This window comes from Streptomyces sp. H39-S7, from assembly GCF_027158205.1.
GTDB lineage: Bacteria > Actinomycetota > Actinomycetes > Streptomycetales > Streptomycetaceae > Actinacidiphila.
In genome coordinates, this window is sequence record NZ_JAPVLU010000027.1 from 1 (window position 1) to 114,559 (window position 114,559).

At 69.2% G+C, this 114,559-nt stretch carries 102 protein-coding genes, 1 other RNA gene and 4 pseudogenes (1 of these 107 cut by a window edge); 50 read left to right on the forward strand and 57 right to left on the reverse strand.

Translation table 11 applies throughout. From position 1 onward, the window contains the following. The first annotated feature begins 128 nt into the window (after positions 1-128). The 16 genes and pseudogenes from O3X23_RS24945 to O3X23_RS43975 all read left to right on the forward strand — a co-directional run. Positions 129-452 (forward strand): RRQRL motif-containing zinc-binding protein, encoded by a 324-nt coding sequence (locus O3X23_RS24945; protein ID WP_269273877.1) that lies wholly within the window; start codon positions 129-131, stop codon positions 450-452. Continuing rightward, positions 449-1,003 (forward strand): hypothetical protein, encoded by a 555-nt coding sequence (locus tag O3X23_RS24950; RefSeq protein WP_269273767.1) that lies wholly within the window; start codon positions 449-451, stop codon positions 1,001-1,003. The genes O3X23_RS24945 and O3X23_RS24950 overlap by 4 nt, the downstream gene beginning before the upstream one ends. A gap of 101 nt (positions 1,004-1,104) precedes the next feature. Continuing rightward, positions 1,105-3,222 carry an FtsK/SpoIIIE domain-containing protein gene (locus tag O3X23_RS24955; protein ID WP_269273768.1) on the forward strand — a complete coding sequence of 706 codons (2,118 nt, stop codon included), beginning with the start codon at positions 1,105-1,107 and terminating at the stop codon, positions 3,220-3,222. Between the two features lie 202 nt (positions 3,223-3,424). After that, the gene (locus tag O3X23_RS24960) at positions 3,425-3,883 is read left to right on the forward strand and encodes a hypothetical protein (protein ID WP_269273878.1); all 459 of its coding nucleotides are present in this window, start codon (positions 3,425-3,427) and stop codon (positions 3,881-3,883) included. 16 nt (positions 3,884-3,899) lie between these two features. Beyond that, the gene (locus O3X23_RS24965; protein ID WP_269273770.1) at positions 3,900-4,160 is read left to right on the forward strand and encodes a hypothetical protein; all 261 of its coding nucleotides are present in this window, start codon (positions 3,900-3,902) and stop codon (positions 4,158-4,160) included. 87 nt (positions 4,161-4,247) lie between these two features. After that, entirely contained in the window at positions 4,248-4,940 is a 693-nt protein-coding gene (locus tag O3X23_RS24970) for a class I SAM-dependent methyltransferase (RefSeq protein WP_269273771.1), read from the forward strand. Further along, the gene (locus tag O3X23_RS24975) at positions 4,937-5,770 is read left to right on the forward strand and encodes a bifunctional DNA primase/polymerase (RefSeq protein ID WP_269273772.1); all 834 of its coding nucleotides are present in this window, start codon (positions 4,937-4,939) and stop codon (positions 5,768-5,770) included. Before O3X23_RS24970 ends, O3X23_RS24975 begins: the two co-directional genes overlap by 4 nt. A 2-nt stretch (positions 5,771-5,772) precedes the next feature. Beyond that, positions 5,773-7,251 (forward strand): ATP-binding protein, encoded by a 1,479-nt coding sequence (locus O3X23_RS24980; protein WP_269273774.1) that lies wholly within the window; start codon positions 5,773-5,775, stop codon positions 7,249-7,251. Positions 7,252-7,701: 450 nt separating this feature from the next. Beyond that, entirely contained in the window at positions 7,702-7,938 is a 237-nt protein-coding gene (locus O3X23_RS24985; protein WP_269273775.1) for a helix-turn-helix transcriptional regulator, read from the forward strand. Positions 7,939-8,037: 99 nt separating this feature from the next. After that, positions 8,038-9,303 carry a tyrosine-type recombinase/integrase gene (locus tag O3X23_RS24990; protein WP_269273777.1) on the forward strand — a complete coding sequence of 422 codons (1,266 nt, stop codon included), beginning with the start codon at positions 8,038-8,040 and terminating at the stop codon, positions 9,301-9,303. Positions 9,304-9,433: 130 nt separating this feature from the next. Further along, a complete protein-coding gene (locus tag O3X23_RS24995; protein ID WP_269273779.1) occupies positions 9,434-10,930 on the forward strand; it encodes an aldehyde dehydrogenase in 1,497 nt (498 codons plus the stop codon). After that, positions 10,930-11,163, forward strand: coding sequence for a ferredoxin (locus O3X23_RS25000; RefSeq protein ID WP_269273780.1), 234 nt, complete (start codon positions 10,930-10,932; stop codon positions 11,161-11,163). Before O3X23_RS24995 ends, O3X23_RS25000 begins: the two co-directional genes overlap by 1 nt. A gap of 156 nt (positions 11,164-11,319) precedes the next feature. Continuing rightward, positions 11,320-13,947 (forward strand): class III lanthionine synthetase LanKC, encoded by a 2,628-nt coding sequence (gene lanKC, locus O3X23_RS25005; RefSeq protein ID WP_269273782.1) that lies wholly within the window; start codon positions 11,320-11,322, stop codon positions 13,945-13,947. Positions 13,948-13,963: 16 nt separating this feature from the next. Further along, positions 13,964-14,083 carry a SapB/AmfS family lanthipeptide gene (locus tag O3X23_RS25010; RefSeq protein ID WP_269273784.1) on the forward strand — a complete coding sequence of 40 codons (120 nt, stop codon included), beginning with the start codon at positions 13,964-13,966 and terminating at the stop codon, positions 14,081-14,083. A 104-nt stretch (positions 14,084-14,187) separates the two neighbouring features. Continuing rightward, complete coding sequence (locus tag O3X23_RS25015) at positions 14,188-16,020, forward strand: ABC transporter ATP-binding protein (RefSeq protein WP_269273785.1); 1,833 nt, start codon at positions 14,188-14,190, stop codon at positions 16,018-16,020. A 668-nt stretch (positions 16,021-16,688) separates the two neighbouring features. Next, positions 16,689-17,516, forward strand: a pseudogene (locus O3X23_RS43975) (ATP-binding cassette domain-containing protein); the annotation flags it as partial. Positions 17,517-17,786: 270 nt separating this feature from the next. On the opposite strand, the gene O3X23_RS43980 reads toward O3X23_RS43975, so the two are convergent. Next, on the reverse strand, positions 17,787-18,362 hold the full coding sequence (locus O3X23_RS43980) for a response regulator transcription factor (protein ID WP_331283945.1): 576 nt from the start codon (positions 18,360-18,362) through the stop codon (positions 17,787-17,789). Between the two features lie 276 nt (positions 18,363-18,638). Beyond that, a complete protein-coding gene (locus O3X23_RS25030) occupies positions 18,639-19,262 on the reverse strand; it encodes a TetR family transcriptional regulator (RefSeq protein WP_269273788.1) in 624 nt (207 codons plus the stop codon). Between the two features lie 234 nt (positions 19,263-19,496). On the opposite strand from O3X23_RS25030, the gene O3X23_RS25035 reads away from it, so the two are divergent. From O3X23_RS25035 to O3X23_RS25045, 3 genes are read left to right on the forward strand one after another with little or no spacing between them, the layout of a single operon-like run. Continuing rightward, complete coding sequence (locus O3X23_RS25035) at positions 19,497-20,786, forward strand: glycosyltransferase family 4 protein (RefSeq protein WP_269273790.1); 1,290 nt, start codon at positions 19,497-19,499, stop codon at positions 20,784-20,786. Next, positions 20,780-21,523 carry a class I SAM-dependent methyltransferase gene (locus tag O3X23_RS25040; RefSeq protein WP_269273791.1) on the forward strand — a complete coding sequence of 248 codons (744 nt, stop codon included), beginning with the start codon at positions 20,780-20,782 and terminating at the stop codon, positions 21,521-21,523. Before O3X23_RS25035 ends, O3X23_RS25040 begins: the two co-directional genes overlap by 7 nt. Then, positions 21,520-22,629 carry a prenyltransferase gene (locus tag O3X23_RS25045; RefSeq protein ID WP_269273792.1) on the forward strand — a complete coding sequence of 370 codons (1,110 nt, stop codon included), beginning with the start codon at positions 21,520-21,522 and terminating at the stop codon, positions 22,627-22,629. Before O3X23_RS25040 ends, O3X23_RS25045 begins: the two co-directional genes overlap by 4 nt. A gap of 117 nt (positions 22,630-22,746) precedes the next feature. Here O3X23_RS25045 and O3X23_RS25050 read toward each other — a convergent pair whose 3' ends face one another. Next, positions 22,747-23,034 (reverse strand): hypothetical protein, encoded by a 288-nt coding sequence (locus tag O3X23_RS25050; protein ID WP_269273794.1) that lies wholly within the window; start codon positions 23,032-23,034, stop codon positions 22,747-22,749. 83 nt (positions 23,035-23,117) lie between these two features. On the opposite strand from O3X23_RS25050, the gene O3X23_RS25055 reads away from it, so the two are divergent. Next, the gene (locus O3X23_RS25055; RefSeq protein WP_269273796.1) at positions 23,118-23,897 is read left to right on the forward strand and encodes a maleylpyruvate isomerase family mycothiol-dependent enzyme; all 780 of its coding nucleotides are present in this window, start codon (positions 23,118-23,120) and stop codon (positions 23,895-23,897) included. A gap of 94 nt (positions 23,898-23,991) precedes the next feature. Continuing rightward, the gene (locus tag O3X23_RS25060; protein ID WP_269273797.1) at positions 23,992-24,540 is read left to right on the forward strand and encodes a hypothetical protein; all 549 of its coding nucleotides are present in this window, start codon (positions 23,992-23,994) and stop codon (positions 24,538-24,540) included. A 16-nt stretch (positions 24,541-24,556) separates the two neighbouring features. On the opposite strand, the gene O3X23_RS25065 is transcribed toward O3X23_RS25060, so the two are convergent. The 4 genes from O3X23_RS25065 to O3X23_RS25080 all read right to left on the reverse strand — a co-directional run bounded on the left by O3X23_RS25065 (position 24,557) and on the right by O3X23_RS25080 (position 28,479). Then, entirely contained in the window at positions 24,557-25,567 is a 1,011-nt protein-coding gene (locus O3X23_RS25065) for an LLM class F420-dependent oxidoreductase (protein ID WP_269273798.1), read from the reverse strand. A gap of 140 nt (positions 25,568-25,707) precedes the next feature. Next, complete coding sequence (locus O3X23_RS25070) at positions 25,708-26,607, reverse strand: DUF5336 domain-containing protein (RefSeq protein WP_269273800.1); 900 nt, start codon at positions 26,605-26,607, stop codon at positions 25,708-25,710. Positions 26,608-26,782: 175 nt separating this feature from the next. Next, a complete protein-coding gene (locus tag O3X23_RS25075) occupies positions 26,783-27,775 on the reverse strand; it encodes an N-acetylmuramoyl-L-alanine amidase (protein ID WP_269273879.1) in 993 nt (330 codons plus the stop codon). A gap of 56 nt (positions 27,776-27,831) precedes the next feature. Next, the gene (locus O3X23_RS25080; RefSeq protein WP_269273801.1) at positions 27,832-28,479 is read right to left on the reverse strand and encodes a class I SAM-dependent methyltransferase; all 648 of its coding nucleotides are present in this window, start codon (positions 28,477-28,479) and stop codon (positions 27,832-27,834) included. A 164-nt stretch (positions 28,480-28,643) separates the two neighbouring features. Here O3X23_RS25080 and O3X23_RS25085 point away from each other — a divergent pair, with 164 nt between their 5' ends. Continuing rightward, complete coding sequence (locus O3X23_RS25085) at positions 28,644-30,770, forward strand: acyl-CoA dehydrogenase (RefSeq protein WP_269273802.1); 2,127 nt, start codon at positions 28,644-28,646, stop codon at positions 30,768-30,770. Positions 30,771-30,804: 34 nt separating this feature from the next. After that, positions 30,805-32,007 (forward strand): lipid-transfer protein, encoded by a 1,203-nt coding sequence (locus O3X23_RS25090; protein WP_269273803.1) that lies wholly within the window; start codon positions 30,805-30,807, stop codon positions 32,005-32,007. 6 nt (positions 32,008-32,013) lie between these two features. Here O3X23_RS25090 and O3X23_RS25095 read toward each other — a convergent pair whose 3' ends face one another. The 4 genes from O3X23_RS25095 to O3X23_RS25110 are packed head-to-tail and all read right to left on the reverse strand — an operon-like array spanning position 32,014 to position 35,541. Further along, entirely contained in the window at positions 32,014-32,628 is a 615-nt protein-coding gene (locus tag O3X23_RS25095; protein ID WP_269273804.1) for a response regulator transcription factor, read from the reverse strand. Continuing rightward, positions 32,625-33,836: a sensor histidine kinase gene (locus O3X23_RS25100; RefSeq protein WP_443047963.1), complete on the reverse strand. Its 1,212-nt coding sequence runs from the start codon at positions 33,834-33,836 to the stop codon at positions 32,625-32,627. Before O3X23_RS25100 ends, O3X23_RS25095 begins: the two co-directional genes overlap by 4 nt. A gap of 44 nt (positions 33,837-33,880) precedes the next feature. Next, positions 33,881-34,606, reverse strand: coding sequence for an ABC transporter permease (locus O3X23_RS25105; protein WP_269273881.1), 726 nt, complete (start codon positions 34,604-34,606; stop codon positions 33,881-33,883). Positions 34,607-34,614: 8 nt separating this feature from the next. Further along, complete coding sequence (locus O3X23_RS25110) at positions 34,615-35,541, reverse strand: ABC transporter ATP-binding protein (protein ID WP_269273805.1); 927 nt, start codon at positions 35,539-35,541, stop codon at positions 34,615-34,617. Positions 35,542-35,843: 302 nt separating this feature from the next. Here O3X23_RS25110 and O3X23_RS25115 point away from each other — a divergent pair, with 302 nt between their 5' ends. The 3 genes from O3X23_RS25115 (at position 35,844) to O3X23_RS25125 (ending at position 38,832) form a co-directional block, all read left to right on the forward strand. After that, a complete protein-coding gene (locus O3X23_RS25115) occupies positions 35,844-36,698 on the forward strand; it encodes a MaoC/PaaZ C-terminal domain-containing protein (RefSeq protein WP_269273806.1) in 855 nt (284 codons plus the stop codon). Positions 36,699-36,759: 61 nt separating this feature from the next. After that, a complete protein-coding gene (locus O3X23_RS25120) occupies positions 36,760-37,836 on the forward strand; it encodes a Zn-dependent alcohol dehydrogenase (protein ID WP_269273807.1) in 1,077 nt (358 codons plus the stop codon). A 48-nt stretch (positions 37,837-37,884) separates the two neighbouring features. Next, complete coding sequence (locus O3X23_RS25125; RefSeq protein ID WP_269273808.1) at positions 37,885-38,832, forward strand: 3-oxoacyl-ACP reductase; 948 nt, start codon at positions 37,885-37,887, stop codon at positions 38,830-38,832. A gap of 373 nt (positions 38,833-39,205) precedes the next feature. Here O3X23_RS25125 and O3X23_RS25130 read toward each other — a convergent pair whose 3' ends face one another. Beyond that, positions 39,206-40,363 (reverse strand): hypothetical protein, encoded by a 1,158-nt coding sequence (locus O3X23_RS25130; protein ID WP_269273809.1) that lies wholly within the window; start codon positions 40,361-40,363, stop codon positions 39,206-39,208. 257 nt (positions 40,364-40,620) lie between these two features. Here O3X23_RS25130 and O3X23_RS25135 point away from each other — a divergent pair, with 257 nt between their 5' ends. The 3 genes from O3X23_RS25135 to O3X23_RS25145 are packed head-to-tail and all read left to right on the forward strand — an operon-like array spanning position 40,621 to position 43,534. Further along, positions 40,621-41,568: a Nif3-like dinuclear metal center hexameric protein gene (locus tag O3X23_RS25135; RefSeq protein ID WP_269273810.1), complete on the forward strand. Its 948-nt coding sequence runs from the start codon at positions 40,621-40,623 to the stop codon at positions 41,566-41,568. Further along, entirely contained in the window at positions 41,565-42,308 is a 744-nt protein-coding gene (locus O3X23_RS25140; protein WP_269273882.1) for a zinc ribbon domain-containing protein, read from the forward strand. The genes O3X23_RS25135 and O3X23_RS25140 overlap by 4 nt, the downstream gene beginning before the upstream one ends. Further along, entirely contained in the window at positions 42,308-43,534 is a 1,227-nt protein-coding gene (locus O3X23_RS25145; protein WP_269273811.1) for a bifunctional RNase H/acid phosphatase, read from the forward strand. The genes O3X23_RS25140 and O3X23_RS25145 overlap by 1 nt, the downstream gene beginning before the upstream one ends. A gap of 19 nt (positions 43,535-43,553) precedes the next feature. Here the strand turns inward: O3X23_RS25145 and eda are convergent, their stop codons facing one another. Beyond that, positions 43,554-44,171 (reverse strand): bifunctional 4-hydroxy-2-oxoglutarate aldolase/2-dehydro-3-deoxy-phosphogluconate aldolase, encoded by a 618-nt coding sequence (gene eda / locus O3X23_RS25150; RefSeq protein WP_443047964.1) that lies wholly within the window; start codon positions 44,169-44,171, stop codon positions 43,554-43,556. A gap of 79 nt (positions 44,172-44,250) precedes the next feature. Next, positions 44,251-45,039, reverse strand: a complete 789-nt coding sequence (yaaA, locus tag O3X23_RS25155) for a peroxide stress protein YaaA (RefSeq protein WP_269273813.1) — start codon at positions 45,037-45,039, stop codon at positions 44,251-44,253. Positions 45,040-45,106: 67 nt separating this feature from the next. Between yaaA and O3X23_RS25160 the strand changes: the two genes are divergently transcribed. Then, on the forward strand, positions 45,107-46,582 hold the full coding sequence (locus O3X23_RS25160; protein WP_269273814.1) for an RNB domain-containing ribonuclease: 1,476 nt from the start codon (positions 45,107-45,109) through the stop codon (positions 46,580-46,582). An 18-nt stretch (positions 46,583-46,600) separates the two neighbouring features. Further along, an RNA gene (gene rnpB, locus O3X23_RS25165) (RNase P RNA component class A) lies at positions 46,601-47,006 on the forward strand. A gap of 429 nt (positions 47,007-47,435) precedes the next feature. On the opposite strand, the gene O3X23_RS25170 is transcribed toward rnpB, so the two are convergent. Beyond that, a complete protein-coding gene (locus O3X23_RS25170; RefSeq protein ID WP_269273815.1) occupies positions 47,436-51,266 on the reverse strand; it encodes a LamG-like jellyroll fold domain-containing protein in 3,831 nt (1,276 codons plus the stop codon). A 664-nt stretch (positions 51,267-51,930) separates the two neighbouring features. Between O3X23_RS25170 and O3X23_RS25175 the strand changes: the two genes are divergently transcribed. After that, positions 51,931-58,419 carry a restriction endonuclease fold toxin gene (locus O3X23_RS25175; RefSeq protein WP_269273816.1) on the forward strand — a complete coding sequence of 2,163 codons (6,489 nt, stop codon included), beginning with the start codon at positions 51,931-51,933 and terminating at the stop codon, positions 58,417-58,419. Positions 58,420-58,423: 4 nt separating this feature from the next. Further along, complete coding sequence (locus tag O3X23_RS25180; RefSeq protein WP_269273817.1) at positions 58,424-58,819, forward strand: Imm7 family immunity protein; 396 nt, start codon at positions 58,424-58,426, stop codon at positions 58,817-58,819. A gap of 47 nt (positions 58,820-58,866) precedes the next feature. On the opposite strand, the gene O3X23_RS44265 is transcribed toward O3X23_RS25180, so the two are convergent. Further along, entirely contained in the window at positions 58,867-59,064 is a 198-nt protein-coding gene (locus tag O3X23_RS44265) for a hypothetical protein (RefSeq protein ID WP_443047965.1), read from the reverse strand. After that, complete coding sequence (locus tag O3X23_RS44270; RefSeq protein ID WP_443047966.1) at positions 59,061-59,168, reverse strand: transposase; 108 nt, start codon at positions 59,166-59,168, stop codon at positions 59,061-59,063. The genes O3X23_RS44265 and O3X23_RS44270 overlap by 4 nt, the downstream gene beginning before the upstream one ends. A gap of 502 nt (positions 59,169-59,670) precedes the next feature. Between O3X23_RS44270 and aspS the strand changes: the two genes are divergently transcribed. Continuing rightward, complete coding sequence (aspS, locus tag O3X23_RS25190) at positions 59,671-60,993, forward strand: aspartate--tRNA(Asn) ligase (protein ID WP_269273818.1); 1,323 nt, start codon at positions 59,671-59,673, stop codon at positions 60,991-60,993. A 221-nt stretch (positions 60,994-61,214) separates the two neighbouring features. On the opposite strand, the gene O3X23_RS25195 is transcribed toward aspS, so the two are convergent. The 7 genes from O3X23_RS25195 to O3X23_RS25225 all read right to left on the reverse strand — a co-directional run bounded on the left by O3X23_RS25195 (position 61,215) and on the right by O3X23_RS25225 (position 66,547). Next, entirely contained in the window at positions 61,215-62,009 is a 795-nt protein-coding gene (locus O3X23_RS25195) for an aldo/keto reductase (protein ID WP_269273819.1), read from the reverse strand. Then, positions 62,006-62,602, reverse strand: coding sequence for an AAA family ATPase (locus tag O3X23_RS25200; protein ID WP_269273820.1), 597 nt, complete (start codon positions 62,600-62,602; stop codon positions 62,006-62,008). Before O3X23_RS25200 ends, O3X23_RS25195 begins: the two co-directional genes overlap by 4 nt. Then, positions 62,596-63,198, reverse strand: a complete 603-nt coding sequence (locus tag O3X23_RS25205; protein WP_269273821.1) for a 3'-5' exonuclease — start codon at positions 63,196-63,198, stop codon at positions 62,596-62,598. Before O3X23_RS25205 ends, O3X23_RS25200 begins: the two co-directional genes overlap by 7 nt. Further along, positions 63,195-64,379, reverse strand: coding sequence for a radical SAM protein (locus O3X23_RS25210; protein ID WP_269273822.1), 1,185 nt, complete (start codon positions 64,377-64,379; stop codon positions 63,195-63,197). Before O3X23_RS25210 ends, O3X23_RS25205 begins: the two co-directional genes overlap by 4 nt. 267 nt (positions 64,380-64,646) lie before the next feature. Beyond that, on the reverse strand, positions 64,647-65,180 hold the full coding sequence (locus O3X23_RS25215; protein WP_269273823.1) for a DUF6624 domain-containing protein: 534 nt from the start codon (positions 65,178-65,180) through the stop codon (positions 64,647-64,649). A 117-nt stretch (positions 65,181-65,297) separates the two neighbouring features. Beyond that, on the reverse strand, positions 65,298-65,744 hold the full coding sequence (locus tag O3X23_RS25220) for an ATP-binding protein (protein ID WP_269273824.1): 447 nt from the start codon (positions 65,742-65,744) through the stop codon (positions 65,298-65,300). Continuing rightward, positions 65,741-66,547: a TauD/TfdA family dioxygenase gene (locus O3X23_RS25225; RefSeq protein WP_269273825.1), complete on the reverse strand. Its 807-nt coding sequence runs from the start codon at positions 66,545-66,547 to the stop codon at positions 65,741-65,743. The genes O3X23_RS25220 and O3X23_RS25225 overlap by 4 nt, the downstream gene beginning before the upstream one ends. Before the next feature lie 186 nt (positions 66,548-66,733). Between O3X23_RS25225 and O3X23_RS25230 the strand changes: the two genes are divergently transcribed. From O3X23_RS25230 to O3X23_RS25245, 4 genes are all read left to right on the forward strand, one after another. Then, complete coding sequence (locus O3X23_RS25230) at positions 66,734-67,174, forward strand: NUDIX hydrolase (protein ID WP_269273826.1); 441 nt, start codon at positions 66,734-66,736, stop codon at positions 67,172-67,174. Between the two features lie 66 nt (positions 67,175-67,240). Continuing rightward, positions 67,241-68,371 (forward strand): helix-turn-helix domain-containing protein, encoded by a 1,131-nt coding sequence (locus tag O3X23_RS25235; protein WP_269273827.1) that lies wholly within the window; start codon positions 67,241-67,243, stop codon positions 68,369-68,371. 284 nt (positions 68,372-68,655) lie between these two features. Beyond that, positions 68,656-70,095: a hypothetical protein gene (locus O3X23_RS25240; RefSeq protein WP_269273828.1), complete on the forward strand. Its 1,440-nt coding sequence runs from the start codon at positions 68,656-68,658 to the stop codon at positions 70,093-70,095. Between the two features lie 32 nt (positions 70,096-70,127). After that, positions 70,128-71,030 carry a phosphotransferase family protein gene (locus tag O3X23_RS25245; RefSeq protein WP_269273829.1) on the forward strand — a complete coding sequence of 301 codons (903 nt, stop codon included), beginning with the start codon at positions 70,128-70,130 and terminating at the stop codon, positions 71,028-71,030. A gap of 26 nt (positions 71,031-71,056) precedes the next feature. Here O3X23_RS25245 and O3X23_RS25250 read toward each other — a convergent pair whose 3' ends face one another. The 4 genes from O3X23_RS25250 to O3X23_RS25265 form a co-directional block, all read right to left on the reverse strand. Then, positions 71,057-71,695: a hypothetical protein gene (locus tag O3X23_RS25250; protein ID WP_269273830.1), complete on the reverse strand. Its 639-nt coding sequence runs from the start codon at positions 71,693-71,695 to the stop codon at positions 71,057-71,059. Continuing rightward, complete coding sequence (locus tag O3X23_RS25255) at positions 71,692-72,936, reverse strand: MAB_1171c family putative transporter (RefSeq protein ID WP_269273831.1); 1,245 nt, start codon at positions 72,934-72,936, stop codon at positions 71,692-71,694. Before O3X23_RS25255 ends, O3X23_RS25250 begins: the two co-directional genes overlap by 4 nt. An 8-nt stretch (positions 72,937-72,944) precedes the next feature. Beyond that, the gene (locus tag O3X23_RS25260; protein ID WP_269273832.1) at positions 72,945-73,469 is read right to left on the reverse strand and encodes a ParH-like protein; all 525 of its coding nucleotides are present in this window, start codon (positions 73,467-73,469) and stop codon (positions 72,945-72,947) included. A gap of 545 nt (positions 73,470-74,014) precedes the next feature. Next, positions 74,015-74,455, reverse strand: a complete 441-nt coding sequence (locus O3X23_RS25265) for a helix-turn-helix domain-containing protein (protein ID WP_269273833.1) — start codon at positions 74,453-74,455, stop codon at positions 74,015-74,017. A gap of 428 nt (positions 74,456-74,883) precedes the next feature. On the opposite strand from O3X23_RS25265, the gene O3X23_RS25270 reads away from it, so the two are divergent. From O3X23_RS25270 to O3X23_RS25310, 9 genes are all read left to right on the forward strand, one after another. Beyond that, complete coding sequence (locus tag O3X23_RS25270; protein ID WP_269273834.1) at positions 74,884-75,198, forward strand: transcriptional regulator; 315 nt, start codon at positions 74,884-74,886, stop codon at positions 75,196-75,198. A gap of 1 nt (position 75,199) precedes the next feature. Further along, positions 75,200-76,225 (forward strand): hypothetical protein, encoded by a 1,026-nt coding sequence (locus O3X23_RS25275; RefSeq protein WP_269273835.1) that lies wholly within the window; start codon positions 75,200-75,202, stop codon positions 76,223-76,225. Next, entirely contained in the window at positions 76,225-76,917 is a 693-nt protein-coding gene (locus O3X23_RS25280) for an ATP-binding protein (protein WP_269273836.1), read from the forward strand. Before O3X23_RS25275 ends, O3X23_RS25280 begins: the two co-directional genes overlap by 1 nt. A gap of 118 nt (positions 76,918-77,035) precedes the next feature. Continuing rightward, on the forward strand, positions 77,036-77,602 hold the full coding sequence (locus O3X23_RS25285; RefSeq protein ID WP_269273837.1) for a WhiB family transcriptional regulator: 567 nt from the start codon (positions 77,036-77,038) through the stop codon (positions 77,600-77,602). Then, positions 77,599-78,648 carry a DUF2637 domain-containing protein gene (locus O3X23_RS25290; RefSeq protein WP_269273838.1) on the forward strand — a complete coding sequence of 350 codons (1,050 nt, stop codon included), beginning with the start codon at positions 77,599-77,601 and terminating at the stop codon, positions 78,646-78,648. The genes O3X23_RS25285 and O3X23_RS25290 overlap by 4 nt, the downstream gene beginning before the upstream one ends. Positions 78,649-78,751: 103 nt before the next feature. Continuing rightward, positions 78,752-78,976 carry a hypothetical protein gene (locus O3X23_RS25295; RefSeq protein ID WP_269273839.1) on the forward strand — a complete coding sequence of 75 codons (225 nt, stop codon included), beginning with the start codon at positions 78,752-78,754 and terminating at the stop codon, positions 78,974-78,976. A 260-nt stretch (positions 78,977-79,236) separates the two neighbouring features. Beyond that, a complete protein-coding gene (locus O3X23_RS25300; protein ID WP_269273840.1) occupies positions 79,237-79,587 on the forward strand; it encodes a MobC family plasmid mobilization relaxosome protein in 351 nt (116 codons plus the stop codon). Further along, the gene (locus O3X23_RS25305; RefSeq protein WP_269273841.1) at positions 79,584-81,338 is read left to right on the forward strand and encodes a relaxase/mobilization nuclease domain-containing protein; all 1,755 of its coding nucleotides are present in this window, start codon (positions 79,584-79,586) and stop codon (positions 81,336-81,338) included. Before O3X23_RS25300 ends, O3X23_RS25305 begins: the two co-directional genes overlap by 4 nt. 117 nt (positions 81,339-81,455) lie before the next feature. Then, entirely contained in the window at positions 81,456-81,854 is a 399-nt protein-coding gene (locus O3X23_RS25310) for a hypothetical protein (RefSeq protein WP_269273842.1), read from the forward strand. 23 nt (positions 81,855-81,877) lie between these two features. Here O3X23_RS25310 and O3X23_RS25315 read toward each other — a convergent pair whose 3' ends face one another. The 7 genes from O3X23_RS25315 to O3X23_RS25345 form a co-directional block, all read right to left on the reverse strand. After that, entirely contained in the window at positions 81,878-83,737 is a 1,860-nt protein-coding gene (locus tag O3X23_RS25315) for an ATP-dependent helicase (protein WP_269273843.1), read from the reverse strand. Further along, positions 83,721-85,712, reverse strand: a complete 1,992-nt coding sequence (locus O3X23_RS25320) for an ATP-dependent nuclease (RefSeq protein WP_269273844.1) — start codon at positions 85,710-85,712, stop codon at positions 83,721-83,723. The genes O3X23_RS25315 and O3X23_RS25320 overlap by 17 nt, the downstream gene beginning before the upstream one ends. 704 nt (positions 85,713-86,416) lie before the next feature. Beyond that, complete coding sequence (locus O3X23_RS25325; protein ID WP_269273845.1) at positions 86,417-86,746, reverse strand: esterase; 330 nt, start codon at positions 86,744-86,746, stop codon at positions 86,417-86,419. 87 nt (positions 86,747-86,833) lie between these two features. Further along, positions 86,834-87,046, reverse strand: coding sequence for a hypothetical protein (locus tag O3X23_RS25330; RefSeq protein ID WP_269273846.1), 213 nt, complete (start codon positions 87,044-87,046; stop codon positions 86,834-86,836). A gap of 44 nt (positions 87,047-87,090) precedes the next feature. Continuing rightward, positions 87,091-87,360, reverse strand: a complete 270-nt coding sequence (locus O3X23_RS25335; protein ID WP_269273847.1) for a hypothetical protein — start codon at positions 87,358-87,360, stop codon at positions 87,091-87,093. Positions 87,361-87,438: 78 nt separating this feature from the next. Next, positions 87,439-87,810 carry a winged helix-turn-helix domain-containing protein gene (locus O3X23_RS25340; protein WP_269273848.1) on the reverse strand — a complete coding sequence of 124 codons (372 nt, stop codon included), beginning with the start codon at positions 87,808-87,810 and terminating at the stop codon, positions 87,439-87,441. A gap of 118 nt (positions 87,811-87,928) precedes the next feature. Then, entirely contained in the window at positions 87,929-88,276 is a 348-nt protein-coding gene (locus O3X23_RS25345; protein ID WP_269273849.1) for a DUF317 domain-containing protein, read from the reverse strand. A gap of 207 nt (positions 88,277-88,483) precedes the next feature. Between O3X23_RS25345 and O3X23_RS25350 the strand changes: the two genes are divergently transcribed. Next, the gene (locus O3X23_RS25350; protein ID WP_269273850.1) at positions 88,484-88,756 is read left to right on the forward strand and encodes a hypothetical protein; all 273 of its coding nucleotides are present in this window, start codon (positions 88,484-88,486) and stop codon (positions 88,754-88,756) included. A gap of 7 nt (positions 88,757-88,763) precedes the next feature. On the opposite strand, the gene O3X23_RS25355 is transcribed toward O3X23_RS25350, so the two are convergent. The 21 genes and pseudogenes from O3X23_RS25355 to O3X23_RS25445 all read right to left on the reverse strand — a co-directional run bounded on the left by O3X23_RS25355 (position 88,764) and on the right by O3X23_RS25445 (position 105,765). After that, the gene (locus O3X23_RS25355) at positions 88,764-89,249 is read right to left on the reverse strand and encodes a hypothetical protein (protein WP_269273851.1); all 486 of its coding nucleotides are present in this window, start codon (positions 89,247-89,249) and stop codon (positions 88,764-88,766) included. A gap of 122 nt (positions 89,250-89,371) precedes the next feature. After that, positions 89,372-90,490, reverse strand: a complete 1,119-nt coding sequence (locus tag O3X23_RS25360; protein ID WP_269273852.1) for an IS630 family transposase — start codon at positions 90,488-90,490, stop codon at positions 89,372-89,374. 85 nt (positions 90,491-90,575) lie between these two features. Then, on the reverse strand, positions 90,576-91,412 hold the full coding sequence (locus O3X23_RS25365) for a DUF317 domain-containing protein (protein ID WP_269273853.1): 837 nt from the start codon (positions 91,410-91,412) through the stop codon (positions 90,576-90,578). A 22-nt stretch (positions 91,413-91,434) separates the two neighbouring features. Continuing rightward, complete coding sequence (locus O3X23_RS25370) at positions 91,435-92,283, reverse strand: DUF317 domain-containing protein (RefSeq protein WP_269273883.1); 849 nt, start codon at positions 92,281-92,283, stop codon at positions 91,435-91,437. A 132-nt stretch (positions 92,284-92,415) separates the two neighbouring features. Continuing rightward, a complete protein-coding gene (locus O3X23_RS25375; protein WP_269273854.1) occupies positions 92,416-93,231 on the reverse strand; it encodes a hypothetical protein in 816 nt (271 codons plus the stop codon). Then, complete coding sequence (locus tag O3X23_RS25380) at positions 93,228-93,896, reverse strand: hypothetical protein (RefSeq protein ID WP_269273855.1); 669 nt, start codon at positions 93,894-93,896, stop codon at positions 93,228-93,230. The genes O3X23_RS25375 and O3X23_RS25380 overlap by 4 nt, the downstream gene beginning before the upstream one ends. Next, on the reverse strand, positions 93,893-94,381 hold the full coding sequence (locus tag O3X23_RS25385; RefSeq protein WP_269273856.1) for a hypothetical protein: 489 nt from the start codon (positions 94,379-94,381) through the stop codon (positions 93,893-93,895). Before O3X23_RS25385 ends, O3X23_RS25380 begins: the two co-directional genes overlap by 4 nt. After that, positions 94,378-95,133 carry a glycosyl hydrolase gene (locus O3X23_RS25390; protein WP_269273857.1) on the reverse strand — a complete coding sequence of 252 codons (756 nt, stop codon included), beginning with the start codon at positions 95,131-95,133 and terminating at the stop codon, positions 94,378-94,380. The genes O3X23_RS25385 and O3X23_RS25390 overlap by 4 nt, the downstream gene beginning before the upstream one ends. Further along, complete coding sequence (locus tag O3X23_RS25395; RefSeq protein WP_269273858.1) at positions 95,130-95,741, reverse strand: DUF4913 domain-containing protein; 612 nt, start codon at positions 95,739-95,741, stop codon at positions 95,130-95,132. Before O3X23_RS25395 ends, O3X23_RS25390 begins: the two co-directional genes overlap by 4 nt. Positions 95,742-95,892: 151 nt before the next feature. Further along, on the reverse strand, positions 95,893-96,795 hold the full coding sequence (locus tag O3X23_RS44275; RefSeq protein WP_443047970.1) for a DNA cytosine methyltransferase: 903 nt from the start codon (positions 96,793-96,795) through the stop codon (positions 95,893-95,895). 115 nt (positions 96,796-96,910) lie between these two features. Then, positions 96,911-97,177: pseudogene (locus tag O3X23_RS44280) on the reverse strand (hypothetical protein); the annotation flags it as partial. 21 nt (positions 97,178-97,198) lie between these two features. Continuing rightward, positions 97,199-97,681, reverse strand: coding sequence for a hypothetical protein (locus O3X23_RS25405; RefSeq protein ID WP_269273859.1), 483 nt, complete (start codon positions 97,679-97,681; stop codon positions 97,199-97,201). Continuing rightward, complete coding sequence (locus O3X23_RS25410) at positions 97,678-98,736, reverse strand: DnaB-like helicase N-terminal domain-containing protein (protein WP_331283947.1); 1,059 nt, start codon at positions 98,734-98,736, stop codon at positions 97,678-97,680. The genes O3X23_RS25405 and O3X23_RS25410 overlap by 4 nt, the downstream gene beginning before the upstream one ends. A 27-nt stretch (positions 98,737-98,763) precedes the next feature. Further along, positions 98,764-98,913: pseudogene (locus tag O3X23_RS43985) on the reverse strand (hypothetical protein); the annotation flags it as partial. Between the two features lie 65 nt (positions 98,914-98,978). Beyond that, positions 98,979-99,377 carry a hypothetical protein gene (locus O3X23_RS25415; RefSeq protein ID WP_269273885.1) on the reverse strand — a complete coding sequence of 133 codons (399 nt, stop codon included), beginning with the start codon at positions 99,375-99,377 and terminating at the stop codon, positions 98,979-98,981. Continuing rightward, on the reverse strand, positions 99,374-101,161 hold the full coding sequence (locus O3X23_RS25420; RefSeq protein ID WP_269273860.1) for a type IV secretory system conjugative DNA transfer family protein: 1,788 nt from the start codon (positions 101,159-101,161) through the stop codon (positions 99,374-99,376). The genes O3X23_RS25415 and O3X23_RS25420 overlap by 4 nt, the downstream gene beginning before the upstream one ends. 109 nt (positions 101,162-101,270) lie before the next feature. Continuing rightward, on the reverse strand, positions 101,271-101,585 hold the full coding sequence (locus O3X23_RS25425; protein ID WP_269273861.1) for a hypothetical protein: 315 nt from the start codon (positions 101,583-101,585) through the stop codon (positions 101,271-101,273). A 78-nt stretch (positions 101,586-101,663) separates the two neighbouring features. Continuing rightward, complete coding sequence (locus O3X23_RS25430; protein ID WP_269273862.1) at positions 101,664-102,893, reverse strand: ATP-grasp domain-containing protein; 1,230 nt, start codon at positions 102,891-102,893, stop codon at positions 101,664-101,666. Positions 102,894-102,971: 78 nt separating this feature from the next. Then, on the reverse strand, positions 102,972-104,249 hold the full coding sequence (locus O3X23_RS25435; RefSeq protein ID WP_443047968.1) for an MFS transporter: 1,278 nt from the start codon (positions 104,247-104,249) through the stop codon (positions 102,972-102,974). Positions 104,250-104,255: 6 nt separating this feature from the next. Next, positions 104,256-105,005, reverse strand: coding sequence for a hypothetical protein (locus O3X23_RS25440; protein ID WP_269273864.1), 750 nt, complete (start codon positions 105,003-105,005; stop codon positions 104,256-104,258). A gap of 130 nt (positions 105,006-105,135) precedes the next feature. Next, a pseudogene (locus O3X23_RS25445) lies at positions 105,136-105,765 on the reverse strand (transposase). A 153-nt stretch (positions 105,766-105,918) separates the two neighbouring features. Between O3X23_RS25445 and O3X23_RS25450 the strand changes: the two are divergent. Next, positions 105,919-109,902, forward strand: a complete 3,984-nt coding sequence (locus O3X23_RS25450; protein WP_269273865.1) for a CHAT domain-containing protein — start codon at positions 105,919-105,921, stop codon at positions 109,900-109,902. A 1,960-nt stretch (positions 109,903-111,862) separates the two neighbouring features. On the opposite strand, the gene O3X23_RS25455 is transcribed toward O3X23_RS25450, so the two are convergent. Beyond that, entirely contained in the window at positions 111,863-112,024 is a 162-nt protein-coding gene (locus O3X23_RS25455) for a hypothetical protein (protein WP_269273866.1), read from the reverse strand. Between the two features lie 298 nt (positions 112,025-112,322). Here O3X23_RS25455 and O3X23_RS25460 point away from each other — a divergent pair, with 298 nt between their 5' ends. Further along, a protein-coding gene (locus tag O3X23_RS25460) for a CHAT domain-containing protein (protein ID WP_269273867.1) crosses the window boundary here: on the forward strand, positions 112,323-114,559 show its 5' portion. The gene runs 211 nt beyond the window's last position; only the first 2,237 of its 2,448 coding nucleotides appear in the window; its start codon is at positions 112,323-112,325; its stop codon lies beyond the right edge, outside the window.

A 114,559-nucleotide genomic window follows, 5' to 3' on the forward strand; every position in this document is an offset into this window, starting at 1 on the left:
GAACGCTTCACGATCGACCCCACCCAGGCATAACAGCGGCAACCCGCCGCTTCACCCACCCCAACACCCCAACCAGCAGCGGGTTCGTGCTCAGACAGCTCTCAGAATCTGCGAACCCGCTGCTTTCGGTGTTCCGGTGGCACCTGGCCCCGGACGGTTTCGCCACCCGTCGTCAACTGCGGGCGCGTGAGCTGCGGCCCGGTGGTCAGGGCGTGGCCGCTCAGCTTGAGCGGCCACGCCGCCGCCGGGCCCCACTGGTCGCCTACCTCTACCGCGTGGACCTGGCCAAGCCGGTCCGGCCGATGACGCCGGCGAAGTACGCGGCGCTGGCTAAGGCCATGCAGGCGCGCCGGACCTGTCCGGTCTGCCGGACCGATGCCGGGTACTGCATCCCGGCCTCGCTCGGCATGTGCGTGCCCTGCGCCTATCCCACCGAATCGGAGACTCCGTGAACCTCACTGTGAGCACGCACAAGGCGTTTGGGCACCGCGAGAGCCTGCGCATCGCCAAGCAACTCGCCAAGCGGGCCGTGCCGCTCGTGAACCGGAACGTTCCCGGCTCGATGCCCGACGTGCAGATCGTCTTGACTACCGCCCGCAGTCTCGCGGAACTGGCCGTCGCGGTGGAAGCCGAGCTGGTCGGCGGCGCCGACAGGCGGGCGTTGGCCAAGGCGGTGCGCGAGGCAGAACGGCACGCCCGCGAAGCGGCGGGGCGTGCCGTGCCGCTGGCCGAAGGTGGGGCGCTGATCCTGGTCAATCTCGACCAGCACCGCACCGTGGCGGATCTCGCGATCACCCTCGTGCACGAGCTGGTGCACGCCATGCAGTTCAGCCGCCGGGGCGTGCGCGAACGCGTCATCGCCGACGTGCGCGACGAACTCGGCATCAAGCGCCTCTCCCACCGCCAAAGGCGCGAGAGCGCCCGCGCCCTGGAGCGCGAAGAGGAAGAGGCATACGAGCGCGAGTACCTCGCCGACCGGCTCGTTCCCGGCGCCACCGCCTGACCCGCACCACAGCGCACGTACTGGGGCGGCCGACCCCGGCCAAGGAAACCGGCCGCCCCGCACCCCTATCCGACCCAAGGGCACGACAGGAGAACTCCAGCATGAGTGAGAACGTCGTCCGTCTGTTCAAGGATCAGCCCACCACCACATCCAACGACGCGGCATCGGCCCCGGCCGCGCTCGCTGCCGTTCCCGCGGCTTCCGTCATCCCGCTGTGGGTGCGCTCCGCACGAGCCATCCAGACCGCAGCCACCCACGAACACACCCGCGCTGCCGGCCGGGTGGCCGTGCGGCACACGATGTACGCGGTTGGTGGTACCCGGATCGTGGCCCGCCGCACCTGGGAGGGACGAACCGCGTCCCGGTACGAGCGGATGCAGCGGGCCGCCGAGGCGGCGGGGAACTTGGAGCTGGCGGGAGAGTGGGAGGAGCGCGGGCAGCGTTTCCGCACCGAGCGCCACCGCCGCCGCATGGACCTGCTCACCGCCCCCGTCGACGCAGCCCGGGGCGTGCTGGTCGGCACCGGCATGGGCATCGGCTCACTGGTCGCACTCGGAGTCGTCCTGGCCATCGCCACCAAGGATGTCGGCGATGTGGTCACGCCGCTGATGGCAGTGGTGAACTTCATCAGCCTGCTCATCATCATCGTGCAGGCGGTATGGGGACCGCTGATCACCATCGGCCCCTTCCTCGCGCTGCTCGGTCTTTGGGCGGTCGGACGAAATCAGCAAGCCGCACCCCAGTGGGCGCTGCCCGCCACCGTCCGCAACGGCGAGGGCGAACCCATTACCCCGTCCATCGTGGTCAAGGCTCTGCGGGATCTGGGCGTTGCTCCGCTGCGCAACGCCATCAAGGAGATGGGTGACGCCGGCGCGGCCATGCTCGGCCCCATCCGTATCGCGGGGTGCGGGGTCGAGGTGGACGTGACGCTGCCGTCGGGGGTGTCGACGATCGAGGTGCAGAACCGGCGTCGCAAGCTCGCCGAGAACCTGGCCCGGCACGAGCACGAAGTGTTCATCACCATCCCCGTCGCGGCTCGCACGGTTCGCCTGTGGATCGCGGACAGTGGCGCCCTGGACGAGCCGATCGGGCCGTCCCCGCTGACCACCGACGACACGATGACCGCCGACTACACCAAGGGCCGCGCCCCCTGGGGCCAGGACCTGCGCGGCGACGCGGCAGTCATCAGCCTCTACCAGCGCCACCTCCTCATCACGGGGCTGTCGAACCAAGGCAAGACCGTCGCCCTGCGCTCCCTGGCCCTGTGGCTCGCGCTGGACCGGTCGGTGCAGTTCCTGATGGGCGACCTCAAGGGCGTGGGCGACTGGGCCATGTTCGATGGCCTGGCCACGACCCTGATCCAGGGGCCGACGGATGAGCACGTGATCCAGGTGACCGAGATGGTCGAAGGCGCGGTGCAGGAGATGAACCGCCGCATCCAGGCACCCCCCGGCACCGTGTTCCCCGCCCTGGTCGTGCTGGTCGATGAGGCGCAGGTCGCGTTCATGTGCCCGCTCAAGGACGCCGACAAGCGCCCCTATGGCGGCTCGAAGGCCAACTCCCGGTACTTCATGGCCGTCCGGAAGATCCACAACCAGGGGCGTGCCGTCAACGTCCTGATGTGGCAGGGCACGCAGGACCCCACGGACCAGAACCTGCCCAAGCTAGTCCGGGAAGGCGCCCACACCCGAGCTTCGCTCGCGCTGGGCACCGAGTCCCAAGCCCGCATGGCGCTCGGAGACAAGGCCGTCGACGGCGGCGCCGCACCGAACCTGCTCCGGCCGGGACTGGACCAAGGAACCCTGGTCGTCGCCTCCTCCGGCATCGACATTCCGGCTGGACAAGCGTCCATCACGGTCCGCACGCACTACATCAACGACGACGACGCAGAAGCCATCACCGACCGCGCCAAGGCGCTACGCGATGGCGTCACCACCCTGCACGTCATCGAGTCCGGCGAGGACCGCGATCCGCTCGCCGACATCGCGGCCGTCGTCGGCGACGCGGCGCGCGTGCTCACCCAAGACATCCTCAAGCGGCTCGCCGCGCTGAACGAGGACGCCTACGGCGGCTGGTCGTTCATCGACCTCAAGCGGGTGCTCGATGGCACCGGAGCCGAGCCGTACAAGTCCGACGGGCGCATGGTCATCGGCCGTGACCGCCTCCTGCGGGCACTGGCCAACCGCCCGGATGACGGTTCCGCTTCCGCGTCTGAGTGAAGGGAGGCGGGCGGTGGCGGGTCAGGGAGGCAGGGAGAACTCCCTGACCGCCTCCCTGACCCGCCACCCTTGGCCTGAACAGCGCAGATGATCCGCTAGGGAGGCAGGGAGGCGCGCAGGTCAGCGCCCTGAAAACCCCCTCCACACGCCACCCGACAGGGGTGCTCCCGCCTCCCTGCCATCCCCTTTGAAGGGATTCCGCATCGTGTCCGAGTACACCCACCACCAGCCTGCCGAGCAGGCCGTGACCATCTACCAGCCCACCCTCCTGACCCCGCTACCGGCCGCACCCACAGTGCCCGCCGTGATCCCCGGCCACGCCCCGGCGGTGCAGAGCGTCCAGCTCCCGGACGGGCGGATCGTCACCGGCTACGCACTCGCCCCGCACACCCCGGCGCCGGTCGCGTCCCCGGCGGTCAGCCGGACGGCCGTGAACCTCGCGCTTGGCGGAGTCGGGTTCGCCGCTGTGTGCGGCGGGCTGCTGATCCTCACGAGCTTCATCGCGGCGCTGGCCGCGTTCGTCCACCAGCTCATCATCCTGGCCGCCGTCATCTTCGGCGGCTCCGTCGCCATCCGCATCCTCGGACCCAGCCACGGCACGGGCGGGACGGTCATCAACATCGGCCGCGCCATCTTCAAGCGCAACAAGTTCTACGGCTGACAAGGAGACCGGCACCGTGATCCGACTCCGCATCATGGTCACCTACTGCCCCCGCCGGGCCGTGGCCCTGGCCGACACCCCCCGCCCCGACTGCCTCAACTGCCAGGGAACGGGCGGCATCGCACACGACTACGGCGACCACGAGACCGGCGAGTACGCCGGTGCCCACTGGGAGCCCTGCCCGTGCTGGACGCAGTGGGCCGTGATTCTGCTCCCCCTGCCGCGCCGGCCCCGCCGCACCCCGTCCGGCACCTACAGCGCAGAACCGCCCTTCTAGCTACGCCGAGGGCGGCCCCCGTCTCGCCAAAGTCACGGGCCGCCCTCGCATCCAGCGCATCCATTCAGAGAACTGGAGAACTCCAGCATGACCCAACCCACCGACATCCGGCGAGTGTCCGGACGACAGCCCCGCTTACTGGATCTGTTCTGCTGCCAGGGCGGCGCGAGCAAGGGCTACGACGGCACCGGCTTCGAGGTGACCGGCGTCGACAAGGACCCCCAGCCCCGCTACCCGTACCGGTTCGTGCAGGCGGACGCCATCGCGTTCGTGCTCGAACACGGCGCCGCGTTCGACTTCATCCACGCCTCCCCGCCGTGCCAGCACGACACCGAATGCCAGCGCCTGCGGGGCAACACCCATCCCGACCTGATCGCCCCCACCCGCGCCGCCCTCGAAACGACTGGGCGTCCGTGGGTGATGGAGAACGTCGGCGGCGCTGCCCGCAAGCTGAACGCTCCAGTGATGCTGTGCGGGCCGATGTTCGCTCTGGAGACCTACCGGCACCGGTTCTTTGAGACCGGCGGCGGCTTCCTCCTCGAACAGCCCGGCCACTACCCGCACACCGTGCCCCAGGCCAAAATGGGCCGCCCCATCCCGCCCGGCCACTACGGGCAGTTCATCGGCAACTTCTCCGGCGTCGACCTCGCCCGCCGCGTGATGGGCGTCCCGTGGATGAACCGCGACGGCATCCGTGAATGCATCCCGCCCGCCTACGCCGAGCACATCGGCCGCGCCGCCTTCCGCTCCCTGGCCCCCCGGCTGGAGGTGGCGGCATGAGCGAACACCTGCACACCGCGCTCAGCCTCGCGTCCATCGGTGTTCCCCCGTTGCCGCTGCGGTCGGGGAAGGTGCCGTTCGGGAACTGCCGCACCTGCTCCGCCAACGCGTGCGGCGGCCGGCCGAACATGAAGGCCCCCGGCTCCTGCACCTGCCCGAACCCGTGCCACGGCTGGGCCGCTGCGACCACCGACCCCCGCATCATCAACTCGTCCTCGTGGCGGCGGGCGTGGCAGGAGGCGGCGGGCGTGGCCTACCACCCCGGCGGCGCCGGACTCACCGTCGTGGACCTCGACAACCCGGCCGCTATCGCGTGGGCCCGGGATGCTCTGCCCGCCACCCGGACCGTGCCGACGACCCGGGGCGAGCACTGGCTCTACCAGGGCGCCATGCAGAGCGCCAACGGCGTACGGCCCGGCGTCGACATCAAGTCGACCATGGCCTACGCCCGGTGGCTCAACCCCGGAACCGGCACCATGACTGCCCTGCCGGACGTCGTCCGCGCCCTGACCACGAAGCACCCGGCCCCGGCCCGACCGGCAGCCGTCACGGCGCCCGCGCCTACCAGGGGCGGGCAGTGCCCCCACCGCACGGCCACCTACCTGGACCGTGGCATGGCGATGGCCGAGCAGCGCATCGCCGATGCCCGGGAAGCGGTGCACGCGACCGTGTATCGGACGTTCCTCGCCGTGTTGTCCGCGCATGGCCGGTGCGGGTGCCTCACCCCGGCGCACACCGCCCGGCTGTTCGCTGCCGCGCAGGCCAAGGGCGAATCGGCCCGGCACTGCACCGATGCGTGGACCAACGCGCTGACCCGATTGGGGCTGTGACCATGGCTGAGGACGACGACAAGACTCCCGCGCGCGTGACCATCACTGACTACGCGCAATCGCACTTTCGGTACTTCCGTACCGCTGAGGGGACTGTGTACGCGCAGCGCAACGGCCACCCGGTGGCCCGGCCGATGCGCTCGCAGGGCACGACCGGCAGCCACCGCCAAGAGCTCATCGTTGGCATGTACCGGGACGGGGTCGGGGTGTTCAACGGGACCGCGCTGAAAGAGGCGCTGGACTTGATTGAGGCGCTGGCGCTGTACGAGGAGACGCACGCGGTGAACATCCGCGTCGCGCCGGGGTTCGACGGGGCGACGTGGCTGGACCTGGGCCGTGATGACGGGCAGTCCGTACGTATCCACCCCACCGGGTGGGACATCCTCACCCCCGACCCACGGGAGGTGTGCTGGCGGCGCACCCAGCTCACCGGGGAACTGCCCCTGCCGGCCAAAGACACCGGCGGCAAGGGCATCGACCTGCTGATGCGCTTGTGCAACTTCGCCACCGCCGAGACCGAGTGCCTGGCCATCGCGTGGCTGATCGGCTGCCTGGGGCCGTCCGTGCCGGTACCCGCACCGTTCCTCACCGGCCCGCAAGGTGCGGGGAAGTCCACCGCTGGGCGGATGCTCCTGCGGATCATCGAGGGCATGAGCGGGGACCTGCGCCGGGCACCGAAGGACGAAGGGGACCTGCTCGCGGCAGTCGCGGCCGGGTGGATCACCGCCCTGGACAACCTCTCCCACATGACGCCGGACCTGTCCGACGCGATGTGCTGCATCGTGACCGGCGCCGAGAGCGTCAAGCGGGCCCTGTTCAGTGACGGGGATGTTTTCCGGCTCGGCTACCGCCGCCCCTTGCTGCTGACCGGCATCGACGTGGGAGTCATCCGGCCCGACCTGGCGGAACGGCTGCTGCCGCTGCGGTTGGAGCGGCCCCGGATCCGGCGCACCGAAGCGGAACTCTGGGCCGAGTTCGCGGAGGTTCTGCCCGTCATTCTCGGCTCGCTGCTGGACATGACCGTCAAGGTTCGCGCCATGGACGTGGAAACCCCCACGGACCTGCGGATGGCGGACTTCGCGCACCTGTGCGCGCAACTCGACGCGGCCGCCGGGCTCGGGGCGCTTCCCGCGTACCGGGCGAGTCTGGATGATCTGAATGACGACGTGATCGAAGGTGATCTGCTCGCGCAGACCGTCCTCAAGCACGCCGAGAGCATTGAGCCGGGTGCAGAGCAGCGGATGACGTCCACGCAGTGGCTGCACTGCCTCAGCCGCCTGCACAGCGGCGAGGAACTGCGTCCCCTGCCTAAAGGGTGGCCGACGACCGGGAAAGTCCTCTCCGACCGCCTCAAGCGCCTTCAACCGACGCTGGCCGCGCGCGGTGTCCTCATCGACAACGGACGCACCAGCGAGGGCCGCTACCTCGAAATGACCCGCCCGGCCGGGCCACCCCCGCCGGAGCCGCAGCGGGCGTTCTGACCCGCGCGCCCGTTCACTTGGACAAGCAAGAAGAGCACCAGCCGCGACGGGGGTGCTCCTCTTGCTGTTCGGCGAACGCCGCTTGAAGGTCGTGCCGCGCAGCGGCTCCTTCTTCGCTCTGTGAGGCGCACCGGACCACAACAGAACAGCCCCTTCTTTTTTCCTAAGAAGGAAGAACCTGCGTCATCTGCGTCATGCGGGCCGAAAAACAGGCCCTGAGCTGCGGCAACGGCCATGACGCAGACGGCGGCGCCTGCGTCATCCTGCGTCATCTGCGTCATGCGATGACGCAGCCCATGACGCACCCATGACGCAGCCCCCAACCTCTACGTCACGCAAAACCGCAGGTCAGAAGCGCGAATGACGCCGATGACGCAATGACGCAGAAATCCCCACCTCCGTCAGGCGCAACGCCCCCACTCCGCAAACGGCCCGAGGAGACACAGAACGATGGCAACGCCCGCCACGAGTGACCCGCGTACCGCCCTGCGCTCCGGTCTCCCGGACCGCTACCTCACCCCCGAAGACCTCGTAATCCTGCTGGGGCTCCCCAGCGTCGAGACCGTCTACGCATGGCGCCGCAAGCGCGTCGGACCGCCCGGCTTCCGCGTCGGCAAGCACCTGCGCTACGACCCCGCCGCCGTCCAAGCGTGGGTGGCTGGTCGCATGGCGCTGGACGCCATGTAGCAACTCCTCCACCACAGAGCGGCCGGACAGCCAATGAGGTTGTCCGGCCGCTCTGCGCTCACGCCCTGATCACCACCACATCGAAAGGATCAGCTCACCATGGCTGGCCACATCCAAGACCGCTGGTTCAAGACCGAGACCGACGTCAAGGGCAAAACCACCCGCGTGAAGTCGGAGCGCCACGGATCCGGCCTGCGCTACCGGGCTCGGTACGTCGGGCCCGACGGCACCGAGAAGTCCAAGAGCTTTCCCGACGGACAGAAGCGCCTCGCTGACAAATGGCTCGCGCAGATCGAGGCCGATATGGCGCGCGGCCAGTACATCGACCCGAAGGCGGGTCGCACCACCTTTCAGCAGTACGCCGAACGCTGGGTAGCAGCCCAGACGACCGACGTTTCCACGCGAGCGGGCACAGAGTCCCGGCTCAGGCTGCACGCCTATCCGCACATGGGCTCGCGCCCGCTCGGGTCCTTCCAGCCGGAACACATTCGCGAATGGTCCCGGCACCTGGAAGACAAGGGGCTTGCCGCCTCCTACCGGCGCGTCATCTTTGCCAACGTGTCCGCCGTCTTCACGGCCGCCACGGATGACGGACTCATCGGCAAGAATCCGTGCCGCGCGTCCTCGGTGAAAGCGCCGGCCATGGTCCCCAGTCGGGTGCGGCCCTGGACGGCTGAGCGCGTGTTCGCCGTACGGGCGGCCCTGCCTGCGCAGTACCGCGCCATGGCGGACGCGGGCGGCGGTTGCGGCCTGCGACAGGGCGAGATTTTCGGGCTTCCCGTCGATGAAGTCGGTTTCCTGACCGGGTGGGTGCACGTCGCCTACCAGGTGAAGTTGGTCGACGGTCAAGCCGTGTTCGCCCCGCCGAAGCGTGGAAAGGTGCGCGACGTGCCTTTGCCCGAACGGGTCGGGCAGGCGTTCGCGGCCCACATGAAGCAGTTCCCGCCCGTGGACGTCACGTTGCCCTGGTTGGCCCCGGGAGGACGGCCCGTCACAAAGAAGCTGATGTTCACTGCTCCCGACGGCGGCGCGCTCCTGCGCAACAACTTCAACGTCCAGGCATGGAAGCCCGCCCTCGTGGCCGCTGGTGTCCTTCCCGAGCCCGAACCGGGCCAGCGGATCGCGGAATCTCGCGAGGACGGTATGCACGCGCTCCGGCACTTCTACGCGTCCGTCCTGCTGGACGGCGGGGAGAACGTCAAGGCGCTGAGCTCGTACCTGGGGCACAGCGACGCGGGGTTCACGCTGCGGGTCTACACGCACCTGATGCCGAGCAGCGAGAGCCGCACGCGGAAGGCGGTCGACGGCATGTATCGGGCGGCCGGTGAAGGGAACGACGGCCCACAGGCGGCCCAGGCGGCATGACGGCGCCCCCACCAGCGGAATATCCGCTGGTGGGGGCCTGTCTGGTTCCAGCCCTGGCTTAGTTTAACTAGAACTGGTATCAGTTCTGAAACAGCGTCAGGTATGGGCCGACCCGCAGGAGGCACCAGTAATGACCGACCTCATAGAACACGGACAGCTGTTCATCGGCGGGGAGTTGGTGGACCCGCTCGGCAGCGAGACCATCGAGGTCATCTCCCCGCACACCGAGCAGGTCATCGGCCGGGTGCCGCACGCCTCCCGCGCCGACGTGGACCGGGCGGTCGCCACCGCCCGCAAGGCCTTCGACGAGGGCCCGTGGCCGCGGATGACCCTCGACGAGCGGATCGCCGTCGTCACCCGCATCAAGGACGCCATCGCCGTCCGGTACGACGAGATCGGCCGACTCATCAGCTCGGAGAACGGCTCCCCCTACTCCTGGAGCATCCTCGCCCAGGCGCTCGGCGCGATGATGGTGTGGGACGCGGCGATCACCGTCGCCCGGGACTTCCCCTACGAGGAGCACCGCACCGGCGTCCTCGGCCCGATCCTGGTCCGCCGCGAACCCGTCGGGGTCGTCGCGGCCGTGGTGCCCTGGAACGTTCCGCAGTTCACCGCCGCCGCGAAGCTCGCCCCCGCGCTGCTCACCGGCTGCACGGTCGTGCTGAAGCCATCGCCGGAGACCCCGCTCGACGCGTACGTGCTGGCCGAGATCACCAGGGAGGCCGGGCTGCCCGAGGGCGTGCTGTCCATCCTGCCGGCCGGCCGCGAGGTCAGCGAGTACCTCGTCGGGCACCCCGGCGTCGACAAGGTGTCGTTCACCGGCTCGGTCGGGGCCGGCCGGCGGGTGATGGAGGTCGCGTCCCGCAACCTCACCCGCGTCACGCTGGAGCTGGGCGGCAAGTCCGCCGCCGTCATCCTCGCGGACGCGGACCTGGACACCACCGTCCCCGGCATCACCTCGGCCGCCTGGATGAACAACGGCCAGGCGTGCGTGGCCCAGACCCGGATCCTGGCGCCGCGCTCGCGCTACGACGAGATCGCCGAGCGCTTCGCCGCGGCCGCCTCCGCGCTGGTCGTCGGCGATCCGCTCGACCCGGCCACCGAGGTCGGCCCGCTGGTCGCGAAGCGCCAGCAGCAGCGCTCGTTCGACTTCATCGGCATCGGCCAGGAGGAGGGCGCCAAGGTCCTCACCGGCGGCGGGCGCCCGGCCGGCCTGGACACCGGCTGGTACGTGGAGCCGACGCTCTTCGGCGACGTCAGCAACACCATGCGGATCGCCCGCGAGGAGATCTTCGGCCCCGTCATCTGCCTGCTCCCGTACGACGACGAGGCCGAGGCGCTGCGGATCGCCAACGACTCCGAGTTCGGCCTCTCCGGCAGCGTCTGGACCGCCGACGTGGAGCACGGCATCGACATCGCCCGCCGGGTCCGCACCGGCACGTACTCGGTGAACACCTTCAGCCTCGACATGCTCGGTCCGTTCGGCGGCTACAAGAACTCCGGTGTGGGAAGGGAGTTCGGCCCCGAGGGCTTCGGCGAGTACCTGGAGCACAAGATGATCCACCTGCCGGCCGGATACCAGGCGGCGGCCGGTACGGCGGCCGGTACGGCGGGGGCGGAGGGCTGATGGGCGACCGCTGGCACATCGAGGTGGACCGTACGGTCTGCATCGGCTCCGGCATGTGCGTCAACTCCGCCCCGGACGGCTTCACCCTCGACGGCGCCCGGCAGTCCCACCCGGCGCTGGCCGAGACGGACGCCTCCGAAGTGCTCCTGGAGGCTGCCGAGAACTGCCCGGTGGAGGCGATCGCCATCACGCTGCTCGGGACGGGGGAGCCGGTCTTTCCGCCGGAGGAGTAGCGTGGCGGCCGTTCCGCCGCAGGTCAGGCAAGTCCCCCACGGCACCCGTGCATTACGCACATATGCATTCTGCACGGGTCTTTCGTTACGGACGCGACTGTTCCCCGTTTCGGCTACGTGAAAATCTCAAGACCTCGCGGCCGGAGGGGGAGAGTCATGGACAAGCGGTACGAAGTCTTTTGCCTAGTCGACAGGTACTTCTACGAGACTCCGGACCGCTTGTCCGCCGGCTCCGCATCCGACGCTGGTTCCGGCGTTTCGCTCTTCGAGCCGGCTCAGCGCCCCGTCCCCGACGGCTGGCGCACCGGGCGCTCCGGCGACTGGCTGCACCTCGCGCCGGTGAACGCCGACGGTTCGCCCAGGACCGGAGCGCCCCTGCAGGGCTGGAAGATCCATGTCTCCGCGTGTCTGGAGAACGCCGAGAAGACCCTCGCGAAGGTCTGGGACTACTGCGTCCCGCGCGACATAGCGTTCAAGTTCGTCCCCAGCCTGCCCGCCGTGCACCTGCGCAACTCCAAGTACGCGCCGCGGGAGGGCAGCGGCAAGTTCGTGACCATCTACCCGTTGCACGAGGAGCAGCTCCACACCATCCTGCGCGAGCTGGAGGAGCTGCTGGCCGGCGAGGCCGGCCCGTACATCCTCAGCGACCTGCGCTGGAACCAGGGACCGCTCTACGTGCGCTACGGCGGGTTCGCCCCGCGGTACTGCGTCGACGGGGCGGGTGCGCTGGTCACCGCGATCGAGGACGCCGACGGGGTGCTCGTACCGGACCGCCGGGAGCCGGCCTTCCACGTGCCTGCGTGGGTGAAGCTGCCCGACTTCCTGCAGCCGCACCTGGACGCCCGCAACGCCACGACCACCAACGACCTGCCCTACCGCATCGAGAGCGCGCTGCACTTCTCCAACGGCGGCGGGGTCTACACCGGGCAGGACGTGCGGACCGGCGAGAAGGTCGTCCTCAAGGAGGCCAGGCCGTACGCCGGGCTGGCTTCCGACGGGGCCGACGCCGTCGCCCGGCTGGAGCGTGAGAAGACCGCTCTGGAACGGCTGTCCGGTCTGGGCGTCGCACCCGAGGCCCGCGACTGGTTCGTGCTGGGCGAGCACCGCTTCCTGGTGATGGACTTCCTGGAGGGCCGGACTCTCAACTCGTTCTTCGCCCGGCGCCATCCGCTGCTCTCCGGGGACCCGGACCCGGCGGCCATCGCCGACTACACCGACTGGGCGCTGGGCATCCATGCCGCGGTCGAGAAGGCCGTCGCCGCCGTGCACAGCCGCGGTGTGGTCTTCAACGACCTGCACATGTTCAACATCATGGTCGGGCCGGACGAACGGTCGGTGCAGCTGCTCGACTTCGAGGCCGCCGCGCACATCGACGAGCACACCCGCCAGGCCCTGGCCCACCCCGGTTTCATCGCCCCGGCGGACCGCAGGGGCTTCGACGTGGACCGGTACGCGCTCGCCTGCCTGCGGCTGGCGCTGTTCCTGCCGATGACGACGCTCTTCGTGGTCGACCGCGACAAGGCCCGGCACCTGGCGGACCTGATCGCCGAAGAGTTCCCGGTGCCCCGGGACTTCCTGGACCAGGCCGTCGAGACCATCACCGGCCTCAGCCCCGCCACCCGCGGCAGGAAGCCGTCCTACGTGCCCGTGCGGGCGGCCGACTGGCCGCGCAGCCGGGACTCGATGGTCGCCGCGATCCTCGCCTCGGCGACCCCGGACCGCGAGGACCGGCTCTTCCCCGGGGACGTCGCCCAGTTCTCCGACGGCGGTGGCATCGGCTTGGCGCACGGCGCCGCCGGCGTCCTGTACGCCCTCGCCGAGACCGGCGCCGACCGGTACGAAGCAGGGGAGGAGTGGCTGCTGCGCCGGACCGACCCGCCGCCTCCCGGCGCCCTGCTGGGTCTCTACGACGGCATGCTCGGCACCGCGTTCGTCCTGGACCGCCTCGGCCACACCGCGCGCGCCCTGGACCTGGCCGAGCGCGTGCTGAGCGAGAGGTGGCAGCGCCTGGTGCCGGACCTGTACGGCGGTCTCGCCGGCGTGGGTCTGGCGCTCGAGTCCCTGTCCCGGACCACCGGCGAGAGCGGTCTGCGCGCGAAAGCCGTGGAAGCCGCCCAACTGCTCGCCGACCAGCTGTCCGGTGAGCCAGGCAAGCACACCGGGCTGCTGCGCGGCGCCACCGGATCCGCCCTGCTCTTCCTGCGCCTGTACGAGCAGACCGGCGCGCCCGCGCTGCTCGATCTCGCCGCGACCGCGCTGCGCCAGGACCTCGCCAAGTGTCGCGAGGACCGGGAGGGCACCCTGGTCGTCGACGAGGGCTGGCGCACCATGCCCTACCTGGGCGCGGGCAGCGTCGGCATCGCAATGGTCCTCGACGACTACCTCGCGCACCGGCCCGACGAGGAGTTCGAACGGGCACGCGCGGGGATCCTGCCTGCGGCGACGTCGCGCTTCTACGCGCAGCCCGGGCTCTTCAACGGGCGGGCCGGCATGATCCTGCACCTCGGCCGCACCACGACCCCGGCCGACGCGGTCCCCGGCCGCCTCGCCGCCCAGATCGCCGCACTCGACTGGTACGCCATGCCCTACCAGGGCCATCTCACCTTCCCCGGCGACCAGATGATGCGGCTCTCCATGGACCTCACCACCGGAACGGCCGGCTGCCTGCTCGCGCTCGGCGCGGCACTGGGCGAACAGCCCGCGGCCCTTCCGTTCCTCCCGCCGCTCAAGCGGCCCCAGAACGGTCCCTTCACCGGGTCCGGAAACACAACCCCGTCCCCATGATGGAAAGGAACACACCATGGCACTTCTCGACCTTCAGAGCATGGACGCCCCGCAGAACGGTGCCGGCGGCCATGCCAGCTCCCTGAGCCTGCTCCTCTGCTCCGCCAGCCAGGCCAGCGTCGGCCTCTGCCTCTGACCTACTGGCGTCGCCAGTAGGCAGCTGAGCACGGACACGGTCCCGGGCGGCCTTACGCCGCCCGGGGCCGTACCCCGTTCCCCCAAGGTGAGGACCTCCACCCCATGGCGCCCTCCACCGGTACGGAGACCAGTCGGACCACGGACACATCCGTCGCCGGATCGGCGGTGCCCGTCGCGGCCGAAGCCGACCGGCTGCTGCGCGCGGCGCTGCGGCACAGCGCGGGCCGCAGCGCCGCGCTCTGCCTGTGCACCACCGCCTCCGCGGTCATCGGGCTGGCCCTGCCGGCTGCCCTCGGCCGGACCCTGGACCTGCTGCTGACCGGGGACAGCGGACCGCAGGCGACCCACTGGGTCCTGCTGTGCACCGCCCTCACCTGCGTAATCGTCCTTCTCGACACCGGTAGTGAGCTGATCACCGGTGTCACCAACGCCTGCGGCACCGCCTGGGTACGCGGCCGGCTGCTGCGCCACGTGCTGGCCACCGGACCGCGCGTCACCTCCCGCTTCCCGCCCGGCGACCTGGTCGCCCGGCTCACCGGCAACGCGGCGCACGCGGGCACCGCCCCGGCCGCGCTCGCCACGCTGCTCGCCACCGTGATCACCCCGGCCGGCGGCATCGTCGCGCTCGCCGTCATCGACCCCTGGCTCGCCGTCGCGTTCGTCGCCGGGCTGCCGGTCCTCGCCCTGACCGTGCGGGCGTTCGTCCGCCACACCACCGACAGCGTCGCGCGCTACCTGACCGTCCAGGGCGACATCGCGGGGCGGCTCGTCGAAGCCCTCGCCGGCGCCCGCACCATCGCCGCCGCCGCGACCACCGAACGAGAGGTCGCCCGGGTCCTGGAGCCCCTGCCCGAACTGCGTCGCCAGGGACTGCGGATGTGGCACGTCCAGGGCCGTTCCAACGCCCAGGCCGCCGTCATCGTCCCACTGCTGCAGATCGCCGTACTCGCCGTCGCCGGCGTCCGCGTCGCCCAGGGGACCCTGAGCGTCGGCGACCTGCTGGCGGCCTCGCGCTACGCCATGTTCGCCGCCGCCCTCGGCATGGCCGTGGGCCAGGTCAACGGCCTGGTCCGCAGCCGCACCGCCGCCCGGCGCCTCGCCGAGGTGCTCGCGGAACCCGCCACCGCGTACGGGCGTGAGCACCTTCCCGCAGGCGGCACGGGGCGGCTCGAACTGCGCGGCATCACCGCCGTACGCGGCGGCCGCGCCGTCCTGGACGGCCTCGACCTGACGCTGCCCGGCGGCACGTCCGTGGCGCTCGTCGGCCGGTCGGGCACCGGCAAGTCCTTGCTGGCCGCGATCGCCGGGCGGCTCGCCGACCCGGACGGGGGGACCGTGGCCCTCGACGGCGTCGCGCTCACCGCCCTCTCGCACGACGAGCTGCGCGGTGCCGTCGGCTATGCCTTCGAACGCCCCGCGCTGCTGGGCGGCACCATCGGCGGCACCATCGCCTTCGGCATCCCCGAGCCCGGACCGGGGAAGGTGACCGAGGCCGCGGGCACCGCCTGCGCCGACTACTTCATCCAGCTCCTCCCGGAGAAGTACGCCACGCCCTGCGGTGACGCCTTCCTGTCCGGCGGCGAGTCGCAACGGCTCGGGCTCGCCCGCGCCTTCGCCCACCCGGGCCGGCTGCTGATCCTCGACGACGCGACGTCCAGCCTCGACACGGTCACCGAGTTCCGTGTCACCGCGGCGCTGCTGCGCCCCACCCCCGACCGCTCCCGTCTGATCGTGGCGCACCGCGCCTCTACCGCCGCCCGCGCCGATCTCGTGGCCTGGCTCGACGACGGCCGGATCCGCGCCGTCGCCCCGCACGACCGGCTGTGGCGGCTGCCCGAGTACCGGGCGGTCTTCCACGCTCCGGCTGATGACGCCGCGGCCGATCCCGTTCCGGACCGGTCCGGGGAAGAGACCGAGGAGGCGGGATCGTGGTGACCCGGGCGGACGGCCGGGCCCCGTCCGGCCTGTGGGCCGAGGGGATCCGCTTCCTGCGGCGGCGGCCGAGGGTGGTGGGCGCGCTTCTCGGCTGGTCGGTGCTCGAAGCCGTCGAGACGTTTCTGACCGGATTCGCTCTGGCGCGGGCCGTGGACGACGGGTTCCTCGCGGGGCGCGCGGCAGTGGGTCTCGGTTGGCTGGGCCTCGCCGCGCTGGCCGTGGCGGCGGGCGCGTTCGGCGCCGGCCGGGTCTACCGGGCGGTGGCCGCCCTGGTGGAGCCGCTGCGCGACGGCCTGGTGCGGCGGGTGGTGGTCCGGGGCCTGGCGGACGCGGTACACGACCCGCACCGCGCGGACACCGCGGTCGTCTCCCGGCTGACCCAGCAGGTCGAGATCGCCCGCGACACGTTCGCCGGGCTCGTGATGGTGTCGCGGTCCTTCCTGTTCACCGTCGCGGGCGCCCTGATCGGACTGCTCTCGCTGGCGCCTGTCCTGCTGCTCGTCGTCGTGCCACCGCTGTTCGTGGGACTCGGCCTGTTCTGCCTGACGCTGCGGCCGATGAACCGGCGCCAGGCGGCCTTCCTCACCGCGAACGAGGACGTGGCCGAGAGCGTGGGCGCGATGGCCGCGGGCCTGCGCGACATCGCCGCCTGCGGCGCCGAGGAGCGGATGACGGCGGAGGCCGAGCGGCGGATCGACACCGAGTTCCGGGCGTCCCGGGTCCTCGCCCGCTGGGGCGTGCTGCGCGCGCTGGCCCTGGGCGTCGGCGGCCGGCTCCCCGTCGTCCTGCTGCTCGTGTCGGCGCCGTGGCTGCTGCGGCGCGGGGTGACCGCGGGCGCGCTGGTCGGCGCCCTCGCCTACCTCACCCAGTCCCTGCTGCCCGCCCTGCAGAGCCTGACCCAGGGGCTGGGCACGGCCGGCTCGCGGTTCGTCGTCGTCCTCCAACGCCTGGTGCCGCAGGCCGGCGTACCGGACCCGGCAGACACCCGGGGCGAAGAGGGGCCGCCGCGCGCCGAGGTGCCCGCGCCCCGGCCCGCCGCTCCTGTTGCCCCAGCCGCCCCCGCCGGGGAGTTGCGCGGCGTGACCTTCGCATACGGGCGACTGGCCGAGCCCGTCGTCCGGGAGCTGGACCTCGTGGTGCCGCGCGGTTGCCATCTGGCGGTCGTCGGACCGAGCGGGATCGGCAAGTCGACCCTGGCGGGGCTCATCGGGGGGCTGCTGCGCCCGGGTGCGGGCGCGGTGGAGCTCGGCGGCCGGCCGCTGCGGGAGGGGCCGGCCGCCGACCTGCCGGGGATGCGGGTGCTGATTCCCCAGGAGGCGTACGTCTTCGCGGGAAGCGTGCGGGACAACCTCTCCTACCTGTGCCCCGAGCCCGTGCCCGACGACCGGCTGCTCGCGGCGGTCGCGACCGTCGGTATGACGGAGCTGCTCGACCGGATGGGCGGGCTGGACGCCGTCGCGGAGCCGGGAACCCTGTCCCAGGGGGAGCGGCAACTGCTGGCGCTGACCCGCGCCGACCTGTCGCCCGCGCCGCTGGTGCTGCTCGACGAGGCGACCTGCTACCTCGACCCCGTGGCGGAGGCGCGCGCGGAACGGGCCTTCGCGCTGCGACCCGGCGGCGGAGCGCTGATCGTGATCGCCCACCGCATCAGCTCGGCGCGGCGCGCGGACCGGGTGCTGGTCATGGACGGTACGCACACGGTCTGCGGTAGCCACGAGGAGCTGCTGGAGCGGTCCGCGCTCTACCGGGACCTGGTGGGGAACTGGTCAGAGCCAGCCGGCCACCCGCGATATTCGTATCGCGTCGACCCGGTTGCGGGCGCCGGTCTTGCGGGTGATCGCGGCCATGTAGTTGCGCACGGTGCCGTTGCACAGGTGCAGGACGCGGGCGATCTCGCCGATGGACGCGCCCTCGGCGGCGAGTGACAGCACGCTCAACTCGCGGGGCGTCAGCGGGATGTCGGCCGCCTGGAGGAAGTCGAAGGCGAGCGAGTTGTCGACGAAACGTTCCCCCATGGCGACCCTGCGAATACCGCGGACCAGTTCCTCCGGCGCTGCGTCCTTGTTGACGAAACCCAGCGCACGGGCCTGCGACGCGCGGCGCAGCAGGCCCGGTCGGCTCGCGGTGGCCAGCACGAGCAACGCGCATTTCTGGCCGACCGCGAGGTCCTGTAACTCCGTCAGCTGGGAGACGTCTCCGGAGTTGGCACCCGGACAGTCCACGTCGACGACACACACTTGAGGCTGTAACGAGCGGGCGCGTCTTGGTGCGTTGCGCCATGGCGTCGCCACCACTTCGATGTCGTGTTCCCTGCCCAGCAGCGCTGCGAGCGCGGATCGCATGAGCCATGTGTCATGTACCAGTAAAACCCGGATCACATTCCGCCCCTTTGAGAACCCCATGGACCAGACCTAGTGAGCAAAGCCATTCGTACCCTCGATGTCGGCAGGGATGGCCCCGTAATCCGGCCAACGAGAGGCACGCAGGCGCATTCACAGCGCCCGTGTGCCCCCCGCACGCTGGGAATGTGCGTACGACAGGGTCCGTACGGCGGTGCCCCCGGCACATTCCGCCGGCCCGCAACGGCAGGTCCGGCCTCCGGTGGCGGAGCCGGGTTCTCAGGCGTGCCGCTCCGGCGCCGTCAGATCGATCAGGCGGCACACCGTTTCGATGTCGATTTTCACCTGTGCGATGGAGGCGCGACCGGACAGCCAGGTCACGAGAGCCGAGTGCCAGGTGTGCTCGATCACCCGGACCGCGGAGAGCTGGTCGGCCGTGGGCGGACCGTCCAGGCCCATCGCGTCCAGGATGATCGCGGTGGTGAGCCGGGAGACGGTGTCGACCTCGGGGCTCACGGAACGGTCGGCGAACGTCAGGGCGCGCACCATCGCGTCGGCCAGATGGGGCTCGCGCTGCATCGCGCGGAAGGCGCGCATCAGCGTCTCGGCGACCCGGTCGGCCGGCTCGGCGGTGACGGGCGGACGCTTGCGCAGCGTCTCGTGCATCTGGCCGAGCTGGTCCTGCATGGTGGCGACCAGCAGATGGATCTTGGACGGGAAGTAGCGGTAGAGCGTGCCGAGTGCGACGCCCGAGTTCTCGGCGACCTCACGCATCTGCACCGCGTCGAAACCGCCGCGGCAGGCGAGCTGCGCGCTGGCGTGCAGGATGCGACGGCGGCGCGCCTCCTGACGTTCGGTCAGCAGGGGCGACGACGGAGTCGGCGGCTTGGGTTCTGTTGTCATATGTCCCATTCCGTGACATTCCATCCGTAATCCGCGGTCACCGTGGCACTGCGTTGCATGATGGCAGGACCGGTGTCGTGGTGCGAATCACCTGGTCCGCCTCATTCGGGGCCGTGCCGCTGCCGGTAGATTCGGTTCTGAACGTTCGAGTCTGAAACTTGTTCTAGATTAGCGCGACCGGTTACGCTCCGGCGGAAGTGAGTGAGAAGGGGGCCGGGAGTGACCGTTGAGGCCATGCCACTACGGATCGCGCTGCTCACCTACAAGGGGAACCCCTTCTGCGGGGGCCAGGGCGTCTACGTACGCCATCTCTCCCGTGAGCTCGCCCGGCTCGGCCACACCGTCGAGGTGATCGGTGCCCAGCCCTACCCGGTGCTCGACGCCGTCGGTGCGGGCGTGACCCTCACCGAACTGCCCAGCCTGGACCTGTACCGGCAGCCGGACCCGTTCCGCAATCCCCGGCTCGCCGAGTACCGCGACTGGATCGACGCGGTCGAGGTCGGCACGATGTGGACCGGCGGCTTCCCCGAGCCGCTGACCTTCTCGCTGCGCGCCCGCCGGCACCTGACGGCCCGGCGCGGCGAGTTCGACGTGATCCACGACAACCAGACGCTCGGCTACGGGCTGCTCGGCCTGGGCACCCCGCTGGTCACCACGATCCACCACCCCATCACCGTCGACCGGCGCCTCGACCTGGCCGCCGCGCCCGGCTGGAAGCGCCGGCTGTCCGTGCGCCGCTGGTACGGCTTCACGCAGATGCAGAAGCGCGTCGCGCGCCGGCTGCCGTCCGTGCTGACCGTCTCCGGCTCCTCCCGCGCCGAGATCGTGGAGGACCTGGGGGTGGCGGAGGACCGCGTCCACGTCGTCCACATCGGTGCCGACACCACGCTCTTCTCGCCGGACGCCGCGGTGCCCGAGATCCCCGGCCGCATCGTCACCACCTCCAGCGCCGACGTGCCGCTCAAGGGCCTGATCCACCTCGTCGAAGCGCTCGCCAAGCTCCGCGCGGAGCGTCCCGACGCGCATCTCGTCGTCGTCGGCAGGCGCGCCGAGGACGGACCGGTCGCCGCGGCCATCACCCGGTTCGGCCTCGAAGGCGCCATCGAGTTCGTCAAGGGCATCACCGACGCCGAACTCGTCGACCTCATCCGCGGCGCCGAGGTCGCCTGCGTCCCCTCGCTCTACGAAGGCTTCTCGCTGCCCGCCGCCGAGGCGATGGCCACCGGCACCCCGCTGGTCGCCACCACCGGAGGCGCGATCCCCGAGGTCGCCGGGACCGACGGCGAGACCTGTCTGGCCGTACCCCCCGGCGACGCCGGCGCGCTCGCCACCGCCCTGGGCCGGCTGCTCGGGGACGCGGACCTGCGCCGCCGCCTCGGCGCGGCCGGCCGGGAGCGCGTCCTGCGCCGCTTCACCTGGGAACAGGCCGCCATCGGCACTGCCGAGCACTACCGAGCGGCGATCGCCGCACAGTCCGCCGCCCCCGCCCCGACCCACCGGACGAAAGCAGAGGCTCCGTGCTGACCGTCGACTTCTCCCGTTTCCCGCTCGCCCCTGGCGACCGGGTCCTCGACCTGGGCTGCGGCGCCGGAAGGCACGCCTTCGAGTGCTACCGGCGCGGCGCCAACGTCGTCGCCCTGGACCGCAACGGCGACGAGATCCGCGAGGTCGCCAAATGGTTCGCGGCGATGAAGGCCGAGGGCGAGGCCCCGGCCGGCGCGTCCGCCGTCGCCATGGAGGGCGACGCGCTCCAACTGCCGTTCCCCGACGACAGCTTCGACGTCGTGATCATCTCCGAGGTCATGGAGCACATCCCGGACGACAAGGGCGTACTCGCCGAGATGGTGCGCGTGCTGCGGCCCGGCGGCCGGATCGCGATCACCGTGCCGCGCTACGGACCCGAGAAGATCTGCTGGGCGCTCTCCGACGCCTACCACGAGGTCGAGGGCGGCCACATCCGCATCTACCGGGGTGACGAGCTGCTCGGCAAGATGCGCGAGGCGGGCCTCCGCCCCTACGGCACCCACCACGCGCACGGGCTGCACTCCCCGTACTGGTGGATCAAGTGCGCCGTCGGCGTCGACAACGACAAGGCCCTGCCGGTGAAGCTCTACCACAAGCTCCTGGTCTGGGACATCATGAAGAAGCCGCTGGCCACCAAGGTCGCCGAGCAGGCCCTCAACCCACTGATCGGCAAGAGCTTCGTGGCCTACGCCACCAAGCCGCACACCCCCGTGCTGGATGCGCGGGTGGACGCGTGACGAGTCCGGGGCGCACCGAACACCTCATCCTGCCCGGAGTCCTCACCGCCGAGCAGGCCGAAGTGACCGTGGCGGGCATCGCCGCCATCCAGCGGGCGGACGGCGCCATACCGTGGTTCACCGGCGGGCACCTCGACCCGTGGGACCACGTCGAGGCCGCCATGGCCCTGGACGCGGCGGGCGAGCACGGCCGCGCGGAGGCCGCGTACCGCTGGCTCGCCGACCGGCAGAACGCCGACGGCTCCTGGTACGCGTCCTACTCGTACGCGGGCGACGTGCCGGGCGCGGAGGCGGCCGTCGCGGCGGGCGAGCCCACCGACCGGACCCGCGAGACCAACTTCGTCGCCTACGTGGCCGTCGGCATCTGGCACCACTACCTGTCCACGGGCGACGACGCGTTCCTGGAACGCCTGTGGCCGACGCTCTACGCCGCCGTGGAGTTCGTGCTCGCGCTCCAGCTGCCCGGCGGCCAGATCGCCTGGAAGCGCGACGACGACGGCGGCTTCCCCGAGGAGGCGCTGCTCACCGGCTCGTCCTCGATCTACCAGGCGCTGCGCTGCGCGCTGGCCGTCGCGGACTACCGCGAGGAGCCGCAGCCCGACTGGGAGCTGGCGACCGGCCTGCTCGGCCACGCGGTGCTGCACCACCCCGAGCGCTTCCTCGACAAGGGGCGCTTCTCCATGGACTGGTACTACCCGGTGCTCGGCACCGCGCTGCGCGGCCCGGCCGCCAAGCAGCGCATCGAGGCGCACTGGGAGACGTTCGTGGTGCCGGGGCTCGGCGTCCGCTGCGTCTCGGACCGGCCCTGGGTCACCGGCGGGGAGAGCGCGGAACTCGCCCTGGCCCTGTGGGCGATGGGCGAGTCCGACCGCGCCGTGGAGATCCTCGCCGACATCCAGCACCTGCGCACCGGGGACGACGGGATGTACTGGACGGGCTACGTCTTCGACGACGACGCCGTCTGGCCGGAGGAACGCACCTCCTGGACGGCCGGGGCACTGCTGCTCGCGGTGGCCGCGCTCGGGGGCGACGAGGCGACCACGGCGGTGTTCGGCGGAGAACGCCTCCCGATCGGCCTGGCCCCGGACGACGCGGGCTGCTGCTAGTCCGCTGCCGGTCCGCACACGGTTCCGCATACGGTGCTGCCGCCAGGGTCGGTCCGACCCTGGCGGCGGTAACAGCCGGTTCTGCTTCTGCTGTGCCGTTCTCCTGTGCTCCGCGCGTCAGGCCCGGTTGACGCGGCCGGCCACGGCATGGCCGATGACCAGGTAAACCACGGCCGGCAGGCCGTAGTTCAGCACGGTGCGGAGGTTGTCCGAATCCATGGTGAACAGGTCGAGGGACCAGCCGGCGAGCCAATTCGCCGAATGGTGAACCCAGTTGACCAGGTCATTGGCCTTGTTGGCGTCGAGCAGATACATGAGTATCCACAGGATCAGGATCAAGGCCGCGACATCTGCGACGATCAGTATGATCGCCGCTGCGGGATTGCCTCGGTAGCGTCTGGACATGTCCCTCGCATTGCCCCGATAGGCTGGTTGAAACTGCTGATGGAAAATCCTTTCGAAGTGAAGTAGTGGAGGGATGGCGGCGCATGGCCTGGTTGGAGCACGAGACGTACTGCACGGCGATCGTCGAGGAGACCGCCCGGCTGCGTGACACACTCCGCGGTTCCGACCCGGGCGCCAAGGTGCCGACGTGCCCGGGCTGGACCCTGCACGAACTGGCGGCCCACGTCGGGCAGGCGCACCGCTGGGCCGAGACCATCGTCGGCACCAGAGCGGAGAAGTACCTCCCCGAGAGCCAGGTGCCGGACTACGAGGCCCCCGCCGGCCGGAAGCTGGACGGCTGGCTGGCCGAGGGCGCCGAGCGGTTCGCCGGCACGCTGCGCGAGGCCGGCCCCGAACTCCCCGTATGGACCTGGGCGCGGCCGCAGCAGGCGGGCTTCGGGGCGCGCCGGATGGTCCTGGAGACCCTGGTGCACCGGGCGGACGCCGCGCTGGCCACCTGGAGCGACTACCACGCACCGGCCGAGCTGGCCGCGGACGCGATCGACGAGTGGCTGGAGATCGTCACCGATCCCCTCGCCGTCGAGCAGACCCCGGAGCTGGCGGAACTGCGCGGCCACGGCCAGACCCTGCACCTGCACGCCACCGACAGCCCGGACGGCCTGGTCGCCGAATGGGTGATCGAGCGCGGCCCGGAATCCGTCACCTGGCGGCGCGAGCACGCCAAGGGCGACGTGGCGCTGCGAGCTCCCCTCACCGACCTGCTCCTCGCCTTCTACCGGCGGCTGCCGCTGGACAGTGAGCGCGTGCAGGTGCTCGGGGACCGCGAGCTGCTGGATCACTGGCTGGCCCGTACGGCGTTCTGAACCAGCCCGTACGGGGTGGGGGCCCGAGTGGCGGGGGTGTGCCGTCCGGGTGATCCTGCGAGGACGTGTGCCCGTCCGTTCCCGGAGGTCGACCGTGCCGAATGGCATCCCCCTGCGCCGCCTGCTGACCGCGTTCCTGCTGTGCGGCGCGCTCCTCACCGCGACGACCGCGTGCAACGACAAGGCGAAGGACGATGTGTCCGGCGGCAGCCCGACGGCGTCGACCACGGTGGAGCAGCAGAAGCTCGCCAAGACCCGCTTCGTCGCCAACGCCGGGCTCGCGGCGGGTGCCACCTACCAGTGGATCATCAAGCCGGCCCGCGACGGGAAGTTCAAGAAGGGCGCGGACGGCCGGACGTTCGCCCTGGTCAAGGGCGGTCTGGCCGGGGCGTTCGCCTACAACCGGCTCAAGGCGGCGTCGGAGAACGCCAAGGGCGACCCGACACTCTCCAAGCTGATGGCCCCGCTGACCAGCGGAATCGCCGCCCTGAAGGATCTTCCCAGCCAGTTGCGGAAGGGCGATTCGACGGACGACGTGGTGAGCACCTTCCAGAAGACGATCGACGACGTGAAGGAGGCGGGCAAGCAGGCCGGCGCGGAAGTGAAGGACAAGATCCCGTCCACGAGCGAACTGGGCGGCTGACGACCTCGGACAGGTCCTAGCCGTTCAACTCCGCCAGCACGCGCAGCGTGTCCGGGTCGGGTGCTGTCACCAGCAGGTCGGTGACCGGGCCCGACCGCCACAGCTCCAGCCGCTCGGCGATCCGCTCCCGCGGCCCGACCAGCGAGATCTCGTCGGCGAAGGCGTCCGGCACGGCCAGCACCGCTTCCTCCCTGCGCCCGTCCAGGAAGAGCCGCTGGATGTGCCGCGCCTCCTCCTCGTACCCCATCCGGGCCATCAGGTCGGCGTGGAAGTTCTTCGCCTGCGCGCCCATCCCGCCGATGTAGAAGCCGAGCATCGCCTTGACCGGCAGCAGTCCCTCGGCCACGTCGTCGCACACCGTGGCCCGCACCAGGGGCGCGATCATGAATTCCTCGGGAGCCTCGGCCAGCGACAGCTCATAGACATCGGTACGCGACGGCGACCAGTACAGCGGCATCCAGCCGTCCGCGATGCGGGTCGTCTGGGCGATGTTCTTCGGGCCCTCGGCGCCGAGCAGGATCGGCAGGTCCGCCCGGAGCGGGTGGGTGATCGGCTTCAGCGCCTTGCCGAGGCCGGTACCGTCCTCCCCGGAGTACGGATGGCTATGGAACCGGCCCGCCAGTTCCACCGGGCCCTCGCGCCGGAAGACCTGCCGCAGGATGTCGACGTACTCACGCGTCGCGGTCAACGGGCTCTTCGGGAACGGCCGCCCGTACCACCCCTCGACCACCTGCGGTCCGGACAGCCCGAGTCCCAGCATCATCCGGCCGCCGGACAGATGGTCCAGGGTGAGCGCCTGCATCGCGGTGGCGGTGGGGGAGCGGGCGGCCATCTGCGCGATGCCCGTCCCCAGCATGATCCGCGAGGTGTGCGCGGCGATCCACGTCAACGGCGTGAACGCGTCGGACCCCCACGCCTCGGCGGTCCACACGGAGTAGTACCCCAGCCGCTCGGCCTCCCGCGCCAGTTCCACATCCTGTGGACGGGGACCGCGCCCCCAGTAGCCGAGTGCCAGCCCGAGCCTCATGGCGCCGCCCCTCCACCCATCTGACGATCCGTCAGGTCAGGACTGTACGGGACGCGCCGGAACGGCGAAAGACGTGAGCCCCCGCCCGGATCCCGGGCGGGGGCTCACAAGGCGCGAGGGTGATTCACCCGCCGGCGACGTCAGCCGCGCTGGATACCGCTCGAGTCCTGGAGCACGCCGCGACGCCCGTCCTGCGTCTGCGCGATCAGCGTCGCACCCCGCTGCTCGACCGCCAGGTACCACGTACCCGGCGCCAGCTCGGCGATCGGCGTCGAGGAACCGTCCTCCGCGAACAGCGGACGCGGCACCGGCACGGCGAACCAGAATGCCGTGAAGTCCTGGGAGCCGGACTGCGGCGGCTGGCCCTGCGCCGGCTGCTGCGACTGCGGGGCCGGGGAGGGCGCCTGGCCGCCGAAGGGATGCGGCTGCGGCTGTCCGCCGAACGACGGGTCGGGCGCCGGAGCGCCGGGGTAGCCGTAGCCACCCGGCTGCGGCTGACCCGGCTGGCCCGGCTGACCCAGGCCCGGCTGCGGCGCACCGTAGGGCGCGCCACCGTACGGCTGCGGCGGCTTCGGGGCACCCAGCAGCGGGGCCTGAAGAGCGGGCAGGCGGGACGAGAGCACCGCGAGGACCGCGAAGGCGAGGCCGAAGATGAGCGTCAGCCACGCGCCGGCGCCCTTGCTGATGCCGTCGTTGTCGCTGCCGTGGCCGATGTCCGGGATGACGGTCGAGAATACCGACCACAGCGCGGACCAGCCGACGAACACCGCCAGGGCGGTGCCCCACTGGTCGAGGGTCATTCCGAGCACCTGACGGCCCGCGGGCACCAGGGCCCGGCCGAGGACGATCAGGGCGGCGGCCGCCAGCGCGGCAAGGGTCACGGTCGGCAGCAGCGGGAAGAGCGCCGCGCTCCACGAGCTGACCGTCTCGTCTCCGGAACCAGCGTCGATGGAGAAGAACGGCAGGAACGAAGCGATCAGCAGCAGCACCGCTGCACCGATCACCGCGCCGTCTCCTCGGGACAGGGAGCGGATGTTCACGTAAGGTCCTTTGTCGGTCTCGGGGTCGTCGTCGCTGTCGCCGGAACGCGCAGCGCTCTCTACCAGTTCAGGGGCGAGGCGCGGGAATGGTCCCCCATCGTAAGGGTGCGGTTCGCGCGAGGTGAGCCGGGTGCGGCAACTGGTGCGCAATCGGCGCCGAATGGCTACCGGTTGGTCACCTCTTCCCCTGGAGGAAAGCCGTAATACCGTCAGCGATGCCCTCCGCGGCCCGCTGCCGCCATTGCGGATCGGTGAACTTCGCCGCGTCCTGGGCGTCCCGCATGTTGCCGCATTCGATGAGCACTTTGGGGACGGTGGAGAGGTTGAGCCCGCCCAGGTCGCTGCGGGCCATCAGACCCGTGCCGTCCGCCAGGTAGTTCGCGGGCGCCGAGCCCGACGCGGTCGCGAAGTGCGACTTCACCGCCACGCCGAGCAGGCCGGACGGCGCCACGATGGGGCGGGTGTCGGCGATCCCGGCGTTCACGGACGCCGGGGTGATCACGTGGAACCCGCGGTTCCCCGCCGCGGATCCGTCCCCGTGGATGGATACGGCCGCGTCCGCGTGCGCCTCGTTGCCGATGCGCGCCCGTTCGTCGATGCACGGTCCGAACGACCGGTCGCCGTCCTGCGTCAGCCGCACCTTCGCGCCGCGTTCGGCGAGCAGGGCGCGGACCCGCCGGGACACGTCGAGGCTGAACGACGCTTCGGCGTAGCCGGCGTTGGTGGACGTGCCGGTTGTGTCGCATTCCTTGCGAGAGATCCCGATATCGACAAGTCGGTTGATGTCCGCGGTGTGGTTGGCGTTGTTCGTGTTGTGGCCGGGGTCGATGACGACGGTCCTCCCCCTGAGCGGGAGCGCCGCCGGGGCGGGGGATGACCCGTTCGCCGGGGACGTACCGGGCGTACCGGACGCCTTCGGGTCCGGTTCCGCCGCCGAGGACGAACCCGGCACCGCGCCCGGACTCCCCGGGGGGACCGGCGACGAGGCCTTGGCGTTCGTCCGGTCGTCCGGGTTCGCCGGGGCGGCGGCCGACGGCAGGGGCAGCACGCGCTGGGCCCCGTCGTCGCCGCTCGGCCCGTGCATCGACTGGTACACGAGCCAGCCCGCGAAGCAGGTGGGAACCAGCGCGGCCACGGAAACAACCGCGGCGCCGGTCCTGCCGCTCATCCTCGACTCGTCGCTGAACACGGTTCCGATGCTATCGGCCGCCGGCGGCGGCCGTCTCAGATCCCGGGTCCTGTACGCCGCAGCACGCGCAGCGAGCGGGTCACGGAGACCTCCGTGAAGGCGCCGGAGTCCAGTGCCCGCCGGTACACCCGGTACGGCGCCTGGCCGCCGTCCGCCGGATCCGGGAACACGTCGTGCACCACGAGGACGCCGTCCGGCGCCACGTGCGGGGCCCAGCCCTCGTAGTCGGCGGTGGCGTGCTCGTCGGTGTGGCCGCCGTCGATGAAGACCAGCGCGAGCGGCCTGCCCCAGACCGCGGCGACCTGGGGGGAGCGGCCGGCGACGGCGATGACGTCGTCCTCGAAGCCGGCCGCGTGCAGGGTCCTCCGGAAGGTCGGGAGGGTGTCCATGAGGCCGGTCGCGGGGTCGACGAGGTCCTTGTCGTGGTACTCCCAGCCGGGCTGCTGCTCCTCGCTGCCCCGGTGGTGGTCGACGGTGACGGCCATGGTGCGGGCCGCTCGGGCCGCGGCGGCGAGCAGGATGGTGGAGCGGCCGCAGTACGTCCCCACTTCCAGCAGAGGGAGGCCGGGGAGGCGGGCGGCGGCGTCGGTGGCGGCGGCATGCAGGGCGAGGCCCTCGTCGAGCGGCATGAATCCCTTGGCGGCCTCGAACGCGGCTTGGTCGCGGGGGTGGAGGGTGGCCATGGCGCCGCCTTCTTTCGTCGTGACGGGGTGGTCGTTGCTGGGGCATCCTGCCAGGTGGGGCAGCGGTTCCGGTTCCCGGGTCCCGCGGACGGTCCGGCCTCCTCCGGAGGCGATGCGATATCTGACCTTCCGTCAGAATGGAACACGTTCTAGTATCCGTCCGCATGGGCATCGGAATCACCGAAGAGCACCAGGAGTTGGCCGCCGCCACCCGTGGGTGGGTCGCCCGGAATGTTCCTCCCGAAGCTGTGCGGGCAGCGCTGGACTCGCCGGGGGAGCCCGGGGCGCCGGCGTGGTGGGGGGAGGCCGCGGGGCAGGGCTTCCTGGGGGTGCACCTCGCGGAGGAGTTCGGCGGGGGCGGTGGGGGGCTGCTGGATCTGGCGGTCGTGCTGGAGGAGTCGGGGGCGGCCTGTCTGCCGGGGCCGTTCCTGCCGACCGTGCTGGCGGCAGCCGTGCTGACGCGGGCCGCGGAGGGCAAGGCGCTGCTGCCGGGGCTGGCCGACGGCAGCAGGATCGCGGCGGTCGCGCTGGGCGCGGGGTCGATGACGGCCGACCCGTCGGGGGCCGGCGGGTACGTCCTGGACGGCACCGCCCCGCCGGTGCTCGGCGGGGCGCGGGCCGGGCTGGTCCTGCTGCGGGCCGGCGAGCTGTGGATGGCGGTGGACGCCGACGCGCTGGAGGTGCGGGAGCGGTCCGGGGCCGATCCGACGCGGCGCACCGCCGAGGTGGTGGCGCGGCGGGTGGCCGTGCCGCCCGAGCGGGTGCTCGGGATCGCGCCGGGGGCGGTGGAGGACCTGGCGCGGGTGCTGTTCGCCGCCGAGGCGTGCGGGATCGCGGGCTGGGCGCTGCGTACGGCGACCGAGTACGCGAAGGTGCGCGAGCAGTTCGGGCGGCCCATCGGGCAGTTCCAGGCGGTGAAGCACGCGTGCGCGGACATGCTCGTACGGGTCGAGCAGGCGCGGGCGCTGACCTGGGACGCGGCGCGTGACGTGCTGCCGCTGACCGCCGCGATGGCGGCCGCCGCCGCGGTCGAGGCGGCCTTCGGCTGCGCCAAGGACTGCATCCAGATCCTCGGCGGCATCGGCTTCACCTGGGAGCACGACGCGCACCTGTATCTGCGCCGGGCGACCGCCGTGCGCCAGCTGCTCGGGCCGGGGCACACGTACCGGCTGCGGGTGGCGGAGCTGGCGGCGGAGGGGGCCCGGCGGGAGCTGCGGCTCGACCTGCCCCCGGAAGCGGCCGCCTACCGGGAGCGGGCGCGGACGGTGGTGGCGGCGGCCACCGGGCTCGACCCGGCCGCCGCGCGCAGGGCGCTCGCCCCGACGGGGTACGCCGCGCCGTATCTGCCGGCCCCGTACGGTCTGGGCGCCGGGCCCGTGCAGCAGCTGGCGGTGCAGCAGGAGCTGCGGGCGGCCGGGGTGAAGGTGAGCGACCTGGGGATCGCCACCTGGGTGGTGCCGTCGCTGATCGCGCACGGCAGCCAGGCGCAGCGGGACCGCTACCTGCCGCGCACGCTGCGCGGCGAGGCGCTGTGGTGCCAGTTGTTCTCGGAGCCGGGCGCGGGTTCCGACCTGGCCTCGCTGCGGACCCGGGCGGAGCGGCTGCCGGACGGCCGGTGGAAGGTCAACGGGCAGAAGGTGTGGACGTCGGCCGCCCAGTGGTCGGACTTCGGGATCCTGCTGGCCAGGACGGACCCGGCGGCGCCCAAGCACCAGGGCCTGACGTACTTCGTGGTGGACATGAAGCACACGCCCGGCATCGACATCCGGCCGCTGAAGGAGATCACCGGCGACTCGCTCTTCAACGAGGTGTACTTCGACGACGTCGTGCTACCGGAGGACGCGGTCGTCGGGGAGGTGGACGGCGGCTGGCGGGTGGCCCGCAACACGCTCGGCAACGAGCGCGTGCACATGGCGGACCAGGTGGCCTTCGACACCGGCCTGGAGGCGCTGATCGGACGGGTCGACGCGGCGGACGAGGTCGTGCGCGACCGGCTCGGCGCCCTGCTCGTGGAGGCGCACGCGCTGGCCTGCATCGGACTGCGGACCACATTGCAGCAGGTGTCGGGGTTGGAGCCGGGCGCCGGTGCCTCGGTGCGCAAGCTCGTCCAGACCCCGCACCAGCAGCGCATCGCCGAACTGGCGCTGGAACTGCTCGGCCCGGAGGGCGTCACGGACGAACGTGCCCTGCACGGATTCCTGATGGCGCGCTGCCTGACCATCGCGGGCGGCACGACGCAGGTGCAGCTCAATGTCGTCGCCGAGCGGATCCTCGGCCTCCCCCGTGACTGAACCCGCCACTGAACCCGTGACTGAAGGAGTGCGCATGGCCAGCAAGGTCTTCGTCGTCGGCGTCGGCATGACGAAGTTCGAGAAGCCCGAGACCCGCGACTGGCAGTACTGGGACATGGCGAAGGAGGCCGGCACCGCGGCCCTGGCCGACGCTGGGATCCCCTACGACCTCGTCGAGCAGGTGCCGGTCGGGTACTGCTACCAGGCGTCGACGGCGGGTCAGCGGGCCGTGTACGAGCTGGGGCTCAGCGGGGTGCCGGTCTACAACGTCAACAACAACTGCGCCACGGGCTCCACCGCGCTGATGATGGCCCGGCAGTTCGTGGCGGGCGGTCTCAACGACTGCGTGCTGGCACTCGGCTTCGAGAAGATGACCAAGGGCGCGCTGGGTGCCGGGTCCAGTGGGGGCGACTTCGCGACCTCGCCGGTGGCCCGGCACTACGGGGTGATGGCGGCGAAGCACGGCTTCGAGATGACCCCGCCGACCGCCCAGATCTTCGGGAACGCCGCGCGGGAGCACATGGAGCGCTACGGCACGACGGCGGAGCAGCTGGCAGGGGTCGGGGCCAAGAACCACGGGCACTCGGCGAACAACCCCAACGCCCAGTTCCAGGACGTCTACACCGTCGAGGAGATCCTGGCCGCCAGGACCATCCACGCCCCGCTGACCAAGCTGCAGTGCTCACCGACCTCGGACGGCGCTGCCGCCGCGGTGGTGGTCTCGGAGCGCTTCGTGCGCGAGCACGGTCTGGAGGACCGGGCCGTGGAGATAGTCGGCCAGGCGATGACCACGGACACCGGCGAGAGCTTCTCGTCGGGCTCCTGCATCGACGTGGTGGGCAAGCCCATGTCGCGGGCGGCGGCGCACGCGGTCTACGAGGAGTCCGGGCTCGGGATCGAGGACGTCGACGTCATCGAGCTCCATGACTGCTTCTCGATCAACGAGTTGCTGACGTACGAGGCGCTCGGCATGTGCGGGGAGGGCGGGTCCGGCAAGCTCATCGGCGACGGCGCCACCACGTACGGCGGGCGCTGGGTCGTCAACCCGTCAGGCGGCCTGATCTCCAAGGGCCACCCGCTCGGCGCCACCGGCCTCGCGCAGGCGGCCGAACTGGTCTGGCAGCTGCGGGGCGAGGCGGGACCGCGGCAGGTCGAGGGCGCCGGGGTCGGCCTCGCGCACAACATCGGGCTGGGCGGCGCCGCGGTCGTCACCCTGCTGCGGCGGACACTTCCGTAACGGGCTTCACAGCCAGCCGTTCTGGCGGGCCGAGCGGACGGCCTCCATGCGGTTGCGGGTGCCGGTCTTGCCGATCGCCGCGGAGAGGTAGTTGCGGACGGTGGACTCCGAGAGGTGGAGTTTGCCCGCGATGTCGGAGACGGTGGCCCCGTCGGCGGCCGCGTTGAGCACGTCCTGCTCCCGCCCGGTGAGCGGGTTGGGCCCGGCGCTCAGGGCGGCCGCCGCGAGGGCCGGGTCGACGACGCGTTCGCCGGCCAGGACCCGGCGGATGGCGCCCGCCAGCTCCTCGACCGGGCCGTCCTTGACGAGGAAGCCGGCGGCGCCCGCCTCCATCGCGCGGCGCAGATAGCCCGGCCGGCCGAAGGTGGTGAGTATCAGCACCTGGCAGGACGGCAGTTGCGTGCGCAGGTCCGCGGCGGCGTCGAGCCCGCTGCGGCCGGGGAGTTCGATGTCGAGCAGCGCGATGTCCGGCCGGGCGGCCAGCGCCGCCTCGACGATCAGGTCGCCGGCCGCCACCTGGGCGACGACCTCGATGTCGTCCTCCAGGTCCAGGAGGAGCGCCAGCGCGCCCCGCATCATGCCCTGGTCCTCGGCCAGCAGTACCCGGATCGGGTCGGTCATGCGGCGTATTCCTCCTCGACGGGCAGTTCCGCGGTCACCTGGAAGCCCCGGCGCTGCGCCGGGCCCGCGTCCAGGGAGCCGCCGGCCGCGGCGAGCCGTTCCGACAGGCCCTTGAGGCCGGTGCCGATGCGGTGCGCCGGGGCGGTGGCGACCGCCTCCGAGCCTACGCCGGAGCCGTTGTCGGTGATCGTCAGGCGGGCCCTTCCGCCGGTGGAGCGCAGCTCGATCTCGCACGAGGAAGCGCCGCTGTGCCGTACGACGTTGGTGACGCCCTCGCGGACCACCCAGCCCAGCAGCGCCTCGGCCTGCGGGGGCAGCGGCGGCCCGGACTCCAGGACGACGACCTCGATGTCGGAGGCGGACAGCGCGGAGCGGGCCCGGTCCAGTTCGGTGGCGAGGCTGCCCTCGCGGTAGCCGGTGACGGCCTCGCGGATCTCGGTGAGGGCCTGCCGGCCGACCGCCTCGATGTCGGCGACCTGGGTGAGGGCCGCGTCCATGTCGCGCGGCGCCAGCCGGCGGGCGGCCTCGGACTTGACCACGATGACGGAGAGCGTGTGGCCGAGCAGGTCGTGCAGATCGCGGGAGAAGCGCATCCGCTCCTCCGCCACCGCGCTGCGTGCCAGCTCCTGGCGGGTGGCCTTGAGCATCTGGACGGCGTCGAAGAGGGTGAGGATCACGGACACGACCAGGCCGGACAGGAAGGTGCCGTAGGAGAGGGTCGCGGTGTTCCAGAAGCTCTCGTGGTGCACCATCCCGCTGATGACCCCGCTCGAGACGCTCAGCCCGATGAGGACCAGGCCCAGCCGGCGGCCGCGGGCGCTGACGCCGCACGCCAGGGACAGCAGCGGGAAGAGCAGCAGCCAGTTGCCCCCGTAGCCGAGGGTGAGGGCGAAGGTGACGGTGGCCTGGGCGATCAGCAGCCGGACCGGTACCGGGCCGCCCTTGTAGCGGTCGCTGAAACCGGAGCGGACGGCGCAGACGTACAGGACGCAGAACACCGCGAGGCCGGTGCCGGCCAGCCAGGGGTGCGCCACCTGGCCCGTGGCCACGTCGACGGCCGGTCCGCTGGCCATCAGCAGCCAGGGGACGAGCGACCCGCCGTCCGGGCCCTTCATCCGGTCGATCTCCTCGCCGAAGTCGCGGGGCCCGTCCCCGGCGCAGCCGCCGCCCCACCGGCCCCAGGCCCGCAGTCCCCACATGTCGACCATGCCCGTTCCACTCCCCGTCCAGCCCGTGCCGCGATCCGTCCACATCATGCGGTACGTGCCCCCCGGCGGTAAGAGAGGACCGCGTAGCCGCCGAAGAGCAGCAGCCACCCGCCGAGCACCGCCACCGTGCCGGCCCCCGGGGCGTGTCCGGCGACCACACTCCATCCGAGGTCGCCGAAGCGGGCCGTCGGCGTCCAGCGCGAGATCGCGGCCAGCCAGTCAGGGAAGAGCGAGGTCGGGAACCACAGGCCGCCGACCACCGCGAGGGCGATCACACAGGCCGTGTTGGCCACCCCGGTGGTCTGTGCCGTCAGCCCGTAGCCGTTGCCCAGGCCGAGCAGGGTGAAGGGGATGGTGCCGAACCACAGCAGCACGGCCGCCGCGGCCCACTGCCAGGCCGCCAGGTCCACCCCGTTGACGACGGCGCCGGCCAGCAGCACCGAGCCGATCGCCGGGAGCACGGTCACCGAGCCGGTGAGGGCACGGGCCACCACGACCTGCAGCGGGCTCATCGGCGTGACCCGCAGCTGCCGCAGCCAGCCCAGGCCCTTGTCCTCCGCGACGCCGGTCCCGGTGCCGATCGCCGCACCGAGCGCGCCGTACGCGGCCATGCCGATCATCGAGTACGCCGCGTAGTCGTCCCGGTCGTCCCCGTCGACGCCCAGGTTGGTGAAGAGCAGGTACATCACCAGCGGCATGCCGATGCCGAACATCACGAACCCGGGGTCGCGCAGCGCGCGGCGCACTTCGAGCCGGACGTACTCCACGATGACGGGCATCAGATCGTCTCCTTCGCGCGGTTCAGGTCCTCTTTGCCGGTCAGGGTGAGGAACGCGTCCTCCAGGCTGGCCGCCGTCACTTCGAGCCCGCGGACGGCGCCGCGCTCGGCGAGGGCGACCACGGTGGCGTCGGAGTCGCTGGTGCGCAGCCGCGCCCGGTCGCCGCGGATCTCGACGGAGGTGACGCCGGGAAGGAGCCGCAGCCCGGCGGAGCCGGAACCGGCCAGATCGACGCTGACCAGGTTGCCGCCGGCCGCGGACTTGATCCGCTCACCGCTGCCGTCGGCGGCGATCCGGCCCCGGTCGACGACCACGATCCGGTCGGCGTTCTCGTCCGCCTCCTCCAGGTAGTGGGTGGAGAAGAGCACGGTGTTGCCGCGCCGGGCGTACGCGCGCATCGAGTCCCAGAAGGCGCGCCGCGCCTCGACGTCGAGTGCGGCGGTCGGCTCGTCGAGCACCAGCAGTTCCGGATTGCCGGCCAGCGCCACCGCGAAGCGCACCCGCTGGGCCTGTCCGCCGGAGATCCGGTCGATCCGGCGGCGGGCGAGGCCGGTGAGACCGGCGAGCTCCAGGGCCTCGTCCACGGGCATCGGCGCGGGGTACGTCCTGGCCACGAACGAGACGAGTTCGCGCACGGTGACGCGCGGCACCGGCCGGCCGTCCTGCAGCATCGCGCCGACCCGGCCCTGGCGCACGGCCCGCTCCGGCGGGCCGCCGAAGAGCCGCACCTCGCCCGCGTCCGGCGTGTCCAGCCCCAGCAGCAGGCCGATCGCGGTGGACTTCCCGGCCCCGTTGCGGCCCAGCAGCGCCACGGCCTCACCGCGCCGGATCTCCAGGTCGATCCCGTCCACGGCGCGGACACTCCCGAAGGCCTTGACCGCCCCCGAGAACCGCACCGCGGGCTCGGTCCCCATCATCGTCGTCATGCGGTCGACGGTACGGAGAGCGGCCCTGACCTCGGCAGAGGTGAATGTACGCGGCCGGCCGGGACAAATGTCACGGGCGGCGCGAGCTGATGGTGCGTCAGGTATTCACAGGGTCAGGGGGATGCGTTATACATGAGCGACTGCTAGAACACGTTCTAGCGGCCCTGATCGACCCCGGCGCGGCCGACGGTGCGGACAGCCGCGTCGGGGTCCTCCAACCAGACGCGGGCACCGCCGTCGGCCCCCGTGAGACGCCCGCCAGCGCGTGTCCCCGTCCCCACGGCGAAGGAGCCAGCCGGACCATGCCCATCGACGTCGCGAAGGCCACCGCGGCCGAACCCCGCACCACCGACCTCGCCTGGGACCACAAGGACGTCCTGCTCTACCACCTGGGCGTGGGCGCCGGCCGGCCGGCCACCGATCCCGACGAGCTGCGCTACACGCTGGAGAGCAGGCTGCAGGTCCTCCCCAGCTTCGTCACCGTCGCGGGCGGCAGCCTGGCCGCCGCGGGCGGGCTGAGCGCGCCCGGGATCGACGTGAACCTCGCCGCCGTGCTGCACGGCGGCCAGCGCATCGAGCTGCACCGCCCGATCCCCGTCACCGGGAAGGCCGTGCAGACCAGCCGCATCGCCGCCGTGCACGACAAGGGCAAGGCGGCCGTCATCGTGCTGCGCTCCGAGGTCGCCGACGACGAGGGGCCGCTGTGGGCGGCCGACACCCAGATCTTCGTCCGCGGCGAGGGCGGCTTCGGCGGCGACCGCGGCCCCTCCGTCCGCACCGAGGCCCCGGACCGGGACCCGGACCGCATCGCCGAGATCGGAACCCGCGAGGACCAGGCGCTGCTCTACCGGCTGTCCGGCGACTGGAACCCGCTGCACGCGGACCCCGAGTTCGCCAAGGTCGCCGGCTTCGACAAGCCGATCCTGCACGGGCTCTGCTCGTACGGAATCGTCCTCAAGGCCGTCGTCGACACGATGCTCGACGGCGACGTCGCACGGGTCCGCGCCTACTCCACCCGCTTCGCCGGGATCTTCTTCCCCGGCGAGACGCTGCGGGTGCGGATGTGGCGCGGGGACGGCCGCATCCAGGTCGCGGCGACCTCGGCCGACCGGGACGACGCACCGGTTCTCGCGGACACCGTCGTCGAACACGCCTGACCGAACATCGCTATCCGCACCATCCCGCACCATTCCGCACCTCGCGAAGGGAGCCGCCCCCGTGCGCGCAGCAATCCAGCAGGAGATAGGCCAGGACAAACTCGAGGTCTTCGACGACGTCGAGGCGGTGGGATTCGGGCCCGGCAAGGTGCGGATCCGCATCCGGGCGACCGGACTGTGTCACTCCGACCTGTCGGCGATGAGCGGCGTCCTGCCGCAGCCCGCGCCGTTCGTACCCGGTCACGAAGGCGCCGGCGAGATCGTCGAGGTCGGTGAGGGCGTCACCAACGTCAAGGCGGGCGACCGCGTGCTGGTCTGCTGGCTGCCGGCCTGCGGCGCCTGCGCGTCCTGCAAGCGCGGCCAGACCCACCTCTGCATCGCCGGTTTCCTCAACGCCGGCACCCCCAACTACCGGCGCCCCGGCGGTGACGTCTTCGGCTTCGCCGGCACCGGCACCTTCGCCGAGGAGGTCGTCGTCGACGCGCTGTGCGCCGTCCCGATCCCGGACGACGTGCCGTACGAGATCGCCGCGCTCATCGGCTGCGGGGTCACCACCGGCATCGGCGCCGCCATCAACACGGCCAAGGTGGAGGCCGGTTCGTCGGTCGCCGTCATCGGCTGCGGCGGGGTCGGCATCAGCGTGATCCAGGGCGCGCGGGCGCTCGGCGCCGCCGAGATCGTCGCCATCGACCCGGTCGAGAGCCGGCGCGCGGCGGCCCTGCGGTTCGGCGCGACCGAGGGCGTCGCCCCCGACGGCCTGGCCGACGCCAAGAACCGCATCACCGCGGGCGAGGGCTTCGACTACGTCTTCGAGGTCGTCGGCAAGTCCGTCACCGCCCGCACCGCGTACGAGAACACCCGCCGCGGCGGCACGCTGTGCATCGTCGGCGCCGGCGCCATGGACGACAACCTGCAGATCAACATGTTCGAGCTGTTCTTCGACGAGAAGCGCATCCTGCCGTCGCTCTACGGCGGCGGCGACGTGCTGCGCTCCTACGAACGCGTCATCAAGCTCTGGCGTGCCGGCCGCATCGACCTGGAGGGCCTGATCACCCACCGGGTGCGGCTGGAGGAGGTCAACGACGCGATCGACCAGATGCGGACGGGCGAGGCGCTGCGTACCTGCATCACCATCTGAGCCGCCGTCGAACCGCCGGAATCCACACCTGTAGCTGAGAGGACCAGGATGTCTGTGCACGGGCAGCAACTGTCGGGTCTGGCCGCGATCGTCACCGGGGCCGGGCGCGGCCTCGGGCGGGCCGAGGCCCTGGAGGTGGGGCGGCTCGGCGCGAGTGTCGTCGTCAACGACTTCGGGCAGCCGGGCCGGGACGGCTCGGGCGCGGCCTCCGCCACCCCGGCGGAGGAGGTCGCGGCCGAGATCGTCGCGGCGGGCGGGCAGGCCGTCGCGCACCACGGCGACGTGGCCGACTTCGAGCAGGCCCGCGGGCTGGTCCGGCTCGCCGTGGACACGTACGGCAAGCTGGACATTCTGGTCAACAACGCGGGCATCCTCCGCGACCGGATGATCTTCTCGATGTCGGAGGCGGAGTGGGACGCGGTGATCCACGTCCATCTCAAGGGGCACTTCAACACGACCCACTTCGCGGCCGTCCACTGGCGGGAGCGGTCCAAGGCGGCGGGCGGGCCGGTCTACGGCCGCATCGTCAACACCTCCTCCGAGGCGTTCCTCGCCGGCTCGGCCGGGCAGCCCAACTACGCCGCCGCCAAGGGCGGCATCGTCGGGCTCACCACCTCCACGGCGCTCGCGCTCGGCAAGTACGGCGTCACCGCCAACGCGATCTGCCCGCGCGCCCGCACCCGGATGACGGAGGACGTCTTCGCGGGCTATCTGGAGGTGGAGGAGGGTCTCGACCCGCTCGCCCCCGAGCACGTCTCGCCGCTCGTCGGCTACCTCGCCTCACCCGCCGCCGCGCGCGCCAACGGCCAGCTCTTCGTGGTGCACGGCGGCATGGTCGCGGTCATCGACCGCCCCAGGGTGGCCGCCAAGTTCGACACCGCCAAGGACGTCTTCGGCTTCGACGAACTCGACGGCCTGCTGACCCCGTACTACGCGGGCCGCGACCCGAACGAGACGTTCGCGGCCACGGAAGTCCTCGGCCTCAAGCACGAGTAGCCCTCCGGGCGGGTCACGTGGGCCGCGGCCAGGTCGAGGGGGTGGTGAGCCCCCTCGGCCCGACGGCCGGGCCGTCAGTCCTGGCTGCTCGATGGGCGCCGGTGGCGCCCATGCGCGTCGCCGGCGCTGTCGTGCGGCGAAGCGGTACCGCGGTGGCGACCCCCGGCGTTGTCGTGACCCTCGCCGGAGTCGGATGTGCTGTCGGACATGGAACGTCTCCCCGATGAATGGCGTGCTGGTGTGCGCTTGAAGCGGCCGAATATCCCCAATCCAGCCTGTGGGTACGCCCGTTGGTCACTCTCGGTGCCCGAGAGGTCCGGATGCGTAGCCTCCGGCGAGTGTAGTCGGCGGCCTCGTCCGGAGATCATCGGGGCTACCGGGCCCGTGCCGTGTCGAGCGGGGCCTGCTGGAGGGGGAGTACGGGCAGCGTCCTCGGCTCGTCCCCGGCCGGGCCTCCACCCGCCGCGGCGCCCTCGACGGCCGCCCGTGCGGCGCCCGTGACGGCCGGTGCGGGAGCCGCGGCCGGTGCCTCGTACTCGGTCAGCCCGAACGGCCAGCGCTCGCACGCGTACGGCAGCCGCAGCGAGCCGCGTGCCGACCACAGCCCGGTGCCCGCGAGCCAGCCCTCGGGAGCGGTGAGCCAGGTCACCGTCCGTTCGCCCGGCCGCCAGACCACGGGCGCGGACCCGTCGGGACCCTCGGCGCGCAGCGCCACCGCCGACGCCTCCGGCATCAGTATCTGACCGGACTGCGCGGCGAACGGCGTGAGCACCGTGTCGTCCATGCGCAGCGCCTCCGGGAAGCGCACCGGCCGCCTGCTGCCCAGCACCCCCCAGCCGAGCCGGTCGGTGCCGGGTGCGTCGCTGCGCAGCAGGAGCAGGCCGCTGTCGGGTTCGGCGAGCAGGACCCGGTCGTTGCTGTCCTCGGCGATCTGCAGCAGCGGGGTCACCTCGCCCTGCCGCAGGTCGACGGCGACCGCCTTGGTGCGGCCGCCCTCCGGACCGACGCGGTCGAGGGCGAGCATCTGGCCGGTGCGGTCCAGCCAGACGCCGCCGGTGCAGCGGCCCGGCACGGTGGCGAGCAGTTGCGGCCCGCCGCTGTGGTTGCCGCCGCCGCTGCCGCAGACGAGCCACACCTGGGTGGCGCCTTCGACGGGGGCGAGGGCGAAGGCCGCTCCGGCGACCGGCGGCAGCAGCCGTACCTCCTCGCCCTCCAGGGACCACAGGGAGCCCAGGGGCAGTTCGCCGGTGCCGGGCCCGGTCGGGTAGAGCAGTGCGAGGTCGAAACGGTCGGCGACGCGGCGGCGGATGAGCACCCGCCCGTCGGGCAGTGGCAGTACTTCGGTGCCGGGTTCCTCCGGCTGGTTGCCGGGCAGCGGGACGGTGTAGGGCTCGGGGCCGGCCAGCGTCCAGCGCTCGGGGTACCAGCCGCCCTCGCCCGACTCGGTGAGGCAGGCGGCGTACGACCCGTCGGACGCGATCGTGAACCCCGCCCGCAGCACCGTGGCCCTTTCGATGGCACAAGCCGTCATGTGTTGGTCCACCTCCGGAGAGCGACGCTAGTTTTCGCACTTCCGGACGATCACCGCAAGTCGGTGCAGTTCACACGTAAGGGTGGCGCTTCTTCCGTTTGCCCGAAGATCGGGCGTCCGTTGTGATCCGTGACCGGAACCACTCCTTCCGGACCGTCCCGGCGGGTGTCCGGCACCTGTCACGGAAGCGGCCGGTAACCGTCCCCCCGCCGCCCGCGATTCCGGTCGGCGCGGGGGAGGGCGGTAACCTTCCTCCCGTGCCCTCACTGTCCGACGTCATCGCCGCGCTCGAAACCCTCTGGCCCCCTCATCAGGCCGAGGACTGGGACGCCGTCGGCCTGGTCTGTGGTGATCCGGAGGCCGAGGTCACCCGGGTGCTGTTCGCCGTCGACCCGGTCCAGGACGTCGTCGACGAGGCGGTACGGATCGGGGCCGACCTGCTCGTCACCCACCATCCGCTGTACCTGCGCGGTACGACGACGGTCGCCGCCACCGGCTTCAAGGGCCGGGTGGTGCACACACTGATCAAGAACGACGTCGCGCTGCACGTCGCGCACACCAACGCCGACCGCGCGGACCCCGGAGTCTCCGACGCCCTCGCCGGCGCCCTCGGGCTGCGCATCACCGGGCCCCTCGTGCCGGACGGGACCGATCCGTCGGGCCGCCGCGGCCTCGGCCGCATCGGCGAGCTGGAGACCCCGCTCACGCTGGCCGCGTTCACCGCCCGCGCCGCCCGCGGCCTGCCGCGCACCGCGACCGGGCTGCGCGTCGCCGGGGACCCCGAGCAGCTGATCCGTACCGTCGCCGTCTGCGGCGGCTCGGGCGACGGTCTCTTCGACGACGTCCGCGCGGCGGGCGTCGACGCCTACCTCACCGCGGACCTCCGCCACCACCCGGCCTCCGAGGCCCAGCAGCAGGGGCTCACCTCCGACGGTAGGCCCGCGCTGGTGGATGCCGCACACTGGGCAACCGAGTGGCCGTGGTGCGAGCAGGCCGCCGGCCAGCTCGACGAGATCTCCGACCGGCACGGCTGGGCCCTGCGGACCTATGTGTCGCACCAGGTCACCGACCCGTGGACGGCCCACGAGCCCGCGCCGGACGCTTTGCCCAGCACGTCTTCCGCACGTACTTCCCGCCAGTCGCCCGAAGCCATCCTTCCAACGAGCGCCTCGCGCCCGCAGTCTCACCCAGGAGCCCCCCGCTGAACGCCGCCCCCGCCGACCAGATCCGCCTCCTCGAAGTCCAGGCGCTCGACTCGCGTATCCAGCAGCTGGACCACAAGCGGCACCACCTTCCCGAGCACGCCGAGCTCGACCGTCTGAACGCCGACCTCACCCAGCTGCGCGACCTGCTCGTCGCCGCGCAGACCGAGGAGAGCGACACCGCCCGCGAACAGACCAAGTCCGAGCAGGACGTGGACCAGGTGCGCCAGCGCGCCGCCCGCGACCAGCAGCGGCTCGACTCCGGCGCGGCGGCCTCCCCGAAGGACCTGGAGAACCTGCAGCGCGAGATCGTCTCGCTCGCCAAGCGGCAGAGCGACCTCGAGGACGTCGTCCTGGAGGTCATGGAGCGTCGCGAGACGATGCAGGAGCGGGTCCAGGAGCTCACCCACCGGGTGGAGTCCGTGCAGGCCAAGGCCACTGAGGCCGAGGCGCGCAGGTCCGCCGCGCTCGCGGAGATCGACGCCGAGGCGTCCAAGTCCGTCAAGGAGCGCGAGATCGTCGCGGGCTCCGTCCCGGCCGACCTCCTGAAGCTCTACGACAAGCTGCGCTCGCAGCAGGGTGGCGTCGGCGCCGCCCGCCTCTACCAGAAGCGCTGCGAGGGCTGCCGGCTGGAGCTCAACATCACCGAGCTGGGCGAGGTGCGAGGTGCTCCCGCCGACGCCGTCGTGCGCTGCGAGAACTGCATGCGCATCCTGGTCCGCACCTCGGACTCCGGCCTCTGATGGCTCGTGGTCTCGTCGTCGAGGCCGACGGCGGGTCCCGGGGCAACCCGGGCCCCGCCGGCTACGGCGCCGTGGTCCTCGACCCGGCTTCCGGTGAGACCCTCGCCGAGGCCGCCGAGTACATCGGGCACGCCACGAACAACGTCGCCGAGTACCGGGGTCTGATCGCGGGACTGCGGGCCGCCAAAGCCCTCGATCCCGAAGCCGTGGTCAGGGTCCGGATGGACTCCAAACTCGTCGTCGAGCAGATGTCGGGGCGCTGGAAGATCAAGCACCCGGACATGCGCCCGCTCGCGGCCGAGGCCAAGGCCGTGCTGCCGGCCGGCCAGGTGACCTACGAGTGGATCCCGCGCGAGAAGAACAAGCACGCGGACCGGCTCGCGAACGAGGCGATGGACGCGGGCAAGAGGGGCCGGCAGTGGGAGCCGCGGGCCCCGATCGTGCGCAGCGAACTGGGGCTGGGCGAACTGGGGCCGGGCGGCGAACCGGGGCCGGGCGGCGGCATCGACGTCGCGGATCCCGCCCCGGGTCGGGCAGCCGGTCCGGTTCAGGACACCCTTCCCGAGGCGGCGCCGGCAGCGGGATGGTCCGCTCCCGCCGACCTGGGGACGCCCACCACCTTCGTCCTGCTCCGGCACGGCGAGACCGCCCTCACGCCCGAGAAGCGCTTCTCGGGCAGTGGCGGCAGCGATCCCGAGCTGTCGGAGAAGGGCCGTTGGCAGGCGCAGCGGGCCGCGACCTCGTTCGCGGCCGAGGGCACCGTGCAGGCGATCGTCAGCTCCCCGCTGACCCGCTGCCGGCAGACGGCGGAAGCCGTCGCGACCCGGCTCGGCCTCGACGTACGGATCGACGAGGGCCTGCGCGAGACCGACTTCGGGATCTTCGAGGGGCTCACCTTCGCGGAGGTGCGGGAACGGCATCCGGCCGAACTGGACGCCTGGCTGGCCTCGCCCGACACCGCCCCGCCCGGCGGCGAGAGCTTCGCGGCGGTCGCCCGCCGGGTGGCGCTCTCCCGCGACAAGCTCCTGGCGCGCTACGCGGGCAAGTCGGTGCTGATCGTCACGCACGTCACCCCGGTCAAGACGCTGGTCCGGCTCGCGCTGGGCGCACCGCCCGAGTCCGTGTTCCGCATGGAACTGGCGGCGGCGTCCGTCTCGACGGTGGCCTACTACGCCGACGGCAACGCGTCGCTGCGGCTGCTGAACGACACCTCGCACCTGAGGTAGTCCGGCGCGGGTTCCCGGTTCAGCCGCGCAGGGCGGCGGCTTCGCGTGCGAGGGCTTCGACACGGCCCCAGTCCTTGGCGCGGAGCGCCTCGGCGGGCAGCATCCAGGTGCCGCCGACGCAGCCGACGTTGGGCAGCGCCAGGTAGCGCGGCGCGGCAGCCGCGTCGATGCCGCCCGTGGGGCAGAACCGCGCGCGCGGCAGCGGCGAGGCGAGCGACGTCAGGTACGCGGTGCCGCCGGCGGCCTCGGCCGGGAAGAACTTCATCTCCGTTATGCCGCGTTCCAGCAGCCCGACCACCTCCGACGTCGTCGAGACGCCGGGCAGGAAGGGCAGCCCCGAGGCGCGCATGGCCTCCAGCAGCCGGTCCGTCCACCCCGGGCTGACCAGGAAGCGGGCGCCCGCGGCGACGGCGGCGTCGACGTGCTCGGGCGTCAGCACGGTGCCCGCACCCACCACCGCGTCCGGGACCTCGCGGGCGATGGCGGCGATGGCGTCCAGCGCGGCGGCCGTGCGCAGGGTGACCTCGATCGCGGGCAGCCCGCCCGCGACGAGGGCGCGGGCCAGCGGTACGGCGTCGGCGGCGTCCTCCAGGACGACGACGGGGACGACGGGGGCGAGGTCGAGGACGGAAGTCATGCCCGTCATCCTGCCTGGGCCTCAGCATTCTGCGCAACGAGCGTTGCGCAGAATGCAACGGGCTTCTGAGTCCGGGGCCTCAGTGAATCTCGGTCACCAGGACGTCGAGCTTCCCCGGCGCCTGCTCCTCGACCACGAAGCCCAGCTCCCGCAGGGTCTCCGCGAGCTTGGCCGGTGTCCTCGGCTTCGCGCCCGACTCCAGGAGCGCGCGTACGAGACGCCCCTTCGTGGCCTTGTTGAAGTGGCTCACCACGGACCGCTTCTCGACGCCGTCGACGACCGTCACCTGCAGCACCCGCACGGTGGCCGTCCGCGCCGCCAGCTCGCCGCGCGGCTTCGGCTTCCACGCGCTCGCGTACGCCGACGAGCGCAGGTCCAGGACCAGCCCCCCGCCGGCCGCCTCCGGAACGACCCCGGCCATCGGCTCCCGCCAGTACGCGCCGAGCGCGCCCAGCGCGGGCAGCTTCACCCCCATCGAGCAGCGGTACGACGGGATCCGGTCCGTCATGCGCACCGCGCCCCACAGACCGGAGAAGACCAGGAGGGAGTCCTTCGCGCGCCGGCGGGCGGCGGTGCCCAGCGTCGCGAGCCCCAGGGCGTCGTAGAGCACCCCGGTGTACAGCTCACCGGCCGGCAGCGTCGGCGCCGTGAGCAGGCCCGCGTCCTTGGCGACCTCGCCGCGAAGCCCCGGGCTCAGCCCCAGGACCTCCGCGGCCTTCTCCTCGTCGCCCGAGCACAGCTCCACCAGTTCACCCAGCACCGTCGACCGCGTCCCCGTCAGCCCGGGGAGCGAGAGCGACGCCAGGTCGACGGCCGGACCGGCGCCCACGGCGGCCTTGCCCTCGGACGGCGGAAGCAGGACGAGCACGGCAGTTCTCCCTCGGATGGACCCAACACGAACCGGATGCAGCCTACGGCCGTCATACGCTCACCTCATGCCCCGCCGCCACCTGCACGCCCCGGCCGCCGACGGAACCCTGCTGCGCGACGCGCTGCGCCGGCTGCGGGTCCGGCTCGACGTCCCGGAGGAGTTCCCGGCGGCCGTGCTCGCCGAGGCCCGGCAGGCCGCCGGGCACCCCCGGATGCCGGAACTCGACGCCACCGGCATCCCGCTCCTCACGATCGACCCGCCCACCTCCACGGACCTCGACCAGGCCATGCACCTCGCGGCCCGCGCCGACGGCTACCGGGTGCACTACGCCATCGCCGACGTCGCGGCCTTCGTCACCCCGGGCGGCGCCATCGACGCCGAGGCGCACCGCCGCGTCACCACCCTGTACTTCCCCGACGAGCGCGTCCCCCTCCATCCGCAGGTCCTCAGCGAGGGCGCCGCCAGCCTGCTCCCCGGCCAGGACCGCCCCGCCCTGCTGTGGCGGATCGACCTCGACGCCGCGGGCTCGGTCACCGCCGCCGACGTCCGCCGCGCCCGCGTCCGCAGCCGCGCCAAGCTCGACTACGCGGCCGTCCAGCGCTCCATCGACGCTGGCACCGCGGAGGAGCCCGTCGCCCTCCTCCAGAAGATCGGCCTGCTCCGCGAGGAGCTGGAACGGGACCGCGGAGGCATCTCCCTCAACGTCCCCGAGCAGGAGATCGAGCAGCGCCCCGACGGCGACGGCTACGTACTCGACTACCGCGCCCCGCTGCCCGCCGAGGGCTGGAACGCGCAGATCTCCCTGCTCACCGGCATGGCCGCCGCCGACCTCATGCTCCGTTCCGGCGCCGGCATCCTCCGTACGCTCCCCGCCGCCCCCGCGGCCGCGTCCGACCGGCTCCGCCGGGTCGCGGAGGCCCTGCGGATCGACTGGCCGGCCGGCACCCCGTACCCCGACGTGATCCGCTCCCTCGACCCCCACCGGCCCGACCACGCCGCCTTCCTCCAGGAGTGCACCTCCCTGCTGCGCGGCGCCGGCTACACAGTCTTCGACGGCGCCGCCCCCGCCCCCGAGCACGCGGAACACGCCGCCGTCGCCGCCCCCTACACCCACTGCACGGCCCCGCTGCGCCGCCTCGTCGACCGCTACGCGGGCGAGATCTGCCTGTCGGCGGTCGCGGGCGAACCGCTTCCCGACTGGGTCCGCACCGCCCTCCCCGACCTTCCCCGGGAGATGTCGGCGGGCACCCAGCACGCCAACCAGGCAGAGCGCGAATGCGTCAATCTGATCGAGGCTGTCCTGCTCAAGGACCGCGTCGGCGAGGTCTTCGACGCCTTCGTCATCGACCTGGACGACCGCGACCCGACCAGCGGCACCATCCACCTGAAGAGCCCCGCGGTGGTGGCGAGAGTGAAGTCCGTCCCGCCGGCAGAACCGCTTCCCCTGGGCCACCCCCTGCCTGTCCGCCTGACAGCGGCCGACCCGGCCACGCCGACGGTCCTCTTCGCCCCGGCCGGGCAGCCCGATCCCGTCGACTAGGATGGGCGGCACGGCGGACGAGCCGGCCGGGCGGTCGCGGCGGGATCCTTGAGATCCTTCCGAGGAACGTCCGGGCTCCACAGGGCAAGGTGGTGGGTAACGCCCACCCGGGGTGACCCGCGTGCCAGTGCCACAGAAAACAGACCGCCGGGAGCCGCAAGGCACCCGGTAAGGGTGAAACGGTGGTGTAAGAGACCACCAGCGTCCAGGGTGACCTGGACGGCTAGGTAAACCACACCTGGAGCAAGGTCAAGAATGGGCCGCCGCAAGGCGGCTCTGCGCGGATGACTGAGGGCTGCCCGCCCGAGTCCGCGGGTAGACCGCACGAGGCCGGCGGCAACGCCGGTCCCAGATGGATGGCCGCCTCCCCCTGGCCCGCAAGGACCAAGGGAGACAGAACCCGGCGTACAGGCCGACTCGTCCGCCCCTAGCTGGGGCTTTGCCCTCGGAAGGGCCTCCGACCTGCGTCGGAGGCCCTTTCTGATCTTTCGGGACCTTGCCACCTTAGGCAGCAAAAAGTCCCTCGAAAGTCCCTCGGACAGAGCTGAAAGTCCCTGAAAAGTCCCTCATAATGATCTTGGGTGACTGCCGCGTGAGCAGGTGTGGTGCGCCAGCAGATGGGCCGCCCGACGACCCCGTAGTCGGTGCCAAGAGCATCTTCCGCTTCCCAGGTTCTTCGAGCAGATCTGGAGTGTGGTGTTGCGGCCCATAGAGCCTCTTGGCGGCGATATGTGAGGCCAGTAAGTACCCGTTTCGGAGTGCTGCGCCCCTGGTATGCGGGGCGGGACGCAGCACTCCGGATTTGGTCAACGGTGGCGTTGACGAGTCTCCGAGACGGATGGTGGGGGTCAGGTCAGGAGGTTTGGTAGAGAGAGAGGACCTGTTCTGCGGTAAGGGCGGCGGGGGTGGTGCGGACGTCGCTGGTGGATCCGTGGGTGGGGTTGTAGAGGGCGGATCCGCTGGTGAGTTGGATAGCGCCGATGCTGAGGTGGCCGGGGGCGCGCCAGGGGGTGGTGTTGGTGGTGGCGCCGGCGTATTTGCCGTTGATGTAGAGGGTTTGGGTGTGACTGGTGGCGTCGTAGACGCCGGTGAGGTGGGTCCAGACACCCGTGGTGGCGGCGCCTGCTGGGGCGTTGGCAGCGGGTGCGGTGTTGGTCATGGTGTCGCCGGTGGTGGTTGTGAAGGTCCAGGTCTTGGTGTCGGGGCGGTATCCGAGGTCGAAGGCCTGGCGGGTGGTGCCGCCTTGGGAGACGAGGAATTGGTCGCCGGAGAGGGTGTCGATTTTGGCCCAGGTGGAGACGGTGTAGTTCTGAGTCGTGTCCAGGGCTGAGGAGCCGGTGACGAGCGCGGCGGTTCCGTCGAATGTGGCGGAGCCGGTTGTGGTGCCCTTGTGGTTGGCTGTCCAGGTGACGCCGCCGGTCGTCGCGGCGGCGTTGAGGCCGCTGGCGTCGGCGCCGGTGCCGGCCAGAGGCCACTGGTTGGCGGTGCCGCCGTTGGTGCCCACCACTATGCGGGCATGGAAGGCCATGACAGGGGTGGATGGTCCGCCTGCGGTGATGCCTGGTCGAGCGTCAATTTCCCCTGTGCTGGTGACGCTCCACAAGTCGGGGACACCGTCGCCGGTGAGATCGCCGTCGGAGCCGATGACGGGGTCTGTGCTGGCGGACAGGTTGCCGATCTTCGTGCCGGAGCTGATGGTCGTCAGGGTCGGTACAGGGTCGCCTGTGGGGAAGCCGAATGGGTCGAGGGGCTGGAAAAGTGCGGTTGTGAACGTGTATCCGTTGACGTCTCCGCTGCGGGTATTGCGAGCCCATACGCCGGGGTGCCCTTGGGCGCTCCAGTCGCCGGGCGAGATCAGCTCCCAGCCCTTCCACCCGGTGGCCGACAGACGCACCGGAGTGCCCAGGGTGACGTTCGAGACCGTGGGGTAGAACCACAGGGCTGCGTCACCCGCAGGATTGGTCTCTTCAGTCAGGAGGCCGGCGCGATTCAGGAAGTGCTTGCTCGGGTCGAGATTGCTTGTGGAGACGTCGCCGAGGGCTGCGATCTGCAAGGTGGTGGACCAGTCGGAGTTGTTGTAGCCCGTGCAGTAAGTACCGGAGCCGTCATCGACGCATTCGGGCTTCTTGAGGGTTTGGTGGAGATCGAGCCGGCCGTCGGCATTGGTGTTGCCCGGGTTGTAGTACAGATAAAGGTCGGGACTATTGCTTTTGTGAGCGATGAGGTCGTCCACGTTCATTCCACCGCGCAGACTGCCGCGATGGGTGAGCTGGTAATCCTTCCAAACGCCGTCCGGCGCTGAGTTCACCCACGGAATGTTGGCTGCCTTAGCGGCGAGGGTAGTGGCCGGACTGGTGGTTTGGGTGTTGCCTGGGACGGTGTGGTTGTAGAGGTTTCCGTCGGCGCCGACGGTGACGATGTCAGCAGAGCCGTCGCCGGTGGTGTCGCCGAAGACGGGGGCAGGGCCGTGCGGGTTCCATGGCACGTAGAAGGCGTAGGACGTGATCTGGGAGAAGTTGCCCGCGTTGTCCTCGGCCTGGAGGTAGTAGATGTTGGTGCCCCAGTGGGTGGGAAAAGCGCCCACCTGACCCGAGGGGAGGGCGGAGCCGCACTGCCAGGCGGCGTCAGAGAGGGTGGGGTCGAAGCTCCAGCGCATACACGCCAGCCCCGAAGCTGCCCCTTCGGTTGGAGTGTGGTCAGCGGCGGTGAAGGGGATCCAGCCGCCGTCTCCTGGGTGCAGTGTGGTGGTCTGGCCATTGCCGGAGGGGGGGAACGTGCTGCTGGGGTTGCCGACCTGATCGGCTGAGGTGGGTGTAGTGATGGTGGGCGGGGACAGGTCCACGCGGAAGCGGCAGGCCCCGACGGCCGCTGACGACAAGATGCCGTCGCTGTTGATGACGTTCCAGCCGTAGGCGTGTCCGTCGGTGAAGTCTGCGGTGGGCACGGTGTAGGTGACGGTGTTTCCGGTGGGGACGTAGCCGGTGTAGCCCTGGCCGTGGGGAGTGAGCTTGTCACCGGGGGCGGTGTCGTCCCACAAGCTGAAGTATCCGCGAACCGGTTGGTTGACCTCACTGGCGACGTTCGCCGACAGATGGATGCCGCCGGTGCCGGGGTTACCGACAAAGGCCTGGTTGGTCGGCTCGGCGACATCCACGCACGGCTGCGTGGTGCCGTTGGTCGCGTACCGCGGGATGGGGTCGGTCTTCAGACCGGTGGGCGGCAGGGGGTGCCGGTCGTACTGGATGGTCAGGACCGGGTTAGTGGTGAGGCGTTTGAAAGCGGTGGTGTTGCTTTCATTGCCGTGCAGACCGAAGGTGATGTGCTGCCAGCCGGTGTTGGCCGCCTGCTGCACGGTGGAGGTGACGTCGAAGGCGAACGGCACAGTGGCGGAACATCCGGAGTGTCCCGCGCCCCCTACCAGCCGGCTCTGCCCAAGCGAAGTGTCGTCCTGGTGATTGTTCCAGTTGGTGCCCTCGCTGATCTGCGTCGATAGGTACACGTACACCGGGTAGGTGGTGGTGCAGGAGAAGGAGGATGACTCGTATTCGGCGAGGTTCAACGAGGCTGCGTGGATCACATTGCCCAGCAGGGGGGCGGTGTTGTTGAACTGGTAGTAGGCCCGCTCAATCCCGGTTTTGGTCTGGTAGTCCTGCATGCCGACGCCGGGGTGCGTCTCACCGGTGCTCGAATTGCCTCGCCAGTTGTCCGCGGTCGGATAACCCTGCTGGATCCAGGTCCAGTCGAGGTTGGTGCGGTCGAAGGGCAACCAGGCAGGGTCGATGTAGACGGGGTAGTGGGTGGACGCACCCGTGAGAACGTCTTGGACCGGGGTGATGGTCACGCTGCCCGCGCCGGCAGTGGTGGGCATGACAGCGGTCTGCGCGCCGGGCCCGGGACCGGACGCACTGCTGGTGGAGGCAGGGTCTGGGGCGGCGGAGGTCTCCTGGGCGGTGGCCGTCTTGGCTGCCCGGCCCGCCAGCGGACTGGCGGCCGGGTTGGTGGCGGGGGTGGAGTCCCACATGGTGGGGGTGGGGGCGGTGAAGGCAATCTGACCGGTGCCGGTTTCGGTCGCCTGCAGGTTGCCTGCGGCATTGGCGGTGATGGTCAAGCCCGTACCGGAGGTGCCCAGCTTCAGGTTCTTGAGTGCTGGATTGGCTGCGGCTGCGGCGGATTTGACGACGAATACGTGACGCAGGCCGCCCTGTGCTGTGACGGTGACCTGCAGGTCTACGTCCGGCAGCACATCGGCATAGCTGGCGGTGTCTCCGGCGAGGATTGGGGCGGGCAGCGTAAACGGCACGCTCAACGACAGAGTTTTACCGGCCGCGTTGGTCAACGTTGCCAGAGGCCCGGTGCCGCCGTCAGACAGAACCACAGGGTGTATCGCGGCCTTCGGGGTGATGGTTCCGTCCGCGTTCGACCGCAAGCCCATGTCCACCGGTACCCACCCCCCGGCGACCTTCGCGCGGACCGGCTGCCCGCTCGTCGTGGTCGTGAACGTGCCATCCGGATTGACGACCGTCTGCTCGAACTCCGTGGTCATGCTGTCGACTATCACCGGCTGCCCGGTGGATGCGGCCTTCGTCCGGGCAGCGTCGGCAGCGGCCTCGTCCGGTGGCACAGTCGCGGCATGCTGCGCCTCGGCCGGGTCGGACGACCCATCAGCGTGCGCGGGCGTGGTCATGCTCAGCATGCTGGCGGCGAGGGTCAGAGCGAGCAGCCCGGCCGCCCTGCGGTGCGGCCCTGAACGGGCGTTCTTGGTGTGTGGACGTGTGGTGCTGCCCCTCATGGACGGGTCCCCTCCCGGCTCCGGAGTGCTCATGCACGTCCGTGAAAGGCGCACAGTAACCACACGTGCCGACAGCAGGGCAAGCACAATTGACCGAACTGAGGGGATCAACGATGACATGTCCGATGTCGTAGATGTGCCCGATGTTAAAGATGAGGAAAAGAGCGAGCCATGGAGGGATCAAGCGTTCGATATGAGAGCTACATTCCCCCTTCGGTGATCGCTTGTCTCGGACAGTGCGGCACTCGGGCGTGGGGGGAGTGCCGTCGTGGGGGCATGGGGCGATTTCTGGCGGGCCCGGTTGCGGTCTCGTCGAGCCTGGTTGGGCGCGGCGACGGTGCTGGCCACCACAGCCACGTTGCTCGGACCGGTTTCGAGTGAGTCGACAGCTTCGGGTCAGTCGCCGGACTGGAGCAAGATCTGGTCCCCGCCCAACACCGCCCTTCCCCGGACCCCCTCCGTCAAGGGAACTGCCGCCCCAGCTGCCTCAGCGGTCACGCCGCACTATGCGGTTCCGAAGACATGGGCCGGTCCGTCGGCGAGTCGGTCGCTGCATGGTGTGGCCACCGTCGCCCTTGGTGCGAATACCACATTTGCCACCTCCCAGATAGTCCAGGCGGGCCAACTCCCCGTTTGGCTAACCCCATTGACGCCGGCTGCGAAGAGAAACAACGCCGCTCTGGGTTCCGATCCCTTGTCGGCGCACGCTGATGTCAAGGTTGCGGTTGCGGCACCCGCCACGGCACGTGCCGCCGGACTCAGCGGACCCGTCGTCACGCTGCAAACGGCCAATGTCGGCGCGGCGGCCGGCCAGCTTCGGGTTGCCATCGGGTCCGACCAACTCGACGCTTCCTACGGGGCAGATGCCGCCTCGCGCTCCCGGCTGGTAGCACTGCCGGCCTGCGCCCTGACCACGCCCAAGGTCGCGGGCTGCCTCACGGCGACGCCCCTCCCCTCCCATTTCGATGCCGCAACCAAGCGCCTGGTCGCCGACGTCACGCTGCCCGCGGCCAAGCAGCCGGCGATCGAGGGCCGCAGCAGCAGCCCGACCACCTCGGCGGCGGGTGCCATGACAATCGCCGCGGTTCCGACCGCCTCCGGCGGAGGCGGCACCTACACGGCGACGAGTCTCACCCCGAGCGCCGCTTGGTCGGCCGGATCCAGCGGCGGCGGCTTCAACTACAGCTATCCCATCCAGGTGCCGCCAGCCCTGGGCGGCGACGCCCCGAACGTCGCACTGTCCTACAACTCCTCGTCGGTGGACGGCCGAACGTCCTCCACCAATGCGCAGGCATCCTGGATCGGGGACGGCTGGGACTACACTCCCGGTTTCGTCGAGCGGTCCTACAAGTCGTGTGACAAGGGCGGGCTACCGCACTCTGGTGATGCCTGTTGGGGCGGCTACAACGCCGTCCTGTCCCTGGGCGGACACTCCAGCGAACTCGTCAAAGACGACCAGAGCGGCACCTGGCGCCTGAAAAACGATGACGGATCCAAGGTCGAGTTCAGGACCGGTGCCACGAACGGAACTTCCAACGGCGAGTATGTCCGGGTCAGCACGAGCTCGGGTTCGGTGTACTACTTCGGTCTCAACCACCTTCCCAGCGCCGATCCGGCGAACCCGGCCAACGGCGGCAAGACCGATCCCGCCACCGGGTCCGCCTGGAGCGAACCGGTCTACTCGCCCAAGAGCGGGGACCCGTGCTACGACGCTGCCAAGGGCAGCGCTTCATGGTGCCAAATGGCGTGGCGCCTCAACCTGGACTACGCCGTCGACCCCCACGGCAACCTCACCACCTACACCTACACCCCCGAGCTCAACTACTACGCGCGCGGCGGCGGCCAGAACCCAGGCGCCGGTGTCCTGACCTCGTACACCCGCGGTGGTGCGCTCGCCTCGATCGCCTATGGTCAGCGCCTGACCGACCAGATCGCCGCCAAGGGCGCCAACAAGCCGGCCGCGAAAGTTGATTTCACTCCCGACCCGTTCGGCCGCTGCTCCACACTGGGCGGGTTCGTCTGCACCACGCTGACGAAGGACAATGCCGCCCACTGGCCGGACGTGCCCTACGACCAGAACTGCGCGAGCTCGGGCACCTGCACCAATTATGGGCCCAGCTTCTGGTCCAACATCAGCCTGGCCTCCATCAGCACCAGTGTCCTGTCCAATGGCGCCGCCAAGCCGGTTGACACCTACACACTCACCCACACTTACGAGGAACCAGCCGATGGCACCAAACCATCGCTGTGGCTGGCGAAGGTCCTGCGCACCGGCAAAAACGGCCCCACCGCGGTTCCACTGAAGCCGGTCTCCTTTGCTCCTGCGGAGATGCCCAACCGAGTTGATGGCACCGACCTGGTCCCGGCTCCCGGGATCTTCAACCGCCCTCGCATCAAGACTCTCACCACTGAGACTGGCGAGAACATCGTCGTCGACTACAACCTCCCCGACTGCTCCCGTGTCGCCCACACGATGCCAGCCTCGGCGGACACCGACACCAAGGCCTGCTACAACGTCAAATGGACGCCCCCCGGCTCGGCCTACGGCGCCGATCCCACCTCGGACTGGTTCAACCACTACACGGTCAATCAGGTCACCGAGAGCGACCCGGTCGCCCACTCCACCGCGAAGGTCACCAGCTATAAGTACGGACCGGCGGCCTGGCACTTCAACGAGAACGAACTGACCGAGACCAAGTCCCGCACTTGGGACGAGTTCCGAGGTTTCGCAACGGTTACTACCACCACCGGTACCGGTCAGGACGGCCCTGCATCGCAGGTAGTGACGAAGTATCTGCAGGGTATGGACGGGGATGCGACCGCCGTAGGTGGTAAGAAGTCGGTCACCGTTGACGACTCCCTGGGCGAGTCGGTCACCGACTCCGACTGGCTGTCCGGGCAGGTACTGGAAAGCGACACCTACAACCAGGCCGGCGGCACGGTCACCGCGTACTCCGTCACCCGCGCCACCGGCCCGTCCACCACCGCCACTCACGTGCGCGGAACGGGTCTTCTCGACCTGGTGGCCCGTTACGGCGCCACTACCACCGTGGCAACGTCCAAGGCGCGCAGGGCCGACGGCAGCTGGCGCACCTCGACCACGACCACACGCACGGATCCGGACTTCGCCAACCGCACCATCAGTGTCGACACGACGGCCGACGGACAGCCCGAGCAGTGCACACTCGCGTCCTACGCTGTCAGCAGCAACGCTCTCATCACGGGCCTAGTCGCCGGCTCCACGAAGCTGTCTGGCACCGGCGCCTGCGCCGTCACCGCCACGGCTACCAACACCATCTCTGCCACCCGCACCTTCTACGACATGCAGCCCTATCAGAAGGCCGGGGTCGAGGGTAACGCCACGTCCGCGCAAGTGCTGGATCACTACGACGGCTCCGGCAACGCCGTCTACATCACCACCGCGACCAGCACCTACGACGCGTACGGGCGCACTACGTCGATCACCGACCCCAACAGCACCGATGCCCAGCACCCCGGCGGCGCGACGACGAGCACCACCTACACGCCCGCGTATACCGGGGAGCTGCCCGCCACCGTCACCATCACCAGCCCAGCCCCCGGCAGCACCGTCCCATGGACCACCAAAACGTCCCTGGACATCGCTCGCGACCTGCCTTTGACCAGCACCGACGCCAACGGCAAGGTCACGGTCCAGTCCTATGACGCGCTCGGCCGCCTCACTGCCGTCTGGAAACCGGGCCGCACCACCGCCCAGAATGCCAACTTCAAGTACGCCTACGCGGTCAACGGAACCAGCGCACCCTCAACCGTGACCACCTCGGTGCTCAGTTACAACGACGCTCAATACAGCAGCTTCGTTCAGTTGTTCGACGGCTTCGGTCGCAGCAGACAGACTCAGACCACCCCAGGCATCTCCGCCTACACCGGGCGGGTGCTCAGCGACACGTTCTACGACTCCCAGGGCAGGACCATCGAGACCCGCTCCCCGTATTACGACGACACCGCAGTCCCCGGCGGCACCCTTTTCCAGACCCCTGAGAGCCAGGTGCCGGGTCAGAACAGCACCGTCTACGACGGACGGGGGCGCCCCACCGCGCAGGTGTTCTCCTCCTACGGAGTCGAGCAGTGGCGCACCACGACCGCCTATCCGGGCGTGGACGAGACCGATGTGACGCCGCCCACCGGTGGCACCGCCACCACCGCCATAACTGACGGTCTGGGCCGCACCAGCCAGCTGTGGCAGTACAAAACCCCTACCGCGACCGGGCACGCCGACGACGCCGAGATCACCACCTACACCTTCACCTCCGCCGGCCATCCGGCCGGCCGTACGGACACGACCGGCAAGAACACCTGGACGTACCAATACGACCTGCGCGGCCGCCAGATCAGCGCCACCGACCCCGACACCGGTAAATCCACCCGCGTCTACGACGCCGACGGACGCCTGGCAATGACCACGGACGCCCGCCAGAAGAGCCTCAGCTACACCTACGACCTGATCGGCCGCCAGACCGGCTCCTACAGCGGAAGCAGCACCATCCCGGCCAACCAGCTGACCGCCGCGACCTACGACAGCATCAGCGGAGCCAAGGGCCAACCCGTCAGCTCCACCCGCTACGTCGGCGGCGCGGGCGGCAGCGCCTACACCAGCCAAGTCACCGCCTACGACATCGGCTACCGGCCCACCTCCACCACCGTCACCATCCCGTCCGTAGAAAACGGGCTGGCCAACACCTACACGAGCCAGGCGTTGTACTACCCGATCTCCGGCAACATCCAGGCGTCCCGCGCCCCGGCGATGGGCGATGTGCCTGCCGAAACCCTCACGTACGGCTACGACGTGAATGGGCCGCTGCTCAGCTTCGGCTCCGCATCGACCACCTATGACCTGGCCACCAACTACGACGCCTTCGGTCAGGCGATGCGCACCACGGTCAACCCGTGGGGCACTCAGATCGTCGCCACGCAGAACCATGACCTGGCCACTGGCGCCCTGCTCACCTCCTGGATCGACAAGCAGACGGCGGCCAACGGCGCGACCCAGCAGAGCACCTACACGTACAACCCGGCCGGCCAAGTCACCGCCATCCAGAACATCCCGGACAACACTCCGGCCCAGACCGACCTGCAGTGCTTCACCTACGACAACCTGAACCGGCTGACCACCGCCTGGACCGACACCGGCGGTATCGTCACCAAGCCCCAGCCTTCCGTCTCGAACATCGGCGGCTGCAAGAACATCACCCCCACCAGCGGCACCACCGCAGGATCCACGACCGTCGGCGGGCCCGCCGCGTACTGGACGTCCTACGGTTACGACACCACCGGCAACCGCACCAGCCTCACACAGCACGACACCGCCGGGGACGCCGCGAAGGACATCACCACCACACAGGCGTTCGTCCCGACGGGACAGACCAATCAGCCCACCACCGCACCCGGAACCGGTGGCGGCACCGGCGGTCCGCACGCCCTGGCATCCACGACGAGCACCGGACCCAACAACCCCGGTCCCAGCGCCTACCAGTACGACGCCATCGGCGACACCACCTCCATCACCACCACAGCCGGCACCACCACCCTGGCCTGGGACGTTGAAGACAAGCTCACCTCCGTGAACAGCACCGGCACCAGCACCAGCTACCTCTACGACGCAAGCGGTAGCCAACTCATCCGCCGCAATCCGGGCAAGACCACCCTCAACCTCGGCGTCGACGAACTCACCCTCGACACCACCACTAACCAGCTCCACGATGTTCGTACTTATGCGCTGCCCAACGGCCTCACTGCCGTCATCCAGAGCACCGGCATCACCTGGCAGGTCGGTGACCCCCACGGCACTGCCGGACTAGCACTGGACTCCGCAACCCTCGCCGAGACCCGACGCCCCGTCGACCCGTTCGGCACTCCCCGCGGCACTCAGCCCACCAACTGGGCCGGCGACCACGGTTTCGTCGGTGGCACCCAAGACCCCGCCACAGGCCTCACCAACCTCGGCGCCCGCGAATACCAACCCACCACCGGACGCTTCCTCAACCCCGACCCACTCCTCGATAAAGCCACCCCTCAGCAGTGGAACGGCTACTCCTACAGCAACAACAACCCCGTCAACCTCTCCGACCCGACAGGTACGGACCCCGCCGGCACGCAGAACGGCTGTGGCTACGACCTCTCGCAGTGCAACCCGCAAGAATGCCAGGGTGTCAACGGGACCCCTTGCGGATCGGAAAAAACCACTTATGTGGGCGGAAAGCCCGGTGTGCCTGGATTGAAGGTCGGTACCTACAAGGACGGGCAGCCGACACTCGACAACATCCGGGTTCCCACCTACAAGGAACTTGACGCCCGCGGCTACACGCTCCATCAGGCCAGCTACGGCGAACTGATCGGACTGTGGATAAAGAGCCAATGCGGTTCGAGCCCTGTCACCTCGGATCAAAAGAACTTCTGCAACGACGCCAGCGACGCAGGACTTCTTGCAGACCACAACAACGTCACCGAGTGCGTATCGCACGGAAGGAATTGTGGAGCAGCAGCATTGGACCTCCTCACGGCTGCTCTCCTCGTGGCCAGCTTTCCCGCAGGGGCGGTAGCCGATGAAGGCGCACTCGTCGCACGAGAGGCGGCGGTAGCTGGCGAAGAAGGGGCAGTAGTGGGTGCCGCAGAATCAGATATCGCAAACATAGCCAGTGCTTGCGAGGGGGGGTGTATCAATGGGGGGCTTGGAAAGTTGGTTGATGTAGCCAAGCCGGACCCAGCTGCTGATGCACTGGCGGAACGACTCGGGGGGGTCTCGCGTGTAAGATTCAAGTACGATCCCGCCGGTAGGGAGTATGACGCGATTAGCGACCGATATGTTGCACAGTCGAAGCCTGCCGGATTTAGAATGGGAAGCGCGTTTCGAAACCAAGCCAAAGCAACTTTTGAAGCTGCAATAAAATCAGGCCGCACTCCATATTTCCATTTTGAAGGACCGCCCGAGCCGGGTGTCATTTCGAAGATCCAAGAATACGGGAACCGGTATGGCATCCAGGCCGTAATCGATACAAGTCCGCTGGGGTGATCAAATGTATGAATTCCATGGTTGGTTCGGGATTGCAGAATCTACGGAAGAGGCAGATGTAGGATCTCTAAGCGAAGGCCTGGAGGATCTCAAGGTCATGATTTCCGCCATCGCCTGGGCAACTGGGAAAGTTGAGCTCCACGTGTATAACGGGGAGAATTTCGTGATCGCTAACGGTGTGATGAATCGCCGAAGGGATGAAGAGGGAGAACTAAGTGCCCTGTTGAATCATCTGGCCAGTAGATTCCCCGGAGCGTGGGGTATTCTGTACGAGCGCTCAGATGACTTCGGCGGTCCTCCCGGGCCGGGTGCCTTTCGCGTACGTACCATGGCCAGGGGTGTAATCAACAATCGGCTCGATCCATTTCTATCTCCATGCCGTCCAATTATCGAGGATTGAGTCCGTACTGGAAGGCGTTCGCGGGCTGTGCGATGGCAGCATATTGATCAGAAACTGATGGGGTTCTCGTTTAGGACGTAGCGGACGTGCGGGCCGCCGAAGTAGCCATGCACAATGTGCGGCTGACGCTGGCGTCTGCGGGAGAAGCGGCGGGTCTCCGCAGCGAGTTCGGCTTGGTCCCGGGCCCGGTACGGCTTGGGCAGGCTGTGCTTGAGGTCGGCGTTGACCAGTTCGTCGGGGTTCAACTCGGCGAGTACGGGGGCAGGAAGTGCACCTCGGTGTCGTCGGGGTGGGCAGCGAGCCAGTTGCGGACCCTCCTGGAACGGTGGGCGGAGTGCCCGTCGACCACGAGATGGACCTAGTCCCTCGGACAGAGCTGAAAGTCCCTGAAATGTCCCTGGCGTAGGTCGTCCTCGGCACGTCTGAACTGGTGGTGTGTGACCGCACTGGTTGTGTTGGGCGATCTGGGATCAACGAAGCTGTCCCCCTTGGCCAAGGCTCACTTCTGACGAGAAGATCCAGTTCGTACTCCGAGGGGATCTTCGTCGTTGCGGTGTATGAGTGCGCGCCTCTACTCTCTTCGGTAACGCGTTGATGGAGACGAGTAGTCAGGGATCCCTCGAGTCGAGAGAGCTGCCGGTAGCTGAGAAGGCAGCCTCGCACCTTCGGCGAAGACCCTTCTGAGCGCGGGGAGAAAAGGCCCTCGGGCCCAATGCCCCGCCGGTTGGCCCCCGTCATCGGGCACGAATGAGGCCGCCGCCATCTGGTGGCGGCAAAGGCGCGGTGGCACCGCGAGTACCCTTCTCGCCCACGCTCCCAAGGGATCATGACGATGCCCCCGGAGGGCTGCGATGATCCACGCTACGAGCCGCGTACTGGTCGCCGACCTGGGGCAACATGTCGGTCAAACTGTTTCGGTCTCGGGCTGGGTGAACACACACCGCCTGCAACGCACGATGCAGTTCATCCTCGTCCGGGACCACACCGGCATCGCCCAGGTCACCCACAAGCGGGGCGGTGACGGCGACGCGATCGAAGCTGAGCTGGAGCACCTGACCACCGAGTCCGCTGTACGGATCACCGGCCGGGTGGTCCACAACCCGGTGGTGAAGCTCGGCGGCCTGGAGATCATTCCGGAGTCCGTCGAAGTTCTGAACCGAGCTGAGGCCCCGCTGCCGATCGACGAGCACACCGGCCTGGAGCAGCGTCTCGACTGGCGGTTCCTCGACGTACGCAGGCGGCCGACGGCTCGGCTCCTGTTCGCCGTGCAGACCACGCTGGATCAAGGGATGCGCGAGAACGCGTACGCCCAAGGCTGCAGCGAGATGCACACCCCGAAACTGATGGGCACCGCCTCGGAGTCCGGCGCTGAGGTCTTCAAGCTCGGCTACTTCGACCGCTCCGCCTACCTAGCGCAGTCACCTCAGTTCTTCAAGCAGATGGCGATCTCAGCCGTCGTCGACCGGGTCTTCGAGATCGGCCCGGTCTTCCGGGCGGAGCCGTCGTTCACGTCCCGGCACGCGACCGAGTTCACGGGGGTGGACGTCGAACTCGCATGGATCACGGACGTCGAGGACGTGATGGCGTTCGAGAAGCAGATGCTCACCCACGCCATCGGAAAGGCCGCCGAGGTCCACGGGGAGGCGATCCGGGAGACATACGGCGTCGAGGTCGTGGTGCCGGCTACGTCGTTCCCCCGGATCACCATGGCCGCGGCCCAGGAGATCCTGCGGGCGAAGGGCTGGGACCCGGAAGGCGTGAAGGAAGACCTTGACCCGGAGGGCGAGCGGGGCATCGCCGCACACCTGCGTGAACAGGTGGGGCACGACTTCGTGTTCATCACGCACTACCCGACGAGCATCCGGCCCTTCTACCACATGCGACCTGCTGACAAGCCGGACGTGACGCTGAGTTTCGACTTGCTCTGGAAGGGGCTGGAGATCACCACCGGGGCGCAGCGCGAGCACCGCTACGACGTGCGGCTCAAGCAGGCCGCGGAGAAGGGCATGGGCACGGAGCCGCTGCAGGACTATCTCAACGCGTTCCGGTTCGGATGCCCGCCACACGGCGGCCTGGGCATGGGGCTGGGACGGGTTCTGATGGTCATGATCGGCCTGGAATCGATCCGCGCGGCCACCTTCCTGTTCCGCGGACCGAACCGGCTCACCCCGTAGGGTGCTCAAGCGTGGCCCAGGTCAAACACGCTTGACCTGGGCCTGCCTTCCAACTGCTGCTTGGGTTTCAGATGACTTGGAAGGTGGGCTGGCCAGGGGAGCGCCCGTCGCCAGCGTGGTGGGCTGCTGGCACGTGTGAGTCGCAGTCGAATCGTCGTCGATTCCCGATGGAAGACCACGCGGGTAGCGGTTGGAGCCTCCGTCCTCTCCCGGCGGAGCTGTCATCTCGGTCGTGCGGGTTCGAGGAGGCGTACTGCTGCGATGAGGTCACGGAGATGTCGTGGTGAACTGGCGCCGGGGATAGGGGCGACATGATCGCCCTGGTCAAGCAGCCAGCTCAACATGTCCCCGGCTCGCCCGGCGCTGATGAGCGCACCGGCATTCAGCGGCCGGTAGGCGACGTAGGGGATGTCCTGCACGCGGCAGTAGTCCATGGCGGGGTCGTCGGGCTCGGCCTGGTTGCAGGCGTTCTGTACGGCCGCGACGTGGATCTCCGTGGAGGCGGATCGGATCTGCCCGACGCTGACTTTGGAGAGCCCGATGTGTCCAATCTTGCCTTCCACCTGGAGCTGACGCAGTTCCCCGACCTGGTCCTCTAGCGGAACGGCCGGATCGATTCGGTGGAGGTAGCAGAGGTCGAGGCGGGCGCTGGCCAGGCGGCGCAGACTGGCTTCGACTGCGGCCCGCAGGTACTCGGGCCTGCCTAAGGGCCTCCACAAGTCGGGGCCGGGTCGGACCATGCCGACTTTCGTAGCGATCAGTAGGCGGTCGGGGTAGGGGCGCAGAGCCCGGCAGATGAGTTCTTCGACGGTGTGGGGACCGTAGGCGTCGGCTGTGTCGAGGTGAGTGATGCCCTGGATGTGGACGGCCTCTCGCAAGACACGGATTGCCGTTGCGGGATCGCGCGGTGGACCCCAGGTACCGGGGCCGGTGAGGCGCATAGTGCCCAGGCCCAGGCGGGAGACGCGTTTCCCGGCGAGGGTGATGGGTCCGGCGGGTAGGCGCGGCGAGGTCACGCGGCGGCTGCCATGGCGCGGACGGCGTCCAAGACGGCCGTGCGGGCTTCGTCGCGGGAGGCGTCGGTGTTGGCGACCACCAGATGGTGAATGCCGGTCGAATCGAGCAGACGGTGCAGATGCCGGTCGACGCCAGCGCGGTAGTCCAGGTCACGGTCGCGGTGGTTGCCCAGCGGGACATCCGGGTCGAGGGCGGTGAGCAGGAGCAGGTTGTAGCCGACGGCGTGGGTGGCCGCCAGCGCCGTTAGACGCCGCTGGGTCGCCTCGTCGAAGGGTTGGTCGCGCTGGGCGAAGCCGGCCATCAGGTAGGCGAGGGGGTCGAAGGAGCTGCGGTCGAGGAGGATCACGTCGGCGGTGAGAGTAGCTTCGAGTTCTGCGCAGATGCCGGCGGAGATCAGCCACTCGGTGGTGGTGGCCGTCTGCTGTTGCATCTTGGGGAAGCCGAGCTCGGCCGCCCTCTTAGCGAGGCTGCCCGAGGTGCGGGCGGCGGTGTAGCCGAGGGCACGCACTTCCATTTCCAGGCGGCGGAGCAGGGTGGTTTTGCCGGTGGAGTGGGTGCCGCAGAGGGCGATGCGTATGGGTGTGGCTACCACAGTGTTTCCTCCTGGGGGGCGGGCCGATGACCCGGCATGATCGTGGGGACGGCGACGGCGGTCAGTTCGTCCCACGTCTCGTAGTGGGCGGCGAGGTCGAGCAGCAGCAGGCCGGTGACGTGCGCGTCGAATCCGGCGCGGTGCCGCTGTCCGGGGATTCCGGCCGCGGGCAGTTGGAGGTGCTGGATGAGGGCGTCGAGCCCGTGACCACCGGCGTCGGGGTAGGTGGCGCGGGCCAGGCGCAGGGTGTCGATGACGCCGGCTGGTTCCCAGCCCGGCAGGTGCCGGGCCAGGGCGTCGTATTCGACGGTGGCACTGTGGGCGACCAGCCAGGCGCCGTCCAGAGCGGCTCGGATCTCTTCGGAGACCTGGCCCCAGGTGGGGGCCGTGGCCAGCGACTCGTTGGTGATGCCGTGGATGCGGACGATGTGTGGGGGGATCGCGGCGGGCGGGCGGATCAGCCAATCGCGTTGCTGGTCGATGTGCAGGGTGCCGCCGGTGACGGGGAGGACGGCGACCTCCACCAGGTCCGGCGGCCGGGCACCGTTGCCCTCGACATCGACGACGGCCAGCGGGGGCCAGGCGGTGACGTTCACGCAGTGTCCTTCTGCGGCCAGCCGATGCCCGCTCGGCCGTGCCGTCGTGGGTGGTGGGGATGGCGCCGGTCGTGGACCTGGTAGCCGAAGCCGTGCTGGAGGAAGTAGCGCGGATGCTCGTCCAGGCCCTCGACCAGGATGGCCCGGTCGTTGATCTCAACGGGCCCGGTGGCGCCCAGGGCACGCGCCTGCCGGGTGATGACTTCGAGGTCCGGGGCCTGCCAGGCGTCCCTGCACAACTGGAGCTGGGCCAGTGGGCAGATGTCGCACAGTTCCCGGATGCCGAAGTGCCCGTTGTAGTCGGCCATTCCGTGCACGGAGGCGACGGCACAGGACGTCTTGCGGAACAGTTGGCCCCATGGAGCCGGCACGTTGGCCGGTTGGTGGAAGGCGGCCAGAATCCGCGCCTCGGACTCCTCAGGCATGATCTTGCGCCGGGCGGTGTCCGCATACGGTTCTGGCAGACCCTGTTCGCGGTAATACGCGGCCATCTCCTCGCGGAAGAACAAGCCGGTGTAGACGGTGGCGTGGGCGTGCTCGGCCAGATCGCGGGCGTAGGCGATGTCGGCGCCGGAGTCATTGAGGCCGGGCACGATCGGCCGCCAGTACAAGATCGTCCGGTAGGACTGCGCGTTGGTGTACAGGGTGCGCAGACTGTCGGCGGCGATCCGGGAATCGACCGGCTCGATACCCAGGTGCTGGATGTTGGAGTGGGTCACCAGCACGGTCAACTTGATGTTCCGGAACGTATTGAAGACCGCGCAGTCGCCTTCATCGACCCGCCAGCGGGTGATGACCAGGACGTGATTGGTCAGGCCGCGCTCGTCGAGTAGGCGCAGGGTGTTGAACGTGTGCTGCTTGACGACCGGCAGCATCGGGTCGGTGGCCTTGTTGAACAGTTGCAGGGGTGTGACGTGCGGCCGGAAGTACCGGTGCGTGAGTAGGGCGTTGACCGCGGCCTCGTCGCTCATCAGGGCGCGCGGCGCCTTCATGGCGAAGTTCTCGTACAGGTGGCGGACGCAGTACCCGCATTCCAGCGGGCATCCCACCACGTGGTTCAGCGACAGGCCGCTCTTGCGGTACTCGACGGGATCCGCGAGGTCTGGCTGGAGCTCGCTGATCTGGCCGGTGGTGAGACGCGGCAGGGGTCGCCGTTGCGGTAACGCGCGGGTACGGCTCATGTGTGGTCCTTCATCGGGATCTTGGAGAACGAATCGAGAAGACGGTGCCTGGACCGAGGGATGTTCGGACCTCGGTTGTGAGACGGCAGGGGACGTTCAGTAGGCGGCTATGCGATCGAGGTCAGACCGGCAGCCAGGGCCATCGGGCGAACACCCAAGTGGGCGGAAGCACGAGCGAGAGCCAGATGATCACGACCGCTGCTCGGTGCCGTCGGATCTCGCCGAGGCGGCGTCGGACGGTTCGGGATAAGAGGCCACGGATGCGCTTCACTGTGGGCGGGCGGTCGTCAGCGGGTGGGCGGACCGGATCCGTGCATCGGATTCGGCGAAGCACTCCAGGCCCACGTCGGCACGCCGGAGCCCCAGGTTTTCGGGGTCCTCCAGGTCGTAGAGCACCAGTTCGCCGTCCCGGACGATGTACTGCGTTCCGTAGATCTGTGGGACCTGGGCATTCAAGCGGCAGCGATCCGTCAGGTAGGCCAACTGCTGTCCGGTGGCCTCCCCGTCGCGTGCCGCTCGGCCCAGCAAGGCCAGGCACTCCCACTGGAAGCTGTGATCGTGGTCGGCGTGCTGTGCCAGCAGCCAGGCCGCATCGGCTGCCTCGGGTCCGACGAGGGAACGGCCGGGCCAGCCGTGCTCCGCGATGATCCGCCGCAGCGCTTCCGTGTTGGCCCGGTCGACCACCTCAGGCGACCGGGCGGTACGTGGCGGGGTAGCCCACTCATGGCGCAGCTCCTGGTCACGCTGCTTCCGCAGCAGGAGATCCCTGGCCAGATCGGGTCTGAGGGGGAGCGGGTTCACGTCGAGGCCTCGCCTTGTGAGAAGCAGCGGATCGGGGTGGCCGCGCCCGCCGGAAGGGCGGGGGAGCCCATATGCCGGTCCTGGTGATCGGCCGGCGAGCGCGGAGTTTCGGGGATCTCAGGGGTTGATCTGGGCTCCACGTACGGGCATGACCGCCCAAGTGCTCTTGGCACTTCCCGCGAGCGGGATCCAGCCCCAGTCGATGGATAGGGCCTGCACCAGCTGCAGGCCACGGCTGCCGAGGACCTCGGTGTCCAGGGTCGGGTTGATGGCCGGTGGGGTGCTGGACCCGTCGCGGACTTCGACGAGCAGCACGCCATCTCCATGGGTGGCGACGAATTCGATCGCGGTCGTGGGGGCATGGAGCACGGCGTTGGTCAGAAGTTCGCTGACGATGAGTACCGCGGTGTCGGTGGCTGCCGGGATCCTCCAGAGGCGCAGGAGCGTGGCCACCTCCTGGCGGATGCGGCGGACCTCGCTGGCCGCGGGCGCCAGCCCCATCGCGATTTGGTGGCGGGCGACAAGTGACGGGCGTGCCCGTGGGGCGGGGGAGTGTGCGGTCATGAGCATTTCGGCTCCGCTTGCTCTCCGGTGTGGGCTGCGGCCCGAATGAATCCGGGCCGCAGCGCCATGGCGGGAATAGGGTCGCCGAGGGCGCGTACTACGAGCCGGTCCCCGGTGAACGGGGCACGGGAGTGGAGCCAGCGGTGGTTGTCCAGCAGATAGCCCTGGCCGGCAGAGAGGGCGATGTTGGTGCGATGGCGGTCCAGCACAGCGCGCAGTACAGGAAGGTGTGGGGTGAGGTGCGGGGAGAACTTCACCAGCTCGTCCAGGCGCAGCCGGAACGAGGCGCGGTCAGGACCAAGACGGCTGATGACCTGAGCGAGGTGTCCGCCGCCGTCGCCGAAGTAGGCCGACCGAGGAATAGCTAACTCCTCTGCGATCTCCGGATGATGGGCGTCGAGGTCGGCGAGGACGGCCCGCCCGTCGATCAACCCGCATTCACCGCCCTCCAGGGCAGGACGCAGGCACACCAAGAGCATCAGCCGGGGCGGTCTGGGGATGCTGGAGCGTTCGGTGTGCGGTGCCAGTTCGCCGTTCCCGAAACCGGCGAAGCCGGGCAACGGGGCGCGGTGCGGCAGTAAAGTGTTGTGGATGGTGGTCAGCCCGTCGCGATCGCTGTCGCGATGTGGGGTCAGCCGCATCACGGAATGAACGAAGCCGAGGACCGTGCCGCGCGTGGACAGCCCGCTCACCGTGGCGAGCCCGCACCCGCGCAGGCGCTCGGCCAGCCAGTTGGACCGTTCGGCCTCCGGCAGATGATGCTCGGCGAACGGTGTCGGGGCGGTTGCAGCAGCAGTTGTCATCAGCGACATCCTTGGGTCGACGGGAGAAGGGGAGCCATGCCGTTCACAGTCCAGGGCACCGGCACCTTGCGTAAAGTGACTGATTGTCAACGCACCGACACTGCCTTGGCGGAGTCGGCCAGCGAGCCCTCGTGCTACGTTCCGAAGACCTCGGAGCTGCCCCTTCTTCCGGCCCTCAAGGACGTCATGGACACCCCCATCGAGCACACGCCGCGCGCCTTCCCTATCTCCATCAAGGGCGTCGCCGTCAACGGCGACGGCCAGGTGCTGCTGCTGAAGAACGAACGAGATGAGTGGGAACTGCCGGGAGGAAAGATCGAGATCGGCGAGATCCCGGAGGCTTGTGTCGTTCGGGAGCTGGAGGAAGAGACCGGCTGGGAGGTCAAGGCCGGTCCGCTGCTGGACACCTGGATGTACCAGCCGCTCCCCGGGCGATACGTCTTCATCGTCACTTACGGCTGCCTGGTCCTGACCCCCGACCGGCCCCCGGCCATCAGCCATGAGCACAAGGAGATCGGGCTGTTCGCCGAGGATGAGGTCCCTGGCCTGGTGATGCCGGAGGGCTACAAGCAGTCCATCGCCACCTGGCACACCCGGCTGCGGGACTCCAGGGGCCGGGGACGGTAGCCGGCCATGTCGGGAGGAGACGGTCGCCGCCTGCCCGAGGCCCTGCCCCGGCCTGCTCCCATACCGATGGCAACCATGTGGCGGTGGGCCACCCCTCGGGCCCAGCAGGTCCTGGCCACCCGGGATCTCGGCGCAATCCTTCGATTCCACCGCAGCGTCAACGGCCTGTCCCAGACGGCGCTGGGCGACGTTCTCGGCTACGACAAGACCTACATCTCCCTGCTGGAGAACCACCGTCGGACCATTCCCGATATGGACTCCCGCCGCCGGATCGCCACAAGTCTCGGGCTCTCGCCACACATCCTGGGGGTCACCGATCCAGCAGACGCCGACCATCGCGCGATGCTGCAGTTCGGAGAGTCCACCGTCCGACTGGCCGATATCGCCCGTCAGTCCGGCCATGCCTCCGAAGCCGTCGCTGAGTTGTGGCCTCTCGTCGCCCGCCTGGAAGCCCGCATCGAACACGGACACGCCGAGCGCGAGGTACTTCGGCTCTTGGCCCGTGCCCGAGTGGGGCTCGGGGTCGCGCTTGGCAACGTGCTGCCTGAAGAGCGGCTCGGCACCGCAGCGCGCTGGACGGCCCGCAGCCTGGAGATCACCCGCCACCTCGAAGACCCGGGCTTCACCTCCTACGTGTTGAGGATGCACGGCAACGAGCTGCGCAAGGCGCAACTTTGTGGCGCGGCCGTCAACCGTCTGCAGCACGCCGTTGCCCTCGCGCCCGATCGCGATGCCCGCGCGGCAGCTTTGCCATTGCTCGCCCGCGCCGCCGGCGCCATAAGGAATGGCACGCTGTTCGACCAGGTAATGCGGGAGAACGACGCGCTCCTTGAGGACGTCACGCCCACCTCGCTCTTCAACGCGTTCGCCCTGCATGAGATCCGCCTGCGCGGCCTGATCGCCACCAGCCGCCCTCAGGAAGCGATCCGCCTGGCCGACGACAGCCCCGTGCCGACGAACCGGGTGGCGCCACAGTGGCGCGTCATCGAACTCGTGACAGTCGGCCATGTCCGGCTGCTTGCCGACGACCGCACCGGAGCATCTGAGGCGCTGAACTCCGCCATCGCCGAGGCTGTCGCCCAGCGATTGCCCCACCAGCTTCAGCGCATCATCAGGACTGCACACAGCGCGATGCCCGACACTCGCGATCTCGCGGCGCAGGCACTCGACCGGCTGCGTCAGGAGATGGCCGCCTAACCTCGGCTCACCGACCCGATCCTGTTCCGTGCGGCGCATTCCTGCCCTCCGGTGTCGTTGCGCCGCCCACCGGATCCAACTCCCAGGGCGACTTGGAAGCGACAGGTTGTGCCATGTCCTTCCATCGGGACAACCGAGACCAATTCACTGGATTCCTGAAAACCCTTACCACGTCACTTTTTCCGGCGCTCGACCGTGACGAAGTCACGGTTCTCGTCAATTCCTAGTAGTCATATGGGCACCATTGGTGAATCATCAGTCGCGGCCTTCAAGGGAGTCGGACTGTGGCGAAGCCCCATAAACCCTCATGCGCAGCCCGGTTGCGCAGCCTCGGCGCGGAACGTCAGTGGTCGACCGAACGTGTCGTCGATGAGATTCACCAATGCTGTGGAACCAGCCGTCTGCGGTCGCACCGACTCGCCCGGGGCTGGACATTGCGAGAGGCCGTCGCCCATCTCCATCAGCTCTGCGACGACCGGAGAGTTGACGGACCCCGCAGCGATGCCGATCAGTGGCGGCTCTGGGAGACCATGCCCGAGCGCCGCCCGCGACCATCCACGGTCGACCTCCTCTGCCGGCTGTACGCCACCACGCCTACCGGTCTCGGCTTCAGCGCAGGTGGCGACTTCGGAACTGCGGCAGACATCCACTCAAGCCACGCTGTCCCAGCGACAGCGCCCCCCGCTGCCACGCAGCCTCCCGCTCTAGCTCCGCAGGTACCTACGGCAGACGACACTCAGGCCGATCTCGCGGTCCCGCCGGACTTCGAGACCCTCATCGACTCGACGCGCAGACTCGTCGACCGCACGCTCGCCGATGCCAGCGTGACCCCCAACCAACTCGATCTGATCGACGAGCGCATCATGTGGTTGCGCCAGCAGTACCTCACCTGCGCGCCAAAGCCGATGCTGCGCGCCCTCCTTACCGAATTGGGCGAGATCCACGCTCTCACCGCCGATCGACAGCCTGCTGCTGTTCAAAGCCGGCTGTCCTCGATGATTGCGATCCTCTCGACCCTCATCGCCGATGCACTGATGAAGCTCGGACAGCTACGCCAGTCGCAGGCGTGGTACGCCACCGCTCGTACCGCAGCGGACGACAGCGGCAACGTCGGGCTGCGGGCCCGCGTAAGAGTGCAGGCCGCCATGCTCCCCTACTACTACGGCCCCTTGGAGACAGCCGTCTCCCTGGCCCGCGAGGCCCGGCTCCTTCTCCGTCATCGACCCACCGCCACCGGGGCTTTCGCCGCTGCGGCTGAAGCACGGGCTCAGGCCCGTCAGGGCAACGCAGGTGCGGCAGAGGAGGCGCTACGCCAGGCGCAGGAGATCTTCGACCACACAGACCGCGGCCGCGAGGACGACGCGTTCTCCTTCCCTGAGCGCAGGCTTCTTCTGTACATCAGTGGAGCACTCACCCACCTCGGACAGCCAAAACGCGCGATGGCAGTTCAGCAGCAGGCCTTGCGGCTATACCCCGGAGAACTTGGAATCGACCCCGCTCTCCTCCGCTTCGAAGAGGCAATTTGCCTTGCCCACGAGCACTGTCTCGATGAGGCCTTCGACCTAGCAGGATCTACGTACCTCAGCCTGCCTATGGAGCACCGCACCTCTATCGTCGGCGCCCGCGCGCGCAACGTGCTGGAAGCGACCCCTCAAAGCATGCGAACAGGACGAAAGGCCAGAGAATTGGGCGAACTGCTCGCGCTCCCAGCCAGCGAGAGGTGACAGGTCCCCCGTACGTGGGTCAGCCTGGCGGCATGACAGCACCGATCCACGGCGGCTTCGCCGAGAGCGAGATGCGCCACATCCTTCAGGGCGCTTGCGCGGCCGTCGGACTCGATGCCAGCGGCGCTGCCCTACTGCGTGGGCAGACCAACGCCGTCGTTCGCCTCGCGGCCCATCCAGTCATCGCGAAGATCGCCCGGCGCGGCACAGATCCACAGGACGTCCACACCACGGTGCAGTTCGTCCGATGGCTGATGGATCTCGGGTTCCCCACAGTTCCGCTCCATCGGGCCGGCGACCAGCCAGTCATCTTCGATGGGCACGCGGTCACCTTCTGGACGTACCTTCCGCAGCCGGAGGATCCGGTACCGGCCGACGCGCTGGCCAAGCCCCTCGGCACTCTTCACAGCCTCGGCCGACCGCCCGTCGAGCTCAAGCGACTCAATCCCATCGCCGCAATTCGGACCTCGCTGAGCCGGACTACGGTTCTCCCTACCGAAGACCTTCGGTACCTGCACCATCGGACGGACCACCTTGAAAGGGCGCTGGGAAGCCTTCGATACGACCTCGCCCCCGACTCGATCCTCCAAGGCGACCCCCAGCACGGAAATGCCCTGCATGACGTCCACGGCGCAGTTCTGTGCGACTGGGACAGTGCGGCGATCGGTCAGCCGGAATGGGACCTGGTCACCGTCGAGATCCACTGCCGGCGCTTCGGATATGGCCTCTCGCACTACCAGAGGTTCGCGGAGGCGTACGGGTGGGACGTGACGGGTTGGGAGGGCTTCCGGACTCTCAGCGAGCTGCGTGAGCTGAGGATGATCACGACCAACGCGAGGAAGGCCGCCCATGAGCCCGCCAAGATCGCCGAGGTAGCGCATCGAATCGATGGACTCCGGAAAGACGACACGACCAGGATCTGGAACATCCTGTAGCGCGCACCCTTCTCGACGTGGCAGATCTAGGCGAGCAGGGGAAGTGCCACCGCGCAAATGGCCGTGCCGACCAGGACTCCGGTCACGGCTTGTCCCAGCGTATGAGCGCGCATGTGGGTACGTGTCCACACGGTGAGAGGCGCGATGGGTGCGAATGCGGCCAGCAGCAATGGACCGCCGACCAGCGCGGCCACGGCAACCGTTGTGGTGGCTACAGAGGTGTGCACGGAGATCTTCCACCAGCGCGTGATCAGAGTGAGCACAGCGAGCTGAATGGCCAGCAAGGCGAAGACAGCGCAGATAGGGCGGGGAGCTCCAGCGAGGGAGAGAGCGCCGAAACCGAGCAGGAGAGAAGCGAGGATGGCGATCATGGGAAGGATGCGGTGCTCGCGCTGGGGCACGTGGTGGTCGAGCCATGAGCCTCTGCGCATGCCGTAGATGAGAAACAACATCGGCACCGCACTTCCGAAGGTGACCGCAAGCAGCCACCAGCCCAGTACGTTGGCGTCCGGCCACGGGTGCCAAAGGACGAGGGTTGATTGCGCCAGGACCTGGACCAAGGGAGCAAAGACCTCGCTCAACGCGGTAGCCAAACGAAGTCCGATCGGCTTTTGGGCGGGTTGTGGCTGGCCGGCAACACAAGGTGGGCTCGTCGTCGTGGTCACTGCTCCTCCTCCATCGCTTTGGCCGCCACTGCGAGAGGTCTGAGCGGACGGACCCCTTCCCTCTCGACAGGTGGACGGTTGAAGGCGCGGGCGACCTCAACGAACCAGGTCAGCTCACCCACGTGGTCGCTCCCACCGATGGGCGCCTGCTGTTCGAGCAGATCGCCACATGAGGCGATCTCCGCGACCTGGCCCACTGCGGTGAGAGCTGCTCGGAGCATGGCTGCCTCGGCTGCGGCTTCCTGCTGTTCGGCGGTAGCTCCCGCTTGGGCTGCGAGGGTGCGCGCGCCGTCGGCGATTTCCGAGTTGAGATGCTCGCGCAGCGCGTGACGAGCGTCCCGGATTTCGATCACGAATCGGTAGAGGCGGTAGTGCAGCTTAGTCAGGCGCCAGCGGGCCCGTTTGGGGTGCTTCGGCGGGTCCAGAGCGATGTCGGGCATTGCGTCGTAGACGGCGAGCCACAGAGGGAAGAGCTGGTGATAGGCGCGCAGGTGTCCGAACCAGCGTGCTGTGGCGGACAGCCGGGGGCCAAGGGCGGGCAGGACGAGTCCCAGGGAGACCAGGGCGCCGCCGAGGGCCGCGAAGGCTGAGGATGAGTCGGCCAAGAGGTCGAGGCGGATGCCCATATTGCGGGCGATCACGTAGATGCCTCTGGTGAGGCAGTATCCGAGTGTGATGGCGGCGCCGACCGCGGTGAGGTGCAGGCCGCGGACGAGCCAGGGGCGCCCCGCTACCTTCGCGAAGCGCCAGCAGAGGCGGGCGATTTCGGCGAGTCCGGTGCCGACGGCCGTCACGTATAGCAACAGGTACTCAGCGATGTAGGGCGTGGTTGCGTAGGTCTCGGTGAAGTGCTCGGCGGTGCTGTCGTTAATGGGAGCCAAAGTCAGCAAGGCGACCATGGCCAGGAGCACGATGACGCCGGCGATGACGCGGCGACGTGCTCTTGGGAGGGCTATTTCCGGCGGGTCGTTCCACATGAGCAGCATGCGCTGGACGCAGACGCTGAAGGCGATCAACGAGCCGTGGACGACCAACTTGCCCAGGTTGTCCAGTCCGAGGGCTGTGCTGACGGGGAGGTAAATGGCGGGCGTGGCCGCTATGAATCCGAAGGCAGCGCAGGCCAGGGTCGCGCAGAGTGAGCGCAGGACCGGGTTGTCGGGGTCCTTGCGCAGGTCGAGCAGCTTGTAGGCAAGGGCCGCCGAGCTGACGAGGGCTGCCACAGGGTAGGCGATGTCGTGCACGTCAGTGATCATTTGGCCCTGCGGTGGTCTGGACTTTGGAGAGTGCTTTCGAGGCGGCGGATGACATCAGCCGCCTCGGGCGGGACGACGCCCTGCGGCTCCGGCGAGCGGAGGCTGACTTGTGTGAGGATCACCGAGGCGAACGTCTCGGCTTCGTTCTCTTCGGTGTCTGAATAGCGCGTGCGTCCCAGAACGCGCTGGACGACTTCCGAGTTGAGACTGGGCATGAGGGTGCGCGCTACATCCGTGCTCAGGGGCTGGCCCACTCCGTGGTCGTGAAGGAGGTGGCCCAATTCATGCAGCAAGATGTGGTCTTGGTGCGCTGGGCTTGTCGCCTGCTCGTACAGCATGTAGTCCGCCGAGCCAGTTGAGATCCAAAGACCGCAGGGGCTTCCGGGCGGCAACTGGCGCGAGAGCAGGTGGATGGGGCGTCCGCGCTGTCTGCTGATTCGCTGGAACATCTCGTGGACATCGAACGGCTCCGGTATCTCGGGGATACGGAGCTTCTTCGGGAACTTCCGGACTTGCCTCATGCCGTCACCGTTGTGCTCATAGGGTTCTCACGCGCCGAAGCTGAATGCGCCGATTCCTTCGCTGCTCTCTCTGCCGTTCGGGCCGATCCAGCTAGCCGGGTATTCGGCGGCTAGTCCCCGGCCTGTATGTCAGCTGCGGTGGACGCAGGACGGCTAGACCGGTCTTGGATCCTCCGGCGGATGCTGAATGAGACACGGGGCCCCCTAGATTCCAACAGGCATGGTTCTCCCGGGCCTTTCACCGGCAGACACAGAATGGAGTATGCCAGAAGCATAGCGGTAGGCGCACTCTTGATTACGCAGAGTGACTCACACGTCGTTCGCCAACTCCACTACTGCACTTGGTGGTTGGGGCTGCGCAATTGACGGTTGGTTCGTGACCTGCGTCACCTCCCGTCAACGCTTCCGCGCAATGTCTGTTCGCCGCCGGGTATTCGAGGGGGTGCGCACCCGGCTGGCTCCGTCTCTGCAGCCGGGATTGTGTGACCCTTTGTGTGCGGGATTCCCGGTGTGACACTTCTGCAACGCCCGGGTCGGCGCGGTTCCTATGGTTGGTCAATGGGGCTGTCGGGTAGCCCCTCGATCTGGCGGACGTGATCGATGATGCCCTTGATCTGGCGAAGGCCTTGTGGTGATAGCCCGGAGACGCGCAGTGCTACCGACTTCACGTCGGCGTCGCGCATTGCGGTCAGAAGATCCAGCTCGGCGTTACTTGTGGCCTCGACTTCGTCGTCGAAGAAGTAGGCCGGCGGAACGCCGAAGAAATCAGCAAGAGCTTTGACTGTTGCCATCGTCGGGTTCTTCTTGGTGCCGGTGCGCAACTGCTGGATGGCGCTGGCAGACAGCCCCTTGCCGTCCCCTGCTGATGCTCGCTGGATCGCCTCGGCGACTTCCCCGTTCGCGTACGGGCCGCGCGAGGCCGGGTGGACCGTTCTAAACAGATGGTCCAGCTTCTGCGCGACTGTGCGCCGCTGTCCATCTGTCATGCCTACCTCCGGTTCGTGTGGCCGAGCCTAACACTTCAGTGTGACGGGGGCGCCAGTACTGCCCTTGCGTTCGCACTGTGGTTGACCAAGCTCGGACACTCTGGTGTACGTTGATCCACATCTTCTGACACATAAGTGTTAATTGCCTGGTCAGAGTATGTAGATTGACCTGGACTCGAAGCGTACGTCCTCATATGGTTCTGGTCCCCGCACGAGCGGATCACCGGCCGCCGTACGGAGCGGGAAGGGAGAGGCACACATGTGGCCATGACGACGGCCGACGGGGCGAAAGAGTCCGGCGCCCGGGAGCTACCAACTCCTGGACGCCGGGCCGGCATCCCGAAGGACACCGATTCACACCTCACGCGGGCGGCGGGGCTTTTGCACGAGAACCGCCGCACGCGCTCCTACAAGCACCGGAGTATCGCATGCCTGCCACGACGGGCGGAATTCCTGCCTGCCCACTGGCCACCGATCGCCAGCGCCGCCTTGCTCTGCAGCTCACGGACATGATCCCGGGAGCGGTTCGCATCCGGGTGAGCCTCCAGGACCCCCAAAGGGCCTGGCCGCAGCCCCACGCACGAGCCTGGGACGTGGCCGGAACGCGGATCGAGCTCAGTCGCACGGTCGCCAAGATCGCAGCGCGCTGGGTCCTGCGGGTCTGGCCAGACGCGGACTGGAACGTCGCGCACACCATGGACCTCACTACCGCGACGCTGACCACCGCCGCTTGGGGGCGCTGACATGTCGCGCATCCGACCGATCAAGCCGGAGACCTGGACCTCCGAGACGCTCGCCGAGGTGAGCATCCCGGCGATGGTCACCTTCCTCGCGATGACGAACATGGCCGACGACCACGGCCGCCACCGCGACAACGCGGCGATCATCTTCGGGCTCGTCTGGCCGCTGCGCGCTGAACACAGTGCGGTCCACGTCGAGGAGGACCTCGTCCAGCTCGAGAATGCCGGAGCGATCTGCCGGTATACCGGCTGCGACGGCAAGCGGTACTTCCACTACCCGACCTGGTTCAAGCACCAGAAGATCGACAAGCCGAGCTTGTCCCGCCTTCCCGCCTGCCCGCATCACGCGCCAGAGCGATGCGGCGTCTGCAAGGGGCCCTGCACCCAACACGCCGAGGTCTCCCCGAACACTCCCCGACTCCTCCCCGAGGCTTCGCCGAATGCTCGCCGAGCCCTCGATTCGCCCATACCGCCCGAAGCACCTACGCCCGCGCCGCCCGCTAGAGGAAGCGGAGTCCCTGCCGCCCAGCAGGACTCGCTCGTCGACCTCGAGGGCGCCCATGATCCTGGTCGTGACAAAATGGCAGGTCAGGCGGCTCTCGGGGAGGGTTCTCCGAAGCCTCCCCGAAACGTCGGAGAGGGCTCGGCGCCTGGATCTAGGATCTTGGATCCTGGATCTTCTTTCCCTCCGGGGCGCACAGCGCCCGACGCCAGCGCATCGGCTGGTGACCTGGTCGCCGAATACGTCGCCTCGTGCCAGAAGCGACCGCCAGGCGACGTGATCGGACACCTCGGGCGGATCGCCAAGAAGCTTCTCGGCGAGGGCATCGCCCCGGAGCACATCCGCGCCGGACTGAAGCGCTTCGGCGAGATACAGGGCCATCCCAGCCGCCTGCCGAGCCTGGTCAACGACTCGCTGAACCCTGGGGCCGCCGGTTTGGCGCGACCGGGATTCTGGCCTACCGTGCCCGCTCACACCGCGTGGACCAACCCGGTCGACGCTGCCGCCGCCTACGCCGAGGAGCTGTGATGCGCGACCGCGACCCCCAGCCCGTCGGCCAGAACACCTTCGACCGGCTCCTGCGGATCCTGGCCGCCCGGGGCATCGACCCGTCATCCGCAGCCGCCGAGGAACCTGAGCCGTACTCGGCCCTGGACGCCCTGTCGGCGGGGATGCCGCCGCGCTACCGGGGCGCGGTGGCCGACCACCCACAGGTCCTGGCATGGGCCCGAGACGTCGCCGGTCAGGCCGTTGCACCGAGCCCGGGTGCCAGGCGGCAGGTGGTCACCGGGGCGAGCCTGCTGATGGCCGGGGTGGTCGGTGCGGGCAAGACGCACCAGGCGTACGGGGCGGTGCGCCACCTGGTCGAGGCCGGCATCGGGGTGCGCTGGCGCGCGACCACCGCCGCCGACCTGTACGCCGACCTGCGCCCCCGCGCCGGAGTCGACAGCGAGCGGGAGCTGGCGGCCGTCAGCCGCTGCCCGCTGCTGATCATCGACGACCTCGGCGCGGCCAAAGCCAGCGACTGGACCGAAGAGATCACCTACCGGCTGATCAACCGCCGGTACAACCACCTGCTGCCGACCCTGATCACCACCAACCTGCGCATCGGCGACCTGCGCGCCTACCTCGGCGACCGCGTCACCTCCCGGCTCGCACAGATGACCACCCGGGTCGAGTTCGAACCGGTCGACCGCAGACGCCCACGCCCCGCAGCCTGACCTGCCGCAGGCCGCCCTGCCGGGCCGCGCCCACAGCGCGCCGCCCCCACCATCTCCCGACCCACGGACCCCTCCGCCGACGCCCCTGCGCGCGGAGAGCGATCGGAGCCAAGCCCGCATGACCAACACGACGATCAGCCCTGCCCACCACCGCTCGCTCGGCGACCAACGCTGGCAGGACGAAGCTGTCTGCCAGAGCACCGAGTACAACCCGGTGGACCCCGAACTCTTCTTCCCCGAACCCGACGAGACCGACAAGATCATCACCGCCAAGGCCCTATGCGGGCAGTGCCCGGTCCGCCGCACCTGCCTGGACGCCGCGCTCGAAGGCGGCGACATCGACGGCATCCGGGGCGGGCTGACGGAGGAAGAGCGCAAGCCGCAGCACGACAAGCTCGCCGAACGCCTCGACTACAGCCGAGTCAACGCCACCGTCGCCGGACGCGACATCCACCTCACCAAGGCCGAGCGCCGCGCAGTGATCCCCGCCGCCTACCGCCACGGGCTCACCGAACAGCGCCTGGCCTGGCTCCTGAAGATCACCGAGGACCACGCCCAGAGGCTGTACCGCGAGACCCGCCGTGCTCTGCGCAACCGCGACCTGGCGCAGGCCACGAAGACCACGCCGCCCCCCGAGAGCGACGGCGAGCAGCTGGGCCGCAGTGACTTCGGCACGGCGGCGTGAACTTCGCGAACGCGCCGCACACGGCGCACATCACCGACTGGGACCGCGCGGTCGTCATCGCCCTCGGCGGGGCGGGATGCGCCCTGTCCTACGACGCCCTGCAGCAGATGGCCGTCGCCATCCACGTCCGCGGATTCCTCACCTACCTCTTCCCCCTCGTGATCGACGGGTTCATCGCCTACGGCATCCGCGCCCTGCTGGTCCTGCGCGACGCGCCCCTGCGCGCCCGGCTCTACGTGTGGACACTCTTCGGAACAGCCACCGCCGCCAGCATCTGGGCCAACGCCCTGCACGCCGTCCGGCTCAACGAGGAGAACGCCTCGGCCACCGGACTGCGGCTCGGCGACACGGTCGTGGCGGTGCTGTCCACCATTGCCCCGCTCGCCCTGGCCGGAGCGGTACACCTCTACATCCTCATCGCCCGGGGGGCGGTGAACGAAAGTGACCGAAGCGACCAGGATGACCCCGGTCAGCCCGAGCGCATCGCGGTCACTCGAACTGACCGGACCGGTCTACCGCATTCCCAGCCCGGTCAGGTCAGCGCCACCGCGCCGGTCAGCGCCCTGACCGACCGCCCTCGCCTGTCCCTGGACACGAGCCACTCGGACACCCGGTCACCGACCGGGGGCAGTGACCAGGGAGACAGCGCTAGCCCGGACAGGGGGCATGCCGCAAGGGAGCCAAAGGCCGCTGACCTGGCCGGACAGCCAGACAGCATCGCGGCGGTCAGTGACCGACCCGTCGGCACCGACCCGGTCAGCGGTCACCGGGTCAGCCCCCCGCCGGTGACCGACCGGCCGGTCACAGCGCCACCGGTCACTGACCCGGCCACCCAGATGACCGGTGACCGGCGACCTGACCCGGACACCGAGAAGCTGCTCGCCATCGCCCGGTCAGCGGTCAGGGCCGAGGACAAGCTGACCCGCAAGGTGGTTGCCCAGGCGATCCGAGGTCAGCAGATCCCGCTGTCCAGCGACACGCTGACCGCCCTGATGGTCCAGCTCCGCGAGCAGCACGGCCAGCCGGTCACCCCCTCCCGGAACTGACCGCCCAGCACGGGGCCGGGTGACCGAGCCGAACGCCTCGGCCGGTCACCCGACCCCGGACACGCGCACCACTACCTTCCGAGACGAACCGGAGAGCACTGCCATGCGCACGAAACCCGCAACCTTGGCCGAGGTGGACTCCTGGCTGACCGTGCTGCACCAGCGCGGTCACCTCCACCACGCGGCAGCCCTGGCGGACGGCAGCTGGAGCGTGCAACGACGCCAGCACAGCCGCCCCTGGACCCTGCACCACCCGGTCCTGGCCATGGACTGGATCGAGGACGTCCTCCGCGACGCACACCAGCAGGACACGGAGTCGAGCCGATGACCAGCAACGACCCGGCAGCCACCACACCCGAACCAGTGCGTGATTTCAAGACGGCTCCTGGCGGAGCAAGTTGTGGGGTGAGGGATCCTTACCCCGCCCTCGCCCCCAAGGGAGCGCGGGCCTCCCGATCGGCAGCAGACCCAGGGGGGCCTGCCGCCGAACGGGAAGTCGGCCCAGGGGTGCCGACGACACAGGGCAACGACACGACGCCAACCGCCGCCGCGACAATCGCGCCGCGCCGCCGTCGACTGCGTCAGAGCGTGCCGCGCCTGAACCGCGTCTGCCCACGCTTCAGCGACAGCGAATGGACCGCGGTCCGAACCGCCGCAGAGGCCACCGACCTCGAACCTGGCGGCTACGCCGCCGCCGCGGTCCTGGCTACCGCCGCCAGCAACAACCCCACCGCCGCCATCGCCGATTACCGGCGTGGGGTCCAGGAACTCATGGAGTCCAACCGCCAACTCGCCGCCATCGGCAACAACCTGAACCAGATCGCGCACTACCTCAACGCCGGCGGTCAACCCGCCGCCGACCTCCAGCAGCTCCTGCGCCGCGTCGACGACGCGATCACGATCGTGGACGAAGCGGTGACCTGGCTGGTCCGCCGGTGATCCCCAAGATCCGCCTCGGCACCGGTGGCACCTACGGCCTGATCCGCTACCTGTTCGGAAAGGGCGAACACAACGAGCACACCGACCAGCACGTCGTTGCTTCCTGGAACGACTACGCCCCCGACCCCGGCCGCAATCCCCACCACACCATCGCCCAGCTGGCCGGCCAGCTCGATCAACCGGTCAAGGCCCTCGGTGACCGGGCGCCGGCCACCACGTTCTGGCACTGCTCGGTACGCGCCGCCCCCGGCGACCGCCACCTCGACGACGCCGACTGGGCGGCCATCGCCCGACGTATGGTCCAGGCCACCGGCATCGCCCCCATCGGCGACAGCACCGCCTGCCGCTGGGTCGCCGTCCGGCACGCCGAGGACCACATCCACATCGCCGCAACCCTCGTCCGCCAGGACGGCCGCCGCGCAGACCTGAAGTTCGACAGGCGCAAAGTGCAGGCCGAGGCCCGCCTTATAGAAAAGGAGTACGGGCTGCGGCAACTCAACCCGGGGGACGGCACCGCCGCGAAGCGGCCCACCAGTCAGGAGCGCTTCAAAGCCGAGCGCATGGGCCGTACCGAGACTCCCCGCGAGACCCTGCGCGAAGGAGTCCGCCAAGCGGTCGCCGGAGCCGCCACCGAAGAAGAATTCTTCACCCGGCTCCGCGAGGCCGGCCTGCGCGTGAAACTTCGCCACGCTCCCTCGGGTGATGTGCTCGGCTACACTGTGGCGCTACCCGGCGACCGCAACCGCGACCGCGAGCCGGTCTGGTTCGCGGGATCCACCCTGGCTCCCGACCTGTCCCTGCCCCGTATCCGCCGCCGTCTCGCCAGCGGAACCCTCGGCGAGGATGCGGTGCCCGAGGCAACCGCCGGCCAGCCGGACTGGTCACCGCCCGCCCGGGGACGACGCACCGCCACCGGCATCGCCGAGGGCGCCGCGATCGTCTTGGACCGCGGGGACGACGAAGCGGCAGCGCAACTCATTGGTGTCGGTGAACTCCTCGACGCGGTCGCCAAGACCTCTCCGGCCGCCACCCGAGCCGAAGTGTCGGCTGCTGCACGCGCCTTCGAACGCGCCACCCGCAGCCACGTCCGCGCCGAGAACGCCGACACCCGCGCGATCCGCTCGGCGGCACGCGGCATCATCCAGGCCGGCAGCGCACTCGGCCGAGGTGAAGACGGCGGCACCACCGCCATGCTCCTCTCGACCCTCGTCCTGGTCGCCCTGGCAGCCGCCCGCTGGCACTCCGCCCACGGTCACGCCCAGCAAGCAGCCGCCTCCCGACAAACCGCAGAACACCTACGAGCCGCCTCCCGCCGGGCCGCTACCGCACCCCTGCAAGCCCTGCGCGACCACGGCCGCGCCCTGCCAGAGCCCGAACGACGCAAGCACCACGCCACCATCCGCGCAGCCCTCCCCACACAAGCAGGCGGTACCGACACCGAAGCGGACCAGGACGCATTGGCCGCCACCCTCGCCCAGGCCGAACAAGCAGGCCACGATCCCGAAGCGCTGCTCCGTCAGGCCATCGGCCAGCGCGAACTGGACAGCGCAGACGATGTGAACGACGTCCTGGTCTGGCGTCTGCGCCGACTTGCCCAGCTCCCCGCCCACCCAGGCGCAACGGCCCGCCACCCGCGGACCGCTCCCGGTCGCAACCAGCCGGAGCCAGGACGGTCCGGAGGCCGCAGCACTTCTCCGACAGCTCCATGGATCGCCGGGACGGACCCGCTCAATCGGCCACCGCGCCGATGACCCGGGCAGCCCGACAGGCTAGGACCCCAGCCTGTCGGGCTGGCCGAAACCCATGGACAGCCGATCTCACCAGCTGTTAGGGATGAAGAAAGCGACCTTGCACGGGAGATGACGCGCATGCCCAGAACAACCGACCGACGTGTCGAGCCGGACTGCGCCCCGCTGCAGACCGGCCCAGCCGACAGCGATCCCCTGCTGCAGTGGCAATACGAGGCACAGCCGCCCAGCGGGCCGGGCGCCGTCCGGTGCGCCGGCTATCCGCGCGAACTGGCGATGCGGGGCATCCCCGTTGCCTGCACAGCCTGCCGGGCACGCCGAGACTGGCTCCTGATCAATCAGAGCCGGCACGTCTGGGTTCGATGCCGCTGCAGCAACCAGTGGTTGGAGCCCGAGATTACCCGCGCCGACTTCGACGCCATGCTCACCGGACCGCACCTGACGAGTTATCCCAGCCTCGAAGCGGCGATGGTCGCGCTCGGATTCGACGGCGCATTCTCCGGCGCTTACCTCGAATAACAGTTGCTGAAGCTCGGCCTACCTCAGGATGGCATGCGCTGAGCCATCTCCACGAGGAAGTCCGACGTGCCCGAGGAACGCCAGTAGCCGTTCTTGGTGTGATGGCCGGGACCGTAGATCACGTGCAGGGCTCGTTCCGCGCGGGTAACAGCGACGTAGAACGTCCGGCGCTGCTCTGCGAGTTCCCTCTCCTTGGGGGGACGCCACGTGCCCCGGTCGTTCACGCTGAATGGAATAATCTCGTTGACGAGGCCGGGAAGGATCACGGTGTCGAATTCCCGGCCTTTGGCAGCGTGGTAAGTCGTGAGGAGAACCTTGCCAAGCACGGTCTCTCCCTGCGCCAGGTCCTGCAGCGCGAAATCCTTGCGGTGGCACAGGTCGGTCAGCTCGTCGAGCATGCCGCGATTGTCCGCGTCGGGGTGTGTCTCGGCGACCGTGCCGAGTTCCAGGCTGACGCGTAGCCGTTCCAGCCACTCGACGGCTGGACCATCCGCTGGGTAGGGCGGGGCTGGGTCGAGGCAGGTCTGCAGGCCTCGCAGCAGTGCCAGGCGGGATGCGGGCGGGGGAAGTTGAGCTTCTTCGCGCAGCGCCTTGAGGAACTGTTCCAGAGCAGCAAGCGTGGGGGCCTCTACTCGCTTCAGCATGCTGCGTTGCTCGGTGCGGGAGGCGCTGTGGATCTGGTAGTTCGTCGCGGTGCGGCTGGCGCATCGCTGTACGAATTGGGACAGGGAGCCCTTGGGTAGCTTGTCCTCGCGCTCGAAGCGGAAATCCAGCTGGCGTAGCGTCAGTTCGTTGAGGAGTTCGGTGAGCAGCGGACCGCGCCGGGGGTAGAGGATGGCGATGCGCTCGGGCTGGACGCCTTGCTGAAGGGCGGACTGGACAAGGTCGCATGTCTGGCTCGCATGCTTGTCCAATCCACCTTCCACGCCCCAGGCCTGGACATCGCCGGGCGGGGCTCCCTCCCGCGCACGACGCTTGTGTGTGACTCCGAGCGCTGCCTCAGCAGCTTCGATGATCTCTTGGGCGCTGCGGTAGTTGACCTCAAGAGGGACATCGAGGAAGTCGGTCCGAGCAGCGAGAGCGGTGAGGTATTTGGCGTCCGCGCCGGTGAAGCCGAAGACGGACTGGTCTGTGTCTCCAACAGCGAACACGCAGATGCCGGCGAGGTCGTGGAGGGCGACGATGAGGGCGTGGAGGACACCGCCCATGTCCTGGTACTCGTCAACGATCAGGTGGGGGAAGCGCGCTCGTAGGAGGTCGCGGACGGATTTGTGCTCACGCACGATGCCCAGAGCGCGGATCACCATGGCCTCAAAGTCGATCTGGCCGCGCTCCAAGAGCTTCGCCTCGTAGAGCTGCGCTGCTTGTACCTCACGTGGGTCGAAGTCGTCGAGCGGTTCGTTGCAGGCGATGGCTCGCCGGATCCGGGTGTTCTCGCCGGTGCGGTACTGGGCGAGGACTTCAGCGATGCCGATCTGGTCGAAGCAGTACTGCAGGAGCGTCTCGGAGGCGGCCTCGCCGAGTACATTGCCGGCCTGCGGCGCCGGCTCCCCGGTGATGGCAGTGAAGGGACGCAGAATCTCGTTCAGGCAGAAGGCGTGCACGGTGGAGCACACAATGCGGCCCTCGGCCCGGCCACCGCGTCGGAGCACCCGGCGTCGAATTTCATCCGCGGCTGGGTTGGTATAGGTGATGCAGGCGACAGCGCGGAACGCGGATACCTGTGTCTCCAGCAGGTAGGCGGCGCGGGCGACGAGCGTCTTGGTCTTGCCGCTGCCGGGGCCGGCCCGCATGACGACGTTCCCGGGGTGGAGAACGGCGGTGCGCTGCTGGGGGTGAAGGGTCCTGAGTTCGTTGAGCAGCGCGTCACTGACCTGCGGCATCCGGGTCCTCCGGCTGGCCGCCGTCATCTGCTCGCGCGGAGAACAACGGCTGGTGTCGGACCTTGTGAGAGATGTCGTTCAGGGCCAGGAACAGGTAGGAAGCGGATCCTAGAAGGTCAAGCGCGATCTCGTCCACGGCCGCGGCCGGGTCAGTGATCCCCGCAGCCTGGCGAATTAGGGCGGGTAGGTCCGTGGCGCCGAGGTGGGCGGCGAGACGCTGGGCGAACCGGCCCTTGCCGAGGTCTGAGATGCGGTCGAGCATCTTCTTGCGAGCCCCGCTGTCCACGGTGGAGGCCTGTTCGTTGGCAACCCCGGCACGGACATCTGCGATCGCCTTGGTGTTACTGCTCAGCTCCTGGAAGGCAGCGATGATTTGTTGCCCGAACAGGGCGCAGAGATCAGTCTCAAGGGTTTGAGCTCCGACGAAGACACCACGAGTGCGAAGTCTCCTGACCAGCGGGGTACGGCGCGAGGCGTAGTCACCCGCGTCGATGTCGGGCAGCTCATCGATCAACGTGCGTAGAGCCCTTCGACTGGCGACAGAGAGGCCGAGTTTCGCGCCCCGCTTGAGCCCAGCTTCGCGGGTGCCACGCGCATCCGGCGCTGCGTCGCCGTCGGTAATGATCACGTGAGGGGTGTCCAGGCCCCGTGGGCCGAGGAGCGTCCGGTAGGGCTTGAAGTCGGTGCCGTGGACGCTGGCTACGACGGCTCCATAGGCGTTGAGATCGAATCCTGCGGCAGCGGCCAAGGCGGGCAGTACGTACAACTCGGCCAAGCCTTCGACGAAGATGACCGCGGAGGCGAAGAGGACCTCGGCGCGGCTGACGTCGATGTAGCGCTCCAGGTCCGCTGCCTCCTTGTCGGTGACCGGCAAACCTGCGGTGCTGACGCCTACGGTGCCCTGGTCGGTGTCGCGCAGCACGATGAAGGAGCGAATCGGCGTGACCGCGGCGATGTGCGGGCTGTGAGTGGTGAGTGTCAGGGTCGTTCCGCTGCGCAGCAGGTAGCCGAAGAGTTGGCGCTGCAGGCTGACGTGGAGGTGGGCTTCTGGCTCCTCAATCGCGACGAACGTGGCGACGAACTGCTCGTCGCGGCGCTGCTGGTTCAAGGCCTCCAAGAGAAGGCCGAGGTAGATGACGTTGGCGCTGCCGAGGCTGGTGTCGGAGATGCCGCGGCGGCGTGCCGAGTCGACGAACAGACGGACCGAGCGGATGAGTTCATCCGGCTTGGTGGAGGCGAAGCCAAGGGTGGGCTCGACAGCCATGCGGGGGCCGAACATGCCGGTGAGCCGTTCGGACAGGTGCTTCTCGAGCTTCGCAACGTTGGCGTCTTTGGTCAGCTGGTCGACGGCTGCGGCGACCGCCGTCGCGGTGTCAGTCAGGTTGTCGGGATCCAGCGGTAGGCGCTCAAGAAGGTCCCGCAGAGGACTGCGGCGCCACTGCTGGAGGTCCCCCTCGGCGTCCCGCAGGGCGGGCAACACCCGCAAGGCGATCTCGCGGCGGATGGTGCGGATCCCGGTGCTCTCGTTCTCGCCGCCGAAGAGCGTGAAGTCGTAGTCCTGCGCTGTGAGCGGACGATCGACGGGCCTCACGTCCTGAGCCGTGGCCTCGATCTCGGTGCGGCGTGCGAAACGATAGGTCAGCCGTGCGGTGTAGGGGCTGAAATCGATGGTCACCCCAGCCAGCACGCTCTTGGCGTCGATGTCGTCGTCGTATCCCTGCAGTTCGACGACGACCGTGACCTCTGCACCGCCGGCCAGGCCGGCGGGATGTCCCTCCCAGATGTCCTCGGCTCGCAGCTGGCGCCGTGAGTCTGGGAGCGATGGGTCCAGGACCAGCCGGATCGCTTCCAGCAGGTTCGACTTGCCCACCCCGTTCTCGCCCACGATCACCGCGTGAGCGGGGAAGTTGTCGATGACCAAGTGGCGGAAGTTGCGGAAGTTCTGGATCTCGATGCGCGAGATGTGCAGGCCCATTAGTCCCCTCGGTGGACTCCGCCGTGATCAGCAGAGACCAGCATCCCAGACAGCTATGTGGTCCGAGTACAGGTCCACGGTCGCAATCTCACCTAGATTCTCCGCAAGGACAGCCGCCACCAGCGCGGGGTTCCAGGTGTCGGCACCACCGTCTCCGCAGACTCCCACACCACGGGGGGAGCTACGTGCGCCGGGCGCATCGTGAAGTGATGAGGAGCGCCACCTACACATCGGTGGCGCACATCGTTGCCGGGTCAGCCGCGCTTGGGGAGATCTCCTCGGAAGTCGCAGCCGGGGCACTCGTCCTCGCCCTGAATGTGGCCCTCGTAGAGATTCAGCGGTCAGCCGGACGCCGTACGGGCTCGTCAGCTGGAGGTGTGGAGGTCGCTACGGAATCCCCGGCCGAGAGGGGTCCAGCTGTGCAGGGTGGAGGGTCTCCATCTGGGTCGGTCCGGGATGGTGGTGTCGTCAGGTTCGGGCAGGCTGCCCCGGCTTTTTCGGCTGCGGGCGGCCTGAACGCTGATCCCCAAATGCGCGGCGACCTCTGGGTAGCCCCATAGGTGCTGGTCGTCGGCCATGGTCTCCTCCCGGTGCGGTGTCGGTGATGAGCGTACGCAATCGCCTGTTCGGCGGGCATGCGGCAAGGCCGCCCCTGCCGATGCCTGAATCCAGGATCGGTGTGGGGCGGCCTTTTGCGGGTGGGGTCAGCGCTCGGCGAGGTGGTTGGACAGGTCGAGGGCGGAGGTGGCGATGGAGAGGGCAACGCACAGACCGGCCACCTCGTAAAGGGTGGGGCGGATCAGGCGGGGCCAGTCGTCGGGGGCGGAGGGCCAGGAGGCGAGGTGGACTTCGATGGCGGCCAGGCCCAGGTGAGCGGTGATGTTCCAGCCGGTGCGGGAGGCGGGCTCCCAGCGCAGGCGGGTGCGGCCGAGGGGGAGTCGGGGAGCGGGGGCTGGGAGCCAGGAGACGTCGAGTGGTCCGTCGGGGCGGTCGGAGATGCGCTGGACGAGCGCGCCTCCCGCACCGTCCGGCATAGGCCGCAGCGCAACGGTGTGCAGGGGGAGCGTTACGGCAGGTCGTGAGCGGTTCGGAATGAGGGGCCTCCTGTCGGGTGGGGTGGGTCAGGTCCAGGCGAGGGCGTCGCGGACGGTTGCGGGCAGGTAGTCCTCTTGGCCGTCCTCGGCTATGAACGCGACGCCGTCGCGGACGATGACGTCGGTGCCGAGGTAGTGGGTGAAGGGCCAGTCGGGGTTGACGGCGAGGCGGACCAGCAGGTCGGGGTTGAGGTCCTGGAGCTGGCGGAGCAGGTGGCCGACGGTCAGGTACTGGGGCACGGGAACCTCCGGTGACGGGGAAAGCGCGGATCGCGGTAGGGGCGTCAGGGCGTGTCGAGGCGAAGGAGGTCGCCGAGCAACCTCGGCTCCGGCGGGGTCGGCTTGGGGTGGCTCGCCAGGTGCCGTCTACGGGATTCGTTGACGTAGCCCTTACCGGCGTCCTTCATCTGCCAGTTGCCGCACGAGCAGCGGGCCTGCGCGTAGGCGCGGCCGGGGCAGCCCTGTGTGAGTGGCTTGCCCGAGGTGGTGTGCTTGTGTTCGGGCGGGCAGGTGGAGTTGTCGGCGTGGTGGGAGGTCAGTGGAGCGCGGTGCATCGTGGATCGCTTCCGAGAGGGGCGAGGGGGATGGGGGCCGGTCGGCCCGAAGGGCGGGCTGACCGGTGGAAGGTGGGATCAGGAGGACAGCCGGTAGGAGCGGGCGAACGGGGTGGTGTCGCCGGTCTCCACGATCACCAGGCCATCCAGGACGAGACGTTGAAGGGAGCTGGCAACACGCTCCTCGTTGAGACCGGTGGCCTTGCTGATCTGGGGGAGGCGTGCGCCGGGGTTCTTGGCGAGGTGGGCGACGACCCGGGTGTCGCGTCGGCGCAGGTAGTCCTGGAAGGTGCTTGCGGTGTAGGCCAGCGCCGCACCGCAGCAGGCCAGAGTGAAGGCGCGCGAGAACATCTCGGGGCCGGTGACGGCCTCGTGGACACCGAACGCGGCGATGGCCAAGCCGCCGATCCAGTGCGTGGTCCTGACGAGATCGTCGGAGTAGAGGGTCATCAGCGGTGACCTTTCAGGTGCATGAGTGGAAGGGGCCGTCCGGCCGGACGGCGGTGCCGGTCAGGGGCAGGTGAACAGGGCAGGCGAGCCGGTTGTGGTGGCTTGCTTGCCGGGCGGTTCAGCGGGAGGGGTTGGCGACGAGGGCGGCGATGAACCCGGCGACGGCCTCGGAGGGGGTGTAGGGACCGAACTCCTGAAGCCAGGGCGCGGCGTCGGTGGGGACCACCCGGACCTGCCAGACGATGTTCCGCTTCCAAGCGGTGGTGTCCTCGGGGAGCCAGCCGACGTAGACGCGGCCGTCCGGGCTGGTGCAGTGCACGTTGGCCTCCGGGGTGTCGACGATCGTCCAGCCGAGCGCGCCGACCAGTTCGAGCACCGGGCCCGCGCAGTGGTCGCAGGAGAGCCAAGCGCGCTCCTCCACAGCGGGGCGAACGACAGCGGGCAGGAGGGTGCTGGAGACGTTCACGACTAGACGATCCCTTCGTTGACCTGCGGTTTTTTCCGACATCCGTACGTTGACATGCTGTGTGCCGAAGTACGTAGTCCATTGCCGAGGTTGGATGTCTGCCGTGGGCGAACTGCCCGCCGGAGGCCGAGAGGGGGAATGGATTGGCGCGGCCGGTTGTCGCTATGAAGCTGCGGCGCACGACCGTAGGGAGCGAAGGGGGAAGCCGTGAGGGAGCCGAGCAGACACTGGGACGGGGCCGCGCTGGAGCGCAAGATCCGCAGCGCCGGGCGGGCGTGGACGGTCGGCGACATCGCGATGGTCGCCGACGGCCAGTGGGCGGTGAGCACGACCACCGCCGCTGACGCCGGGCGCGATGACGACATGGCCGTGCAGATCCGAGCGGCGGATGGACGGCGTGTGGAGATGACGGTGGAGGAGCTGGCTCGTGCGGCGGGCTCGCAGGTTCTGGATCCCCGCCGCGACGAGGACAGCGACTAGACCACTATCAGTGCGGCACGGCCGGGGCGACGGTTGGGCCGGTAACGGCAGACGGGGCCTCCCGCGCGGGGGATTGGCTCAAGGCGTGCGGTGCGTGCGTGGAGCGGGCGACGGCGGCCTGGGCCAGCCGGGCCACCGGTGTTCGGTCCGCGGTCGCGGCGGATTCTCGGGCGTCGATCACATAGCTGATCGCCTGCAGGCCGGTGCGGCATTCGGCCTGGGCGACCCGCAAGTCCACCGCCGAGCTGGTGATCCGCCCCAGGTCGAAGTAGGCCGGCACCTGGCCAGGCTGGGTCAGGGCGTGCAGTCGGTCCTGCTGGACGGCGACGGCGTTGTCGGAAATGACGAGCGAACAGCGGATCCGCATCACCGCGCGCAAGAGCGGGTCCTGCACGGGGCGGCGCACGGCGAGGGCTTCCAACTCGTCGATGGGGTGGTCCCAGGCTTTCTCGATCATCGCGTCGGCCTGGTCGAGGGCAGTGGCATCGGACATGGCTGGCTCCGGAGTGAGGGGAGAGTGGGTCAGCGGCGGTGTCCCGGACGCGAGACCGGGAGAGTGCTGGGTACGTAGGAGGCGGGGCTAGTGCGTTGTCCAGGAACGTTGGCCGGGTGTGATTAGGCGGCTTTGGGTCGTGGTCGGCCCCAGCGTTGTTGGCGTTCGCTGCGGACTTTGGCGCGTTCTCGGCGTTGGGCGGCCAGGACGTCTGGATGGCGGGCGTTGAGGTTGCGCCACCGCAGGTAGCTCTGGAGTCTTTGGGCGAGCACGGTGTGGTTGGGGTGGTTGGAGCCGGCCATGACGAAGTTGCGTAAGGGGCCGAATTGGGCCTCGATCGGGTTGGCCCACGACGCGCTGGTCGGTGTCAGGCACAGCTCGACGTTGTTCCTTTGCGCCCAGGTGCGGATGGTCGGGGTCTTGTTCGCGGACAGGTTGTCCATGATCACGTATATGGGGGCGCTGTCGGGTCGGGCGGCGCGGATCGACTTCAGTGCGGACAGGCTGTGGTCACCGCCTTTGCGGCGTCGGGTGACGCCCCACAGTTGGTCGTCGCCGAGGGAGTAACAGCCGTGGAAGTACCGGATGCCGTGGGTTCGGTGGTAGGTGGCCGGCAGCCGGTCCGGTTTCTTCTCCCCGGCCCAGCTGGAGCCGTGGCAGGGACGGATCGACAACGGGCCGAACTGGTCGAAGGCGAAGCAGCGGTGCGGGAAGTGGCTGGTCACGTGCTCGATACGGTCGAGTTTGCATTCTTTGTCGGGGTCCGTGGACTCTTTCCAGGTGCGGGTGCGCTGGAAGGAGATGTGGTGCTCGTGCAGGATCTGCCGGAGTCGTTCCCGGCCGACCTTCACCGTCTTGATTCGGTTGCGGGCTAGGTAGTCGGTGAGCTTGCGCAGACTCCAGTGTGTGAAGGGACAGCCCAGGGTGAGTGGGCGGGTTGTGGCCGTCGCGATGATGAAGGTGCGTTGGTCATCGCTGATCAGGCGGGGACGGCCTCCCGCCCACTGAGGGTCCAGGGCGGCCAAGCCCTTGTCATTGAAGGCGTGGATCACATCCCGCACGGTGTCTTCGTGCGCGGCGACCAAGTGTGCGATCGCCGGCACGGTGGTGCCCGACGCCGACGCCATGATGATCAGTGCCCGACGGACCCGCACCGACTCGTGGCGGCCCCGTCGGACCAACTGCTGCAGTTTCTGACCCTCTTGATCAGTTAACCGTCGTGCTCGAACCCGCTCAGCCATGAGGCACCTCACTCACCCTCGATGACAACCCGTTGCCACCACAGTGCCACCGCCAGGCCCCAACACCCCAAAAATCATTCACGGATCACCAGGCCCGGCGAACGTTCGTGGACAACGCACTAGCGGCGCGCGCACCGGCAGCTGGAGGAGCCGTGGTGGAGCGGGCGTTGGCGGCCTGGGCGCGTCGGACGTCCAAGGGAGTCGGTGCCGGAGCTTTGATCGCCGTTGCGGTGGCCTGTGGGGGAAGCCGGCGCAGATCGTCGCCGTAGCGGATGACCGGGGCGGGGTCGGTCAGCGCGGTGTTCATCGCGGCCACCAGGCCCTCCGGGGTGAGGGAGGAGGCGGTGGCGTACCACTGGTTGCCGCGCGGACCAACCAAGGTGAGCCACCGCTCTTGGTGACCGGTCATCTCGGCTTTGTGGTCGAGGTAATTGCGGCGTAGGTGCACCGCCGCCAAGCCGTCCGGGGAGCGGAAGGAGACGTCGCTCGTGCCGAAATGGTGGCTCCAGCCTGCCGCTGCCAGCGGTGTACCCACATCGAGCGCGGCCAGCGTGCTGTTGCCGTAGTAGAGGTAGGCGTCAGGTCCCTCGGTGTAGGCGGCGGCGAGCGCGGTGGTGAAACCGGCGACGATCTCGGTCGGGGTGCTGTCCTGGAAGGTGACCAACCAGCGCGGCATCGCGAAGGGATCGGAGAACGCCGTGATCTTCCACAGGGCGTCATCGTCGCCTTCGGGCAGGTAACCCAGGCGGACGGTCTGGTCTGGGGCGTTGACATACATGTTGCCCAGATCGTCGTGATTCAGCTTCCAATCCAGGTCGAGTAGGGGCCGCAGGGCGGGATCACCGGTGAAGGTCGATCCGGCGAGGTAGCGGGGGGTGACGTGGTATTTGCGCCACCGATCAGAGTCCTGCTGATCAGACATGACATCTCCGTAAAGGGCGTGGTCAGCGGCGGCGTGACGGTGCGGGCCGGTGCGGATTCGCGGCGGCTGAGGCTGCGAGATCGACCACGCGGGGCCCTGGGGCGTTCGGGGTGCGAGCCAGGGCGGCTGACCGCCGCGGGTCGGGTGCCTCATCGACGGACTGGATATCGACGTACGGCAGGTGGCGATCGGGGATCTCACCCCTGGTGCGTTCGACCGGTTCTGTGCTGGTGAGGGCGACTACGGTTGCCCGCACCAGGTGCAGGGGAGTGGCGCTGGTGAAAGCGGCATGCCAGCTCTCATCGTCTGCCTGGTCGACACCGCCGCATATCGACCACAGGGCATGCTCGGGCCCTTCGAATTCGGTGTACGGGTCGAGATGGTTCTTGCGCAGGGCGAACGAGGCGTGTCCGTCGGGGGAGTTCTGGTACAGGTGCTGGGCGGTGTCGGTGGTCTCCCATCCGCAGGCCGCCAGCACGTGGGCGGGGCTGTTCGGTGACTGGTAATGGGGGCCGCCGGCCAGGAAGTCGTGATGAAGACTGGGCAGCCCCTTGGCGAGGGCCACGGTGAAGGCGGCAGTGATCTCGGGCGGGGTACTGCGGGTGAAGGACGCCGACCAGAGCGGTATGCCGAGCGGCTCGCGGTACTCCACGGCCTTCCACTCGTCATAACTGCCATCCGGCAGGCGGGCGATCTGGGCGTTCTGGTGTGGGCTGGTGAACATCTGGCCGCTGTCAGTGGCTGCTGCGGCCCAACCGTGCGTGGACAGGGTGACGTAGATCTGTGCGGTGTCTCCGCGACCTGCGAGGTAGACGGGGCGGACCCGCAGAACGGCGTCGGGGGCGAGGGTGCCCGGAGCGGACGTGGTCATGGACACGAGGAACAACTCCTGGAGGAGGCGGCGGGGAGCGGGCCCGCGCGGCGTGGTCAGCCTTGGGTGCGGCGCGCGGGCCCGGAGGGGACGGGAGAGGGGCTGCGGATCTGTCCGGGGAAGCCATGCCGGTCACCGGCCGAGACCTGGGGCGGACCGAGCGGTGATGGAGGCCGGCGCAGGGTCGCTGGCTCCCAGAGCCGCTCCTTGGTGGCTGCGGCTGAGGGCGGCGGATACGCGCGGAGCCGCAGACCGCCCCTCTTGGAGGGCCGCCTCGCCTTCTGCTGTGAGGGATAGGAGCTGCCCCTGATACGGCGATGTGCTGGTGTCCTTGGCCAGCAGCCCGTCTGCAACCAACCGTTGCGTTGTCTCGACCCAGACCTTCGGCCGGCCGCCGGTCCCGTCAGAGAGGTAGAGGTCGTTGTCGTGCAGGGCGCTTTGGTGGAACCGCAGGCCGCCCGCTTCGACTGCCTCCAAGGCTGCGAACTGGCGACCTTCCGTAAGGGTCCAGCCGTAGTCCCGGCCCTGCTCCCGCTCGGCGGCGTGCTCCAGGACCTGTGGCGGACCGGGCAGGGTTGCGTTCTGCCCCGGCAGCAGGCGCTGGTAGGTGGTCAGGGCGCGGCGGAGGTGTTCGTAGGCGGCTCCCCGACGTGCGACGAGCAGCTCGATCTGGGGGCCCGTGGTGCGCAGAAGGCCGTCGCAGCCGCGCATATCGGCGCCTTCGCCCCGGGCGAGCGGTTCGAGGAGTTCGATCCAGGACCGCGCTGTGCGGGTCAGTTCTGCGTGCAGTTGGTCGACATCCTGGGCGGCTGCGGCGACCATCCTGCCGACGAGATCGAGCGGGTCGCGCAGCGGGTGGCCGTCGCTCAGGGCCCAGGGGTCCTCGACCCCGAACGCCTCGGCGACGAGGCGCGTGCCGGGCCGTTCGGAAGGGTCGTGGGGGCTCATGTGACTGCCCCCATGCGGGCGAGCAGGGAGCGGACCAAGGTGGGCAGGCTGTCGGGCTCCTCGCCGATCCAGGCATGGTTGGTGGCTTGTCCCAGCACGTACTGGGCGTCCTGATCTAGGCCGCTGGCGATCTCCAGGCAGGCGTCGGTGATGCGGGCGGCGGCCAGCAGCGACTGGGACAGCACCTGGACGTACTCCTCGGAGGGCAGCCCGGCCTCGTCGGCGGCGGTACGGATGGCGGCCAGTTCCAGCGCGCTGAACCCGAAGTCGAACGCGTCCCCGTGCCGTTCTTGAGGCGGGACTGTCGGCAGTGCAGGGTTCGGTGGAGTGGTGGGGATGCCCACGTGGGTGCAGATCTGGTCGACGCTGGCCGTCAGCTCGGCGAGGGATTCCGTCAGCCAGCCCAGTGCGGAGGCGTAGGAGGCCAGGGCGAACAGACCGGCGCTGCTGGCGGGGAGGGGTTCGGCGAGGAACCCTTCGAGCCGGTCGGTCAGCTCGCCGACCACCTGGGGGCCGGCAGACAGCATTCCCAGGACGGGGTGGAGGTAGGAGCGGCTGGGTGGGGTGGGGTACTCGGTCAGCAGAATCCCGGAGACACTGCGCGCGGCCTCGGTGAGAAGACCAGCCAGCTCAGTACGAGCCACCGGGGTGTGGACGGCAGTCATCGCAGCAACGCCTTTCGAGAGTCGGTGGGAGCAGCCGTGCTGGCTGCAGCTGGGATCGCGGGCGCGGTCCTGGAGGTGAGCGCGTCCGCATGGGGGGAACGGGAGCGGGCAGCGTGAACACGGGCCTGGACCGCCAGAGAGGTCTCGTCGTTCTGCGCGAGGCCGGTGCGGAACTGGGCGGTGCGGTAGACCGCGTAGTCCTTGCGGGCTCCGGCCGCGACCAGGTACACCTCGCGGGCATGCTCTGAGTCAGGGGGCGCGGGCCGGAACTGGACCACCAGCCGGTGGGTGGCGAACGTGGTGCCGGTGCCGAGGTAGACCTTGTGGAAGCCGTCGAGGCGTCCTTCCAGCCGTTTCGCGACCCGCTCCCCGTGGACCAGGTCCTGCAGGTGCAGCAGTGCCTGGTCCCGGATCGGAGCGGGCAGTTCGCGCAGGTCGGCGATGGCGTCGGGGTGCGCGGCGAAGGCAAGGCGGGCGCGGCTCACAGCGACCTGCCCGGAGCCGGACGCGAACCTGCGGGCGGCGTGGTGCCTGTGGTGAGGCCGGCCTGCGGGTCCATGACGGGTCCGGTGGAGCGGGACAGCGCGGCACTCGCGCGCAGGGCCGCCGCGTCGCCGCGGTATTCGGGCGGCTCCGGTAGCGGCCCGTCGCGCTCATCCAGCCAGTCCCGGGCGGCCTGTGGGTCGTTGAAGGCGCCTTCGCGCATCGTGTAGGTGTTGGTGGTCAGGTCCCCCGTGTCGAGGAAGACCCGGATCGGCGCCTGGGTCGCACCGGAGTCGTGGACCAGGGTCCATGACTCGCAGGGGCCATCCCAGCACTGGGAGTCGAGAATCTCGTAGCGGTCCGCCGAGGCGCGGATCTGCTCCTCGATGCGAACGGTGAGGCCATCGGCCGGTGCCAGGAAGCCATCGCCCTGCCCGATCGAATCGGGCGGGCAGCCGCGCTCGATCAGCCACTTCTGCGCGAAGGGGACGCAGGCGTGGCTGGCGGTCTGGAAGGTGTACGTCCGCTCGTCGAGGTCCCGCTCGATCTTGATCGCGACGAGCTGCGGTTCGCCGGGCACCCCCCACGTCACCGAGCCGTCATGAGCCACGAGAAAGCTCTGCGAACGGGCCCCGTCGATGTGGTGCTCTGCTAGAACCGTCAGGTCCGAAGCCAACAGAAGGTTCCTGCTGCGTGCGGACTCGGGGTCGGCGGGATGGAAGGCAGCGAGGCCGAAATCGGTGTCCCTGTTCATGCGGTGGCCTCTTCCAGCTGGGGCGCCGGGGTGGTCAGCAGCCGGTGATTGGGTCGGGTCGGGCTGGTGGTGCAGGCGGCGAACGGACCGTCGGGGGCCCGTAGGTGGGCCAGGGCCTGGTCGAGGTGGTCGCGGTGCCACGTCGAGGGGCCGGACAGGCCCGCTTCGGCGTCGGTGAGCTGCTGCCAAGCGAGCCACAGTGCGTGTAGCCGGGCGACGGCCTCAATGTGTTCGTGCCACTGCTCGCACCAGGGGCGGGTCGTGCTGATCTCTCGGCCGTAGACCGGCAGCAGCAGGTGGTTCACCCAGTTGCTGAGCGCCGCCAGTTCGACGGCGTGTGCGTCACCGCCCAGGGCGAGGATGAACACCGAGGCGGGAGCGTCGAGCGTGACGACGTCGCCGGTCGCTACTCCTGGGGCATCGCTGATGGGTGTGGGGGCGCCGGCCTCGGCGTCGAGGCGTTCGAGGGTGACACCGTGCTGGCGGACCTCGGCCATGGTCTTGGCCAGGGCGCTGGCGAGGTCGTCGAGGTCCTCGTCGGGGACCCGGAAGGGTTCGGGAGCGCGGAAGGGTTCGGGTTCGGGGGTGGCGTGGACGGGTTCTGACATGGCGGTTCCAAGGGCTGGGAGTGGTCAGGGCGGGGCTCTCGGGGCTCTTCTGCAGGTCACGTCAGGACTCCGATCCGAGAGGGGGTGGCGTGGGAATGAGGATCCGGAGATTCCGGGATTTGGTGAGACCGGGAAACGGCGGTAGAAGCCGTTACGGCGTGCTGCACCGAGGGCAGCGGGGGATCGGAGCTGCCAGCAACTGGACGGCCCGGGTCGCCTGTTGCGGAACAACGCCGTTGCCGAGAGCGGTCAGTTGGGCGGGGCGGCCCAGCCCGGGGGTCTCGGTCACCCAGCCCGCCGGAAGGCCCTGCATCCACTCCACGAAGTCCGCGCGCAGGCGGCCTGCCGCGTCGGTGGGCGCCGGTGCGGGACGGGTGAGGTTCTCCCATCGGGTGATGGCGGCGGAATACGGACCCCACTGCCTGTCGCTTGCCCGGCCTCCGGTGCAGGCTCCTCCCAGAGAGGCAGGGGCACTGAGGTCAGGGTCGCGTTCCTGCTCGTGGTTGGGCGGTGTCCAGAGCTGCCTGTGCCGCGCGTCTTCGTGGTCGGGAGCAGAGAGGCTGCTGCGGAGGGGAGCGTCAGGTCGCCGTTGCCGTGCCGCTGGTTCGGCGAGCCCTTGATCCCGTCCGATGCCTTTGGGGTCGGCAGCAACAGCCACTCCACCTCGGCGGCCAGGTTCGGCCCGTGCCCGCCCTGTTTGCGCTTCGTCGGGTGCTGCGAGCCGCCGTTGGTGCCGATGTTGCTCGTCGGGGTCTTGAGCAGGGCTTTCGGTGGGCCAGGCGGCGAGGAAGGCCCGCTCGAGGCGGTGCGGGGCTCCGACGTCGGAGGCGCGAAGCACGAGCCATCGCGCGTCGTACCGGAGGTCGGCCAGGGAGCCGAGTACGGCACCGAGTGCTCGCAAAGGAGGCTGGCCTGCGGTGTCTCCCAGACACCACGGGCAGAATTCCACGTCGCCAGGGGAACCGGCGGGCGAGGTGAGGAGGCCGCGGACATTCTCGATCACCACCAGGCAGGGGCGGAGGGCTTCGACCGCACGCGCGACGTGCAGCCACAGCCCGGAGCGGGTGTGGGCATTGAGCCCAGCTCGACGGCCGGCAACGGAGACGTCTTTGACAGGGGAAACCCGCCGTCAGGACGCACACCCGCGGAATCAGGTCCCAGTTGACGGCGGTGATGTCACCGAGATTGGGCACACCGGGCCAGTGCCGGGCCAGGATGCGGGAGGCATCGGGGTTGATCTCCGCATGCCAGGCAGCCCGCCCGCCCACAGCGGCTTGGACGCCGAGGTCCAGGCCGCCGTACCCCGAGCACAGGCTGCCGATCAGCGGACCGCCTCGCAGGACGCCCACGTCAGCGGCCCTGTCGGCGGGTACTGGACGGTACCGGCAGCCCGGTGGCGACGGCCGCGGATGACTCTGGTGCGGCGGCGCGGCCACGGCCGGTGCTGCGGTGCAGGGCTACTTGCACGCGGTGCGGGTCGACCCGAAGGCGGGTGCTTGCGGCGTTGAGCCCGCCGGCGGTCTCCCGCAGCGCCTCGGAGGCGGTGTTGAGATCCTCCTCGATGACCGTGTCGGCGGCCGCAGAGCATCGCGCAGGTTGGGCGAATCCGGCCAGCGGGACGTCTCGTCGCGGAAGGCGACCTGTGTGTAGACGGCGCCGAGTGCGCTGATGGCTCGGCCGAGGGGATCAACGGCGCTGGCGAAGGCGCCAATGGCGCGGTGGCGTTGCGACCCGGTGGGGCCGGGCTGCACCGAGCGGAACAGCACTTCGTCGCTGAGATGGGTCACCAGGTCGCCGAGGCCGGAGAGCTGGCGGGAGACCGTGACGAGATCAAGATCTTGGTAAGGGGGCCCGTCCAACGGCAGCTGGGCCCGTACGGTGTCGCAGGCTGTGGCCAGAGCGGCCAGTGTGGTGGCGTCTTCGGCAGGATCGATGATCACGAATGGCTCCGTTGCTGGTGGGGGTGGTCAGGACTGGCGGCGGGAGGGGTACGGGTCGCAGGCCGGGCGCGAAGGGATTGCATGGTGGCGTCCGGCCGGGCCGGGTGCCCCGGTTGGCTTCGGGCCAGGGCCGCGTCGATCCGCGTAGCGGGCGGAGGGTCGCCCGGCGCCGGGCCGGGAGTTGCAGTGGGCTTGCCGGTGGCGGTTCGCCAGCGGGCCCGGACCTCGTCGAGCGGGCCCAGCGCGTGCAGGGCGTGGTTGATGAGCCGGCCTGGCGCCAGTGCCTCGTCCTGGGCCAGGGCCCTGATCGCGGCGGCGGAGGAGGCTGCCGTCCGGGTCAGCGAGGATCGCAGGGTCTGCTCGCCGAGGTACTCGGCCGATCCCGCGCCGAGTCCGTTGCAGATGTCGCGCAGCTGCTCGTCGGTGAGTGTGCCGTCGGTCAGATGGCCACGCCGTTGGGCCTCCCACAGCACGGTGAGGTGGTCAACGGGTTCGCCGCGATGGTGCAGCGCGCCAAGACAGCGGTAGAGCTGGTCGTGTCCGTGCCCGGCGAAGTCGGCGGGCCGTAGCCAGCCGACGACGTTGTCCATAGCGGGGGCCTGGTTCACCAGAACGGAGAGCAGGAACCGTTCGTCCTGGACTGCCTGCTCGGTAGCGGCCGATGCGGGCAGGACCGTTGCCGTCGAAGGCCCGACGGCTGCCAGGGGCCGGGGTTCGGTTCCCCAACGGCGAGCGAGGTCAGTGAGAACGTCAGCCAGAACATCCGCCTGGTGCAGCGCGCCGTCGACCTTGCCCTCCAGCGCGTCCGCGCGTGCGGCCTGATGCAGACGGACGGCATGCTCGGTGACGGTGCGGTGAATGGCGCCCTCCAGCACCATCCGCCCATACACCGCCGCGTGCCCGGGACGCGGGCACGCCGCGATCAGCGTGTGGGCGTACCCGGCGCTGAGTCCGCGAACGTGCCGGCTGGCCTCAGCCACCGTGTCGGTCACCCACTCCACCGCCACTCCCTCCTCGGCGGCGGCGGGGTGGCCGTCGGCGTGGAGCTTGTGCATTGCGGCGAACAGCGCCCGGTGTGCGGGACGGTAGAAGTGGGTGGGATCGAGCCACGTGAGCGAGGCCAGCTGGCCCGGGTCAAGCAGGACGGCACGAGGACCGCCTGCTCGGCCAGCAGAAAGGGCTTCATCGTCGGCCCCGACGGCGCGACCCGCGCTTCTTAGGGTGTAGTTCAGCGACCGCCAGGTCGGCGGCTGTCATCGCGGCGGCGAATCGGTCCAGCTCGCGGGTGAAGGCCAGATCAGTTGAGAGGACGGAGCCGCTGCCGGAGACCAGCCACCACTGGCCGCCGCGCCGCACTGCAGACGAGCCGGCAAGGTGAGCGGAGCGGGTGCCCAACGGGAACGAGGTGTTCGGGGACATAGAGACTCCTGAAGGAAGAGGGAGAGGGCGGGAGTTCACGCCCGAGGTCGGGGCCGTCGGCTGTCGAGGCGCCGGAGCGGCAAGACCAAGGCGAGCAGCCGCCCAACTCGCCGTTCTCCAGCTCGGCGTCCGCGACGGCGTCGAAGGTGTTGCCCTGGCGGCCGGACCACTCGTGGGCGGTGACCCGGTCGATCGGCGCCTCGTCGAGCGGGCGCCGGGAGCGGTGCAGATTCGCCTGGCCCCGCAGTGAGAGGAGCTTCAGCGTCGGGGCGCTCATGCCGACAGCCCGAAGTCGTCGCTGTCACCGGACTTGGCGAGGGCACGCGCGGTGATGGCCTTCGTCGCACGGGCCGAGGCCGGGCCGACCGTCTTGGCGGAGGGCTCCTTGTACCAGGGCCGGAGGTCGAGCAGGGCAACCCGGATGCCGGTGGCGAGCAGCAGCGCCTTGCCCTTGGGAAGGGCACGGATGGCGTCGGGCGGCAGGATCCGCTCCGTACGCATGCTGACCGAGGTGGACTTGCCGCTGTCGCTGGTCGACACGGACGTGGTCTGGACGTCGTGGTCACCGACCTGGCGGCTGAGGCGGTCGGCGAAGTCGGCATCGTCGATGCCACTGCCGATGATCTTGATGGTGGCGGCGGACCAGAGGGCGTCCATGCCGGCTTCGCCCCAGCACCGCTGGCCCTGCCGGTAGGACTGCAGGATCGTCATCGGGATGACCCCCCGTGAGCCCAGGTGGCTGTAGAGGTCGGGCAGGTCGGAGATCTTGCAGACGTTGGCGGCCTCGTCCAGGACACACAGGGCGGGCGGGTCGAGTCGCCCGCCGGAGCGCTCGGCGACGACCACAGCCGCGCGCATCACCGCGTCAGCGGCTGCCGCGATGATTGCCGAGGCTGAGCCGCCGCCGTCCTTGCTGAGCAGGTACAGGGTGTCGCGGGAGGTGGCGAACGCGAACGGTTGGAACTCGGGCAGGTGCTTGGCCGGGGTGACCCAGGCGGCGACGTCCGCATCGAGCAGACAGCTCGCGTACTGCCGGGCGGTCTCATAGATGCCGTCCCGGGTTTCCGTCGCGCCGCTGACGGTGCCCTGGAGCTGGGCGGCGACCGCGTCGTGGCCGGCCTCGGTGAGCAGGTCGACCGGGGTGCGGTCGGCGGGGGAGGCGAGCCAGGCCAAAACGTCGGTGATCGGGCGGCGGTTGCTGGCGGCAGCCAGGAAGAGCGCGCCGAGCGTGTTGCTCGCTGCGGTGGACCAGAAATCGGAGCCGCTCGACTCGTCCACGCTCGCGGCGACGAAGTGCCCGGCCAAACGTTTCGCCCCGGCCAGGTCGCGGGCGTCGGCCAGGATGTCCCACCACATCTCGCGGGGGTGGTGGGCGATCTGCTGCGGGTCGAGGGTCCAGATCGTCCCGACCTGGGCGCGCGCGTCCACCGTCGCGGTGAAGGCATCGTTCGCGGCCTTGTTGGAGGTCAGAAGCACCGGACCGGGAGCCGCGAGGATCGCGGGGATCGCCAGCCCCGAGGTCTTCCCGGAGCGCGGCGCCATGATCGCGACGATCACGTCCTCCCACGAAGCACGGACCTCGGCACGGCCGGGGGAGAGTGTGCCGACGAGAATCCCGCGGTCGGCCACAGCGACCTCATTCGCCTTGAGATCGGCCAGGCTCGGACGCAGGCTCTGGGCCTTGGCGGTGATCTCCTTGTCCAGCAGCGGGGCGAGGTCGGCCTTCCGGGCGAGGCCGTTCCTCGCTCCGCCGCGCAGCCGAAGCCACAGCACGAGGCCGAGGATGGTGAGGCCAACTGACAGCAGGCCAGGGATGATCCGCGCGCCGACCAAGAGTGCCGTGGGGCTCAGGTGTGGCCACAGCGCGGCGGGATGAAGCAGCGCGTCGGTGGATTTGAAGGGCGCCCAAGGACCCGTGCCGACGAGGGCGTTGGTGAGGTTGCCGGTCAGCCAGGCTAGGGAGCCGAAGGCGATTGCGATGGCGAGGATGCCGAAGAGGAGGTAGAGGAGCGCGTCGGACCGGGAGGTGGTCGAGGGTGCGCTGGTACGCGGTGCGGGCATGGTTCGTCCAAGGAGTGAGCGCAGCAGGGGCGGTCGGGGCGGGGCACGCGGCGCTCTTCTGCTGGTCATCGGTGCAGCTCCTGTTCGGGTAGGTAGTCGGTGGTGGGGATCACCGGGTGCGCGGCGACCGGGCAGGCGAGGCGCGGTTCGATGGCCCTGACGTGGTGGCGGAGGGTGTCGCGCGCTGGGCGGCGACGACCTGTGGGGAGGAGGTGCGGGCGGCGTGCTGCCGGGCTGTCTCCGGAGCCGGGGCAACGGACGGTGCGGTATCGGCGAGCGGGCCGGCACCGAGGACGTCGCTGAGAAGTTCCCTGGTCTGTAGGACATTCACCATCTCGTGGTGCCGGGAGTCGCTGAGTTCCGGAGGGCACGCGGCGACCAGGTCCTCGCCGATCTCCAACTGCTCCGCTGGTGGGGAGCCCATGGCAGCGTGTGCTCCCCACCTGGCCTGGAGAGAACCTCGGCACTGTGTGTCTCCTGGCGCAGGCCGTAAGCGCTCGGATCACGGAGCGACCGCCAAGGTCAGACCCTCGGTGAGGTACGCGAGCTGCTTCCGGGCGGTGGCTGGGCTGCCGGCGGTGACGACCATCAGGCCGATTCGTGCGCTGTCGACGTCTCCCTCGGGCGGCAGGGCAACCTGGTCCCCGACCTCGCGCAGCCAGGCCACCTGGTGCAGCCACGGGTTCTGGTCCGGGTCGGTCCGCAGATGGCGGGCGGTGAGCGTGCCGCTGGCCGGGGGATACAGAACCTGGATCGCGGCCGTGCCGCGTGCGAAGGGGACCAGGTCGGGGGCGTCCCCGGTGGCGATGTCGGCGGCTATGCGGGGCAGATCGAGGCCGGTGGTGAGGCGGACAAGCACACCGATCAGGTCGCCGCCGATCCGCGCGTTGACCTCGATGATCCGTGGACCGCTGGCGGTGAGGCGCATTTCCACGTGCTGGACGCCGTTGGTGATTCCCAGGGCGCGAATCGCCTGAACGGCAACGGGTGCCGCCTCAAGCAGCAGCGGGTCGTCGGCGGAGACGGTATGGCCGACTTCCTCGAAGTACGGTGCGAAGGCCACCTCCTTTCGGGTGACGGCCACCGCCGTGCTGCGACCGTCCTGGGTGACGCACTCCACCGATATCTCGGGCCCGTCCAGGTACTCTTCAACAAGCACGCCGCTGCCCTCCGGCCCTTGCTCACTGGTTCCCGCCCCGGCGAACTCCCAGGCATCAGGCAGCTCTTCGGGCCGATCGACGCGGATCACCCCGATGCTTCCCGCGTGCGAGGACGGCTTGAGGACCACGGGGAAGCCCGTGAGCTGCGCGGCGGTCGTCGCCTGGGCCAGGGTGTCGACGCGGGTGGATACCGCGGACGGGACGCCGTGCTCCGCGAAGAGCCGGCGGCTGGTCGCCTTGTCCCGGCAGGCGTTCATCGATGCCACGGTGTTGCCGGGCAGCCCGAGACGGTCGGCGAGTGTTGCGGTCGGAACCAGGGCGTATTCGTCCCAGGTGACGGCCCCGGCGATGGCGTGACGTTCGGCGAGGGCCAAGCCGGCAGCGGTCACGGCGGCAGGATCGCGGATATCGGCGACCTCGTAGTCGACGATCAGGTCCTGCGACCAGGTCGGCGGCTTGGCGTCGATCAGCGCGAGTGGGTGGGCGGTGGCTGCCTGCTCGACGCAGTAGCGGCGGAAGACAGGGTCAGTACCGCCGACGACGATCAGAACCGGACGGGTCGATCGGGACATGCGAAGCCTCCAGGAAGGAAGAAAACAAGGGCGGGAAGGAGCGGACCGTCGTGCGGCAGCCGTTGGTGGGCGCCGCTTTCACGAAGTGGTGGCCGTGGTCGCGATGGATCCGCTGGTAGGCGGCGCGGGAGATTGGGCGTGCGGCAGGTCGCAGGCAGCGCGGTGGCGGCGTAGGCCGGTGAAGCACGCGCCGAGCACGATGCTCTGCAGCACAGCGCACACCAGCAGCAGGTGCGGAAGGCTCCCGCTGGGGACGATCGCGACCAGGACTCCGGCCAGGGGCAGCGGCAGCAGCACCAGGATGATTGTTACCGAGAGGGTCGAGCCGAACGCCCTTGCCGGGATGAGGCGGCTGCGCAGCGTCCGCAGGACCACGGTCAGCGCGCCCTCGGCAGCCATCAGCACGGCCACTGCCGCGACGTAGGCGTAGAAGACCGGAGCCAGCGCGAGGGCCAGGCAGGCTGCGGTGGACACGGCGGCGGCCACCGCGCCGACTGGCCACACGTGCCAGCGGTCGATGGCCCGGCGGGCGGCCCAGACGGCGAGCAGTGAGGCGACGGCTGCCGCGCTCCAGATCGCACCGACGGCGGCGGGGGAGTGGTGGAACTGGTGGATGACGGTGATCGGGGCGGCAGCCTGCAGCACGCCGAAGGCCAGGTTCGACGAGGCCAGGCCACCGATCAGCCAGACCAGCGCGGGGGTCCGGCGCAAGGTCTGCCATCCGATCAGTAGGCTGCTGGGTTCCAGGTGCCGAACTGCTTGAGGCCCGTCGTCTCGTGCGGTTGCGGCTGCGGTCAGGGCCAGCACGGCGACGACGGCCAGCAGTGCGCTGGGGCTGATCAGGAGCAACAGGCCGCCCAGGAGCGGACCGACGAGCATCGCGCCTTGGTCAATGCCCGTCTGTACGGCCTGGACACGATGAGCGTCCGAGCCCAGGCGACGGCTGGCGTCGGCACCGAGGGTTTCCACCGCCACGTAGGAGACCTCCGTCAGCAGCCCGGACGCGGCACCGAATCCCAGGACGACCAAGGTGGTGGCCGTTCCGGCGGAGGGCAGGGCTATCAAGACCGCACCGGTCAGGGCGACGAGCGTGGCGCGGACGAGGTTGGCTGTGCGGAAGATGCGGCCGGCACCGTAGCGGTCGACCAGGGACCCGGCGAAGGTGAAGGCGGCCAGCCGGGGTGTCCATTCCAGCAGGAACGCGATGCCGGTCAGGGCGGTGGACCCGGTGGTGATCAGGACCAGGAGCGGGATGGCATAGGTGGCCGTCGCGCTGGCCAGGGCGTCGGTGGCCCGCATGAGATAGGTACGCGACACGTGGTCAGACGATGTACGGGAGGTGGGCATCGACAGCATCAGGAATCACCGGGCCCGCGGGCGGGGGCTCGGGGCGAGGGTCGTGGCCGTGGCCGCCGCGCTGCCCGGAGCCCGGTCGCTGGATTCTGGTGCCTGGGCGGCGGCGGGTGAAGTGGCGCAGGCTGCGCTGGTGACGGCCGTCGCGTAGTAGGCGGCGGTCCGCTCCTGGTAGCTGCCGCCGTGCAACGGGGAGGCACCGGCGAGGGCACGCACCTGAGCGGGGGCACTGTCTAGCTCTTCGACGGCTGCCGTGAGGTGTTCGCAGGCGAGCGTGAAGCGGTCTGCCAGCTCGAAGGCGTCCTCGTCGAGATCGGTGATCGTCTCAGCGGCGGCTTCGAATGCCTCGTGCAGCCGGATCAGGACGCCGTCAGCGGCGTCCAGGAGATGGTCGACGGCGTGAGCTGCCACAGCGGGGTTCGCCGCGCCCTTGATCCTGTCGGTCAGCCGCAGGACCTGGCCGCCGGCCACCCGAAGCCCGTGAGGATCGGTGGGGGTGGTCAATCGGCTGGCGTCGAGATCCGGGTCAAGATTGACGCTGTAGCGGGCGGCCCGGAGCATCTCCGCTGCGTGAGAGGCGATGGCAGAGCGATCCGCCTGGGGGGTAGTGGTCGGCAGACGATGATGGCGGCCGTACCAGTCCCTAATTCGATGAAATCCCGCGTGCTTGAGGAGCGAGGCGGACAGATCATCGGTGGCACCCTTGGCCGAGACGCTGCCACTGGGCTCGATGGCGATGGTGATGAATGGGGCAGGCACAAGGAACTCCTGAGCGACGGGCATGGAACCTATGTGGCCCGGCGATGGGCTGACAGAGAGGATCCGGAGATTCCGCGATTTGGCTCGGCCGGAATTGCCTGCTAGGGAACCTGTGTCATGTTGCGATCAGTCATGCGTCTTGAGTTGTTAGTTGATCCAGATCATGGAGCCCGGCGGGGTAGCTCTCGGGCGTCTTGTCGTATCGAGTTGCGATGCAACGCCAGGATTTCAGCTTGTTGATCAGGCGCTCGACGGTATTCCGCTCCTTGTATTGATCGGTGTCGTGGCGTCTGGGCCAGCCGCCCCGGCTGCCCTTCTGCTTCTGGTTGGCGGCATGGTCCCCCCTCCTCCGGGATGACCATCTTGATGTTGCGTTTGCGCAGCTAGGAGCAGTTGACGCGCATCCAGGACCTCCTCGCCGATGCACATCCCGGCGACGTCGTGGTGGGCGCGGACGGTGGTGGAGTCCACGCTGACTAGGGACAAGTCCGTGTGCCCCTGGCGGGCGGCCTCAGCGATGACGCCTTCCAGTAGTGCGGTGAAGACGCTGGCGTCCCTCCGGACCCGGAAGCGGTCGTAGACCGTCGGCCACGGGCCGAACTCACCGGGCCTCTCCCGCCACTGACCGCTGGGGCGGAACCGCCAGATCACCCCCTTGAACTGCTCCCGCAGCTGCTCGGGGACGGGCCGCACTCGCCTATCTGCAGGAACGACTCCATCAACTTCACTGCTTATCTGTGAGTTGCCTGCGCGTATCGATCGCCTTCCTACCGGGTCCGCCTTCCAGAGGGATTCGGATCGGCGAGACTGATCACGACGTCACACAGGCCCTAGCCCTGGGGATCCGCCGCGAGGTGCTCCTAGCTCGACTAGTCTTCCTAGGTTGCCGGAGCCGTACGGGGAGGGGGCAGCAGTGGCGCAAGTGGGGCGTGAACATTTCGTCGCCGTCGTCGAAGAGCTGACGGCACGGTGGCTTCGGGACGACGAGCGAGATCTCCCCGCCCGCACGCGTGCGGGGCTGATCGGAGAACGGGCACTCGACGCATACGAGAGCACGGCGCACGAGGGCGCCCTCCCCGACGCCATCGCGGCGCTCGGTGCAGCTGACGCCCTCGGCTCCAACCTTCCGGCCCTGCGGCGGCGGCTGGGGCACCTCCCCGACGTAGTTTCCGCGTATGCCATGCCTCAAAGTGCAGAGATCCAGGTTCACTCCGACCCGGATGTGATCCAGTTTGACGAGCTACGAGACCTACTTCGCGTACATGCCAGTGAGAATCGAACCGCCTACCGAGCTCGCCGGCCCAGCCTGGAAGCTGCCCGCGGCTATGAAGGCGAAGCCCCCGGTTTCGCCCTGCTGGACTACACTTGCCAGCTGCGCGACGCTCTCGACACTCGCTTGGAAGAGGCCAGAGATACCCCGTCCATCGAGCACATCCGGCTCTCCCCTATCGACCGTGCGCGCCTCCTTCAGAGCGTCCGCACCCGAGCCGCTGACGTACTGGACCAAGCAGTCGAAGCGTTGCAGACTGCCGTCAATGCCAGAACCGATGAAGCGCATTTTCGGGGACAGAGCTCCACGCTTGGTGACCTGGCTCAAGCCCTGCTGCTGCGCTACGAGGCACTCAAGCAACCTTCGGACCTAGAACATGCAGTGGCCAATGCCAGGGCGGCGGCGCGGGTGGCTCGGAGCGCCGACGATCGAGACTTGTCCCTATTGTGGACGGGCGTGCTCGGGGTTGCGCTACGGATGCGGCACGATGCCGACGGTGGCGGCGAGGATCTGAGAGCTGCCGCCGATGCACTCTGGAAGACCACAGAGCTGAGCTCGCTGACCATCGAACAGGGTTTGCTGAACAGGTGGTTGCGAGCTGTCGGGGCTGTACAGCGGTATTGCTACGCCGTCTCGAATGACGTTTCCTATCTGGAAAAAGCGTTCGAGACACATCTCGGCCTCCTGCGTGCACCGGCATCGCTTGATCTACGCGATACGCGAGGCGCCTTCTCATCCGCGGTGTACGCCAGTTTCGGCTACAGCTGCCTCACCATGTACGAGCACTCAGCCGAGCCGGACCTCCTTGGCAGAGCCACGGATGCCCTGGGCAACGCCTTGGACCGAGCCAGTGCCGAGGATCGCGGCCCGGTCGAATGGGCACAGTGGACAGGAGCTCTCGCCACGGCTCTGCGGCTGAGCTTCGAACGGCAGGGCGACTCCACCTCCCTAGAGCGGTTGGTCACAGTCCTCACCCTCGGCCTGAAGTCCCCAGCCCTGCCGGAGTCGAGCCCAGACCGTTCGACGTGGCGCAACATGCTCGGTGAGGCATTACTGCGACGCTATGAACTCGCCGACGCGGCGGAGGACTTGCGCACCGCTCGCGCCCTCCTGAGCCATGCCCCATCAGACGCCACACTGGCCGCTGCACATTACGCCGAGTATCTACGCGCCAGCGACCTGCGTGCTCTGGATAGCGCGGTCTTGACCGCCGTCACAGCGGTTCGCGCTGTTGCGGGGCCAGAGGGTGCACACCTTCCGGCGGCCTTTCAGCTGGCTCAGTGCCTGCTCGCCCGGGCAGACGTGTTGCGTGCGCCAAATGACGTAAGGGTCGCGGCCGATCTACTCAAGCACTGCCTGGAGTGGCCCGACCAGCCCGCCGAACAGCTAGCTCTGCAGACCGTCCAGTACGGGAACGCACTACTGGCACTGTATGAGGTACGGACGTCCCCAGTCATGGGCCATGAAAGGGCCGATCACCAGGATAACGGTGCCCTTGACACCGCCGCTGTGACTCTCAAAGAGGTGCTGGTTGCTCCCGGCGCTCGGGAGAGGGTCAAAGCACGGGCTGCGAGTCTCCTCGAGCGAGCCGTGGCGCTGGACAGGGAGCGCAGGGCGCGCTCCCATCGACGGGGTGAGGAAGACTACGCCAGCCACTTTGACGCCCACACGTGGCGGCAAGCTCACGCCGTCCTGGAGGAGCGATCTGCGCACTACGGGCGGCCTCATCGGCCACGAGCGACGGACGAACTCCGCGACAATCTCGGAGCGATCCGGGACGAGTTTCACCATCGAGTCGTCGATGTAGTAATGGAGCATCCCGACGCCGGACCAGTCGTGCAGGCCCGATTGGTCACGGCCAAGGCCGACGTTCTTGCTCGTTGGTGTCTGGAGGCCGGTGAGATCCACGCCGCCCTCGAAGTCACGGAGTCGGGTCGGGCGGTGCTGGCGGCAGCAGCCGCAGGAGTAGACGTGATCGGTGACCGGATCGCTCTGCGGGCGCTTTCCTCCCTACGGGAGCAGAGGCTGGGAACCAGTGTCGCGATCGATGCCCCCGACGTCGGCCCGCTGGCCAACGCCCCACACCATGCCTTACCCGAGGCTGTCTCCGCGCACAGTCTCCTTCCCCTACCAGAAAGCATGCGGGAGTCTGTGCGCGCTGCCCTTCGTGACGTCACCCCCGCACCCACGGCGCATGACATCGCGGAGTGGTGCGGTTCGCTGGGAATCGATGCGGTGGTGCACCTCTTCGCCGGACGAGACTGCGGCTGGGCTCTCATCACCCTCTGGGACGGGCGCATCGCCTCCCGGCGGCTGCCCCTCCTTCGTCTGCACGCAACCGAGTTGATCGACTTCACGACGGCACACGACAGACAACTACGGGCCCAGGGCGCCGGGAACGCGCCCAACGATCCCTCCCACCGGAAGGTTATGGGCAGTGTCTGCAACTGGGCCTGGGAGGCCGCGATGGGGCCACTACAGGAACATCTCGCCGCCGTGGGGATCAAGGGTACGCCGCGCGTCGCCGTTATCCCGGCCGGGCCCCTGGGCCTCGTCCCTTGGCACGCAGCTCGGCACCGCGTGAGGGAGCCCAGCGGATGGGGATACCGCTTCGCGATCGAGTCGATGGCTTTCACCTACGCGCCGTCAGCGTACGCCCTGTCCTGGTACGCCTTCCGCGCACTCCTGCCGCTCACGGGAAGTGGCGTGGTTGTCGTCGACCCAACCCGGGACTTACCTCATGCTCGCCAAGAGGGCGAGGACGTCTACCGCTGGTATTACTCCAAGGGTCGACGCTTCAGCGGATCCGGCGAGCCCGGTTCGGTGCCTGCTACTCCGCGAGCGGTGTTGTCCGCACTGAGTGACGCGGTCGACAGCCCTTCACCTGCATACCCGGTGGCCCATTTCGCCTGCCATGCGCGCAGTCTGGCGCTCGCCAACGAGTCGCACTTGGTGCTGGCAAACGGGCAACGGCTCAGCGTCGCCACGGTTCTCGACCGACTCCAATGGAATAGCCAAAGGTCGGGTCTAGCACCGCTTGTTGTGCTGTCCGCCTGTGCCACGGCTGTACCGGGAGCGCATTATGACAGCGCCTTGAGCCTGGCCACAGCATTCGGGGCGGCCGGCGCGGCGGCCGTAGTGGGGTCGTTGTGGGCGGTGGATGACGCCGCGACCGCTGCTCTGATGCGGGACTTCCACACGCTGCTCAATCTGGAGGGATTGCCGCCCGGCGAGGCACTACGCACAGCGCAACTGCGTGCGCTGCGGGAAGCCCGGGCCCGAGCACGAGGGAAGAAGACCAAAGCCAAGGCTTTGGCTAGTGACCCTTCGTCCTGGGCCGCATTCGTCCATCAGGGTGTCGGAACCGCATCGGCCGCTCACGACTCGGTTGCCTCCTCCGCTATCGCCGCGCTGCCAGAATGCGAGGACTCGAACGCCGACTGGGCACCCAGTAGTCCCGGGCTTCGTCTGCCGATCTTCGCAAACCTCCCCGGTCCAGATCCATCCGCCAACGTATGGGAGTGTCCGCTAGCCGACTGCATGCAGCAGGCCGACGGCGACATGGATTCCCCGTACGACGCCGACTGCTGCCCGAGCCACCCCGACAACGCGTTCATTCTGGGTTAGGGGCAGAGTGGGCGACCTAGTGAAAGGACTTCTCGAACCCCTCGCAAAGCGGTGGAGTGCGGTCATGGGTGGCCCTCTGCTTCTGTTCTGGCTGGCGGGTGCGCTGGCCTTGGCGTGGCGGCGGGGTTCAGGCAAGGACCCCTGCCGGCTGCCTGGTCAGCACGCTGACGGGCTGTGCACGATCGTTGCGCAGAAGCCGTTGGGGCCAATCCTCTGGGTTGCGACGGCGACCGCCGTCATCGTGATGTCGGCGTGGGCACTGTCTGCGTCGGCAGGGTTCACACTCGAGATACTCGCTGGCCGTTGGGGTACCTCAAAGATCGCCCTCGCATATACCCGGCGTTGCATAGCCCGACATCGCGCCCGGCGCAGTGACCTCTCCAGCTGGCGGCAGGCACCGCCGGCCACGCTAAACGGCGCAGATCTCGATGCCTGGCACAGTCAGAACGGATGGCGCGCCACTCGGAGGCGGGCCGCATATGCGCGCTACCCACGGGTGACCGACTCGCACCCCCTGCTCCCTACGTCGGTGGGCAATGCGCTCGTTTCGGTGTCGGCCGAAGCACGCCGCGCATACGGACTCGACCTCGCCGTCTGCTGGGACCCTTTCGTAAAGGCCCTTGAAGCGCCCGTACGAGGCGAACTCACCGCCGCCGCGACCCGCGTCTTTGCCCGAGTGCAAGGGCTTGTGTGTGCGGCGGCAGCCGCTCTCTGGGCGGTCGTGATCCCGGGGGTGCTACCGCGGCTGCTCTGGATGGCGGCATGCACACTGCTCGTCTGGGGCGCGCACCGTTCTATTCGGGCCGGCGTCGACGCGTACTGCCGTCATGTCGCCAGCCTCTTCTCTATTCACCGTGTACGACTCTACCGGGCGCTGGGATTCGCTCCGCCGGCCACCGCACAGACTGAGGCGGACTGCGGCGCAACCCTAAGTGCCGTACTGTCCCGTAGCCTTCCCAGTGGCGCAGCCCCGGTGCCGTATGAATGGGCATCGCCAGGCGATTCGGCCGCATAGCAGAGCGGATGCACCACGCAAGAAACGGGAGCCCCTCGCGAGAATGCGGAACCGGCTGCGAAGGTTTTGCGGCGAGCGCCTTACGTCGGCCTTCCCAGAGATCACAGAAGGCCATCGCCAAGGGCGAGCGCACGGCCTAACTGTCCGGCCGGGGGAGAACGCCGCGCACTTCCAGGAGCACCGCCACAGCCCCAGAGTGACACTGCGCCGAATTGGCTCGATCAACTTTCACTGCTTATACATGAGTTGCCTGCGCGTCACGACCCCCTTCCTGCCGGATCCGCCTTCCAGAGGGATCCGGATCGGCGAGATTGATCACGACGTCACCCAGGCCCTAGCTGCGGCATCCCAGGCTTCGGACTCGGCTGCTCTGCGGCGCGTTTCCCCTCCAGCCAGGCGGCCTTGTCCTGCCCCCTGTTCTTAGCCCTCTTCCAGCAATCGGTGCCTATCTGCACTTCACCTGAACGAGTGCGCCCGATCGTTACTGTGTGTAGATGCCCACTCGCGCGGAGCTGCGTCGGATACGTCGTACGGACCACTGGATAGTGATCATTTTGCCGGTAGTGGTCCGGCGCGGGGTCAACGGCGTTGGAGTGCAACCCGGTTAACTGACTCTGGTTCCGGTGCCGTCGACCCGGACGCGGGTATCGGTGCAGGTCGGCTTGTCTGGCGTCCCCGGTTCGTGAAGCGGAGACACATACCGCTCTGGTTGGGCGCTGTCGGACGGCCGCGGGTGAGACGCCGAACGATGATGACGACCATTGCCCAGTGGATCATGGTCTCTGATCGGGCCGGGCTGGCTTCGTAGTCCCGGGCGATGCGTGGGTGGGCCGTGGGCCACGAGAAGGTGCGTTCTAGCGCCCACCGCATCGGTTGGACCTGAAAGCCGCGCTGATCCGGAGCCTTCCGGACGATCACTTGCGCGCGGCCGAAGGTCTGCGCGGTTCAGTCGCCCAGACAGTCGGTGATGCCCTGGACGGTCCAGATCTTCCGGACGCCAGAGTGGTCAAGACGGGTCCAAAGCAGCGGGTCCCTGGCACCTTCGCGATCCTGGATGTTCGCTGCCACAACGTGGACCGCCAGCAGCCGGCCGAGCGTGTCGGCCACGATGAATCGCTAGACCTTCTTGCCCGCGTCGAACCTCTTCGCAGCGGCCGGGACGGTGTCGGCGGTTCGGATCGACTGTGAGTCGATCAGGCCGGGGCTTGGCTCAGCCGGTTTCGCGGACCTGATCGCGCACGCTGGGGACGGGCGTCGCCTGGTTGTATCCGGAACTTCTCGTATTCCGGTCCTTCCGTCGCCGTGGGACGGCATGATTTCGGTGACTGCTCCCTTGCCGGATCTCGGCCGTTCGGCACCCGGAATCTCCTGGTGACGTACGGGGAGTGTGAACTTCGGGGGAGACATGAAATCAGCGGCGTATGCACGTCTTCTCGTCGTCGCGGGACGCCTCGGGCGGCGTCAGCTGCGTCCGGACCGGGGGAAGTTGGCGACTCCCGGCATCAGACGGATCGCGGCACTCATCGATGCTGCTCTGGAACGTGGTGCGGACCTGCCGGACGCGCTGCGCCGTGACCTCGTGGAACTCCACGGATTCCTCGGTGGGGTGACCACGGCCGATGCCGAAGACTCGGGCAACGCGGCGGCCTCCTTTGTGCTATCGATACTTATCCGCACCACCGAACAGCCCCCTCGGCCCGACTCGGTTCCCGACAGGAATCTGGCGACCCTCTACGAACTACTGGGGCGCGAATACGTGCGGTTCGCCGACTGGGCCGCCGCGGCGGAATGCTCTGCGGGGGCCGCGGTCTACTGGCGCACCGCGCGTCACAAGCGCCGGACCTTCTGCCAGATGGTCGTCCTAACCATGAAGGCGGGAGACCGGGACAGCACGCTCCAAAATCTGAAGTTCATCGAGGGAGCGAGCCACGGAGCTTCCGCCGTCTTCCATCGGATAGCCGCGCGCGTGCTGGATGGAACTCCGGGCATCGGCGCGCATGAGGTCGCCGGGATCGAGCGGGTACGCAAAATCGGCATCGTCCCCTATACCTACCTGGTCTCCTGCCTTGCGGAGCGCCTCGCCGACGACGCTCAACCGGAACGAGCGCTCGGTCTTCTGAACTCGGCGATTGTGCGGCTGACAGGAGAAGGCGCCGACTACTGGCTCGTCGGAGAGCTGGAGCAACGGTCCGCAGCCATCTGGGTAGCTATGGGTCGGCACGAAGAAGGACTCGATCTCGCCCTCGCGGCCTGGGCGAAGCTGGACGCTCCGCGTTACCGCGCCTGCTCGCACGCACAACGCGTAGCTCTCTGGAGCAACTTCGGCCCGTCGAGGCACGCGGCATTGACATCGGTGACAGCCCTCGGTGACGGCCGGGCCGTGGCCGAACTGATCGAGTCGTGCCGACTCCAGTCCATGATCGGAACGATTGTCGAGGTTGACACCGAGGAGGAAGACAAGAAGCTCGCGGACAGCGGGGTCAGCACACCCTCAGAGCGGGCCGACGCGACGGAGAACAGCAGACCGCTCATCTCTAAAGCCATCTTCACCGCGCTCAACGACGCCTTCGGCGCCACTCTTCAGCGTTTCCCGTCACCCGTATCATTTCAGGGCGCGGCACTTCTCATGCCTCACTACGGCAGTGTGCTGCTGGCCAAGGGCGCACACACACTCGCGCCGCGATCTTTGGACGAGGCACTGCCCGAGGGCCTCTTCTGGTCCTCGCACATCGAGGACGGGTTTCTCTTCTGGTTCGCCGCTCAGGATGCGAAGCCGATCGGGTACGGCAAGGAGGATTTGCGACAGCGGGACCGTGTCAAACCGGTACTGCTCGGCCTGGCCGGGCAATCGCAGTCGTCCGAGCCGAAGAGCTGGAGCCTGTACGCTTCCAAGCGCGGCCCCGGTGACTACTACGAGCCCTACACCCACCTCGAGAGCTGGAATTCAGCCGAGGAGCAGATCATCACCCGCACGATCGGTGATCTGCTGCCGCCGCCACTGGTCGCGGAACTGAGCGCGGCAACGGTGGCCGATCCTGTGCAGCTGACGATCTCGGCCGCACGCGAACTCGCTTGCGTGCCCTGGCCGATTGTGATGATCCCGGGGAGCGAGGAGCGGTTGGTGGAACGGGCCGCACTGCGGATGTGGACCTCCACCCCGTCTCAACTCACGCGCTCGGCGCGGAGGGGACAGCCAGACTCCTCCCCTGTGCCGTTTCTTCTGGCGTGCGACAATCCGGACGGGACGCTACGCGAGCGGACCTCGGAATCGGTGGTCAGGAGCGCGGCCACACTGCTGGAAGCGGCGGGGTACCCAGTGCCCGCTACCAAAAGGTCCCTGCTTCAGGCACTACGCCGGATCGGCCCCTCGACTCGGGGGCTGTTCTTCTACCGCGGGCACGCGGTACACGACGCCGATCCAGCGTGGGTGGCTCTTCCACTGAGCGGGGACGACTACCTGAGTTCGGGCGAACTGTTCGGTAGCCTCGATGACGGCACACCATTCATTCCGATGCCGGAATGCGTGGTTCTGTCATGCTGCTCCAGCTCAACTGCCTCGTCCCTCGGAGGTGAGGCCATCGGGCTCGCGGCTGGTGCCATCCAGTCGGGTGCCGACCAGGTGATCGCCACGTCCGTCGACAT

Coding starts and splice junctions, on each gene's coding strand:
- O3X23_RS24955 (WP_269273768.1), top strand. CDS start 1,105: ATGAGTGAGAACGTCGTCCGTCTGTTCAAGGATCAGCCCACCACCACA.
- O3X23_RS24970 (WP_269273771.1), top strand. CDS start 4,248: ATGACCCAACCCACCGACATCCGGCGAGTGTCCGGACGACAGCCCCGC.
- O3X23_RS24975 (WP_269273772.1), top strand. CDS start 4,937: ATGAGCGAACACCTGCACACCGCGCTCAGCCTCGCGTCCATCGGTGTT.
- O3X23_RS24980 (WP_269273774.1), top strand. CDS start 5,773: ATGGCTGAGGACGACGACAAGACTCCCGCGCGCGTGACCATCACTGAC.
- O3X23_RS24985 (WP_269273775.1), top strand. CDS start 7,702: ATGGCAACGCCCGCCACGAGTGACCCGCGTACCGCCCTGCGCTCCGGT.
- O3X23_RS24990 (WP_269273777.1), top strand. CDS start 8,038: ATGGCTGGCCACATCCAAGACCGCTGGTTCAAGACCGAGACCGACGTC.
- O3X23_RS24995 (WP_269273779.1), top strand. CDS start 9,434: ATGACCGACCTCATAGAACACGGACAGCTGTTCATCGGCGGGGAGTTG.
- O3X23_RS25000 (WP_269273780.1), top strand. CDS start 10,930: ATGGGCGACCGCTGGCACATCGAGGTGGACCGTACGGTCTGCATCGGC.
- lanKC (WP_269273782.1), top strand. CDS start 11,320: ATGGACAAGCGGTACGAAGTCTTTTGCCTAGTCGACAGGTACTTCTAC.
- O3X23_RS25010 (WP_269273784.1), top strand. CDS start 13,964: ATGGCACTTCTCGACCTTCAGAGCATGGACGCCCCGCAGAACGGTGCC.
- O3X23_RS25015 (WP_269273785.1), top strand. CDS start 14,188: ATGGCGCCCTCCACCGGTACGGAGACCAGTCGGACCACGGACACATCC.
- O3X23_RS43980 (WP_331283945.1), bottom strand. CDS start 18,362: ATGCGATCCGCGCTCGCAGCGCTGCTGGGCAGGGAACACGACATCGAA.
- O3X23_RS25030 (WP_269273788.1), bottom strand. CDS start 19,262: ATGACAACAGAACCCAAGCCGCCGACTCCGTCGTCGCCCCTGCTGACC.
- O3X23_RS25035 (WP_269273790.1), top strand. CDS start 19,497: ATGCCACTACGGATCGCGCTGCTCACCTACAAGGGGAACCCCTTCTGC.
- O3X23_RS25050 (WP_269273794.1), bottom strand. CDS start 23,034: ATGTCCAGACGCTACCGAGGCAATCCCGCAGCGGCGATCATACTGATC.
- O3X23_RS25055 (WP_269273796.1), top strand. CDS start 23,118: ATGGCCTGGTTGGAGCACGAGACGTACTGCACGGCGATCGTCGAGGAG.
- O3X23_RS25065 (WP_269273798.1), bottom strand. CDS start 25,567: ATGAGGCTCGGGCTGGCACTCGGCTACTGGGGGCGCGGTCCCCGTCCA.
- O3X23_RS25075 (WP_269273879.1), bottom strand. CDS start 27,775: ATGAGCGGCAGGACCGGCGCCGCGGTTGTTTCCGTGGCCGCGCTGGTT.
- O3X23_RS25080 (WP_269273801.1), bottom strand. CDS start 28,479: ATGGCCACCCTCCACCCCCGCGACCAAGCCGCGTTCGAGGCCGCCAAG.
- O3X23_RS25085 (WP_269273802.1), top strand. CDS start 28,644: ATGGGCATCGGAATCACCGAAGAGCACCAGGAGTTGGCCGCCGCCACC.
- O3X23_RS25090 (WP_269273803.1), top strand. CDS start 30,805: ATGGCCAGCAAGGTCTTCGTCGTCGGCGTCGGCATGACGAAGTTCGAG.
- O3X23_RS25095 (WP_269273804.1), bottom strand. CDS start 32,628: ATGACCGACCCGATCCGGGTACTGCTGGCCGAGGACCAGGGCATGATG.
- O3X23_RS25100 (WP_443047963.1), bottom strand. CDS start 33,836: ATGGTCGACATGTGGGGACTGCGGGCCTGGGGCCGGTGGGGCGGCGGC.
- O3X23_RS25110 (WP_269273805.1), bottom strand. CDS start 35,541: ATGACGACGATGATGGGGACCGAGCCCGCGGTGCGGTTCTCGGGGGCG.
- O3X23_RS25115 (WP_269273806.1), top strand. CDS start 35,844: ATGCCCATCGACGTCGCGAAGGCCACCGCGGCCGAACCCCGCACCACC.
- O3X23_RS25125 (WP_269273808.1), top strand. CDS start 37,885: ATGTCTGTGCACGGGCAGCAACTGTCGGGTCTGGCCGCGATCGTCACC.
- O3X23_RS25130 (WP_269273809.1), bottom strand. CDS start 40,363: ATGACGGCTTGTGCCATCGAAAGGGCCACGGTGCTGCGGGCGGGGTTC.
- O3X23_RS25145 (WP_269273811.1), top strand. CDS start 42,308: ATGGCTCGTGGTCTCGTCGTCGAGGCCGACGGCGGGTCCCGGGGCAAC.
- eda (WP_443047964.1), bottom strand. CDS start 44,171: ATGACTTCCGTCCTCGACCTCGCCCCCGTCGTCCCCGTCGTCGTCCTG.
- O3X23_RS25160 (WP_269273814.1), top strand. CDS start 45,107: ATGCCCCGCCGCCACCTGCACGCCCCGGCCGCCGACGGAACCCTGCTG.
- O3X23_RS25170 (WP_269273815.1), bottom strand. CDS start 51,266: ATGACCACGCCCGCGCACGCTGATGGGTCGTCCGACCCGGCCGAGGCG.
- O3X23_RS25180 (WP_269273817.1), top strand. CDS start 58,424: ATGTATGAATTCCATGGTTGGTTCGGGATTGCAGAATCTACGGAAGAG.
- aspS (WP_269273818.1), top strand. CDS start 59,671: ATGATCCACGCTACGAGCCGCGTACTGGTCGCCGACCTGGGGCAACAT.
- O3X23_RS25210 (WP_269273822.1), bottom strand. CDS start 64,379: ATGAGCCGTACCCGCGCGTTACCGCAACGGCGACCCCTGCCGCGTCTC.
- O3X23_RS25220 (WP_269273824.1), bottom strand. CDS start 65,744: ATGACCGCACACTCCCCCGCCCCACGGGCACGCCCGTCACTTGTCGCC.
- O3X23_RS25225 (WP_269273825.1), bottom strand. CDS start 66,547: ATGACAACTGCTGCTGCAACCGCCCCGACACCGTTCGCCGAGCATCAT.
- O3X23_RS25230 (WP_269273826.1), top strand. CDS start 66,734: ATGGACACCCCCATCGAGCACACGCCGCGCGCCTTCCCTATCTCCATC.
- O3X23_RS25235 (WP_269273827.1), top strand. CDS start 67,241: ATGGCAACCATGTGGCGGTGGGCCACCCCTCGGGCCCAGCAGGTCCTG.
- O3X23_RS25245 (WP_269273829.1), top strand. CDS start 70,128: ATGACAGCACCGATCCACGGCGGCTTCGCCGAGAGCGAGATGCGCCAC.
- O3X23_RS25260 (WP_269273832.1), bottom strand. CDS start 73,469: ATGAGGCAAGTCCGGAAGTTCCCGAAGAAGCTCCGTATCCCCGAGATA.
- O3X23_RS25265 (WP_269273833.1), bottom strand. CDS start 74,455: ATGACAGATGGACAGCGGCGCACAGTCGCGCAGAAGCTGGACCATCTG.
- O3X23_RS25270 (WP_269273834.1), top strand. CDS start 74,884: ATGCCTGCCACGACGGGCGGAATTCCTGCCTGCCCACTGGCCACCGAT.
- O3X23_RS25275 (WP_269273835.1), top strand. CDS start 75,200: ATGTCGCGCATCCGACCGATCAAGCCGGAGACCTGGACCTCCGAGACG.
- O3X23_RS25280 (WP_269273836.1), top strand. CDS start 76,225: ATGCGCGACCGCGACCCCCAGCCCGTCGGCCAGAACACCTTCGACCGG.
- O3X23_RS25285 (WP_269273837.1), top strand. CDS start 77,036: ATGACCAACACGACGATCAGCCCTGCCCACCACCGCTCGCTCGGCGAC.
- O3X23_RS25295 (WP_269273839.1), top strand. CDS start 78,752: ATGCGCACGAAACCCGCAACCTTGGCCGAGGTGGACTCCTGGCTGACC.
- O3X23_RS25310 (WP_269273842.1), top strand. CDS start 81,456: ATGCCCAGAACAACCGACCGACGTGTCGAGCCGGACTGCGCCCCGCTG.
- O3X23_RS25315 (WP_269273843.1), bottom strand. CDS start 83,737: ATGCCGCAGGTCAGTGACGCGCTGCTCAACGAACTCAGGACCCTTCAC.
- O3X23_RS25320 (WP_269273844.1), bottom strand. CDS start 85,712: ATGGGCCTGCACATCTCGCGCATCGAGATCCAGAACTTCCGCAACTTC.
- O3X23_RS25325 (WP_269273845.1), bottom strand. CDS start 86,746: ATGCCGGACGGTGCGGGAGGCGCGCTCGTCCAGCGCATCTCCGACCGC.
- O3X23_RS25335 (WP_269273847.1), bottom strand. CDS start 87,360: ATGCACCGCGCTCCACTGACCTCCCACCACGCCGACAACTCCACCTGC.
- O3X23_RS25340 (WP_269273848.1), bottom strand. CDS start 87,810: ATGACCCTCTACTCCGACGATCTCGTCAGGACCACGCACTGGATCGGC.
- O3X23_RS25355 (WP_269273851.1), bottom strand. CDS start 89,249: ATGTCCGATGCCACTGCCCTCGACCAGGCCGACGCGATGATCGAGAAA.
- O3X23_RS25360 (WP_269273852.1), bottom strand. CDS start 90,490: ATGGCTGAGCGGGTTCGAGCACGACGGTTAACTGATCAAGAGGGTCAG.
- O3X23_RS25365 (WP_269273853.1), bottom strand. CDS start 91,412: ATGTCTGATCAGCAGGACTCTGATCGGTGGCGCAAATACCACGTCACC.
- O3X23_RS25370 (WP_269273883.1), bottom strand. CDS start 92,283: ATGACCACGTCCGCTCCGGGCACCCTCGCCCCCGACGCCGTTCTGCGG.
- O3X23_RS25375 (WP_269273854.1), bottom strand. CDS start 93,231: ATGAGCCCCCACGACCCTTCCGAACGGCCCGGCACGCGCCTCGTCGCC.
- O3X23_RS25380 (WP_269273855.1), bottom strand. CDS start 93,896: ATGACTGCCGTCCACACCCCGGTGGCTCGTACTGAGCTGGCTGGTCTT.
- O3X23_RS25390 (WP_269273857.1), bottom strand. CDS start 95,133: ATGAACAGGGACACCGATTTCGGCCTCGCTGCCTTCCATCCCGCCGAC.
- O3X23_RS25395 (WP_269273858.1), bottom strand. CDS start 95,741: ATGTCAGAACCCGTCCACGCCACCCCCGAACCCGAACCCTTCCGCGCT.
- O3X23_RS25410 (WP_331283947.1), bottom strand. CDS start 98,736: ATGCACAAGCTCCACGCCGACGGCCACCCCGCCGCCGCCGAGGAGGGA.
- O3X23_RS25415 (WP_269273885.1), bottom strand. CDS start 99,377: ATGAGCGCCCCGACGCTGAAGCTCCTCTCACTGCGGGGCCAGGCGAAT.
- O3X23_RS25420 (WP_269273860.1), bottom strand. CDS start 101,161: ATGCCCGCACCGCGTACCAGCGCACCCTCGACCACCTCCCGGTCCGAC.
- O3X23_RS25425 (WP_269273861.1), bottom strand. CDS start 101,585: ATGGGCTCCCCACCAGCGGAGCAGTTGGAGATCGGCGAGGACCTGGTC.
- O3X23_RS25430 (WP_269273862.1), bottom strand. CDS start 102,893: ATGTCCCGATCGACCCGTCCGGTTCTGATCGTCGTCGGCGGTACTGAC.
- O3X23_RS25435 (WP_443047968.1), bottom strand. CDS start 104,249: ATGCTGTCGATGCCCACCTCCCGTACATCGTCTGACCACGTGTCGCGT.